The following is a 111,347-nucleotide window of genomic DNA, read 5'->3' as shown; positions in this document are numbered from 1 at the left end:
CACGGTGACCTCGCCGACGATCGCGACCGTCGCCGCGTGCAGCATCTCGGCGACGTCCTGACCGACGAACGTGACACCGACCAGCGTCCGCGTCCGCTCGTCCACGACCATCCGCGCCTTGCCCTGGTAGCCGTCGGCCTGCAACGACGACCCGGCGACGGCGATGTCCAGGTCCACGACCCGGATGTCCCGGCCGGCCGCGCGGGCCTCGGCCGCGGTGTGCCCGACGAACGCCACCTCGGGGTCGGTGAACACGATCTGCGGCACGGCAACGTGGTCCGCCCACGCCTGCCCCGCCGAGCGGTCTTTGGGTTCGAACCCTCGGGAACGCTCCAGGATCGCCGTCCCGACCGCCCGCGCCTGGTACTTGCCCTGGTGCGTCAGCAACGCCCGGCCCGTGACGTCACCCGCCGCGTACAGCCATCGTCCGTCCACACCGGACACCAGGCCGGTGTCGTCGATGGTCAGCGGCTTGGCGTCCTCGGTCGCCGGCACCCGCCCGGTCGCGACGAGGATCTCCGAGCCCTTCAGCACCCGGCCGTCCTGCAACGTCAGCGCGCCCGGCGCGATCGACGTCGCCCGCGCGTTCAGCACGACCTCGACGCCGTCCTCGCGCAGCCCGTCCGCGACCATCGGCCCGACGAAGTCCTCCAGCTTCGGCAACGGCCGGTCGCCCGACACCGCGATCGTCACCTTCGACCCGAGCCGTGCCCACGCCTGCGCGAGCTCGACGCCGACCACACCACCGCCCAGCACGACCAGCGACTCCGGCACCTCCTGCGCCGACGTGGCCTGCCGCGAAGTCCACACAGGAGTGTCCGCGATGCCGTCCAGCGGCGGCATCTTCGGCACGGACCCGGTGCACACCACGACGGCCTGCCGGGCGCGGTGCACGGTCCGCCCGTCCGCCCCGGCAACGGTGACCTCGCGTTCGCCGGTGATCTCGCCGTCACCGCGCAGCACGGTGATGTTCTCCGACTCGGCCCACTGGACCTGGCTCGCGTCGTCCCAGTTGGAGGTGAAGCCGTTGCGCCGCTCCAGCACGGCCTTGGGGTCGAGCGTCGCGCCGACGACCCCCTTGAGCCGGTTGGCCGCGGCGACCGCGTGCCCCGAGCGCAGCAGCGCCTTGGACGGCATGCAGGCCCAGTACGAGCACTCGCCGCCGACCAGTTCCTTCTCGATCAGGGCGGTGGACAGGCCACCGGCGGCCGTCCGCCAGGCCACGTTCTCGCCCACTGCTCCGCCGCCGATGACGATGACATCGAAGTCCATGGCGGCCAGCCTAGGCCCTGCGCCGCAGGTCCGTGCCCGCGAAAGCCGGGGCTGAGGCGGGTCCCTGACGGCACGGGCGGCCGACCCGAATACAACACCGGTATGCAGGTCAGCCGCCCGCACCGCCAGGAACCACCTCAGCCGCGCCTTTCATCGAGCGAGACCTGCGGCGCAGGGCCCAGCCCCGATCATGGAAGCCACACGAGGCAGAAGGGGTGCCCGACGGGGTCCGCGTACACGCGGAACGTGTCGTCGTTGTCGCGTTGCACCAACGTCGCCCCGAGCGCCAGCACCGCGGGCTCCGCCTCCTCGATGTCCTCCACCAGGACGTCGAGGTGGAACTGCTGGGACCCGGCAGGATCGGGAAAGACCGGCGGCTGGTACTCGGGCGCCAGCTGGAACGCGACACGCGTGCCCTGAGCGACGATCACCACCCACGTGTCGTCGCCGCCGTCGAGGCGTTCAGCTCCCAGCAGCTTCTCGTAGAAGGACGCCAACTCGGAGGGGTTCGGGCAGTCGAGCACGACAGAGCGAAGTTGTCCGACCATGCCTGCCATCCTCTACCGGGTGACGGGCAACCGCAGCGCTTGCTTGGCGATCGGGTCCAGCAGCTGGTCGCCGCCCCCGCCGGTCCACACCGCGAACGCCAGCGTCACGTGGCTGCCCTTGGTGGTGTTGGCGAACGCCGCGCTCTCCAGCGGCTTGCCGTCGAGGCCGTTGATGCCGCCGGACCCCGGCAGCGCCACGACCGAGTGCAACGACTTCGCGCTCGGTGCGTCGTACAGGTCCATGTCCGCCACCATCACGGTGGCCTGCTTGCCCTGGAACGTCGTCTCGTAGGTGGCGCGCAGCAGCACACCGCAGTCGTTCGCGATCAGCCACGCCTTTACGTCGCCGAACGCCTGCGTCTGGCAGTCGGCGTCCTTCTTGGTGTCCTTCGGCACGAACGCCGTGCCGTCCACGACCACCGTCGTCGGCTGCGTCGACGTCGGCGCGGGGGTCGCGCCGGCCGGCTCGTCGTCACCGGGCAGCGCCACCACGAGCCACCCCACGAGGATCAGCGCGACCAGGGCGGCGCCCGCGAGGTACGGCCAGGTCAGCTTGCCCGGCAAGCGTTTGCGCGCGATCAGCGGCTTGATCGTCGACTTCGGGATCAGCATCGTGTTCGCGGACGCCAGGTCGGAGACGGCGTCGGGGAACCCCTCCGACAGCAGCGACCGCGCCTCCGGCGGCGTGCCGGTGGTCTGCAGGATCGCGAGCAGCTTCACGGCGTGGTCGGCCGTGCACAGCACCGACGACGTCGCCAGCTCGCGCGCCGCACTGAGCAAAGTGGACGGTTTGGGGTGCAGTACCCGCACCCCTCGGTTGAGGTCGACCGTCGGCTGCACGACCTGGCTCACGAACGGGCCGACGGCCACGACCGTGCTGACCGGAAGCGGTTCCGCGCGCATCGCCTGGATGCGTTGCGCCACCGCCGTCGCCGCCGCCACGGCCTCGGTCGCCGGGTTCGGCGCGCCGTCCTGCGACACGAGCGGCCAGCCGTCGATCTTCCACTGCCCGCCGAGCGGTGCCTCGAGCTTCAGCGCCGGATCCGGCAGGTCCACGCCGACGATCACCAGAACGCCCTTGGGCAGCACGACGATCGCGTCGAGGGGAACAGGGCAGTCGGGGGGTTGGACGCCGATCAGCGCCACGCCACCCAGGACCTCGGTGCCGGCGCCACAGGCCGTGAGGGCGGCACGGACGTCCGCCCCAATGGCCGAAGGTTCAGCGCCCAGACGGATCAGCCGCACGAGTCCCTACCTTTCCGCACGGGGGGACACCGTAGCGGCCCGGGGTCGGCCGAACGCACTCGGTCGAGACATTGCGTGATCGCCGTCACCGTTCTGTGGATAACTCGTTGGATGGATTGCCTGCGAATGTTCACGGAGGGTCCATGTACAAACGCGCTGCACTGCTCGCTGTGCTCCTGGTGGCCGCCGCTTCCCCTGTCGCGACGGCCGCGCCGACCTCCACCGTCTACGTCCACGGAACCGACATCGCCGCGGCGGAGGCGGCCGTCGAAGCCGCCGGACTGCGGAAGCTCACCAGCTTCCGCAAGATCGGCGTCGTCGCCGCGCGGGGTGACTCCGCGCGGATCTCCTCCGCCAGGGCCAAAACGGGCGTGACGCGCGTCGAGGTCCAGAAACCGATCAGGTTCCTCGGCTCGACCTCGCACACCGCCACGCGCGGCCTGGACGCCCGCAACAGCCTCGGGCTGACCGGCGCTGGCGTGTCGGTCGCGGTGATCGACTCCGGTGTCGACCCGACGCACCCGTCGTTCGGCGGCCGGATCGTCCGCAACCTCAAGAGCCTGTGCCTGGACAGTTCCACGCAGACGAACTGCATCGTGCCGGTGCCGAACTTCCTCGACACCGACACCACGTCGCTTGGCGGTCACGGCACGCACGTCACCGGCATCGCGATCGGCGGCGACGTGCAGACGACCGGCGGACCGGTGATCCGCGGCGCGGCACCCGGCGCGAAGGGCGTCGTGATCTCGACCGGCGCGGCGATCCTGATCCTCGGCGCGGACGCCGCGCTGAACTGGGTGCTGGAGAACCACGACGCCCCGTGCGGCGCCGGAGTACCCGCCTCCACGTGCCCGCCGATCAAGGTGATCAACAACTCCTATGGTCCGTCTGGCGGCGGTGCGTTCGACCCTGAGTCGGTCACTGTCAAGCTGCAACGACAGCTCGTCGCCGAAGGCGTCGTCGTGGTCTGGGCGAACGGCAACGACGGCGGTGACGGGTCCGCGAACCTGTCCAACCCGCCGGGCGTCGACCCGACACCGGGCGTGATCTCGGTGGCGTCCTACAACGACCAGGAGACCGGCACCCGCGACGGTGCCGTGTCCGACTTCTCGTCGCGCGGTCTCGCGACGGACTCCGCGACGTGGCCGGACATCTCCGCTCCCGGCGAGAACATCACCTCGTCGTGCCGCCTCTACCTGCCGATCTGCGCGACCGGCCTGAAGCCGCAGAACGGCCCTGGCCTGCTGGACCTCGGCACGTTCAACACGATCAGCGGCACGTCGATGGCGGCCCCGCACATCGCGGGCATCGTCGCGCAGCTGTTCCAGGCCAAGCCTTCCGCGACCCCCGCGGACATCGAGCGGGCGCTGAAGTCGACGGCGTACAAGTACGGCACCGGTTACACGCCGGCGGGCCCGTACACCTCGTCGTTCGACAAGGGCACCGGGCTAGTCGACGTGGTGGCCGCGGTAAACGCTCTGTAGATCACGATCACGCATCACTCGGCCGGGAGATCGGGACTTAAGACCTGTATCTGCCCCGGTCGGGTGATGATCGAGCTGGTTCTTATGGCGGACATGCCTCAAGTCGAGGCAGAATGCAGCGAACGGGTTTCGCGGTGATCACCTCACACTCGGCAAAGGCGTAGGGGAAGACGTCCCTCGTCGAGTAGCGGAGGTCAGCAGTGAGCACCCGTGGCAGCACCAGTGGCGTGGTTTACGTCCACTCGTCGCCGTCTGCGGTCTGTCCGCACGTCGAGTGGGCGATCTCGGGCACCCTCGGTGTCCGGGTAGACCTCAGGTGGGCAGCGCAACCCGCGGCACCAGGCCAGTTGCGCGCTGAATGCGCATGGACCGGAGACGCCGGCACCGGCGCCAAGCTCGTTGCTGCGCTGCGCGCGTGGCCGATGCTTCGCTTCGAGGTCACGGAGGAACCCTCCTCCGGTCAGGACGGCGAACGCTTCTGCTTCGCGCCCGTTCTGGGCCTGTGGCACGCGCGCACGTCGGCCAACGGCGACATCGTCGTGAACGAGGACCAGCTGCGTTCTCTGGCGGTCAGAGCCCGCGGCGGTGAGTCGTTCGCGCACGGCGTCGACGAACTTCTCGGTGCGGCGTGGGACGACGCCCTGGAACCGTTCCGCCGCGCGGGCGACGGAGCACCGGTCACCTGGCTGCACCGGGTCGGCTGAACGCGTCGTCCAGTCCGGAGTGGACCCCCGCTCACCGTTTGGGCAGCGGGGTTTCTTTCCGGTGCGTGGGATCCCACGCCAGCATCAGCTGCCCGTAGAGCGCGGACGTCCTGAGCAGCTGCTCGTGGGTGCCGAGCAACGGCTTGCCGCCGTCCATGACCAGCACGCGGTTCGCCCGCAACGCCGAGCTCAGCCGGTGCGCGATCACCACCAGGATTCCGTTCCGCTGCGCGAAAGCCCGTTCGACGCGTGCCTCCGCGGCGGGGTCCAGGTGTGAGGTCGCCTCGTCCAGGATGACCACTCCCGCGGACGTCACGTAGACGCGGGCGAGCGCCAGAAGTTGCGCCTCACCAGCGGAAAGTCCCTCACCGCCGTGTCCGATCGAGGCGTTCAGGCCGCCTATTTTGTCCAGAAGTGGTTTGGCGCCAACCATTGTGGCCGCGGCTGTCAGGTCCTCGTCGGTCGCCCACGGAGCGAGAAGTGCGAGGTTCTCCCGCACAGTGCCGGTGAACAGGTAGGTCTCCTGCGGGATCAACGCGATCGAGTGGTGGCGGATCGCCGGCGACACCCGGTCCACCGGGACTCCGCCGAAGAGCACGCAGCCGTTGCCCGGCGGCATCAGACCGGTCAGCAGACTGGCCATTGTGGACTTGCCGATGCCCGACGGGCCGACCACGGCCAGGTGGTCGCCGGGGCGCAGGTTCAGCGACAGGCCGCGCAGCACCGGTTCCGACTCGGGGCTCCAGCCGAACGTGACGTCCTGCAGCACGAACGTGCCGTTGGCCGGCGTTTCGGCACCCGGCTCCCGGTCGATGCGCGGGGCGGCCTCCTGAAGTCGTTTGAGGGCGACCATCAACCGCATCACGACCGTGCTGGTGGTGCGGGCCAGGCCGTGCAGCGCGGGGTTCACGCTGTTGGTCAGGTAGACCACCGCCGCCAGCACCGCACCCGTCGTGAGCTGCCCGGACGCGACCAGCGGGGGAGCGAACGCCACCAGCAGCACGACCGGGGCGAAGCCGCCGACCGCGATCACCGTGGCGCGCAACGAGTTCGCCCAGGCGACCGCGGTCGTGGCCCTGGCCTGCCGGTTGATCTGCTTCGCGACGTCCTGGTAGGCCTCCGTGGACGCCTGGCAGGCGGCGACGTCGCGCAGCCCGGTGAGCACCGAACCGGACGCCTCGGCGGTGCTCTCGTCGGCCATCACGACGTCGCGCTGCCGCTTGGCCAGCGAGGGGAGCATCAACCCGAAGAGCAGCAACGCCGCCACGATCGGCAGCACGACGAGCCAGATCAACGCCGCCGCGGTGGTCGCGAGACCGACGAGCGCGGCGATCGTCGTGACCAGCAGCGCACGGGCCTGCACCAGCACACCCGCCGTGGCATCCCGTACGACCTCCACGTGCCGCGTGATCATGGCCACCGCGCTGGCGTCCGGGGTGCGGCGGTGCGACGGGTCGTTCAGCACGCCCTCGACCACGCGGGTGACCAGTGCGTCGCGCATCGGTTCGACGACCTCGCCGAGCCGGGCGAACACCTGCCGCTGCCCCCACGCGCCCACGACCGCGAGCACCGCGAACGACAGCAGCCACAGCACACCGGCCAGCGGTTTTCCCGCTGCGAAACCCCGGTCGACGGCCGAGCCGACGAGTCTGCCGCCGAAGAACGCCGGGATGCCTTCGAGCATCGACCAGCCGAGCAGGACCAGCACGCCCTTGCGGTGTCCTGCCAGCGTGGAGAGGTAGAAGCGCATCACTCGCCCCCGGTGAACACGGCGCGGTAGTCCTCGTTGTGCCACAGCGCGCGGTGCGAGCCCGTGCCCCTGATCCGGCCCTTCTCGAGCCACACCACGAAGTCCGCTCTCGCCGCCGTCGCGGGCCGGTGCGTGACCACGATCCGGGTCCGTCCTGGCAACGCGGTCGTGAGTGCTTTGTCCACTTTGGCCTCGGTCACGGTGTCCAGACTGGCGGTGGCGTCGTCGAGCACGAGCACGTCGGGATCGCGGACGATCGCGCGGGCGAGCCCGATCCGTTGCGCCTCACCGCCGGACAGCGGGGCGTCGGCCATCGGGGTCTCGTAGCCCTGCGGCAGCCGGATGAGCACGTCGTGGACCTGGGCGGCGACGGCGGCGTCGCGCACCTGGACCTCGTCGGAGTCCGTTCCGTAGCCGATGGAACGGCCGACCGTGGTGCCGAGCAGCGCCGGGCGTTCGAAGGCGTACCCGACCGAGTCGGCACCCGAGACCTCGCCGGAGTCCACAGCGGACAGTCCGCCGAGCACGGCCGCGAGCGTCGACTTGCCCGCGCCGGAACTGCCGACGACCGCGACGAACGTGCCGGCAGGGATCATCAGGTTCACGCCGTGCAGGGCGCCTTCGACGCTGACGTTGCGGAGTTCGATGACGCCGTTGGAGCGTTGGGGCCGCGGGCGTTCCGGCGGCTTCGTGTCGAGGACCTCGGCGATCCTGGCGGCGCTGGCGCGGGTGCGTTCGAGCACGGTCAGCTGGGTCATCTGGCCGACGATGCCCAGGCCGAGCGCCGCGTAACCGAGGGCCGCCAGCACGTCACCGGCGCTCAGTCTTCCCTGCATGACGCCGAAACCGGCGGCGGCGAGCACCGCGACCTCGACGGCGGGCAGCAGCAGTCCGGCCCGCCACATCATCTTGGCCTGGGTGCGCCACATGCCGGCGCCCGCCGCGGCGAGCCGGGGGAGCGGCTCCAGCACGCGGCCGGCCTCGCGGTCGGCGATGCCGGCGGACGCGATCGTGCGCAGACCGGACACGGAGTCGAGCAGTCGCGCCGAGACCTCGCCGGAGATCTCCTGGTACGCCAGGACGTCGTCGGCGGTGAGGCGCATGTGCGTGCGGACGAGCAGTGCGGCGAGAGGGGCGCTGACGAGGAACACCGCGGCCAGTCGCCAGTCCAGCAGCGCGAGGGCTATCACCGAGCCGACCGACGACACGACGGTGACGGCGAGGCCGATCACGGTGGTCGAGATGGTGCCGGCGTTGCCGCAGTCGCCTGTGACGCGGCTGACGGCGTCTCCCGCGGCGAACTTCGAGGGGTGACCGAGGGTGAGCAGGTGCTGGGTCAGGCGGCGGCGCAACCACGCGGTGGCGCGGGCGGTGATGCTCGCGGCGAGCACGATGCCGATGGCGTCCGCGAAGATCTCGACACCCGCGAGGACGAGCAGGAACACGATCGTGGCCAGCACGAACGTGCCGCTCAGCGCCATGTCGACGGCGCCGGCGAGCGCGGCGGGGAGAAGAAGTCCGCCGGTCGTGGCCACGGCGGCGTTCAGGAGCAGCAACCACGGGCGGTAGTCGCGCTTGACGGTGGAGAACAACAGCTGGTCACCGGGTTTGGTCATCGGCTGTTCCTCCGGGGGGTCTGCAAGGCCCATCATGAAGCGAGGGCCCGGCAGCTGGCCGGCTGCCGAGCCCTCTACAGGCGGGTGAGCGGCATACTTCGCCTATGCCGCTCACCGGCCGTCACGTGCTGGTGGAGCTAGATCAGCACAGCAGCAGGGACGCGCTGCTGTGGCTGCAGGGGAGCAGCAGGGAGGCGCTGGACGCGGTCGTGGAACCGCCGCCGCCACCGTGGCCGCTGCCGCCGCCGGCCATGACGTTGGCCGGGGCCTCGGGGGTCTCGAGGTCCTGCATGTCAAGGATGAAGCCCATGACACTATCTCCTAATTTCGAGGGATCGATCTCTTTCTTGCTACCGGTCCGCCAAGACCGGCGTTCGTGAGCCCAGGAAGGGCAGTGGCGGTTTCTCGTCCACTGTGGACGCGATGGCGAGCAGGACGCCCGCACCGCCGGTGTTGAGGTCCATGGAGAGCCGGCGCAGCTGCACGCCGGGGAACGCGAGGCCCCCGCCGTACCGTGCCGCGTGCCAGCCCAAAGCCTTGAGGTGCTGCTGGATGGCGCGTTCGAACCGGGCGTTCGGCCGGTGGTTCGTCGCGTGGGCCAGGGTGGCGAGCAGTCCGGCCCTGCCCAGCGTGAACGCGGGCTGGATGACGAACTCGCCGGTGCAACCGCTGAGCAGCTCGGGGAGCTTCTCGACGCACGGCCGTTCGGGAGCGTGCTTCGCGAACTCCGTCAGCACCAGTGCGATGCCGGCGCCGCCGATGCCCACGTACGGAAGGCTTCTGAGCGTGCCGTCCCGCACCTGGAGCGAGCCGTCCAGCGCGATCATCGTCTCGGCCAGGTCGCGTTCGAGTGCCTGCTCCGCGAGCTCGAGCCAGCGGTGTTCGCCCGTGTGCTCGAACATCCGCAGGAAGAACAGCGCCGGTCCGGACCAGCCGTGCAGCAGGCCCGCCCTGGCCTTTTCGTTGCTCGGCGCGTCGGTGAGCTGCTTCGCGAGCCGTTCCGCGAGCTGCTCGGCCTGGGTGGCGTAGCTGTCGTCGTCGCGGTTGACCGCGAAGTGCAGCAGGTTCAGGCCGATGCCGGAGAGTCCCGCGCTGAGCCCGTGGTCCTGTGTGGACGGTACGAGCTCCGCGTAGCTCTCGACGATCTCGGTCGCGGCGTCGTGGTGGCCGAAGTTCTCCAGCACGTGCGCGATGCCGTGGGCGCCGGTGTAGAAACCCGGCTGCTTGGGCGGTTCTCTTCTCACCGAGTCGAGCAGCCACTGCTCGTGCTCGGGGAAGCGGCCCTCGCCGGACTCCGCGAGCGCGTGCAGCACGCCCGCGGCGCCGTGGCCGAAGTTCGCGCCGCCGGTCTCGAACTGCTCGATGTCGCCGGGGAAGAGGCGGTCGTGGCGGTGCGGCGTCGCGCTGTGCAGGATCGCGGTGGCGATCTCCTTGCGCACCAACGCCCAGTCCGGCTTCTGTTCGTCGAACTCGGTGAACGCGGGGTCCGTGGGCGGGTCGGTGCGCGGCGTGAGCACGTCGACGATCGGCGCGCAGTACTCGTCGGTGAGCCCGAAGCGGTCCTGGACGACCTTGACGTGCTGCCGGATCTTCGCCGGCGCCAGTTCCAGCACCGTGTTGAGCGGCAGGAAGATCCAGAGCCGGAGCGCGGCGAGCGGGTGCGCGTCGATGTCGAACCCGTCGCGGTCCCGCGGCGCCTGGAAGCCCGGCGCGCCGAGGGTGGGCTTGCGGACGTCGTCGATCGTGGAGCTGAGCTCGAAGTCGATGAGCGAGATCTCGTCGTCCTCGTCCACGAGGACGTTGAGCGTGTGCAGGTCGCCGAAGACGACGCCGCGCTCGTGGACGTTCGCGATGAGGCTCTCGACCTTGTCGACCATCGCGAGGGCGCGGGCCTTGTACTCGGTGATCGTCTCGTCGCTGACGTCCTTGTGCGTCAACGGGTAGTGCCTGCCGAGCCACTGGCCGAGCGAGCGGCCGGGCATGAACTCCATGGCGACGAAGAGGTGCTCCCACTCGGTGAAGCGGTCGTACACCTCGGGTACACCCTTGACGCCCTGCAGCTTGGTGAGGATCTCGTACTCGCGGTCGAGCCTGGCGACGGCGTCGTCGCCCTCCCGGTCGAGGCCGGCGTGCGGCCGTGCCTCCTTGAGGACGACCTCCTTGCCGTCGCTCTTGCGGGTCGCCAGGTAGACGCCGCCACCGTTGGAGAAGTGCAGCGAGCTCTTGATCTGGTACGGGAACTGCTCGGGGTCGCCGGAGTTGCGCTCGTCGAGGTGCGGCTTGAGGAATGCCGGCAGCTCGATCCACTCGGGCAGGCTGAAGACGGGCTTGCGCCTGTCGGCGATGAGCTCGCCGTCGGGCCCCTCGATCGCGAGCACCTGCTGCCCGTCGACCTCGAGCCACTGCTCGGCGAACCCGCCGTACCGCACGTACAGCGGTCCCTTGCCGAAGCGCAGGTCGCTGAGGATGTACGCGCCGTGCTCGCCGGCGAGCCTGTCGTTGAGCTCGGCGAGGATCTGCTCCAGGTGCGCGGCGTCGAGCGGGTAGATCGTCACCAGCTTGCCGCTGCCCTCGCGGGGTGCGTACTTGGAGTTGCGCGCCAGGACGATCGACATGGTTCGCAGGTACTTGAAGCTGATGCGGCGCTCGACGCAGTAGTCGAAAGTCGCCTTCAATACCCGGCCGGCGTTGTCGAGTCCAGCGGAAACGTGAATCTTCCACCCTTGGTTGGGGAGCTGTACCCCCTTCGGGTGGTGATGCCGCCACACATTGCGCTCGGCCATGGTCCAGTCGGGTGGGAGCGCGGGGAGTTCGGTGGAAAAGTCGTCCTTGGAGGTGCTTTCGGTGCTGCTCTGCAGATCGTAGAACTGCCGATCGGCGAAGCAGTACGCCTCGTATCTGAGGTCCACCGAATTCCCTCCCTTGGTTCGTTTTCGCTTTCTTCGATGCCGCATATTCCCGCACAATCTCTCGCCTATCGGGAATCCGCCGTTAGGGTCATATGGGTCGCCCGTTCGTGTCCGAAGGACCGCCGGTTACCGGCGCGTATGTGACCTGGCGTGAGGAAGTTTGGGTCCGTCTCACTCGATTGAGAGGTTTGCTGGAGGGGACGTGTGCGCCGATCTGCCCGGTTTCCGCTAAACGGTACTCGGACGTTCCTGATCTCGGGTGCCCGTGACCTGCGCAATTCCAAGTGGATCACGACGTATAGTTAGGTGGGCACAAACGTTGTGCACGCGCTGTGTCGGCTGCTCTTTACGGGTGAAGCCGGAATTGGCTCCCATTGCGTGTTTGATACGGCCGAATGGCGGTACAGAGTCGCCCGTTGGAACTCATTCGTAGGATGAGATTGCCCCTCATCAATTTATGTATCAAACATTGTCTTGCCACATGCATCCCGTCATTTCGCGGTGTGATGTAATCGTTCGAGTGAAATCGCCGTTTTGATGTAACGCGACACGTTTTGTGAGCGGCCCTCCGCTGCCCGGCGTGTCGTGCGGCTAGGCTTGCCGCGTGGGGAGCGTGGCGAGCCGCTGGCTGGTGCCGGCCGTGGTCGTGATCACCGGTGCCGCCGTGGCCGCCGGCATGGTGGGCCGCACCGTCTACTCGCGCCCGGCCGAGGCGGCAGGATCCCCCGCGGTGCCGTCCTCCTCGGTGGTGGGGCCGCTGCCGGGCTCGGCAGAGGTGCGACTGAGCCCCGACTCCTTCACCCACCCGGACCGGACGGCCGTGCAACGCGTGCTGCAGGCCTACTTCGACTCGATCAACGCGCGTGACTTCTCGGCCTGGCGGTCGGTGGTGTCGGCTCGGCGGGTCTCCACACAACGCGAGGAGACCTGGACCGCCGCGTACGAGAGCACCAAAGACGGCGGGATGGTGGTGCAGCGCATCGAGTCCGACGTGCTGGGGCGGCGGCTGCGGGTGCTGATCTCGTTCGTGTCGACGCAGGACGTGGAGAAGGCGCCGCCCGCGCTGCCGGAGGAGTGCATCCGTTGGCGGGTCGTGTACGTGATGAGGTGGGAGGGCGGGGCGTTGAAGGTGGACGACGCACCGGAGAGCCGGACCCCGCAGATGGAGAAGTGCTGACGCCCGTCACCTTGGGGTGGTGGTTGCGTTGGGGGCAAAGACTTTGACGGGCGTGGTTGAGTCATCGCCGCTGGCGCATCGATGGAGATTGGCTGAGTTGGGCGGGCACGTCACCGATACCGCTTGGGCCGAGCCAAGAGGGAAGGACGCCTCGCCTTCGGCATCGCCAGGCCCAAAGGCCATCCTTGACCCGTCTTGCCTTACTCCGTCTCGCCCGAGACCCGGCTCGCCCGACGCCGTCTTGCCTTGCCGCTCGCTCGGCCGGACTGTCAGACCTGCTGAGTAGGTTGGGTCGTGGGGGAGCTTGGGGTCAGTGGGTCGTTGCAACGCTCCTGGTTGGAGGGTTGTGTGGGTGTTCCGAAGGTGTCTCGGGATGTGCGGGTCCGGTTCTGGGCCGGTGTCGCGGGTGGTCTGGGTGTGACCGCGGCTGCGCGGGCTGCGGGTGTGTCGTGGCCGACGGGCCAGGAGTGGTTCGTCAAGGCTGGCGGGGTGTGCGGCAACGGAGCGAGACCCGTGTCAGGGCGGTATTTGTCGTTCGCGGAGCGGGAGGAGATCGCGCTGGGCCGGGCTGCGGGCCTGTCGATGCGGGAGATCGGCCGCAGGCTGGGCCGGCCGGTGTCGACGGTCAGCCGGGAGATCGCCCGCAATTCACGGACCGCTCGGCCTCGGCGTTATCTCGCCGGAGCAGCTCAGGCCAAGGCCGACCAGCGGGCCCGGCGCCCGAAACCGGCCCTGCTCGCGGTCAACTCCCGACTGCGCGAGGAGGTCCAGCGGCGGCTGACCCGACGGCACTCACCCCGCCAGATCAGTGCCAGGCTGAGGATCGACTTCCCCGACGATCCGGAGATGTGGGTGTCGCACGAAACGATCTACCAATCGCTGTATGTGCAGGGCCGGGGCGCGTTGCGCCGCGAACTCGCCACATGTCTGCGGACCGGGCGGACGTTGCGTTGCCCGCACCGCGCCGAACGCAAGACCGGCCGAGGCCAGATCCCCGGCATGATCATGCTCAGCGAACGCCCCGCCGAAGCCGACGACCGCGCCGTGCCCGGACATTGGGAAGGCGACCTGATCATCGGTAAGAACAACAAATCCGCGATTGGCACCCTGGTCGAACGCGCCACCCGCTACTGCCTGCTGCTGCACCTGCCCCGCTACGACGCCGTCAGCGTCCGCGACGCGATGATCACCACCATCGGCGCCCTTCCGAAACACCTATGGCGCTCGCTGGCATGGGACCAGGGCTCGGAGATGAACCGCCATGCCGAGATCACCCTGGCCACTGACCTGGACATCTACTTCTGCGACCCGCACTCGCCCTGGCAACGCGGCAGCAACGAAAACACCAACGGCCTACTCCGCCAGTACTTCCCCAAAGGCACAGACCTCACCGCTCACACCCCAGAACACCTCGCCGCCATCGCCGCCGAACTCAACGGCCGACCACGACAAACCCTCGGCTGGCACACCCCAGCCGAAGCACTCCACCAACTACTCTTCCCACCAACATCAACCGTTGCGACGACCGGTTGAACCCACCGACGCCAAACCCGAGGGGACCCCTGCGCGAGCCTGCCCGCGCCCTTGCCGGCAGCACGAAGCCCCGGTCCGCTGGGCGGGCCGGGGCTCCGTGGTCTGGCAGGTGTGACTAGGCCGGGGTGAAGGCCAGCGCCACGTTGTGGCCGCCAAAGCCGAACGAGTCGTTCACGGCGGCGTCCAGCTTGATCTTGCGCGGTTCGCCCGCCACCACGTCCAGCGTGACGGCCGGGTCGAGGTTCTCCAGGTTGAGTGTCTGGGGAACGATGCCGTCGCGGATCGACAGGACGGTGACGATGGCTTCCACCGCGCCTGCCGCGCCCAGCAGGTGGCCGAGTGCGCCCTTCGGGGCGGTCAGGACCGGGTGGTCGCCGATCGCCTTGCGGATCGCCACGGTCTCCGCGACGTCGCCCACCGGGGTGGAGGTCGCGTGGCAGTTCACGTGGCCCACGTCGGACGGGTCGATGCCGCCGGAGCGCAGGGCCGCGGCGATGGCGCGCGACTGGCCCACGCCCTCGGGGTCCGGGGCCGTGATGTGGTAGCCGTCGGCCGAGGTGCCGATGCCTGCGAGGCGGCCGTAGATCTTCGCCCCGCGGGCTTCTGCGAACTCGCGGCGTTCCAGGACCATGACGCCCGCGCCCTCGCCGAGCACGAAGCCGTCGCGGGCCGTGTCGAACGGGCGCGACGCCTTTTCCGGCTCGTCGTTGCGGGTGCTCATGGTGCGGGCCTGCGAGAAGCCCGCGACCGGGATGGCCGTGATGCACGCTTCGGCGCCGCCCGCGACGACCACGTCGGCTTCGCCGGACATGATCATGCGGTAGGCCCAGGCGATGGCCTCGGCGCCGGACGCGCAGGCGGAGACCGGGGCGTGCACGCCCGCCTGTGCCTTCAGTTCCAGGCCCACGTGCGCGGCCGGGCCGTTCGGCATCAGCATCGGGACGGTCAGCGGCGACACCTTGCGCAGGCCGTGCTGTTCCAGGAGGTCGTCCTGGGTGAGCAGGGTGATCGCGCCGCCGATGCCCGTGCCGATGATCACGGCGAGGCGCTGGCGGTCGACGGTGTCGTCGTTGTGGCCCGCGTCGGACCACGCCTGGCGGGACGCCACGATGGCGACCTGCTCGGAGCGGTCCAGGCGACGTGCCTCGACTCGGGGGAGCACCTCGGTCGGGTCCACCACGAGCTGCGACGCGATCTTGACCGGCAGGTCGTACTTCTCGACCCAGTCGTGGGTCATCGGACCCACGCCGCTCTTGCCGGCCAGCAACGCGTCCCAGGTGGACGTGACATCACCACCGAGCGGGGTGGTGGCACCCAGCCCGGTGATGACGACCTCGATGCCCGAAGTCACTTGTTGCTGGTGATGTAGTTCACCGCGTCACCAACGGTCTTGAGGTTGGCCAGCTCGTCGTCCGGGATCTTCACGCCGAACTTGTCCTCAGCCTGGACGGCGATCTCGACCATCGACAGCGAGTCGATGTCGAGGTCGTCCACGAAGGACTTCTCAGCGGTGACGTCGTCGGCGGCAACGCCGGCGACCTCTTCGACGATCTCGGCAAGACCGGACAGGACGTTGTCGCTCACTGAAGTTCCCTTTCGATTGAAACGATGGAAAAACTCACGGGACCCTGACGACCTGTCCCGCGTAGGACAGGCCCGCGCCGAAACCGACCATCAGCACCACGTCTCCAGAGGAGATCTCGCCCGCGGTCCTCATGTGGTCCAGCGCCATGGGGATCGAGGCCGAGGAGGTGTTACCGGATTCGACGATGTCTCTAGCGACCTTCAGGTCCTCGCGCGCACCATTGTTGCGCAAGCGCTTGGCGATGGCTTCGATGATCCTGAGGTTGGCCTGGTGCGGGGCGAACACGTCCACATCGGACAGTTCGACGCCCGCGAGTTCGGCGGCACGGAGCGCTACCGGAGCGATCTGCGTCGTCGCCCACCGGAAGACCGTCTGGCCTTCCTGGTGGATGAACGAGTCGCGGTCGTCGATGCGGATGACCTCGGACATGGAACCGTCCGAGCCCCACGCGACGGGGCCGATCTCGTTCGTGTCGCTGGCACCGACCACGACGGCACCCGCGCCGTCCGCGAAGATGATCGCGGTCGAGCGGTCGTCGGGGTGGGTCCAGTCGGTGAGCTTCTCCGCGCCGATGACGAGGATGTTGCGCACGGTGCCCGCGCGGACGATGTCCGCGGCGGTCGCGACGGCGTAGCAGAAGCCCGCGCACGCGGCGTTCAGGTCGAACGCGGCCGCGGCCTTGATGCCGAGCCGGGTGGCGACCTGCGCGGCGGCGTTCGGGATGGTCGACGGCATCGTGCACGTCGCCACGATCACGCCGCCGATGTCCTCCGGCGAGATGCCCGCGTCCTCGATCGCCTTGGTGGCGGCCAGCACCGACATGTCGACGACGCCCTCGTCCTTGGCCGCGACGCGCCGGTTGACGATGCCGACGCGCTCGCGGATCCACTCGTCCGAGGTGTCCATGCGCGCGGCGAGGTCGTGATTGCTCACCACGGTCTCGGGCTGGTAGCTGCCGAGACCGATGATGCGGCTACCCGCGGCTGCCCGCGGGGCCTGGAAGGTCGTCACTTATCGGCTCCAACGGTCTCGATCAGTTCCGAGACCTTCTCCAACTGGTCGGGGGTCTTGAGGGCGAGGGTCGCCGTGCCCTTCATCGCGCGCTTCGCGAGACCCGTCAGCACGCCGGCGGGCGGCAGTTCGACGGAACCGCTGATGCCCTTCTCGACGAGGGTGGCCTGGCAGAGGTCCCACCGGACGGGGCTCGTGACCTGGGAGACCAGGCGCCGCAGCACCTCGGTGCCCTCGGTGACGACCTGACCGTCCTTGTTGGACACCAGCGGAAGCAACGGGTCGTGCGTGGTCACGGCGGCGGCACGCGCGCGCACCGCTTCTTCGGCGGGCGCCATGTACCGGGTGTGGAACGCGCCCGCGACGGCCAGCTTGCGGATCTTGGCCGGGCCGGGAGGGTTCTCCACGAGCGCGTCGAGCGCCGCGTGCGGACCGGCCGCGACGATCTGGCCGGCGCCGTTGCGGTTCGCGGGCACGAGGCCGAGCTCCTCCAGGCGGGCGAGGACCTCCGGCTCGTCGCCACCGAGCACGGCGGCCATGCCGGTCGGCTCCAGCGCGCACGCCTCGGCCATCGCGGCACCGCGCACGGCGGCCAGCGCGACGGCGTCGTCGGCGCTGATGACACCGGCGACGGCGGCCGCGGCGAGCTCGCCGACGGAGTGGCCGCCGACGATCACGGCGGGCGGCAGCTCGACGCGTTTGCGCAGCTCACCGAACGCGAGCACGGCGAGCGCCACGACGAGCGGCTGGGTGATCGCGGTGTCGACGATCTCGTCGGCCTCCGCGGTGGTGCCGAGGCGCACGAGGTCGAGGCCCGTGATCTCCGACCACGTCCGGACCTGCTTCTCCGCCCCCTCCAGTTCGAGCCAGGGGGTGAGCATGCCGGGCGTCTGGGACCCTTGTCCGGGCGCGAGGAGTGCGATCACGCCGATTACTAAAGCTGGTGAACCCACCGGTACCCCATGCCGCAAAGAACGAAGTACGGCGATCGTATTTGTAGAGACCCTACAAAATCGCCTAGGACGTGCGCGCCCCGCGACGTTGCCGCAGCTCAGTGCGGTGCGGGGTCGTTTGGCCCTCACCCTAACGGATGGGTGCGAAGTCCGTCACAGGCCGTTCGCTACCACAGGCCCCGGGAGCGCGCTAGCCGTCCTACAGACAATGCGACGCGAAGCACAAGCGCGTCTCGAGCGTCATGTGCATTTCTTCCCGTCATTTCCTGAACGCGCCGAAGGCGATATCTGACCGTGTTCGGGTGCACGAACAGTCTTTTCGCGCACGTCTCCAGCACGCCCCCGACCTCCAGGAACGCGTCCACGGTCTCCAGCAACGCGCCGCCGGCGTCCTCCAGCGGCCGCGCGACCCTGTCGACGAGCTGCCACTCCGCCTCCGGGTCGCCCGCCAGCGCCCGTTCCGGCAGCAGGTCCATCGACCGGACCGGCCGAGGCGCCGCGGGCCAGCCCACGACCGCGCGCAGCCCGCTCAACGCGTCACTGGCGCTGCGGTGCGCCTCGGACAGCGACGCCACGGTCGGCCCGGCCACGACGGGCCCCTCGCCGAACCCCTCGCCGATCTTGCCGAGCACGTCCTCCCCGGTCTCCGTCGGGCCGCCGAGCACGACGACCAGGCGGGATCCCTGCACGGACAGCAGCACCGGCCGCCCGGCGCGCGCCGCCTTGCTGCGCACCGAGTAGATGATCGCGGGCGGGTCCTCGCCACCGGGGTTGCCGACCAGGACCGTCGCCTCCAGCGCCGGGTCCCAGCCCAGCGCGGCCGCGCGGGACAGCAGCGACTCCTCGGGGTCGCCACGCACGATGCCGTCGACGACCAGCGCCTCCAGCCGCGCGTCCCACGCACCGCGGGCCTCGGCGGCCGCCGCGTACGAGGTGGCCGCCGAGAAGGCGATCTCCCGGCCGTACCGCAGCACGCCCTCCATCAGCAGCGCGCGTTCGGCCTCGTCTGCCGCCATCTCCGGCATCTGCTCCTCGAACAGCTCCAGGGCGATCCGGACGAGCTCGACGGTCTGGCGCAGGCTCACCCAGCGCGAGATGTCCTTCGGGGCGCTGCGGAACGCGTCCGCGGACAGCCGGATCGCCTGCTGCCGGTCGTGCAGCCACTCGACGAACCCGGCCACCCCGTTCTGGATCAGCAGCAGCACGCTCGCCCGCTGGTCGGCGGGCATCCTGGCGAACCACGGCAGCCGCCGCTCCATCTCGGCCACGCTGGCCGTCGCGAGTGAGCCCGACGCGCGTTCGATCTTGCGCATGGTGCGGGCGGAGAGCGTCGGCGAGTGCTCCTCCTTCGCCTTCGAGGTCCTGCTGCTGGTCATACCCGCAGCTTAAGGCAGTGGACTGACATCACCGGGACGGGTGACAGAACCCTTCGGCCCGTTTGAACGGCCATACCGTCGAGCGGCAGAGATCTTTCGGCACGGCGTGGAGGTCCGTCTTGCGCAGGTTCCCGGCACTCGTCCTAGGGGTCGTCGCTCTGCTCACCACGAGCACGACCGCCGCAGCCGACCCACCCGACCCGCTCGCCGAGTTCGTCTCCCAGACCGCCAAGTGGGCGCCGTGCACCGGAAAGCTCGCCGAACTGGAGTGCGCCACCCTGGTCGCGCCGCTCGACTACACCAGACCGGCCGGCGACAGGATCAACCTGACCATCAGCCGCAAGAAGGCGATGGCGGCCGATCGCCGTCGTGGCGTGCTGTTCACCAATCCGGGTGGTCCCGGCGGTTCCGGGCTCGGGCTGCCGCTGTTCCTGACGAAGTCCGAGCTCGCCCAGGTCTACGACGTGATCGGCATCGACCCGCGCGGCGTCGGCGGGTCCACGGCGCTGAACTGCCGGGCGGCGCCCGCGATCGCCGCGCCCGAGTCGCGGCCCGCCGACAGCGAGTTCGGCAAGTGGGCTGCCGAGGCGCGCGAGGCCGAGGAGTCCTGCCAGAAGTCCGGCGGCGGCATCCGGCAGTTCATCAGCACCGCGAACACCGCGCGGGACATGGACGTCGTGCGCGCCGTCCTGGGCGAGCAGAAGATCAACTACCTGGGTTACTCCTACGGCACCTATCTGGGCGCGGTGTACGGGACGTTGTTCCCGAACCGGCTCGACCGCAGCGTCCTCGACTCCGCCGTGCACCCCGAGTGGATCTGGCACGAGCAGTTCCGCCAGCAGGCCATCGCCTACCGGATGGACGTCGAGGCGTGGGCGGCGTGGGCGGGGGAGCGCAACGAGAAGCTCGGGCTCGGCAAGTCGCGGGACGAGGTGCTGGCCGAGGTCGAGAAGGTCGCGGCGAAGCTGCACGTGACACCGGTCGGCGAGCACAACCGCTCCTCCTTCGACGGCGCGCTGGGCGTGGGCGCCCGCTACCGCCCGCTGTGGTCGGACCTGGCGGCCATCGTGACCAAGCTGCGGTCGGGGGAGAAGCCCGCGAACGCCGAGGGCGCCAAGGCCGCTCAGGTGCTCGCGAGGACCGGCCTGGACGAGCTGCGGTCCGGCGTCTTCGACACCGTCACCTGCGAGTCGGACTGGCCGACCGACGTGAGCGTTTACTACGAGGACATGCGGATGTTCCGCGAGCGCTACCCCTACGGCTACGGCATCGTCCGCGCGGCGCCGATGACCTGCACGTTCCGCTCGTTCACGCCGCCGGAGGACCCGGTGAAGATCGGGCGCAACGGCTACCCGATCGGCATCGTCGTGCAGTCCGAGGGCGACACGCAGACCCAGTACGCGAGCGGTCCGGCGATGGCGCAGCGGCTCGGGCACAACCTGATCACCGTCACCGACGAGGGCAAGCACGGCCTCTACAACGGCGGCAACAAGTGCGTCGACGAGAAGGTCAACCGGTACCTGATCGACGGGGCGCTGCCCGGCAGCAGTTCCGAGTGCACCGGCGACCCGCGCCCGGACGTGCCGAAGGACGGTCAGCCGGGCACCGCTCCGGCGTTGTCCGCGGAGGGCATCCAGGCGTACCTCGACGGCCGGGGTTTCTCGGCTCGTCCCTGATCCGGCCGCCGTGAGTCAGACCGCCGAAATGTGGAAGCGCCCGCCACGGAGCGTGGCGGGCGCTTCCCTCTCCCCGGTCCCCACCGGTAGTTCCACTCTGGACTGTATTGCGACAAAAATCCACGTCAGCCACCCTTTCGTGTAGCAGTGTCGAAGTTGTGGAGCGGTGTGATCCACGAAACGATCAACTGGTCTGATCTTCACTCACCGCAACTTCTGATCTTGGAGGGCCCGTGGGCTCGCAAATCACCGAGGGCCTGGGCCAGGCGTGGGCGATGATCGCCACGTTCGTGCCGAAGCTGCTCGGCTTCCTGCTCGTGCTGGTCATCGGCTGGTTCATCGCGAAGGCGCTCGCCAAGGGCGTCCAGTTCCTGCTGAAGCGCGTCGGCTTCGAGAAGCTCGTCGACCGGTCGGGCCTCAACAGCGCGATGCGCCAGTCGTCGATGGACGCCTCCGGGCTGATCTCGAAGATCGTCTACTACTTCGTGCTGCTGATCGCGCTGCAGCTGGCGTTCGGCGTCTTCGGCGCCTCGAACCCGGTCAGCACGCTGCTGAACGAGGTCATCGCGTACCTGCCGCGCATCGTCGTCGCCCTGGTGCTCGTGATCGTCGCGTCGGCCATCGGCACCGCGCTCAAGGGCCTCGTGATGGGGGCGCTGGGCCAGCGCTCGTACACGAAGATGCTCGGCAACATCACCTACGGCTTCGTGATGGCCCTCGGCGTCATCGCGGCGCTGAACCAGCTGGGCATCGCGATCTCGGTGACCATGCCGGTCCTGATCGCCGTCCTCGCCACCGTCGCGGGCGTCGTCATCATCGGTGTGGGTGGCGGCCTGGTCCGCCCGATGCAGGCGCGCTGGGAGGGCTGGCTGACCCGCGTGCAGGACGAGGCGCAGGCCCAGTCCCCGATGCCGCGCGCGTCGCAGGAGATGCCGCAGGAGATGCCGGCGAACATGGGTGGTCGCATGGACGCGCCGACGCCGCCGTCCGGCACCCAGATGGGCTGAAACGGGAGTTAGAGGGTCTCACTGCCGGGTGTTAGAGGCTCTAACTCACCCGGTTGGAGGGTCTCACCTCCTGGAAAGGGTCTCGCGCAAACATCCTGCGCGGGGCCCTTTCCTCGTGTTCTGGGGGTTCTCCAGCTTCGATCCAGTGCCCGGCCGGAACCTCGTCTCCACCCGAATCGTTCCGTCGCGGTGGAGGACCAATGAAAGCCCTTGTGCTGTCCGCGGGCGTGCGCCCGGCCGGATACTCGTTACCCAGGCAGATCGTCCCCATCGCGAACAAGCCGGTGCTCGAGTACGTCGTGGAGAACCTGCGGGACGTCGGCATCACCGAGATCGGCATCGTGGTCGGCGAAGGCGGTCAGGAGATCTCCGAGCTGTTCGGCGACGGGTCCTACCTGGGTGTCTCGCTCACCTACATCCAGCAGGACGTGCCGCTGGGGGTCGCGCACTGCGTGCGGATCGCCCGGCCGTTCCTCGGTGACGACGACTTCGTGCTGTACCTCGGCGAGAACGTGCTGGCCGAGGGCATCGGCCAGATCGCCGACGAGTTCGAGCGACTGCGGCCGTCCGCGCAGGTGCTGGTGGACAAGGTGGAGGACCCGCGCCTGTACGGCGTGGCGGAGGTGGACGAGAACTCGCGGGTGACGCGGCTGATCGAGCACCCGCAGGAGCCGCGCAGCGACCTCGCGCTGATCGGCGTCTACTTCTTCACGCCCGCGATCCACGCGGCCGTGGACGCGATCGAGCCGTCGTGGCGCGGCGAGTTCGAGATCACCGACGCGCTGCAGTGGCTGGTGACGCACGAACGCGACGTGCGGGCCCGGATCTACTCCGGGTTCTGGAAGGACACCGGCAAGGTCGAGGACGTGCTGGAGTGCAACCGCGAGCTGCTGATGGGCCTGCGCGGCGACATCCAGGGCATCGTCGACGACGAGTCCACGCTGATCGGTGACGTCGTGGTCGAGGAGGGCGCCCGCGTGGTGCGGTCGTGCATCGTCGGGCCCGCGATCATCGGCGCGGGGACGCTGGTCGAGGAGTCGATCATCGGGCCGTACACGTCGATCGGCGCGGACTGCCGGATCACCGAGTCCGGGGTGGCCGACTCGATCGTGCTCAACGAGGCGTCGGTGCACAACGTGTCGGGCATCGAGACGTCGTTGATCGGCCGCAGGGCCCGCGTCGGATCGGCGCGCCAGCACCGGCTGGTCGTCGGCGACGGCGCGCACGTGGACGTCGCGGCCTAGCTCCTGATCCAGTCCTGAAGGCGGTCGCACTCCTCGGCGACCGCCTTCTGCCTGCTCTTGGGCTGTGCGTCGATGTAGTCGACGGTGATGGCGCGTTCCTTGGTGACCGCCCAGGTCGCGACGACGAACCCGTCGACGAGGACCGTGGGCTTGCCGCCGATGACGACGCCGAGCCGGTCGTCCGCGATGACCCGTCGGCGGTCGGCGTGGGCGAGCAGGATGTTGTCGAACTCGGGCAGCAGCCTGACCGGGAGCTCGGTCTCCTGGTCGGGGCGCGGGGCGTCCGGCAGGTCGAACAGCTCCTTGCCGGCCTCGTTCCGGAACGTGACCAGCCGCGGGCGCAGGGCGGTGAACGTCTCGCTGAGCTTCGTGAGACCGGACCACTGCTGGGCGTCCATGACCGTCGCCGGGCCGAACGCCCTGAGGTAGCGCAGGACGATCTCTTCCTTGTCCATCGCCTGCTGGGGCCGGCCGAGCCAGTTCTCGACGGTGGTGCAGACAGCGCGGCCGCTGCGGTGCCACAGGCCGCGCGGCGGCAGCTGGACCAGGGCGAGCTTGTTGCGCAGCGCGTTGCCGAGGACGGTGTGGTCGCGCTCCGGCCAGCGCTCCTTCAGCTGCTTGCCGGCGTCCGCGGTGCCCTGCGGGGTCTCGTCGAGGATCTTGCGGCCGGCCTCGGCGACCTCGCCGAAGTCGAGCCCGCGCAGGCGGGCGGCGAACGGGCCGCTCTGGAGTTCGCGGTCCAGCCTGAGCTGGGTGTGGGGGCGCAGGCCGAGGGCGTCGCGGGCGCTGACCAGGTGGATCGTGCCGCGCATCAGCAGCATGCGGACGGCCTCGCGGTTCGTCAGCAGGTCTTCCAGTTCGGCCGGCCGGAAGTCCCGGAGACGCGTCCAGAGGCCGATGTAGGGCGACTTCGGTTCCTGGGCCTGGATGCCGAAGAGGTGCTCGATGGTGGCGAGCGCGCTCCGGTCGGCGCGCTCGCGCAGCATCTGGCGTTCGATCAGCGCCCTGTTGAGCTGGTGCAGGTTCAGCGTCGTCCCCATCGGGACAGACTAGAACCTGATGAACGCGAATCCCGTGCCGTCAGGGCGTTCGCCGTCGTGCACGACGAGCAGGTTGAGCTTGCCCAGGACGATGTCGGCGCCGTCGGAGTGCTCGACGTCCTTGACGCGGAAGTCCTTGAGCGGCTTCATGTCCGCCTTGCGGTAGGCGACGAACCGCGAGTCGCCCTGGCTGGAGGCGAGCAGCACGTCGTTCGCGATCGTGAGGCCCTCGGCGTCGGCTTCGAGCCACTTGCCGCCGAAACCGGGGTTCGGGCCGTCGGCCTCGCACTCCTCGGTCTCCGGGTTGTACTTCTGCGGCGCGCCCCAGGTGCGGACCTTGTCGACCAGCTGCGGCTTGCCGAAGCCGTTGGAGCGCAACGGGATGCGCCAGATGCCGACGTCCTCCTGGGCGGCGTACAGGGTGTTCGTGCGTTCGTCGATGACCATGCCCTCGACCTGCGGGCCCTCGCCGGGCTCGCCGCACACCGTCCAGCGCTTGCCGTTGGGCAGGGTGAAGGTGCTGGGAAGGTCCAGAGTGGACACCTTCTTGGTGTCGTACGTCTTGCCCTTCACCACTTGCAGCAGCGCGATGCTCGTCTCGCTGCGGCGGCTGGTGACGACGACGTCGCGGCCGTTGACGTTCCCGGCGGCGAGGCCGTAGACGGTGTGCTGGTCGTCGACCTCGGCCTCGGTCTTGGAGAAGACCGGCTTCGTGGCGGGGTTCGTGACGTCCTTCGCGCCCCGTTCGTCCACTGTGAACACCCGGATGCGGTCACGGCCGCGGTCGCTCACGAACGCGAGGTCGCCGAGCACGTCGACGTTGTTGAACCGGCCGGGCTTCGCGTCCGGGGTCGGCGGCAGCGGCGCCGGGTACACGCCGATGGTGCGGCCCTTCAGGTCGAACGCCGCCAGGCCACCTTCCTTGAGCGTGCCGAGGACCACACTGCGTTCGGTGTCGCGCTGGTTCACCCAGATGGCCGGGTCGTCCGCGTCGGCCGGCTCGCTGAAGGTCTGCGTGATGACCGTCGGTGTGATGACGGGCGTCGCGGGCGCGGTGAGGAACAAAGGCACGAGCGCCAGTGCTAAGGAAGATGACATGGTGGGACCGTAGGAAACACCGGTGTACTGCGACTGAACCGCGGAGGAACAAGCCGTGTGGCACGAGGTGGGAGTGACGATCTTCGGCCAGAAGATCGCGTACACGGAGCTGGTCGGGCAGGTGCTGGCGCTCGCCGTGGTGTTCCTCGCGCAACGCCGTTCACTCTTGACCTGGCCCGTTCAGCTGGTCTCCGTCGCCCTGCTGTTCACGGTGTACATGTCCGCGCACCTCGGCGGGCTCGCGACGCGGCAGGTGGTCGTCGGCGCGATCGCGGTCTACGGCTGGTACGCGTGGGTGCGGCGGCGGGACCCGGTGTTCGGCGTGGTGGTGCGCAAGGGTTCCTGGCGCGAACGGATCGCCGTGGCCGGCGCGTTCGTCGTGGGCACCGCCGCGTTCGCGCTGGTGCTGGACGCGCTGGACGCCTCGTGGGCGCCGTGGCCGGACGCCGCGATCTTCGTCGGCACGATCCTCGCGTTCGCGTTGCAGGGCCTCGGCCTGGTGGAGTTCTGGCTGGTGTGGCTCGTGGTCGACGCGGTCGGCGTGCCGTTGCAGATCCAGTCGGGCCTGTACTTCAGCGCGTTCGTCTACATCATCTTCGCGGGTCTGGTGATCCACGGTTTCGTCGACTGGAACCGCGCCGCCCGCCGGTTGACACAGGCGGCAAAGTCTCCCCTATGAGGGGACTGTTGATCGCTCTGCTGACCGCTGTCTCGTCGCTGGTAGCCATCCCTGCTGCTCAGGCTGCTCCGCCCCTGCGCACCGGGTTCGAGCTCACCGGCAAGTGGACCACCGAGGCCGAGGAACAGGCCTACCTGCGCGCCACCGGCCTGCCGTTGACGCAGATCGGGACGACCGCCCAGGGCCGCCCGATCCAGCTCGTGCGCGCGGGCACCCGCAACGCGCGCACGGTGGTTCTCTTCATCTGCTCCCAGCACGGCGACGAACCCGCCGGACGCGAGGCGTGCCTGATCCGCATGCGTTCGCTGCCGCGCACGTCGTCCGTGACCTACCTGTTCGTGCCGAACGCCAACCCGGACGGCCGCGTCGCCGACACCCGCGGCAACTCCGCCGGCATCGACATCAACCGCGACCACCTGCTGCTGCGCTCGGAGGAAGCCCGCGCGATGGCGGCCGTGATCCGGGACTGGCAGCCCGACGTCATCCACGACCTGCACGAGTTCGGGCCGTCCGCGCCCTACTACGTGAAGGACGTCCTCTGGCTGTGGCCGCGCAACCTCAACGTCGCCGACGGCGTGCACGACCTGTCGGAGTCGTTGTCCCGGTCCTACGTCCGGATCTCGGTGGAGGCGGCGGGCCGCACGTCCGGCGTCTACGGCATCTACGTCGACCCGGTGACCGGCGAGCCCGTCCGCCAGGTGGCGGGCGACGGCCAGGAACGCATCCTGCGCAACACGGGCGGCCTGAAGCACGGCATGGGCCTGCTGGTCGAGACCAACGTCGACAACACCCCGGCGTACCGCGTCGAGTCGCACCTGAAGGCGTTGGACGGAACCCAGTCGTTCGTGCGCGACAACCGCGCGGGCATCGAAGCGGCGAACGCGGCCTCGCGTGCCGTCCGGACGGGCCCGATCTACTTCGGCGGCGCCGACAACCAGCCGCCGGACCCGTCGGACGTGGTCGCCGCGCCGTGCGGGTACGTGCTGACCGGCGCGCAGTACGTCGAGGTGCAGGACGAACTGGCGTTGCACGGCATCAGGTCCCAGTACCTGCGCGGCGGCGACCGGATCGTGCCGGTGAAGCAGGAGGCACGGGCCCTGGTCCCGTTGCTGCTCGACGCGCGCGCTGACGGACCGTTGGTCAGTGGGCAGCCCGTCGCGCAGTGCTGACCGTGGTCAGATGGCGGTGTGACCGATCTTCACGACCGGATGGAACGCAACCTCGCCGAGCACGCGTGCCACCTGCACCGCCACCTGCCCGGCGCGACCGTCACCGAGACGGCTGACCTGCTCATCGCGGACAGCGGGCTGCCCGACGACACGTTCAACATCGTCGCGGCGGCCCGCCAGGGCGCCGACGTGGCGGGGGCTGTGCGCACGATCCGCGCCACCGGCCGCCCGTTCTCGTGGTGGGTCGGCCGTGACGACGGCCTGGGGGACAGGCTGCTGGCGGCGGGGCTCGACCGGTCCGAGACGGAGACCGGCATGTGGCTCGACCTCGGCGGCCCGCTCCCGAGCGCCGAAGGGCTGGACATCCGCCCGGTGACCACGGCGGAGGAACTCGATGCCTACGCCGAGGTCCTGGCCGCGAACTGGGACCCGCCCGCCGACACCGTGCGCCGCTTCTACGCGTTGGCCGCCCCACACGCGTTGACCAGCCACGCGCGTTACCTCGTCGGGTACGTCGACGGCCGTGCGGTGTGCACGGCGGAGGTGTTCCTGCACGCGGACGTGGCCGGGATCTACAACATCGCGACCCTCGCCACGGACCGACGGCGCGGCTACGGCGGTGCGATCACTGCGGCGGCGTTGCACACCGCACGCGCTGAGGGGTGCCGTACTGCCGTCCTACAAGCCTCTGAGGACGGTGAGAGCGTCTACCGGCGTCTCGGGTTCACCGCGGCCGGACAGTTCACCGAGTACGCGCTCAGGGCGTGAAAAGGGCCGCCCCGGGATTCCGGAGCGGCCCTTCACCTGGCTGACCGACTACGCGAGACCCGCGTCACCCGTGGACGGGCCTGCGGCCTGCACGTCGTCGATGCGGTACTTGCGCGCCGCCTCGACGACCTTCGACTGCTCGACCTCACCGCGCCTGGCCAGCGCGGCCAGCGTCGCGACGACGACGGACTCCGCGTCCACCAGGAAGTGGCGGCGCGCGGCCGGGCGGGTGTCGGAGAAGCCGAAGCCGTCCGTGCCCAGGGTCGTCATGTCGGTCGGGACGTACGGGCGGATCAGGTCCGGGATCGCCGACGCCCAGTCGGACACGGCGACGACCGGGCCCTGCACGTCCTTGAGCACCTGCGTCACGTACGGCACGCGCGGCTCGGCGTCCGGGTGCAGCAGGTTGTGGCGGTCGGTCTCGACGGCGTCGCGGCGCAGCTCCGAGTACGACGTCGCGGACCACACGTCCGCCGACACGCCCCACTCGTCGGCCAGCATCTGCTGGGCCTTGAGCGCCCACGGCAGGCCCACGCCGCTGCCGAGGATCTGCGCGCGCGGACCAGAGGCCCGCGGGCCGTCCTGGTACTTGTAGAGGCCCCGCAGCAGGCCCTCCACGTCCAGGTCGGCGGGCTCGGCCGGCTGCACGTACGGCTCGTTGTAGACCGTCATGTAGTAGAAGATGTTCTCGGCGTTCTCGCCGTACATCCTGCGCAGACCGTCCCGGACGATGTGCGCCACCTCGAACGACCACGCCGGGTCGTACGCGACGACGGCCGGGTTGGTGTGCGCCAGCAGGATCGAGTGGCCGTCGGCGTGCTGCAGGCCCTCGCCGGTCAGCGTCGTGCGGCCCGCGGTGGCGCCGAGCACGAAGCCGCGCGCCATCTGGTCCGCCGCCGCCCACAGGCCGTCACCCGTGCGCTGGAAGCCGAACATCGAGTAGAAGATGTAGATCGGGATCATCGGCTCGCCCTGCGTCGCGTAGGACGTGCCGACCGCCGTGAACGACGCCGTGGAACCCGCCTCGTTGATGCCCTCGTGCAGGATCTGGCCCTGCTCGGACTCCTTGTAGGCGAGCATCAGGTTGGCGTCCACCGAGGTGTACGCCTGGCCGTTCGGGTTGTAGATCTTCTGCGTCGGGAACATGGAGTCCATGCCGAACGTTCGTGCCTCGTCCGGGATGATCGGGACGATGCGCGGGCCGATCTCCGGGTCCTTCGCGAGGTCGCGGACGAGGCGGACGAACGCCATCGTCGTGGCGACCTCCTGCTTGCCCGAACCGCGGCGGACGCCTTCGTAGACCTTGTCGCCCGGCAGCACCAGCGCCTTGGACTTGGTGCGGCGCTCCGGTACGAACCCGCCCAGCTGGCGACGGCGTTCCTGCATGTACTGGATCTCCGGCGCGTCCTGCCCGGGGTGGTAGTACGGCGGCAGGTACGGGTCGGCCTCGAGCTGCGCGTCCGAGATCGGGATGCGCAGGCTGTCGCGGAAGCCCTTGAGGTCGTCCAGGGTCATCTTCTTCATCTGGTGCGTCGCGTTGCGGGCCGCGAAGTGCGGGCCGAGCGAGTAGCCCTTGATGGTCTTGGCGAGGATGACGGTCGGCTGGCCCACGGTCTCGGTCGCCGCCTTGTAGGCCGCGTAGACCTTGCGGTAGTCGTGGCCGCCGCGCTTGAGGTTCCACACCTCGTCGTCGCTCATGGCGTCGACGAGAGCCTTCGTGCGCGGGTCACGGCCGAAGAAGTGCTCCTTGACGTACGCGCCGTCGTTGGCCTTGTACGTCTGGTAGTCACCATCGGGGGTGTTGTTCATCAGGTTGACGAGCGCGCCGTCGCGGTCCGCGTGCAGCAGCGCATCCCACTCGCGGCCCCAGACGACCTTGATGACGTTCCAGCCGGCGCCGCGGAAGAACGACTCCAGCTCCTGGATGATCTTGCCGTTGCCGCGCACCGGGCCGTCGAGGCGCTGCAGGTTGCAGTTGACCACGAACGTGAGGTTGTCGAGCTGCTCGTTCGCGGCGAGCTGCAGCAGGCCGCGCGACTCCGGCTCGTCCATCTCGCCGTCGCCGAGGAACGCCCACACGTGCTGGTCGGACGTGTCCTTGATGCCGCGGTCGCGCAGGTAGCGGTTGAACCGCGCCTGGTAGATGGCGTTCATGGGGCCGATGCCCATGGAGACCGTGGGGAACTCCCAGAAGTCCGGCATGAGGCGCGGGTGCGGGTACGACGGCAGGCCGCCGCCGAGACCGGCGTGCGAGTACTCCTGGCGGAAGCCGTCGAGCTGGTGCTCGCTCAGGCGGCCTTCCATGAACGCGCGGGCGTACACACCGGGCGAGGCGTGACCCTGGATGAAGACCTGGTCGCCACCACCCGGGTGGTTCTTGCCGCGGAAGAAGTGGTTGAAGCCGACCTCGTAGAGCGACGCGCTGGACGCGTACGTCGAGATGTGGCCACCGACACCCACACCCGGCCGTTGCGCGCGGTGCACCGTCATCGCGGCGTTCCAGCGGATCCACGCACGGTAACGACGCTCCACCTCCTCGTCACCGGGGAACCACGGCTCCCGCTCGGTGGGGATGGTGTTGACGTAGTCGGTGCTGGTCAGCGACGGCATGCCGACGTGGTTCTCACCAGCGCGTTCGAGCAGCCGCAGCATCAGGTAACGCGCCCGCTGCTGCCCGCCGCCCTTGAGCACCTCGTCGAACGACTCGAGCCATTCCGAGGTCTCTTCCGGGTCGATGTCCGGCAGGTGGGCTGCCAGACCGTCGCGAATGACACGCACCCGCTCGGGGCCGGTGTTCTGCGGGCTCAAGGTGTCTCCTCGGCTTCGTTGGCGGTACACGCGCTGGCCCGGAAACCGTGCCACGCGCTCCTATCGTTGTCCTTGCGTGGCGACTTCGTCATCGCTACCGGTCGGTAGTTCTGGATCGTGTCGCTCACGCGCGCGCGATAAGAGGTATGTAGAGCATGCGTCATGCAAGTCTAGGTGTCTGCACAGGGGTGCCTGTTACGGCGTGTCACGTGGTCAACAGTTGCGCCGGAGGTAGCTGACAGTGTTCGCTAGCCGGAGTAACGGACTTGGCGGCAGTCTCTGAGGCTGTCGCTCTTGCGTAGTTGGAGGAGTGAAAACCGTGGTCGCCGCGGAAGACGCCGGCAAGCTCGGCGTCGCCGACAAGCTCGGGATCGAATCTGGCATGGTCGTCCAGGAACTCGGCTGGGACGAGGACGTTGACGACGCCTTGCGTGCCGCAGTCGAGGAGCGAATCGGGGGCGATCTCCTCGACGAGGATGCCGACGAGACGGTGAGCACCGTCTTGCTCTGGTGGCGGGAGGACGACGGCGACCTGGTCGACGCCCTGCTCGAGGCCACCGGAGTGCTCGCCGAGGACGGCGTGATCTGGGTTCTCACCCCGAAGACCGGCCGCCCCGGCCACGTGGAGCCGTCGGACGTCGCCGAGGCCGTGCCCACCGCCGGCCTGTCGCAGACCTCCAACATCAGCGTCGCCGACGACTGGGCGGGCATCCGCCTGGTGTGGCCGAAGTCGGCCAAGGCCAAGCGCTGACCTGACACGCGGATCGACCCACGGGCTTCGCAAGCCCGTGGGTTTCCGACGTCTGGCTGGAGGGGTTCGTCACATGGCGGTCGAGGTAGGTTCGGAAGCCCCGGACTTCACGCTCAACGACTACAACAAGCAGCCCGTGACGTTGTCGTCGTTCCGAGGCACCCGCGCGGTCCTCGTGGTCTTCTACCCGTTCGCCTTCAGCGGCACCTGCCGCGGCGAGCTCTGCCAGCTGCGCGACGAGCTGGCCGTCTACGAGGACGCGGCCGTGCAGGTGCTCGGCATCTCCGTGGACTCCCCGTTCGCCCTGAAGGCCTGGGCCAACCAGGAGGGCTACCGGTTCCCGCTGCTGTCCGACTTCTGGCCGCACGGGGCCGTGGCGCAGTCCTACGGCGTGTTCAACGCGTCGTCGGGCATGGCGCTGCGCGGCACGTTCCTGGTGGATCTCGCTGGCGTGGTGCGCTTCGCCGAGGTGAACGCGCCGGGCGAGGCCCGCGATCAGTCGGCCTGGAAGAAGGCCGTCGCCTCGCTTCGGGCATGATGTAGCTGTACCCCTCGCGTCTTCGCTGGGGGCTGGGGCGTGTAGCTCAGCGGAAGAGCACTCGGTTTACACCCGAGCGGTCGCAGGTTCGATCCCTGTCGCGCCCACCACACGTACGTCTTCGAGCCACCAGAGCGCCTGACGGCCGCCGGTGCGCTGAACGAGTGAAGTCCACAGTGGACGCGCATCTCTTTGGAGTGAAACCAATCCCCTGATTAGAGATCAAAACAGGCAGGTCGAGGTACTGTCCGGCCATGTTCTGGCGGCGGCTTCACGCCGGTCGTGTGCTGCGGGCGTTGACCGCGCGACCCGATCTCGAGCTCGACACGGCGGCACTGGCGGAGGCGGCCGACCTCAGCCCTGCCCGGCTGTACCCCGTGCTGGTGCGGCTGCGCAGGCTGAACCAGGTCGCCACGCGCTGGGACGCGGTCGACGTGTCCGCGCCGGGGCGTGCGTGCCGTCAGTTGCACCGTGCGACGGTCTACGGCCGGTGGGTGTCGGCCGCGCATCGGCCGCGGTTCGTCGTCTCGTGGCCCGGAGACGGGAAGCGCGCGGAGTGATCGTCGTCGTGGCCGGCGGGGTCGCGGTTCTTCTTTACCTGCTGCGGTATCGGGCCGTGGTGCGCTCGTTGCCGGTGCGGCCCAGGGAGACGGCGCGGCTGCTCCTCCTCGCCCCGTTCCTCCCGCTGGAGGAGGCCTGTTCGTGGATCGCGGACTTCGAGGGGCAGCTCGGCGATCTCGAGCCTGGGCAACGGGATGCGGTGCGTTCGCACCTGGCGATGTCGTTCGTCGCTCTGCTGCGCGCGGCGTGGGCTGTCTGGATGGCGCGCAGGCTCGACGTGCTGCGTGAGCTCGTGAGCTGGTTCGCGGCCCGGTGGGCGTCGCCGCGCATCGGCAGGGCGAACGCGTTGCTGCGGTCCAGGATGCCGGTGTGGCCGAAGCACCGGGAGCAGCTGCTGCAGTTGCAACGGCATCTGCGCCGGCTGCGTTGGTGGGGCCGGGTGCTGGAACGGTGCGTCAGCGAGCGCCGGCACCCGGAGATCGTCACGAACGCCGCCTGGCTCGCGAAGAGCTGCGCCGGTCTGCTCGCGGAGCAGGCGCTACCCGGTAGGGCTCGCCCGGAGGACCGGTTGCCCAGTCCGCTGGAGGTCGCGTACCTGCTGGAGATCAACCACACCACGCTGGTGCTCACCGGGCTGGTCGCGGCGCTGGCGTCGGCGCGGCCCGGCCGACGGCGTGAGGCCTAGCTCAGGCCGTTGGCGAACCCCTGGGTGAAGGACTGCGCGAACCCCTTCGTGGCGGCCGTGCGGAGTGCTTCGCGTGCCTGCTCGGCGCCGTCCTCGGTGAGCTTGAAGTAACGGCGGCGCGGCCGTTCTTCCTCGTGCGGATCGACGTCTTCCCAGCGGTCGGTGATCCAGCCCGCCGCGAGCAGGCGCACCAGGATCGGGTGCGTCGTGCCCGGCATGAGGTGGGTGCGGTCGGCGATCTCCAGGCCGTACAGCTCGGCGGTGGGATCAGCCAGAAAAGCGTGCAGGACGGCCTGCGTCTGGACGGTCATCCGCAGCGCTCCCACAACGAGGCACCTTATATCGGCTTCTGGAAACGCCGCAGGGCCGTGTGCCTGGAAACACCCTTCAGTGCACCCGGACGGCGCGATGGGGCCATCAGACGTGGACGCCTGAGCCTCGCTCAACGTTGAGTGGTCACGGGGGCAAGTACACGAAAGGTTGGAGTCGCTCCAACCCCTAGTATGATCTCAAATTAGGGGGTGTAGGTTCGCGGTCACGACGCGGCCGAGGTGTGCCCGCGTCGCCGTCGCTTCTTCTGTGAGGTACGTCGTTCAATGTCCCCGCGACACCGTCCTCGTCTCGCGCCCGTGGCGGCCGTGGTCGGCGGCGGAGGTTCCCTCGCCGGAGTCTTCTTCGCCTCCTGGACGTCCTGGCTCGTGGGCGGGCTCCTGTTCCTCGCCCTGCTCGTGGTGAGCGGGGTGCTCTGGGCGGTCTTCTCCCAGCGGGACGAGCCCTTCGCCCGCGTGACCGAGCTGGCGCGCATGGCCAGGGGCGACGCCGCCGGGAGAACCCCTGATGGAGTGGATTCGCCTGGTAACGGAAGCGTCACGAGATGATCTCGGTGAGGATGTCGGCGTGAGTCGGCGGGTGCCTCGACTCCTGAAACCCGGAGGAGTGCTTGAAGGAGTCGGGTGAGCGCTGCCTGTGGCTGGCGCTTCTCGCGGCGGTTCCGCTCGGAACCGCGGTAGGCCAGGCGCTCGGCCTGTCGATCCTGGTGTCGATGGTCGTGGGCCTGGGGGCCATGGCGATGTGGGCGGGCGCCGCGATGGCGCTCTGGTCGTGGACCTACGTGCGGGATCTTCAGCGGAGGAGCCACAACTGGGTGCTCACCTTCGTCGCGGTCGGGCTGCCCGCGCACTACGTCCCCACGTGGCTGGAGGAGATGCGGGCGCAGCTCCACGAGCTGGAAGGGCAGCGGCGCAAGGCCTTTCTCGTCAACCTGGCCGTGACGGCGCCGCGGAACTGGGCGGAGATCGGCTGGGCGCGGCTGCAGTACCTGCGGGCGAGCCGGTTCCGCGGCAACGAGCTGAAGCTGGCCCAGCACCTGATCATGGTGCTCGCGCCCGACGGGACGCGGAGCACCAGCTTGGACCTCCTGCACGCGGTGGGGATCTCCCGGCTCCAGAACCGCAGGGCGGCGCACAACGTGCCGGCCCTGGTGCTGACGCAGCGGTTGCTCGCGACGGAGGCCCGGCACTTCAGGGCGGCGCGGGAGCTCGCAGGCGAACTGCTCGACGTCCGCGAGCAGTTGCACCTGCTGAACCGCGACGTGAGGCGGATGCACCTGCGGACGTGGCCGCGGCACGGCACGCTGCCGCACTCTCTTCGCTACGACGAGCTCGACCGGCTTCGCTGCGCGGCGCTCGATCTCAGCAGGCGTCTGCGCGCGGCTCTGGTGACGGGGCTGAAGCGGGAGCTCGGCGGCTAGCGCATGAAGATCACGTCGCAGCCGTAGCTGGTGAGTCGCCGACGGGCCTGGCGCGCCTCGGCGTCGTCCTGGGACAGGTGCCAGAGGCTGGGTGTGATCAGGGTGGTGATGTGGAGCTCCCACACGACGTCCAGGAGCACCCGGAACGCGTTGCGCTGGAGCGGGCTGCCGGGGACGGTGTCCACGAAGATCGGGTGGTAGAGCGCGAAGCCGAGTTCCCTGGCGTGGGCCATGATCCGCTGTTGCAGCTGCGGCACGGAGACGCGCTTGCCCTCTCCTCTGCGCAGGTAGCCGCAGGCGATCGGAGGGCCACTGCCGGCTGCCGGGTGCTGGGGACGTGCTGACCGCTCCGCGCGTCCGGTCATCTTCGTCCCGGTGTGCTCTTGCGTCTGCCCAAGGTGGCCACCGTTCGCTGTCGTGTGCCTGCATGTGGTTGTACGGCCTCGGTGGCGGTCGCGGTTCGAAGTCCGCCGATCGGGCCTGGGCGCATCACGCCACCGGACGAGTTGATCACCAAGAATTTATTGCGCGTTCAACGGTGTCACGCCTTCCGGGCGACGCCGTCACTCGATCGGCCGCCTGCCGTTCGGTGCCTCCGGACGCACGGGCGCCAGTTCTCGGGACTTCCTGGAACCGGACGCGCGGGTGCCGTACCTTGTTCGAGTTTTGTCGGGGACGTTCGGGCCAGCCACCTACCGAGGACGACGACCTGTGAGACGTAAGGCCAAGGCCGTGACACCCGTCCCGACGACCGTGACGCAGGAGCAGGTGAAGCTGCTCGCCCTCGTGGAGCAGGGCGGTGTGCACCGCGGCGCCACGAGCTGGTACCTGGAGCACCGGCCCGCCAAGCAGTGGGACGCGGACGACCTGGAGATCCTGCGGCTGCGCGAGTGGATCACCTGGGAGGACCCCGGCGGCCACGGGATGGCGGCGCCCGTCGACATCACGGCGCAGGGCCGGGCGGCGTTGCGGCACCACCTGCCGGAGTGGGTGCTGGGGCGGAAGGCGATCGCCGCCGAGCCTCCCCGGCTGCCCGCCGTGGAGACGATCAGGACGTTGGACGCGCTCCAATAGGGCGGTAGAACGGTCTTAGTCGAACCCAAACGGAGGCGAAGACCTGTATGTCGAACTTGCTGACCGGCGGCGATTTGCGGGCACGTGAGCACCACCGGATCGAGGACGACGCACGAGAAGAAGGGCCGCTGCACGCCGTGACGTTGCCCAACGGCGTGGAGATGCAGGTCGTCACGGTCGGGCTGGAGCTCACCCGGCACCTGCTGACCGACCAACGGCTCTCCAAGGACAGCGCTTCGCTTCAACGGGAGATCAAACGGCAGCTGGCCGCGCTGGGCAGCACACAGGAGAACCTCGCCGGGCTCTTCGGTCCGAGCATGCTCAACAGCGACAACCCGCAACACGCCCGGTTGCGCGCGCTCGCCGTGAAGGCGTTCAACGGCAAGGCGGTGCAGCAACTGGCGCCACGCATCGAGGAGATCACCGCGGAACTCATCGGGCGGCTGCGCGCCGACGAGGAGATCGACCTCGTCAAGGAGCTCGCGGTGCCGATGCCCATGCACGTCATCGGCGAGGTGCTCGGGGTGCCGCCGCAGGACCAGGCGCGCGTCCGCACGTTGATCGAGACCATGATGTCGATGGACCCCGAGGTGTCGCAGCCCGCGAGCGACGAGCTGGGCGGCTACTTCCACGCGCTGCTCACGGGCGACGCCCTGGACGCGGGCTCGTTGTTCGGTGCGCTGGCCACGGCCGCTGACGACGACGGTGACCACCTCAGCCACGACGAACTGATGGCCATGGCGTTCCTGCTCGTCGTGGCGGGCCATGAGACGTCGGCGAGCCTCATCGCGAACGTCGTCCACGACGCGCTGGACAACGGACTGTGGGAGAAGGCCGCGCACGACCCCGCGCTGGTGCCGAAGCTCGTCGAGGAGACGCTGCGCCACAACTCACCGGTCCGCAGCGCCACGCACCGCATCACCACCGAACCGGTCGAGATCGCCGGCACCCTCGTCCCCGCGAACACCCTGCTGCTCATCAACCTCGGCTCCGCCGGACGGTGCCCGCGCGCCCACGCCGACGCCGCCGAGTACCGGCTCGACCGCGAGACGACGGGGCACGCGACGTTCGGCCACGGCCCGCACTTCTGCCTGGGATCGGGGCTCGCGCGGCTGGAGACCGAGACCGTCATCCGGCACCTCACGGCCCGTTTCCCGCGCACGACCTACGCGGGCGGCGAACAACCCGCGGTGACGCACAACGACATCATGGCCAGCCTTAAATCGCTTCCGGTGGTGCTGCGGCGCTGACACCCTGGAGTGCGTGGAGATCAAGCACGGGGGACCTGACGACGTCGACGCGGCCGCGCTGATCTGGGCGCACGCGGTCGCCCGGCGCGACGGCTACGACGAGGTGCCGACGCTCGCCGAGGCGCGGCCCGGCGTTGAGAACGCTCTCATCGGCGAGCGGTCGTTCCTGCTCCTGGCGCTGGAATCCGGCCGTGCGGTCGGGTTCGTCGCCGGCGGTCCACAAGAGACGGACGGCCGCGCGTTCCTCAACTACGTCGGCGTGCACCCGGACGCCTGGGGCCGAGGGGTCGGCGAGGCGTTGCTGCGCGCACTGCCGGACACATTGATCAAGAACGGATACGAGACGGTCGAGCTGCTCGTCTTCGTCGACAACGTCCGGGGCGTGCTCCTGTACGAACGCCTCGGATGGATCAAGGTCGGCGACCCTGTGCCGCATCCGCGCCACGGCCGGCTGGAGCAGCGGTACGCGTTCTCTCCCGCATCGCGGGAACCGGGGGTGTGAGAGCGGTTCGGCCGGGGGATTAGGGGATCAACCCCAATGCGTCTGACCAGGGCTATCCCAAAGTCCATTTGAGACGTAACTTTTGCTCATGTCAGTGCGCACGTTCGCCGTCGTGGTCGGTCTCGCGTTCCTGCTCGGCGGGGCGGCGATCCTGGTCGTGATGCTGGCCATCGAGTCTCCGAGCGGGTCGCTCATCCCGTGCGGCAACAGCCTCGGCTTCGGGTTCGACGAGCCCGCGGTCTCCGCGCTCGGTGCGGCCTATGTGGACGTCTGCGCCGATCTGAAGCAACGCCGGCTGCTCTGGGGACTGCCCGTGCTCGGCCTGGGCGTGCTGCTGCTGATCGGCTCTTTGGTCGGTTCCCGCGGAGCTACTCGCCGGTAAGGTGCGCGGCATGACGTGGATGGTCTACGGCGCCAACGGCTACACAGGACGTCTCATCGCCGAGCTCGCGGTCAAGCGCGGGGAGCGGCCGATCCTCGCCGGGCGCTCGTACGAGAAGGTCGAGCCCATCGCCGCCGCGCTCGGGCTGGAGTGCCGGGCGTTCGACCTGAGCCAGGCACGGGCGCACCTCGAGGACGTCGACGCCGTCGTGCACTGCGCGGGACCGTTCGCGCACACGTCCACCGCCATGGTCGACGCCTGCCTGAAGGCCAGCACGCACTACCTCGACATCACGGGCGAGATCGACGTCTTCGAGTCCGTCGCGCAGAGGGACGTCGACGCCCGCAAAGCGGGCATCGTGCTGCTGCCGGGCGCCGGGTTCGACGTCGTCCCCACCGACTGCGTCGCCGCCATCCTGAAGAACGCCCTGCCGTCCGCTACCCACCTCGACCTGGCGTTCGTCGTCGGCGGAGGGGCGAGCGCGGGCACGACCAAGACGTCCGTCGAGGCCGCCGCCGTGGGCGGGCGGATCCGCGTGAACGGCGACCTGAGGAGCGTCCGCATCGGGCACCGGCGGCGCACCGCGTACTTCCGGTCGGGACCGCGCGAGGTCGGCAGCATCCCGTGGGGTGACGTGAGCACCGCCTACCGCTCCACCGGCATTCCGAACATCACCACGTTCACCACCGTCCCCGGCGTGCTCGGCCAGCTCCAGCAGGTGTTCGCGCCCGTGCTGCAGACGCCGCTCGTCCAGAACGTCGCCAAGTCCGTCGCCGGCAAGGTCAAGGGCCCCGACGAGCGCAAGCGCGCCAACACCAGGGCCGAGGTGTTCGGCGAGGCGTGGGACGCGCGGACCAAGGTCGAGTGCGCGATCACCACCCCGAACGCCTACAGCCTCACCGCCGACTCCGTGCTCCGCGCCATCGCCAGGATCGACGGCGTGGCGCCCGGCGCGCACACCCCGTCGAGCGCGTTCGGCGCCGACTTCGTGCGCGAGCTCGACGGCGTCGTCGCGAGCGAGGTCCGCTTCACGTGAGCGGGAGCCTCTCGCGATCCTGGTGGGGTTTCGCGGGTGTTAGAGGTTCTAACGATCGCGATTGTCACGCGGGTTAGAGGGTCTAACGGTGGCGAGGGTTCGCGAGAGTTAGACGGTCTAGCGTTCGCGAGGCTTGCAGAAATTAGAGGGTCTCGCGGTCGCGACACTCGCGAGAGTTAGACGGTCTAGCGATCGCGGGTGTCGCGCGCGTTAGAGGGTCTAGCGGTCGTGAGACTCACGAAGGTTAGAGGGTCTCGCGGTCGTGACCCTCACGAAAGTTAGAGGGTCTCGCGGTTGTGAGGCTCGCGGAAATTAGGGGGTCTAACGGTCGCGAGCCTTGGATCGCGGCCGTCTGGGGTCTGACTGTCGACGGCGTCGGCGTGACCAACGACCCCGATGCGCAAAGTTAGAGCCTCTAACCCACGGCGGGGTTAGAGGCTCTGACTTCTGTGTTGCCCTGACGGGCGACGGTCACTTCTTGAGGTGCTTCGCGACGCTGTCGACGACGCCGCCGACGGCGTCCTTCACCTTCTCCACGCCGTCCTTGACGGCGGCCTTGGCCTGGTCGGCGCGGCCCTCGTTGGCGAGCTCCTGGTCGCCGGTGGCCTCGCCCGCGGTCTCCTTGACCTTGCCGCCGAGGTCCTCCGCCTTGTTGCCGATCTTGTCCGACAGCGACATCGCGTCCTCCTGAGCTGACTGCTCGGCCGTTGGGGCCGAAGTTCGTCTGACGCTTGTTCGATACCCAGACCCGCACCTTCGTCACGCCACTGTCGGGTGAAAACCGGGTGAGGGTCGTCACGGGCGGGAAATCAGGAAACCGCGTGACGTTCCGCGATCGAACGTGTCCATCGGGCGACGAAGCAAAAAGTGGGGGTGTGCGCATGAGCGTGGCCGAGGCAGCCGCACTCGACGACGCCACGCTGGTGGCGAGGTCCCGTGACGGCGACATGAGGGCGTATGAGCAACTCGTGCGGCGTTATCAGGGGCCGATGTACCGGCTGGCGTTGCGCATCGTGGGCAGCAGCGGGGACGCCGAGGACGCGGTGCAGGACGTGTTCCTGACCGCGTGGCGGCGGCTCGGGCAGCTCAACGACGACGGGGCGTTCCTCGGCTGGCTCTACCGCACCACCACCAACCAGTGCCTGAACGTGCTGCGCAAGCGCAAACCGCACGCCGACACCGAGCTCGACGAGCACGAGTCGCCGGCGCCGCGGACCCGGCCCGACCGCGCGGTGGAGGTGAACGCGCAGCTCGACGCGCTCCAAGCCGCACTGCGCGGGCTCACTCCCGAGCAGCGGGCGTGCTGGGTGCTGCGCGAGGTCCACGGCCGGTCGTACGACGAGATCGCCGAGGCGATCGGCACGACCCAGCAGTCGGTGCGCGGCAGGCTCGCGCGGGCACGGGCACAACTCGCGGAGGTGATGGCGCCGTGGCGGTGACGTCCGACTACGTCCTGCCGTGCGGGCGGGACGTCGAAGAGGTCTGGGAGGCGATCGACCTCTCGGACGAGCACACGCGGTCGTGTCCGCACTGCGCGGCCGTGCGGGAAAGTCTGCTGGTGCTGCGCGCGGCCACCGACGAGATGGCGCGCGAGGAGGTCGAGCCACCGTTCGACCTGGTCAGCCGGGTGATGTCGGCGGTGCGGGCGGACGTGCGCCGGTCGGACGTCGTGCCGTTGCCCGGCGACGGGCTCGCCCGGATCAGCACCCGCGCGGTCGCGGCCGTGCTGCGGTACGCGGCGGACGGTGTCGACGGCGTGCGGGCACGGGGGTGCCGCGTCGTGGAGGCGCCGGAGTCGACGGGGCTCGACCCGGTGATCGAGGTGGAGCTGAGCATCGCGATCACGGCGTCCCTCGTCACGCACGCGGCGTACGAGGAGGTGCGGCGCCGGGTGCTGGCCGCGGCCTCCGCCCGGATCGGTGTGCGGCTCGCCCGCCTGGACCTCGTCGTGGCCGACGTTCTCGAAGGATGAGCGAGTGATCGAAGCAGTCGTGTCCGCTGCGGCGGTGGCGGCGGTCGCGGTGCACGCGGCCGAGAGAGTCGCGGGCGTGCGGGTGCAGCCCGGCGTCGCGGGCCTGGTGAGTTCGGTGGTGCGCGCGGCGCGTCAGCAGATCAAGGGACTGCAGCCCGCGCCCGTGGAAGGCGTGCGCGTGCGGCGGTCCGGTGTCGCCGTGCTGCTGGAGGTGGACGTGGTGATCTCCGGGATGGACCAGGCCGCAGCCGTCGCCCGCGCGGTGCAACGGTCCGTGCGTGCGGTCGTGCCGGAGCTGACCGGTGTCGAGGTGGAGTCCGTGGTGGTCACGGTGGTGGACGTCGCATGGTGATCGTGGCGGAGTTGTTGAAGGCGCTGGAGAAGGTCGACGGGCTGCGGCCGTCGGTGCCCGACCCCGCGCGGTCGTGGATCGCCTGGGACGTCGACGCGCTGGCCGTCGACGTCGAGGACGAACTGGTGTGCGTCCGGGTCGTCGCCACCCGCCTGCCGCTGGCGATCGACGAGGCCGGTGCGGCGCTCCGGGCGGTTCTGCTTGGCACGCAATGGGAAGACGCTCTTCTGCGCATCGTTGTGACCGATGTGGACAAACGTGCGCTTGATCACCTGAACGGGTCGTGACGTTTCCGGCACCACCCGTGTCGATCTGATGTGAACGCCTTGAAGGAAGGGAACGCGATGAGCACGCAGGCTGTCGAGAAGGTCCACACCGCCAACGGGAAGCTGGTGACCGACAAGGGGTCCACCACCATCGCGGACGTCGTGGTGCAGAAGGTCGCGGGCCTCGCCGCCCGCGAGATCCGCGGCGTGCACGCGCTCGGCGGCGGCGCGACGCGGGCGTTGAGCGCGCTGCGCGACCGCATCCCCGGCGCCACCGCGAGCGCGGGCCAGGGCGTGTCGGTCGAGGTCGGCGAGAAGCAGGCCGCCGTCGACCTCGAGCTCGTCGTCGAGTACGGCGTGCCGATCGCGGACCTCGCGAGGTCCGTGCGCACCAACGTGATCACCGCGATCGAGCAGATCACCGGCCTCGAGGTCGTCGAGGTCAACATCAACGTCAACGACGTGCACATCCCGAGCGACAACGAGGGCGAAGAGAAGCCCGAACCCGCACGCGTGCAGTGAGAGGAAACGCCATGAGCACCACCGCACTGGGCCTGCTGACCGGGCTCGCGCTCGGCCTGGCCGCCGCGTTCGGGGGCTTCAGCGCGTTTCTGCTCGTGCTCGTCTTCGGCGCGCTCGGCCTGATCGCGGGCCGGGTCGCCGAGGGCAAGCTCGACCTCGCGCAACTCCTGGGCAGGGACAGGGACTGACGATGACGACCACGCTCACCGCTCCCCAGCAGGGGACGACCCAGCACGGAACGGCCCAGCCGGGCCTGACCACCGTCGCGGACCGCGCGGTGGGCCGCATCGCCGGACGTGCCGCCCTGGAGGTGCCGGACGTGCTCGACTGCGCCGTCACCGCCCGCGTCACCGGGGGAGTGGCCACCCTCGACGCCCGCCTCGACCTGCGCTACCCCGCACCGGTCGCGGCCACCGCGGCACGGGTCCGCGCCCACCTCGTGGCACGGGTGGGCGCCCTCACGGGCCTGCGCGTGTCCGTTGTGGACGTTTCGGTCGTCGTGCTGCGCTCGGACACCCCGCAGGTGAGGAGGGTGCAGTGACGCGCCGCTCCCGCCGGGCCCTCCCGGCCACGCTGACCGCGCTGGTCCTGCTGGCGGCGTCGGTGCTGGTCGCGGTGACCGCAGTGCAACTGGCGCTCGGCGAACCGCCGTGGCTGCCCTACGACTCCTTGATCGACCGGCTGCACGGCACGCCCTGGTCGGCCAGGGAGGTGGCCGTGGCGGGCGGGGTCGCCGCGGCCATCGGACTCGTGCTGCTCCTGGTGGCGATCGTGCCGGGCCGCCCGCGCACCGCCGCACTGGACCAGCACACCGCCGTGTCGGTGCGGGGCCTGCGCAACGCCCTGCGCTCGGCCGCGGTCGTCGACGGCGTCGAATCCGCCGCCGTGAAGGTGCGCCGCCGCCGTGTCCGCACGGTGGTGCGCACCCGCCGCGCCGTGGTCGACGGCCTGGACGACGCCGTCCGCAGCGCGGTGGAAAGCCGTGTCGGAGAGTTCGCCCTCGCCCGGCCACCGCAGGTCGTGGTGCGGGTCAAGGCACTCAGGAGCGCACAGTGAACCGATTCCTGCTCGGCCTGCTGGGCCTCGTCCTGCTGCTCGCGGGCGCAGCCGCCCTCGCCGTCCACTTCGGCCGGGTACCGCAGGTGGACGCCGAGGCCACCCTCGTCCCCGGCACGGCGCTGCCGCCGGCCTGGGTGCTGTGGGTCGTCGCGGCCGGCGCCGTCGTGCTCGCGCTGATCTGCCTGCGCTGGCTCACCGCCCAGGTCCCGCGCCGCAAGGTGACGGCCTGGCGCTGGGCCGACGAGGCGGGCGCCACCCGCCTCTCCACCGCGACGGCCACCGCGCCGTTCGCCGACGAGATCACCGCCTACCCCGGCGTGCGCAAGGTCGAGGCCACCCTGACCGGCCCGCACACCGCCCCGCGCCTGGCCCTCGTCGTCCGCGCCCACGGCGACGCCGATCTGCGGGGGATCCGCCGCCGCATCGACGACGAGGGCCTGCCACGGCTGCGCGAAGCCCTCGACGCACCCGACCTGCAGGCCACCGTCGAGTTCCGGATGTCGACGACGAAGGCCGACGCACGCGTGCACTGACAGTCAGGTCAGCAGGCTCAGCACCAGGGCACCGGTGACCGCGCCGAACACGAACACCAACGGCAGCAACCAGAGCAGCAACCGGCGGAGGGCCTCACGCGTGACGCCCTCCGCCGGCGCATGCGGCTCACCCAGGTCGCCCCTCCTGACTGCGTCTTCGGCCGCGGCTACCTCCTCTGGCAGGGTCCACACAGCGGTCTCAGTCGTGGCGTCGACGAGCAGCCGACGAGCGGCCTCGGCGTCCGCGGCCAGTTCGGGAGAAGCCGTGAACGCGTCCGAGGGGGCCTGCCGCAGGCGTTGCCAAGCGGCCGCCCACCGGTGCTGCGTGGGCTGGTCGCCCCCGCAGACCTCGATGAAGCACCGGACGGAGTCGACACTGGCCGGCAGCTTCGGCTTCGTGCACATGCCGTGCACGGTGCTCGAGGCCAGCGGGTAGTTCGTGTCGCTCGTGGCCTGCGCGAGCATCTTGTAGGAGAGGCCGGTGCCCTTCTTGATGCTCTCCAACGCCTGCGCGAACGCTGTGGCCGACGGCAACAGGTCGGGGTCGGGCCACAGCGCGGAGTCCGCCTTCGAGACCTGGGCCGCCCGTCGCCACGCGGGTTTCGACAACGTCAACCTGGTCTCCTGACGGCTGATCGGCAGCGGCTTCATGATCACCGTCGTCTCCAGCAGCGTTTCCCCGTGCTCGGGAGGTGACTCCGGCCCGGCAACGTTCGGCTGGAGCGACGCCTGGAGGTCTCGGCGGGCGTGCCTGCGCTTGGTGTGGCTCTTGTGCGCCAGCGACCACAGCTTGAGCACACGGGCTCTGGTCCGGGCGTCGTCGTCGGCCAGGTCGAGGTACGCATAGAGGTGCGTGCGTGCGGGGATGGCGGTGCCGTCCTCGATGAACCTCACTTGCAGCGGCGAGATCTCGTATGCGGCGGCGAAGTCCTCAAGGGAGGTTCCGGCGGCCAGCCGGAGTCCGCGCAGGACTCCGGCCAGCTCGCGTTGCTGCTCCGCCCCCGGAAGATCGTTCCGTTCGGCGGTGACCGTCATCCGCCCGCCGTCTCCGGACGGGAGGTGCCGGAGGACGGGGTGCGCGGCGATGCGGCGCCCTGCACCCAGCGGGCGATGGGCTCCGCGGCGGACGCCGTGCACCCCAGCAGGGCGAGGACGGCCAGCGGATCGTGTCCCTCGATCAACGCGATGAGGACGGCGGCGGCCATGGCTGCCCAGATCAGCAGGCGCATGGCGGGCCAGATGAGGGCGCGCAGCGAACGCCTGAGGCGCTCGGTCATGAGCAGATTCCTTCCGAAAGGGATTTCTTGATCATTTGTGCCGTGGAGCGGAACGACCCGGAGACCGGAGTGAGCGGTTGCAGCCGCGTCACGCCGGTGAAGTCCAGGTGGTGTGCTGGGGATTTTGGCATCACCCGAGCGGGTACATGAAATCACGACACGCCGGTTCATGTTGTTCGCTCAAAGGCGATACCGGGGGCGTTGATCTGAAAGGTCCAGTGCCCTTGGTCCTGAACGTTTTCGAACGTCTGGAAATTGGCGGACGACCAGCCTCCAGCGAGATCCCGATGCCGCCGGACGGCAGGGGGCGGACACCTGAAGGTAGGATCACACGGCGCATCCTCGCTGGTCAGAGCGTTCGAACGTTCGTGGACATCCGTGAACGTCAGCAACCGCTTGAGAGTGCTTGCTGTGCATCGCACTCTTGATGTGCAGCAGATGAGGCCGAAGGTGTGTCCGTGGAGCGGATGCGACCCCAGGAGTGGTAGTGCCCGGCATTGCGACCGTTGCAGCGGTCGCCGGGCACTGCTCACTGATCTTGTGGAGAAAATGCTTGCGCCGACCGGTTATCTTGCCGCGCCCAGCGGTCTGGCGTGGTTCAACCCGGCTGATCACCTTCGCTGTACACGGCGGGTGAAGTCGCCGGGAATTCACTGTCGGAAAGAATCATCGCGCGCAACAAAAAGCAGGCCGGCCCTGAGGCCGACCTGCTTCCGGTGGTTCTGGGTGACTAACGCGGGGCGAGCAGGCTCGTGATCTCCTGGGACGCCGAGACCGTCAGCAGGTGCTGCAGGTTCTCCGGCAGGTCCTCGCCGCGCTTCTGCTTCGCCTGCGCGTACAGGCGGCCCGCGCGGTAGGAGGAGCGGACGAGCGGGCCCGCCATCACGCCGAGGAAGCCGATCTCCTCGGCCGTCTCCTTGTGCTGCACGAACTCCTCGGGCTTCACCCAGCGCTCGACCGGGTGGTGCCGCGGCGACGGGCGCAGGTACTGGGTGATGGTGATGATGTCGCAGCCCGCGTCGTGGAGGTCGGCGAGCGCCTCCGTGACCTCCTCCGGGGTCTCGCCCATGCCGAGGATCAGGTTCGACTTGGTGACCAGGCCGAACTCGCGGGCCTTGGTGATCACCTCGAGCGAACGCTCGTAGCGGAACGCCGGGCGGATGCGCTTGAAGATCCGCGGGACGGTCTCCAGGTTGTGCGCGAGCACCTCGGGACGCGACTCGAAGACCTCGGCCAGCTGTTCCGGGACCGCGTTGAAGTCCGGGATCAGCAGCTCGACGCCCGTGCCGGGGTTCATCTCGTGGATCTGGCGGACGGTCTCGGCGTACAGCCACGCGCCGCCGTCGGCGAGGTCGTCACGGGCGACACCCGTGACCGTGGAGTAGCGCAGGCCCATCGCCTGGACGGACTCGGCGACGCGGCGCGGTTCGTCGCGGTCGAGGTTGGCGGGCTTGCCCGTGTCGATCTGGCAGAAGTCGCAGCGCCGGGTGCACTGCTCGCCGCCGATCAGGAACGTCGCCTCGCGGTCTTCCCAGCACTCGTAGATGTTGGGACAGCCCGCTTCTTCGCAGACCGTGTGCAGACCTTCGCGTTTGACGAGGCCCTTGAGCTCCCGGTACTCGGGGCCCATCTTGGCCCGAGTCTTGATCCACGAGGGCTTCTTCTCGATCGGGGTCTGGCTGTTGCGGACTTCGAGCCGCAGCAGCTTTCGACCCTCAGGTACCACAGTCACGTCCCCACCCTACGCTGCGCACTCAAGTGTCCGGGGTCACGCATGCGCAGGTCAGGGTAAGTGTCCAGAACCGGCTTCCGCTCGAGCGCGGGCAAGCCTACGGAAGGTCTGGAGCGATTCCGGTGAGCTTGGTCGTGAGCTCCCAGAGGCGGTTCGCGGCCAGGTCGTCACGGGCCGCGGCGGTCATGCCGGCCGTGGACGGGTAGCCGCGCAGGCCGTTGAAGCCGCCGGGGCCGTAGTACGCGCCGCCGTGCGCGTCGGGCGACGTCGCGGCGTAGAGCTGCGGCAGCGCGCCCATCTCGACGGACTGCGAGAACAGGCCGAACAGCTTGCCACCTGCCCGGATCACGGCGGACCTGTGCGCGTCGGCCATGTTGTTGGCGAGGTCGGTGGCCGTCATGCCGGGGTGGGCCGCCATGGACTCGACGTCCGGCGCACGGCGTTGCAGCTCGCGCATGAACAAGAGGTTGGCCAGCTTGGACTGGCTGTACGCACCACGCGCGCTGTACGAGCGACGTTCCCAGTTCGGGTCGTCGAGATTCATGCGGCCGTACTGGTGCATCAACGACGACACGGTGACAACGCGCGCGTTGGCGCTCCTGCGCAGAACGGGGAGCAGCAGGAACGTCAGCGCGGCCGGGCCCAGGTGGTTGGTGCCGAACTGGCGCTCGAAGCCGTCGGCGGTGCGGCCGTTCGGGACGGCCATGATGCCCGCGTTGTTGACGAGGACGTCGAGCTTCTCCACCTTCGCGGCCGCCGCGCGCACGGAGGAGAGGTCGGCGAGGTCGAGCTCCAGCACCTCGGCCGAGCCGGGGACGGACAGGCGCGCGGTCTCCCCGCGCTGGACCGAGCGGCATCCCATGAGCACGTGGGCTCCCTTGCCCGCGAGCACCTGGGCGGTGCGCAGGCCGAGACCGGAGTTGGCGCCCGTCACGAGGACGGTGCGGCCTGTCTGGTCGGGGATGTCGGCTTCGGTCCAAGGACTCATGGGGTCATTCCTACCGCCCGGTAACTGCCGAGCGAAAGGTGTGCGTCCAGTACCGCTCGCAACACCGGCTCCTCCGCGGCGAGTTCGGCGGTGACGCGGCCCTCGTCGACGTGGCCCGCCAGCGACGCGTTCTCCATGCGTGCGGTCAGCTTGTTCTGCCAGCGGTGGTCGAGCGCCAGCAGGAGCTCGTGCAGTGAGCCGAAGACGTCCGGATCCACGATCAGCGGCGCGGACGGGTCGCGGCGGGCGTCGCTCAGAACGGCGTCGAGCGCGTCGCGACGGCGGTAGTGGTCTGCCCAGCCCATGTCTCGTACCCCCGGTTTCTCGCATACCCTCGGTATGACATGACCATACCACCGGTACGTACCGTCGGTATGTGAGATACGTTTCGGTCGTGCGAACACGACGCGCCGAGTACTCGGAGTCGACCAGGCAGGCGTTGGTCGACAGCGCCGTCGACCTCTTCACCAAGCGCGGCTACGCGGGCACCTCGCTCGACGAGGTCGTCAAACGCGCCCGCGTGACGAAAGGCGCGCTCTACCACCACTTCTCCGGCAAGCAGGCGTTGTTCGAGGCGGCCTTCGCCCAGGTCGAGACCAAGTCGATCGAGTCGCTGACCGCGCTGATCACCGCCGACGGCGACGCGTGGGAGACCGCGGTCGCGGGCCTGCGCGCGTACGTGCGCAAGTGCTTGGAACCCGAATACCAGCGGATCATCGTCCACGAGGCGCCGGTGGTGATGGGCTGGGAACGCTGGCGCGAGGCCGAGGAGCAGTTCAGCTTCGGTCTTCTCCGCACGGCCGTGCAGCTGCTCGTCGACGCCGGCGAGATCGAGGAGGCGCCGGTGGAGATCATGGCCCGGCTGCTGTTCGGCGCACTGTCCGCGGGCGCGAGCACCATCGCGAGCTCGTCCGACCCGAAGCGCACCGGGCGTGAGGTCGAACGCGCGATCCTGCGTGTTTTGGAGGGTTTGCGCAAGAAGTAGTCGAGTTCGGCCCTAGTGGCCGCGCGGAACGTCGATCACCACGCGGACATTGAGGTGGTCGTCATCATGATCGAACCTGTCAACACGCGCCTGGGACTCGACGGCAAGATCGCAGTGGTCACGTCGGGTACGCACGGGCTCGGTCTCGCCATCGCGAGCAAGCTCTGCGACAACGGCGCCCACGTCGTCCTCACGACTTCAGACGGTGACAACGTCGACCTGGAGCGCGCGAAGACCGTGCTCGCCGGCAAGCCCGGCTCGGTCACCGTCACCCAGCTCGACATCCACGACGAGCACTCGGTGCGGCAGCTGCTCGACCAGGTCAAGCAGGAACGCGGCCAGCTCGACGTGTTCGTGCACCACGCGGTGTCGCCGGACCTCACGCCGTTGCTGAACCTCGTGGAGCCGCTCGCGAAGGCCCTGGTGGACGGCGGGCGTGTGGTCGTCGCCGGCTACACGGTCACACCGGTGCACGGCGTGATCCGCACACTCGCGTTGGAAATGGCCTGGTACCGGGTCGCCGTGAACGCCGTCGTCACCACGGTTGTGGACAACGGCCCCATGAACATCGACCCGGACCTGGTGGACCGGCTCGCGATCAAGAGCCCTTCCGGCCGCGTCACCGTGCCGCAGGACATCGCGAACGCGGTGTCGTTGCTGTGCACCGACGAGGCGGCGTGGATCCAGGGGCAGGTGATCACCGTGGACGGCGGTCTGGAACTGCTGGAGCGGTGGGGCGAGACGCGCTGACTCGGCGCTCGTAGATCGACTTTGTGGGTCGTTCGCACCCTGCCGCACGGGTCGAATCGCTTGTACCGTTTTGTGCTCGTGTGGTCCTGGAGCCGTCCGGTCAGCGATTCGGTCCGTCAGCAATCTGTGAGCGGGCGGTGACCCCAAGTCATCCGCCGATAACCTCTATTAATTGCTCATAGCGCATCTGGAGTAACGGTCGTCGCGCCCGGACTCAATGCTTGTCCTGCATGGTCACCGAGTGTAAGACTCGAAATGGTGACCTGGGGGCAAGCAAGGGGGTCGGATGATCAGAGTGCTACTAGCCGAGGACGTGCAAATGGTCCGCGGTGCTTTGGTCGCCTTGTTGAATCTCGAACCGGATATTGAGGTCGTCGCGTCGGTAGCAACAGGTGACGAAATCATCGCCGCGGTCGAGAAGAACAAACCGGACGTAGCGGTGCTCGACATCGACCTGCCGGGTATGGACGGCCTTTCCGCCGCCACCGTGATCCACGACACCGCGCCCGAGACGCGCACACTCATTCTCACGAGCCTCGGCCGTCCGGGCACTCTGCGGCGCGCGCTGAACGCACGGGTGAACGGCTTCATCCTCAAGGATGCTCCGGTCGGAGAACTCGCTGACGCCATTCGCGGCGTCTCGATCGGCCGGCGCGTGATCGACTCGCAGCTCGCGCTTTCCGCGTGGGACACCGACGAGTGCCCGCTGACCCCGCGTGAGCTCGAGGTGCTGCGGCTCGCGTCGGACGGGGCGGACGCGATGGAGATCGCGACGACGCTGTTCCTGTCGGTCGGGACGGTGCGCAACTACCTGACGGCGGCGACGGCCAAGCTCGACGCCCGCAACCGGGTCGACGCCGTTCGCATCGCCCGCAAGTCCGGCTGGTTCTGAGCCGACCACCTGGTCGGTTGCCTGTCGGCGGCCGGCCAGGCGGCTCGGCGGGTCCGATCAGGGCGCCGGGACCGCCGGGATCGCCGCGTGGACGTGGAACGAGCCGTCACCGATGTGGCGGGCGCTGAACGTGCCGCCCGCCGCTTTGACGCGTTCGGCCTGGTTGCGGACGCCGTTGCAGTCCATGGAGAGCGCGCGCTCGGCGGCGCCGTCGTTGATGACGTCGAGCAGGATGGTCGCGCCGGTCTGGTGCACGCCGATGGTGCAGATGCTGGCGTCGCTGTGGCGCAGGATGTTGGTGACGGCCTCGCACAGGACCGCGGCGAGGACGGTCTCGACCGGCTCCGGGAGCGGGTCGTGGGCCAGTTCGACGCGGACGTCGATGTTCGACGCGGCCAGCATCGCCTTGGCCGAGTCGGACGTGTCCGCCAGCGACAGCGGGCGGTACGAGCGGGCCAGTGAACGCACGTCGGCCAGTGCGTGGTGGGTGATATCCAATATATCGGTGATGTGCTCCTGCATGAACTCCCAGCCGTGGTCCGGCCGGTCGGCGACGATCCGGTGCGCCAACTCGCTCTTCAGCTTGATGGCGCTCAGGCTGTAGCCGAGCAGGTCGTGCAGGTCGCGGGCCACGCGGACGCGTTCGGCGGTCACCGCCGCGGTGGTGGTGACCACCGGGTCGGGAGGCGAGGCGGGAGCGGGCTCCAGGGCGGCCGGCCAGTCGCGGTGGGTGGCGAAGCCGGTGGCGAGGCCCGCGAGGAGCAGGGCCGTGGCCGCGGTGGCGATCATCGCCTCGCCGTGCACGGCCTGGGCGAGGCCGGTCGCGACAACAGTGGCGACGAAGATCGACCAGCCGAGAACAGGGCGCAGGACCAGCAGGGCATTGCCTGCTACAAGACCTGCTACACCCGCCCAGGAATGGCCGAAGAGGACGTACGGCAAGACCAGCAGTGCCGCTTGGGCTGCCAGCACGAGGTGGCGGCGGAGTGCGGTCAGATGCCAGAAATACGACACTTGCAGCAGGACAAGTACCGCTAAATCAATGACCGACACCGCCAATTCGGTGGTCTCACCGGCGAGTAGTAACGCGCGGGTCAGGTCGGTCAGGCACACCGCTGCGAAGACCGCCACGATGATCGCGCGGTATCTCGGTATCGCAGGCGAAGCATTCACGTGCCCCCCAAGAGCATCCGCTCCAGAGCAAAGTATGACCGTCAACGCCGGTCAAAGACCTCGCACGGCGCGCGCCCAGGCCGAATACTAGACATGCGAGGGCAGTCCAGGACGGCAACTGTATCGGTTCAGAATGCGAATTCGCATTGACCTCCCGGCAACTGTCACGCCAATGGACGAGTATTTATGGGTAACAGTCACAGCACGTGTCCGGCTGATTACGGCACGGGACGGTTTGGGTTCGTTTGAGCATATGAATTTCTCACGCCGGGCGCAGTAGTTCGCCATCCGAGAGTCATGGCGGCATACGTGGCGTTCGATAGCCCCGCTCAGGTGAACTTGATGGCACGACCAAGTCGACCGCCGCTGAGCAGGGGAGGCTCCAATGGAGATCAAGGTTCTGGGACCGCTGGAGGCACGGGAGAACGGCGTCTCGATCGCACCGAGCGCGGTGAAGCCCAGGCAGGTGCTCTCGCTGCTCGGCCTTCAGGCGGGCCACGTCGTCACGGTCCCGACGTTGATCGAAGAGCTCTGGGGGATGACACCGCCCAGGAGCGCTCTCACGACCCTGCAGACGTACGTGCTGCAGGTGCGCCGGCGCATCGAGGCGGCCATGCCGGGGGAGGGTCCCGGTGTCGCGAAGAACGTCCTGGTGACCCGCTACGGCGGCTACATGCTGGACGTGCCGCCGGAGAGCGTCGACGTCCGCAGCTACGAGCGGCTCGCGAGCGCCGGTCAGCGCGCGTTCGAGGTCGGCGACCTGGAGTCCGCGAGCCGGCTGCTGCGCAGCGCCGCCGAGGTGTGGCGCGGGCCCGTGCTCGTCGACGTCCAGATCGGCGTCCGGCTCGGCATGGAGGTCACCCGTCTGCAGGAGAGCCGTCTCGGCGTGCTGGAGACGCGCATCGAGGCCGACCTCCAGCTGGGCAAGCACCAGTCGCTGCTGAGCGAGCTCTCCGTGCTCACCGCGCAGCACCCCATGCACGAGAACCTCTGCGCGCAGTACATGCTCGCGCTCTACCGGGCGGGCCGGCAGTGGAAGTCGCTGGAGGCCTACCAGTCCCTGCGCGACACGCTGATCGAGGAGCTCGGGCTTGAGCCGTCCGAAAGGCTCCGTCAGTTGCAGCGCGCGATCCTGAGCTCTGAGCCGTCGCTCGACAAGCCGTTGTCGCCGCGCCAGCTGGAGCGCCAGCTCGCGGGCTGATCGAAGTTCGGGGAGCAATCGTGGACACGACCGGTGCGGGTGCGTTGATCAAGGCGCTTGAGGACGTCGGCTGCGAGGTGATCTTCGGAATGCCCGGCGGGGCCATCCTGCCCGCCTACGACCCGCTGTTCGACTCGAAGATCCGGCACGTCCTGGTGCGTCACGAGCAGGGCGCCGGGCACGCGGCCCAGGGGTACGCGCAGGCGACCGGACGGGTGGGCGTCTGCATGGCGACCTCGGGGCCGGGGGCGACGAACCTGGTCACGCCCCTCGCGGACGCCTACATGGACTCCGTGCCGATCGTGGCGATCACCGGCCAGGTGGCGAGGTCGGTGATCGGGACGGACGCCTTCCAGGAGGCGGACATCCGCAGCATCACGCTGCCGATCACCAAGCACAGCTTCCAGGTGCACGACCCGGCCGACATCCCCCGCGTGATCGCCGAGGCGTTCCGGATCGCGGCGAGCGGACGGCCGGGCCCGGTGCTGGTGGACCTGCCCAAAGACGTGCTGGCCACCGCCACCACCTACACCCCGCCGAAGATCAGCGTCCAGGCGCGGCCGGTGCTCTCGCCGGTGCAGATCCGCAACGCCGCGCAGCTCATCGGGTCGTCGAAGCGGCCGGTGTTCTACGTCGGCGGCGGCGTGATCCGCGCCGGCGGGTCGCAGGAGCTCCTGAAGCTCGCGGAGAAGACCGGCATCCCGGTCGTCACCACGCTCATGGCCCGCGGCGCGTTCCCGGACTCGCACCCGCTGCACCTCGGCATGCCCGGCATGCACGGCACCGTGCCCGCGGTCGCCGGACTGCAACGGGCCGACCTGCTGATCGCGCTCGGCACGAGGTTCGACGACCGCGTCACCGGCCTGCTGCCCGAGTTCGCCCCGCACGCCGCGGTGATCCACGCCGACATCGACCCCGCCGAGATCTCCAAGAACCGCAAGGCGGACGTCGGCATCGTCGGCGACTGCAAGGACGTCATGGCAGCGCTCTCAGCCGTCATCACGCGGAAACCGGACCTCGCGGACTGGTGGAACTACCTCGGCGGCCTGCTCACCACCTACCCGCTGGGCTACGACTGGCCGGGCGACGGCATGGTGGCACCGCAGTACGTGATCGAACGGATCAGCAAGCTCACCGGTCCCGAGGCCATCTACGTCGCCGGCGTGGGCCAGCACCAGATGTGGGCCGCCCAGTACGTGCGCTACGAACGCCCCGGCTCGTTCCTCAACTCCGGCGGCGCCGGCACGATGGGCTTCGCGGTGCCGGCGGCGATGGGCGCGCAGACCGGCGCCCCCGACCGCACGGTCTGGGCCATCGACGGCGACGGCTGCTTCCAGATGACCAACCAGGAGCTCGCGACCTGCGCCGCCGAAGGCATCCCCATCAAGGTCGCGATCATCAACAACGGCAACCTCGGCATGGTCCGCCAGTGGCAGACCCTGTTCTACGAGGGCCGCTACTCCAACACCAGGCTCGGCACCCACCAGCGCCACCCCGACTTCGTCAAGCTCGCCGACGCGCTCGGCTGCGTCGGGCTGCGCTGCGAGTCGAAGTCCGAAGTGGACGGCACGATCCTGGAGGCGATGGCGGTCCGCGACCGGCCCGTGGTCGTCGACTTCGTGGTGGGACAGGACGCCCAGGTGTGGCCGATGGTCGCCGCGGGCACCGGGAACGACGAGATCATGGCCGCGCGGGGCATCCGGCCCCTGTTCGACGAGGAAGAGTGATGACCAGACATTCGCTTTCCCTGTTGCTGCGCAACGAGCCCGGGGCGCTGGCACGGATCGTGGTGCTGTTCTCCAGCCGGGGCGTCGACGTCGAGTCGCTGAGCCTCGCCCCCGCCGAGCGGGGCGACCTCTCCCGCCTCGACGTCGTGGTCGAGCTCCAGGACGGGCGCACGGTCGGCCAGCTGATCAAGCAGCTCGGCCGGATCGTCGACGTCAAGAACGTCGTCGACCGCACCCACGACGAGGCGCTCGAGCTCGGCGCCTAGAACGCACGAGAAAGCGGCCGCCCCGGAGGCTTGGGGCGGCCGCTTTCGTTTTGCCTGACCGGGATTCCGGGCCTGGTCAGGCAGCCTTCGGGACGTGCTTCTCGATGACGCGCGCGTACGTCTCCAGCGTCTCGCCCGGCGATGGACCGTCGAGCGCCTTGTGGATGCCCTCGGCGATGTCGCCGTGGCGGTGCAGGTCCGCGTGCGTGAGCGTGACCTTCGTCGTCGTCGGGCCGACGACCTCGAAGTCCACCTTGATGAACGAGGCCTTCTCGTCGTCGAAGATCGGCTGCCAGTACGGGCCGACCCGCCACGTCATCACGAGGCGCTTCGGCGGGTCCCACTCGGTGATGGTGCCCCAGGCGATCTCCTCGCCGTCCGCGCCGCGCTCGAAGTAGCGCCCGCCGACGAACGGTTCGATCGTGATGGCCTGCCGGTCCTTCACGAACACGTGCGACTCCGGCCACCACTCGATCGGCTTGGTCGCGAAGATCGCGAACGCCTGCTCGATCGTCGCCTCGACCGTCACCGACTTGGCGACATCGGGAGTTGAGGCCATGTGGCCCTCCTCGCGCAATAGAAAGGGAGATGTCTCCCAGACCGTGCCCGGTTTGTCTCAACGCCACCTCAAACGGCGGTCGAACCAGGACGGCTCGACCGGCTGTCCAGCGCCCGCACCCATAGTCGCGGTAGCGAAACCGGCAGACCGAGGAGTTGTCGTGTCCCCTGTCAATGTTGCGGTCCACATCGAGGTCCAGACGTTCTACGCCCAGCAGATGCGGCTGCTCGACGCGTTGGACGTGGAGGGCTACGCCCAGACGTTCACCGAGGACGGGGTCACCGACCACGCCCACCGGAGCGAGAAGGTCGAGGGCCGGGCGGCCCTGATCGCCGGCGCCAGCGCCGCGCTGCCCCGTTACAAGGGCGTTGCCGTGCGGCACTGGAACGACCACTACCTGATCGAAGAGGTCGACGAGAACACGCTGAACGTCAGCTACGCCTCGCTCGTCACCCGCACGACCGCCGAGGGCGTCGTCAGCTTCGAGCCGACGTTCTCCATCGAGGACGTGCTCGTGCGCATCGACGGCAAGCTCTACACGAAGTCCCGCACGATCCACCGCGACCTGCCCGTCCAGGCCGCGTGACGTTCCGGAGGTGACGAGGTGACTGCTCAGAACACCGGCCTGGCCGCGGCCGCGGAGAAGGTCAGGCTGATCGCCGCGGAGCACGCGGCCGAGGCCGACGCCACCCGCAAGCTCGCCCCCGAGGTCGTCGAGGCCTTGCGCGACGCCGGGTTCGCGCGGCACTTCGTCGCAGCCGAACGCGGCGGCGCGGACGGGACCTTCGCGGAACTGACCGAGGCCGTCTTCACCGTGGGGCAGGGCTGCGCGTCCACGTCGTGGTGCGCGTCGCTGTCCGCTTTGTCGTCGCGGTTCGCCGGCCTGCTGCCGAAGGAGGGCCACGACGAGATCTGGGCGAACGGCCCGGACGCGTTCGTCGTCACCGGCCAGCCGCCCATGGGCAAGGGCACCGTCGTCGACGGTGGCCACCGGCTGAGCGGCCGCTGGCTCTACGTCAGCGGCGTGGACTTCGCCGACTGGGCGTTGCTGTGCGGCATGGTCGGCGAGGAGGGCCGCTTCTTCGCGGTGCCGCGCAAGGACTTCACCGTCCTCGAGACGTGGGACAGCGTCGGCATGAAGGCCACCAGCAGCCACTCGGTGGTCGTGGACGACGTCTTCGTGCCGGCGCACCTCTCGTTCGACCGGGCGGATCTGCTCAAGGGCACCAGCTGGTCGCCGGTGCCGAGCCACAACGTCCCGTTCCAGGCGGTCGGCGGCCTCACGTTCGTCGCTCCGGCCGTCGGCGCGGCGATGGGGGCACTGGAAGCGTGCATCGCGGTGCTGTCGGGGAAGAAGCAGTCCGTGATGAACGCCGTCGACCTGGTTCGCGCGTCGGGTCAGGTGGAATCGGCGAGGCTGCTCGTGGAGCAGAACGCCGCGGTGCTCGACGACCGCGAGTTCACCCCGGCCGCGATGGCGCGCAACGAGCGCAACGTCGCCTACGTGGCCGAGGTCCTGGTCGACGCGGTGGGTGGCCTGGTGCGGGCCGCCGGCACCAGCGGACTCGCGGAAGGTGGTGCGCTGCAACGGTTCTGGCGTGACGTGGTGAGCTGCTCCAGCCACGTGGCGCTGCGGTACGAGACCGCGTCCGTGCGCACCTACCCGGCGTCGGTCCTGCACTGACCCCGGGCGCGAACGGCCCTGGTGCCCCCGGCACCAGGGCCTTCGGCGTGCCCGCGAAACGCTCCGCCGCGACCTGACCGGGACTCAAGCGGAGGGGATCACCCTGAAGGTCATCGACCGGCAGTCGTTCTTCAGGCAGGAGGTGCGTCCTCGTTCCACTCGAAAGGCCCAGAGCCGCCCCGAGTAGTCCAGAGCCATCGCCTGTCGTGCGTAGCGAAATAAGTCATCTGAGGAGAAATCGTGACCTCCACCAACACCAACCACGACCTGGAGTCGCCGTCGGCGACTGCCGGCGCGCAGGCGGCTCCGGTCGTTGACGCGCCGGCGGCCGACCCGCGTCGCTGGATCGCGTTCATCATCATGACCGTCGCGACGTTCATGGACATGCTGGACGGCAGCATCGTCAACGTCGCGCTCCCCGCGATCCAGCACGGCATGGGCGCGAGCTTCGTGCAGCTGCAGTGGATCACCGCCGGCTACGTGTTCGCGTTCGCGCTCACGCTGATCACCGGTGGCCGTCTCGGCGACATCTACGGCCGTCGCCGCATGTTCCAGCTCGGCGTGCTCGGCTTCGTCGTCACGTCGTTCCTGTGCGGTATCTCGGTCAACCCCGAGATGCTCGTCGCGTCCCGTCTCGCGCAGGGTCTCGCGGCCGGCCTGATGGTCCCGCAGGTCATGTCGATCATCCACGTCACCTTCCCCGACAAGGAGAAGGGCGCGGTCTTCGCCATCCAGGGCACCATCGGTGGTCTCGCGGCCACGATCGCCCCGCTCGTCGGTGGCCTCCTGGTCGCCTGGAACGTCTTCGGGTGGGACTGGCGGACGATCTTCCTGGTCAACGTGCCGATCGGCATCATCGGCTACGCCCTGGGCTGGAAGTACATCAACGAGTCCAAGGCCCCGAGCCGCATCCGCCTCGACATCATCGGTGTCGTCCTGGCGACCGTCAGCCTCACCGCCCTGCTGTTCCCGCTGACCTTCGGCCGTGAGCTGCACTGGCCGGCGTGGGGCTTCGTGCTGATGGCCGCGTCCGTCGTGGGCTTCATCGGTTTCATCGCCTACGAGAAGGCCAAGCAGCGCAAGGACGGCATGCCCCTCGTGCCGCTCAACCTGTTCAAGTCCCGCAGCTTCTCCGCGGCCCTCGCGCTGATGCTGGGCATGTTCAGCTTCACCGGCATGTTCATGCTGGCCCTCTACCTGTACCTGCAGGAGGGTCTCGGCTTCTCGCCGCTGCGCACCGGTGTCACGCTGCTGGCGTTCTGCATCGGCGCCTTCATCACCGCGTCGGCCTCGGTCGTCGCCCTGGTGCCGAAGTTCGGCCGCACGGTCCTGCAGGTCGGTGCCGTCGTGATCGCCGTCGGTGTCGCCGTGCTGCTGTTCTCGGTCAGCCCGGACGTCACCAGCTGGGGCCTCGTTCCCGGACTGCTGCTGATCGGTCTCGGCTTCGGCATGACCGCCACCCCGATCGCGCTGTTCGCCCTGCAGGAGGTGCCGCACCAGGACGCGGGCGCCGCCTCCGGCCTCATCAACACCAAGCAGCAGCTCGGTTTCGCGGTCGGCATCTCGGTCGTCACCCTCGCGTTCTTCTCGCCGCTCGCTTCGCACGGCGCGACGAACACCGAGGCGCTGGCGCCGCAGTTCCGCCAGGAGATCGTGGCGGCCGGTGTCGCGGACGCCCGCGCCACCGAGCTCACCGCGGCCTTCCAGACCTGCGCCACCTCCACGTTCTCCGGTACGCCGGACGCGGCGGCGTGTGGTGCGGTCCAGGCGGACCCGCAGGCCAAGGCGATCGCGGACAAGTTCTCGCACCAGGCGGCCGGTCAGTCCTTCACGGACGCGTTCGAGACCACGCTGTACGTCGGCTTCGGCTTCGCCGCACTGGCGTTGCTGCTCGCCTCCTTCCTGCCTCGCTGGCTGAAGCAGGAGGAGTGGGGCGCCGGTGCCGAAGAGGGCGCGGAGGGCTCTGAGGAGCCCGCCAAGGCGTAGTTCTCCCTCCGCTGGAATCCTGAGGCCCCAGGCGATTCGCCTGGGGCCTCAGGCCGTCTCAGGGCGCGTTGCGGCGCACGACGAAGGCCCTCTCCCGTGCGGAAGAGGGCCTTTCGCGAGCCGGGGCTCAGATGCGGAACGCGGCGCCCTCGATGTCGACGGGGCCCTGCCACGGGGTGCCGTCGTTCATGTTGATGTAGGTGTGCGCCTTGGTGTTGAACTTCTTCTTGTTGTTGCTCAGCTTGCCCAGGTGGCTCGCGTTGATCGAGCCGACGGGGTTGCCGTTCTCGTCGCGGTGGGCGTGGTGGGTGATCCAGAAGCTGAACTGGCCGTCCTTGCCCATCGTCCAGATGCCGCGGCCCTCGAGCTGGTCCGGGTAGCCGGGCTTGGTCTCGCAGTGCAGCTGGTAGTCGGGGGTGAAGTCGCAGAACAGCGGTGTGAGCAGCGGGGGTTCCTCGATGTGGATGGTCACGGTGAGGTCCCAGCGGCCGACGAGCGCCTGGTCGTAGTTGGGCTTCGCGGTGGCGCCGGCGGCGGCGACGACGGGGGTGGCCAGCACGCAGGCGGCCACGGCGGCGAGTGCCTTCTTGCGGAACTTCATGGGGGATGCGCCTCCGGTGAGGTGGGCAGCGGACGCGCTGAGTGTTGTTCGCGCAGGTCGAACACCCCTGTAGCGCCAGTTGTGACCCGAGGCTCGCCCGAGGCGCGTTGCGGAGGATGGGGGAAAGTGAGAGGAGCTGGGGCATGTCCACAACCGTGACCGACGCCTTCCGCTGCCGGGCGGCCAGAACACCGGACGCAGTAGCGCTTTCCGCCGACTCCGGCAGGCTCACGTACGCCGAGCTCGACCGCTGGTCGGACGCGCTGGCGGGCGAGCTCGTCGAGGCCGGTGTGCGCGTCGGCGACCGGGTGGCGGTGTGCCTGGAACGGTCGCCGCAGCTCGTCGTGGCACTGCTGGGGGTGCTCAAGGCCGGGGCGGCGTACGTGCCGATCGACCAGGAGGACCCCGAGTCGCGGGTGTCCATGATGCTCAGCGACGCCGAGGTGTCGCTGGTGGTGGGGCGGTTCTTCGCCGGGTTCACCACGGTCAAGGTGCCGCCGGTCGGCGCGCGGTCCGCTGTGGAGCTTCCCGCGGTGAGCCCTGACGACCTCGCGTACCTCATGTACACCTCGGGGTCCACGGGCAGGCCGAAGTCGGTGATGATCGAGCACCGCAACATCACCAACCTCGTCACGGCGCCGAACTACGTCACCGTCACGCCGGCCGACCGGATCCTGCAGCTCGCGCCCGTCGCGTTCGACGCGGCCACGTTCGAGATCTGGGGCGCGCTGCTGAACGGCGCGCGCGTCGTGCTCGCCCCGCCCGGTGTCGTGCAGGCCGAGGAGCTCGGCGATCTGCTGCGCGGCAACGAGATCAGCATCCTCTGGCTCACCGCGGCGTTGTTCCACCGGCAGATCGACGTGGACGTGGCCGCGTTCAAGGGCCTGCACACCGTCATGACCGGCGGCGACGTCGTGTCCGTGGCGCACGTGCGGCAGCTGCGCGAGTCCGTGCCGGAGCTGCAGATCATCAACGGCTACGGGCCGACCGAGACCACGACGTTCGCCACGTGCCACCGCATCGGCGCGCACGAGGACCTCGGCGGCGCCATCCCGATCGGCACGCCGTTGCAGAACGTCGACGTCGTGGCCGTCGACGCGGAGGGAAAGCCGACGGACGAGGCGGGGGAGCTGTGGATCGGCGGCGCCCAGGTGGCCCGCGGCTACTGGAAGCGCCAGGACCTCACCGACGAGAAGTTCGTGCGGGCGAGCTGGAACGGCGAGCGCTACTACCGCACCGGTGACCAGGGCCGGAAGCGCGCGGACGGCGTGGTCGAGTTCCTCGGCCGCATCGACGACCAGTTCAAGCTGCGCGGGTTCCGGGTCGAACCGGGCGAGGTCGAGAACGCGCTGACCGAGCACCCGCAGGTCCGCACCGCCGCCGTCCACCTGCGCACGCACCCGAGCGGGGACCGCAGGCTGATCGCGTGGGTCGTGCCGGCCGGGGAGTCCGTGGACAAGCGGGCGCTCAAGGCCCACATGCGTGCCGCCATGCCCGAGCACATGGTGCCGGCCGGGTTCGTCGTCCTCGACGAGCTGCCGATCACGAGCAACGGCAAGACCGACCGCAAGGCGCTGCCGGAACCCGACTGGAACTCGAAGTCCCTCTACATCTGAGTGAACGAGAAAGGGCCGGGCTCGCAAGGAGCCCGGCCCTTTCCCAAGCCTTTACACCCAGGAAGGAACTTCCAGGATCTCGAGGACGGCCGCGGTCCACACGTAACCGGCGCCCGAGGACTGCAGGACGACCAGGTCACCGGGCTTCGGGTCGCGGTCGGCCAGCACGTGGTCGAGTCCCAGCGCGATGTCCGCGGTGCCGACCATGCTGTACTGCTTCGCCCAGTCGTAGGTGGTGGAAGCCCTGTCGACGCCCAGCAAACCGCAGATGCCGTGCGTGACGATGGTCTCCGCGAGCTGCTGGTGCAGGAAGAAACGAGCGTCGGAGAGCTCGATCTCCGCCTCGTACAACGCCATCTTGAGCGAGTGCCGCACCCCGCCGCCGATGCGCGCGATCATGTCGTCGAGGTCGACGTCCGCGTTCTGCAGGAAGTCCTCGACGCCGCTGTTGAGCTGCAGGGTCTTGCCGTCCGCGTACGGACCCGTGGTCCACGGCTGGAAGCCGCGCGACATCTGCTCCAGAGTGGAGTCCGCGTGCGAGTGGATGGAGCGGATCCTCGCGAAGCCCGAACGGTTCGACAGCACCAGCGCCCCCGCGCCGTCGCCGTTGACGTTCTGCTCCTCGGAGGCCCACCGGTCGAAGTAGGGCAGGTGGAACGCGTCGCCCGCGGTCACGAGCGCCGCCGGCAGGTCGCGGTGCGAAGAGAGGTACGAGGCCGCCAGGTCCACCGCGGCCATGAAGCCGTTGCAGCCCTGCTTGACCTCGAACGCGGGCCCGGTGCCGCCGACCGTGTTGGCCTGCACGTAGCTCGCCGGCGTCCACAGGTCGAGTCCCTGGTGGGACAGGGAGGCGTGCACGGTCAGCCCGAAGTCGAGCGGGCTGAGGCCCGACCGCTCCACGGCCTGCAGACCGGCCTTCGCCGCCATGACGGGGCCGGTCTCGCCGGGTGCCGCGACGCGCAGCTCCCGGTAGCCGTTCATGGCCTTCTTCTCTTCTGTGTACCGGCCGGCCGCGATGGCGTCGTCCACCGTCTCGACCTGCTCGGGCAGATATGTGCCCACACCGGCGATGTACAGGTCATTCCATCGCATCTCGAACTCCTAGGCTGCCTGGTCCAGGTGCTTGGCGACGGCACGCGCCGTCGGGTCCTCGTAGAAGCTGCGCAACGGGACGCGGACGCCGTACCGCTCGTGGACCTGCTTGACCAGCTTCGACGCCAGCAGCGAATGGCCTCCCAGATCGAAGAAGTGGTCGTCCGGTTCGATCCCCGGTACCCCGAGCACCTCCCCGAACAGCGCGCAGAGGTCTGTCTCCCGTTCGGTCACGGCGTCCTCCCTGTCAGCTCATGAGTAACGAAAATTTTGCGATACCCGAGTTGAGGTGAGCTTGTGCCGCAACGGAAAAACGGGCGCTCCAGCCGTTCTGAGGTTTACGTCGAGACCTGTGGCCCACCGTTGCGCGCGTCCCGCCGCACGCACCCTGGATCAGGAGTCACAGATGCAGACGTTCACTCCGAAACGTTCGGCCTACACGCGCATAGGAGCGATCCTGGCGGTCGTACTGCTTTCCTTGGCCGGTACGGCGACCGCCGCGAACGCGACCTGCACGCCGGTCGGCACCTGGACCGGGTACGTGACCCGGACCGACGGCGACCACCCGACCAAGCTGCAGTTCAAGGCCAACGGCAAGGTGTTCGTCACCAACGAGCAGAACACCACCACGCAGGGCACCTGGTGGGTCACCGGCGTGAACAAGTTCCACTACAAGTTCCGCGGCGAGAAGGTCTACGACGAGAACGGCGCCTACTTCGCGTACGTCGACTTCGACCAGGACGCCGTCCAAAGTGGACCGAACAACTTCACCAGCTCCGGCCCGTCGACGTTCTTCCTCGCGGACGGCACGAACCTGGGCACCTCGAACATCACGTTCACGATGACACGCGTCTAGCAACGAGCCTGCCGGAGCCGGGACGGGTCCGCCGCCCTCATCCCGGCTCCGGCACCCGCGTCACACAAGGAACGACGCGTGCTCTTCCACCCACTGGCGGAAGGTGCGGGCCGGCTTGCCGGTGATCCGCTCGGCCGTGGCGCTGGTGTCGGCGACGACGCCGACCGCGGCCTCCCACTGGTTCAGCAGCGAGGTGAGCACGGGCGGCGGCACGAAGTTGCTCATCTGCGCCTCACCCTCCTCGCGGGTCAGGCCGTTGATCACGAGCTTGCGGCCGAGCACCTCGCCGACGATCTCCAGCTCCTGCCGGAACGTCAGCGACTCGGGGCCGGTCAGGTCGACGATCTCGTCCTGGAGCTTCTTCTCCGTCAACGCGACCACGGCCACGTCAGCGATGTCGTCCTCGTGCACGGGCGCCACCTGCGCCTCGGGGAAGACCTGGTCGATCGTGTCGCCCTGCTGCAGCGAGTAGCTCCAGCCGAACGCGTTGCTCATGAAAGCACCGGGCCGCAGGATCGTGTACGTCAGGCCGGAGCCGATCACGGCCTCCTCGACCACGACGTGGTGGTGCGCCAGCGGGTCCTCTTCCGCGCCGGGCAGGCCGACGGTGTTGGACGACAGCAGCACGATCTGCTCGACGCCCGCCTTCTCGGCCTCGTCGAGGAACTTCACGATGCCGTCCGGCTCCGCGTAGAGCAGGACCTTGGAGACACCGGCGAGGGCCGCGACGAACGTCTCCGGGTCGTTCAGGTCGAGAGCGACGGTCTCCACACCTTCTGGGACGTCGAGTTCCGCGGGATTTCGGCCGGACGCGCGGAGGCTGTGACCCGCCGCGTAGAGCCGCTGAAGCACGCGACGGCCGACGTTGCCGCGCGCCCCGGTGACGAGGATGGTCATGTGGATCTCCCGAATTGGGGGTTTTCGCCTGGATGGCCGATCACGCTCAGCGTTCACCCGGTCACTCGAACGGCACTAGATCGGGCTTCAGGCCACCCCTCCTAACGTGCGGAAACAATCCCAATCGTCTTGAGGAGCGCACGGTGGTTTCCTTTCCCGTTCCCGGTTCCAGCTACCGGGGTCCGGCGCCGGAGTTCGCCGGGTTCCGCGCGTCGAGTCCCGTCGTGCGCCTGCCCGCGAACGGCGGCGGGCACTGCTGGATCGCGACGACCCAGGACTCGGTCCGCGTCGTCCTCGACGACGTGCGGTTCTCCCGCGCGGCGTCGTACGAACCGTCGGCACCGACCTTCCCCGGGCTGTTCCAGGCGCCGCCCGGCATGATCATCTCGCTCGACCCGCCCGCCCACACCCGGCTGCGCGACCTCGTGTCGCAGGCGTTCTCGGTGGACCGCATCGAGTCCATGCGACCGAGAATCCAGCGGCTCGTGACAGAGTTGCTGGACCAGGCGGACGAGAAGGCGCTCGAAGGTCCCGTCGACCTGCTCGGCGAGTTCACGTTCCCCCTGGCGATCATCGCGATCAGCGACCTGTTGGGGGTGCCCGCCGGCGACCGCGACACGTTCGCCCGGCTGATCCGCGAGTTCGCCGCCGTCGACCAGCCCGAACTTGCGGCCGCGGCGGGGGAGCGGCTCGGCGAGTTCATGGCGGGGCTGGTGTTCGCGAAGACCGCCCAGCCCGGTGACGACGTGCTGTCGGCGTTGACCGAGGCGCGGATCGGCGACGACAGGCTGGAGGTCGGCGAGCTCATCGGCCTCGGCTACACGCTGCTCGGCGCTGGCGGTGACTCCACGGCGTGCCACCTGGCCAGTTCGGTGCTGACGTTGCTCGGGCACCACCGCGACGTCTGGGTGCGGCTCGGCGAACGGCCAGAGGAGGTGCCGGCGGCGGTCGAGGAGCTGCTGCGGTGGATCACGTTGTCCACTAACGACACCACGGGCCTGCCGCGGATCGCGACCGAGGACGTGACGTTGTTCGGCGTCACGATCCCCAAGGGCGACGCGGTGTTCGTGTCGACGAACTCGGCGAACCGCGACGAGATGTTGTTCACCGACCCGGACGTGCTCGACTTCGCGCGCGCCGACAACGCGCACCTCGCGTTCGGCTACGGCATCCACCGCTGCCTCGGCGCCCCGCTCGCCCGCATCGAGCTGACCACCGCGTTCGAGGAACTGACCCGGCGCTTCCCGGCCGCCCGGCTCGCCGTCGCCGAGGAGGACCTCGAATGGCAGCAGGCCGACATGAACCACCGGCTCGTCGCACTGCCGGTCGACCTGCACGGCAAGGGTTTCTAGAACACGGAGAACGGCCCCTCGGAGAGTTCCGAGGGGCCGTTCTCCTTTGGTGGGCCTACTTCTTGCGGGGAACGGCGAGGGCCGCGATCGCACCGCAGAAGGTGAAGGCGGCCGCACCGAACAACGCCAGCCCGAAGCCCGAGCCGAGCGAGTGCCGCAACGGTTCCCCTTGTGCGATCAGGGAGTCCGCGCGGGCCGACGACATCGTCGCGAGCACGACCAGGCCGATCGCGCTGCCCATCTGGCGGATCGTGTTCAGCAGACCGGATGCGAGACCGGCCTGCTCGCGCGGCACCCCGGAGGTGGCGGCGTTCGTCGTCGCGTTCAGCACCGCGCCCATGCCGAGGCCCAGCAACGTGGTCGGCACCAGGATCGTGCCGAGGAACGTCGACGTCTCGTCCGCTGTGGACACCCACAGCAGCCCGGCGGTCGCGGTGAGCAGGCCGGCGATCAGCACCGGCCGCGGCCCGATCCTCGGCACGATCCGCGACACGCCGAACCCGCCGAGCGCGATGCCGATCGACAACGGCAGGTAGCCGAGGCCGGTGGCGAGCGCACTCAGACCCATCACCTGCTGCAGCACCAGCGTGAGGAAGTAGAAAGTGCTGAACAGGGCGGCGATCGCGAAGAACGCCACGATGTTCGTCGCGGTCACCTGGCGGTTGCGGAAGATCCCCAGCGGCATCAGCGGGTGGTCCGAGACCGTCTGCTGGCGCAGGAAGAGCGCGAACAACACCAGCGACAGCACCAGCGATCCCGCGACCTGCCAGGAACCCCAGCCCAGCTCGTGCGACTGCGCGATGCCGTAGACCAGGGCCATCAGGCCGATCGTCACGGTGATCGCGCCCGGCACGTCGAGGCTCTTGCGGCCGCCGCCACTCGCGGTCTCCGGCACGGCCCCCCGGATCATGGACACCAGCGCGATGCCGAGCGGCACGTTGATCAGCAGCACCCAGCGCCAGCCGAGCGACTCGGTGACGATGCCGCCGAGCAGCACGCCGACCGCGCCACCGGTGCCGGACACCGCGCTCCACCAGCCGAAAGCCTTCGCGCGGGCGGTCGGATCCGTGAACGTCGTGCCGAGCACGGTCAGCGACGCCGGCGCCATCACGGCCGCGCCCAGTCCCTGGAACCCGCGTGCCGCGATCAGCGTGCCGGGCGAGGTCGCCATGCCGCCGACCGCGCTCGCGACCGTGAACAGCGCGGCGCCGAACAGGAACACCCTGCGCTGTCCGAAGAGGTCCGCGAGCCGGCCGCCCAGCAGCAGGAAGCCGCACACCGCGATCGTGTACGCGCTGTTGACCCACTGCAGGTCGTGCCGTTCGAAGTGGAGGTCCTCGAAGATCGACGGCAGGGCGACGTTCATGACCGACGCGTCCAGCACGTTCATGAACTGCGCCAGGCAGCACACCGCCAGAACAAGCCCGAGCTTCGCGCTCGGCTTGTTCAGCGTCGCGGTCATGCGCGCACCAGCCGGAAGAACGTGCGCAGCTCCTCGACGAGCACGACCGGGTTCTCCAACGCCGGGAAGTGGCCGCCCGAAGGCATTTCCCTCCAGTACCGGAGATCGGTGAACCGGTGCTCGGCCCACGCCTTGGGCATCCGCGCGTCGGCCGGGAACACCGAGAAGCCCGTCGGCACGCCGACCTGGGTCAGCGGCGACTTGTTGTAGCTCTCCCAGTACAGGCGGCCCGACGACGCGGCGGTGGCGGTGAACCAGCACACCGAGACCATGTCGAGGATGCGGTCCCGGGAGATGATCTTCTCGGCGTCGCCGTCGTGGTCGCTCCACGACCAGTACTTCTCGCCCGCCCAGCCGAGCTGGCCGATCGGGGAGTCGGTGAGGCCGTAGGCGAGCGACTGCGGCTTGGTGTTCATCACCGCCGCGTACGCGGACTCCTTGGCGGCGAACTCCTTCAGCGCACCGAGACCTTCGTAGTCCCGTTGCGTCAGCTGGACTTCCGCCTCGGGCGCGGACGCGAACGGCATGACGAGGTGGATCGCCTCGACGTGGTCCGGCGCGATGTGGCCGAGGATGCCCGTGATGAACGAGCCCCAGTCGTTGCCGTGCGCGTAGAACTTGTCGTAGCCGGCCCGGCCCATGAGCGTGACGAACGCCTGAGCGATCCGTTCCAGCGTCCAGCCGGTTCCGGTCGGCTTGTCGCTGAAACCGTAGCCGGGCAACGAGGGCGCGACGACGTGGAACGCGTCGGCCGGGTCCGGCGGGTTGGTCAGCGGCTCGATCACGTCGAGGAACTCGGCGACCGAACCGGGCCAGCCGTGCGTGAGCAGCAACGGCTTCGCGTTCGCGTGGGGAGAGCGGGCGTGCAGGAAGTGGATGCCGACGCCGTCGATCTCGGTCTTGAACTGGGGGATGGCGTTCAGCCGGGCCTCGGTGGCGCGCCAGTCGTAGACGTTCCCCCAGTACTCGGCCAGTTCCTTGGCGTAGGCCAGCGGCATGCCCTGCGACCAGTCGTCCACGGTCTCCGCGTCCGGCCACCTGGTCGCTGCCAGCCGCCGGGTGAGGTCCGCCAGTTCGGAGTCGGGAACCTCGACCCGGAACGGCACGAGTGCAGTGTCCATGGCGCGAAGGTAGGTACGGGGGCTCGACTCCCGGTCGACATTCAGGTTTCGAGCGGCCTTCGAGGTGCGCGTAGCAAGGTTCGGCGCGAGGCCAGGCCGTAATTCCACTGGAGGTGTCCCGTGCTGCCCCTTGAACTGGACGAGGAGTTCCCGTTCAGCGGATCCTCCTACCGCGGCCCCGACCCCAAGTACGACACCCTGCGCGCCGAGTGCCCCGTTGCCAAGGTGCGCACCAATTCAGGCACGCCGACCTGGGTGATCACCCGGTACGAGGACGTCCGCGCCGGGCTCGCCGACTCCAGGCTGAGCCGCGCGTTGACGTGCGCCGAGGGCGCTCCCCAGGTCGGCGGTGCCATGACCACCACACCCGAGATGATCATCTCGCTGGACGGGTCCGAGCACTCGCGGCTGCGCAAGCTCGTGATGGGCGCGTTCACCGTCCGCAAGGTCGAGGCGATGCGTTCGGGCGTGCAGCAGGTGTGCGACGAGCTGCTCGACACGATGATGGTGACGGGCGGGCCGGTCAACCTCGTTGAGGCGCTTTGTGTTCCGCTGCCGCTGACGATCATCGGCGACCTGCTGGGCGTGCCGACGTCCGACCTGAAGATCTTCGAGACGGACGCGCGGGCGTTCGCCACGTTCGACGAGAACGACCCCGAGGCGCCGATGCGGGCGTTCGGGCGGCTCGCCGGGTACGTGATGGGCCTGATCGCGCAGAAGCGCGAGAACCCCGGTCAGGACATGCTGTCGGACCTGATCTCCGCGCGGGACAACGACGACAAGCTGAGCGAGCAGGAGCTGGTGACGTTCGCGTTCACCCTCATCGGCGCCGGCTTCGACACCGCGGCGAACCAGATCTCCAACTCCGTGCTGGCGTTGCTGCACGACCACCCCGACACGTGGAAGCGCCTGGTCGCCGACCCGTTGCTGATCCCGGCGGCCGTCGAGGAGCTGCTGCGGCACGTGAACCTCTTCGCCACCGACACCACCGGGTTCCACCGCATCGCGTCCGAGGACCTGGAGCTCGGCGGGCAGAAGATCGCCAAGGGTGACTCGGTGTTCTTCGTGCTGTCGTCGGCGAACCGGGACGAGGACGTCTTCGAGAACGCGACCGAACTCGACATCGACCGCGCGTCGAACCCGCACATCGCGTTCGGGCACGGCGTGCACTACTGCCTCGGCAAGCAGCTGGGGCGCATGGAGATGGCGATCGCCATCGAAGGGTTGACCCGCCGCTTCCCCGACCTGCGGCTCGCCGTGCCGTACGAGGACCTGAAGTGGCATCAGGGCGAAATCAACCACTCACTTGTCACCTTCCCCGTCACCTGGGGATAGAGATAGAAGGAGAGCCATGAGCATCCCCGAGAAGCAGTGGGAGGTCAGGCTCGCCAAGCACGTCGAGGACGACCTGACCCTCGAGCACTTCGACGTCGTCGAGGTGGCCGTCCCCGAGATCGGTGACGGTGAGGTGTTGGTGCGCGTCGACTACGTGTCGGTGGCCGCCGCCTTCAAGGAGTTCATGAGGTCCGACTGCCAGATCCCCGGCGTGCCGCCGTGGAAGGTCGGCGAGCCCGCCGGTGCCGGTGGTGTGGGCACCGTGGTCAAGTCGAACAGCCCTGACCTCGCGGTCGGGGACCTGGTGCAGTCGTTCGGGCCGTGGCAGGAGTACTGGTCCGGTCCGGCGCAGCAGTTCATCAAGCAGAACCCGCACTACGTGCCGTCGCCGGTCTACTTCCTGTCGCAGGGACCGACCGCGTACTACGGCATGGCGACGATCGCGCAGGCCGGCGAGGGTGACGTCGTGTTCGTCACCGGTGCCGCCGGTGGTGTCGGTTCGCTCGCCGGGCAGATCGCGAAGGCCCGCGGTGCGCGCGTGATCGGGTCGGCCGGCAGCCAGGCCAAGGTCGACTGGCTGGTGAACGAGCTCGGCTTCGACGCCGCGTTCAACTACAAAGACGGCCCGGTGGCCGACCGGCTGCGCGAGCTCGCTCCGGACGGCATCAGCGTGTTCTTCGACAACGTCGGTGGCGAGCAGTTCGAGGCCGCGATCCAGGCCGCGCGTCCGCACGCCCGGTTCGCTTTGTGCGGTGCGCTCGCCAACCAGAACGACGGCGACGAGCACCCGCGGATCGACCTGATGACGGCGATCACCAAGCACCTGGAGATCCGCCCGTTCGCCTGCTACCACCTGCCGGAGCAGATCCAGGACTGGGTCGTCCACTTCGGACAGTGGTTGCAGGAGGGCAGGTTCGTCTTCCCGCACACGATCGTGGAGGGCGGGGTCAAGTTCGCGCCGCAGGCGTTGCTGTCGCTGTTGGCGGGTCAGTACACCGGCAACGTGACTGTCAAGTTCTCCTGACGCGCGTGCTGTAGAAGGGGGCGCCTTCGCTGGCGCCCCCTTCGAGGTCTCACCCGAGCCGCTGGGCGACGATCCTGATCGGCGCTTCCCGTGCTGTGGTGCCGTTCTCCAGGCGCACCACGGCTTTGCCGTTGCTGATGAACTCGTCGCCGCGCAGCACCGCGTCCTGCGCGATCTCGATCGTGCCCGGCGCCTCGGCCAGCTCCTCGTCGATCCGGTAGCTGAACGTGTCGGGCCCCGTCTGGGTCCACGTCCCGGATCCCCTTCCGCCCACGACCAGCAGCGCCGTGCCGTCGCGGGCGAACTCGAACTCGCTCACCGCGACGCCACCGGGTCTGCCGACCCGTGCGCGCCACCTGCCCACCGCGAGAATTCCCATGCCTTCAGGGTTTCCGTCCGACCTAGACCTGGACTCAAGGTTCAACCAGCAGGGTGGACGGTGACTGCACTGCCGAGTGGAAAGAAGCTGGAGGCGTCATGTCGGACGCACCATTTGCCGGACAGCAGGTCGTCGTGACGGGTGGGGGAACCGGCATCGGCCGCGCGGCGGCGCTGGCGTTCGCCGACCTCGGCGCCGCGAACGTGATCATCACCGGCCGCCGGGAAAGCCGCCTCACCGAGGTCGTCGCCCTGCACCCCGCGATCACCGCGGTCGTCGCGGACGTGACGACGGCCGAGGGCGCGCAGAAGGTCGCCGACGCCGTGAAGCTGGGCGGCGGCAAGGTGGACGTGCTCGTGCACAACGCAGGGATCTTCCGCTTCACGCCGGTCGCCGGTTTCGACCTCGCGACCGCCCGTGACGTGCTGGAGACCAACCTGGTCGGCCCGCTGGTGCTGACCGCGACCCTGTTGCCGCAGCTGACTTCGCCCGGCGGCAGCATCGTTTTCGTCTCCAGCAACGCCGGGCACATCGCCGTGCCCGGTGGTGGCGTGTACGGCGCCAGCAAGGCCGCCGTGGACAGCCTGGTCCGCAGCTGGGCCCTCGAACTCGCACCGCAGGGCATCCGCGTGAACGCGGTCGCGCCCGCGGCGGTGCGCACGGAGGTCTACTCGGCCAACGGTTTGAGCCCCGAGGAGGTCGAGGGCTACTTCGGCTTCCAGGCCTCGCAGACGCCTCTCGGGCGCACCGGTGAGGTCGACGACGTCGTTCCGTGGATCACCCGCTTCGCCGAGCCGGCGAGCTCGTGGGTGACCGGGCAGGTCATCACGCTCGACGGCGGCGCTGACCTGGCGTGAGCCAACCTTTCGACTAGGAGGAAGACCCAGATGACCAGCACCGCCGAGCCGGGTGTGGACACGTTCCCGTACAAGCGCCAGTGCCCGTTCACCCCGCCTGCGCAGTACACGCAGATGGCCGAGGAGGACGTCGTCGAGGTGACGCTGACCGGATCCGGTCTGCGGATCTGGACGATCAGCGGCTACCACACGATCAAGCAGCTGCTGACCGACCCGCGGATCAGCGCGTCGCGCAAGCACGACAACTTCCCGTTCTACTTCATCGCGCCGCCGGAGTTCCGCACCGAGACGTCGTTCATCGGCTACGACAACCCGGAGCACACCAAGACCCGGCGCAAGGCGGCGGTGACGTTCACCAACCGCCAGGTGAAGCGGCTGCGCGGGCGCATCCAGGAGATCGTCGACGAGTACATCGACAAGATCCTGACGATGACGCCGCCGATCGACTTCCACCGCGAGTTCTCGCTGGCCGTCCCGATGACCGTCATCTGCGAGCTGCTCGGCATCCCGCAGGACGAGCACGACTTCTTCATCGAGCACGGCACCTGTCTGCTGGGCGGGCACTCGACGCCGGAGCAGCGCCAGGCCGCCATCGTCGAGGTGAACGCCTACGTCGACAAGCTGATCACGTTGAAGGAGAAGGAGCCGGGCGAGGACCTGCTCTCGCGCGCGATGGCCGAGTACGCGGCCTCGGGCGAGGAGTACACCCGCCGCGACCTGTTCAACATGATCCGGCTGCTGATGAACGGTGGTCACGAGACCACGGCGTCGATGCTCTCCCTCGGCACCGCCGCGTTGCTGGAGCACCCGGACCAGCTGAAGCTGCTGCTGGACGACCCCGAGGGCATGATCGAGCCGGCCGTCGAGGAGCTCGTGCGCCTCGCGACCATCGGTGACACGGCCATCCCGCGCGTCGCGCTGGAGGACATCGAGATCGCCGGCAAGACGATCAAGGCGGGCGACGGCATCCTGTGCCTGGGCCTGAACGGCAACCGCGACCCCGAGATCTTCCCGGAGCCGGAGAAGCTGATCCTGGAGCGCGGCACCCGCAAGCACCTCGGGTTCGGGCACGGCCTGCACCACTGCATCGGTGCCGACCTGGCGCGCCTGGAGATGCAGCTGGTGTGGTCGACGCTGTTCCAGCGCATCCCGTCGCTGCGGCTCGCCAAGCCGTTCCTGGAGATCCCGCGCAAGGAAGGCGCCGTGATCTACGGCCTGTGGGAGCTGCCGGTCACGTGGGACATCCCCGCGGAGGACTGAGAACGCTGAAAGGGGCCCCGCACCTTCCCGGTGCGGGGCCCCTTCGCGTTGGTGCGTCTAGTCCTTCGGGATGTCCGGGCGCTGGACGTGGCCGGGGACCCTGGTGTGCTTGGCGGCCGGCAGCACGCCGTCGACCAGGTAGTCGTCGACCAGGGCGTCGAGAACCTCGTTGCCCGCCAGTCCGTACACCTCGTGGTCACCGGAGTCCTCGATCAGGACCAGCGGGTGGTCCAGCAGCGCGGCCAGTTCGATGCCGCCCTCGACGCGGTCCATCGGGTCGCCGTCCGCCTGCACGACCAGGCCCTTGGGGTAGCCGGGCTGGGCGAGCTTCGTCGGCGGCTCCAGGCTCTCGAACGTCCGGAACGCGCCGACCCACGGCTGGGCCCGCAGCACGCCGTACCCGTACGGGTGCTCTGCGCGGTGCTTGCGGACGTCGGCGTAGTAGACCTCCAGGTCCTGCGGCCAGTAGGTCTCCAGCGTGATGGCCTCCAGCACGCCGACCCGCAGGTCGCCCTCGGAGTCCTGCGGCCGCCAGGTGGCCTGCCCGACGATCAGCGAGCGCGCCTTGTCGTAGTTGGCGTCCTGCAACGTGGTCCGCAGGTCGCCGATGAGGTAGCCCAGCGAGTCCCACTGCGCCCTGTCCGTCGACCGCGTGCCGACCGCGCCGTCGAACAGGGTGCGCAGCTGGACCTGGTCGCCCTCCTCGAGCTTCGCGACCACGGCCTCGATCTCGTCGATCACGGCTTGGCGCGTGGTGCCGAGGTGGAAGTGCCCGTCGCGCTCGGCCGTCCAGTCCGCCCACAGCGCGACGTTGCGGTAGACCGCCTCCGCCTGCGTGACGAACTGCTCGCGCCACGTCCACTGTGGATTGATGCACGAGTCGAGCACCGTGCGGTCGAGGCGCTCCGGGAACATCGTGCCGTAGACCGCGCCGACGTACGTGCCGTACGCGTACCCGACGAACGAGATCTTCTGCTCGTTCAGCACGACCCGGATCAGGTCCATGTCGCGCGCGGTGTTGCGGGTCGTGATGTGCTTGCGCAGCTCGCCGCCGGCCTTCTCGCAGCCCAGCTCGCGCAGCCGCATGTCCTCGGCCAGCTGCTCGAACAGCGAGTCCGGCGGCCGGGAGTCGAAGGGAGCCTTGGGAATCGTCACCTCGCTGTAGAGCTTGGTCGACTCGCCGTACCCGCGCGGGTCGAACCCGATCAGGTCGTAGGCGGTCCTGACCCGCTTGCCGAGGCGCTTGATCAGCCCGAGCCCGTCGCCGCCGTCGCCACCAGGGCCGCCGTTGACGGCCAGCAGCACCCCGCGGCGCCGGGCCGGGTCGGTCGCCTTCAGCCGGGCGATCGCGATGGTGAGCTTGGGACCGTCCGGGTCGGAGTAGTCGCGTGGCACGACGACCGTCGCGCGTTCAAGGCCGTCCTCGAACGGCGGTGACCAGTTCACCTGCTGGTCGTAGAACTCCTTGAGGGGCACGGTGGAACCTCCGCGTGTGGGTGTGCGCCGACACCGCAGAGTCGCAAGGCGGGCTCGAATGCCAGCGGAGCAGCGGGGCAGGTGGTGGGAGATGGGGTGCTCGCAGGACGCGGGCCGTCCGCGCACCCGTGCCTCAGCGGCCGGTCGAGCCGTCGATCAGCTCCCGGACGATGTCCGCGTGCCCGGCGTGCCGGCCGGTCTCCTCGATCATGTGCGCGAGCCGCCACCGCACGTCCTCCGCGGCACTGCCGTCGAGCACCTCGTTCGAGCGCTCGACCGCCTCCCGGTAGCCCGCCACGACGTCCGCCACGCTGTCTCCGTCGGGCACCTGGAACGTGGCTTTCCAGCTGCGCGGCTTCACGCCGAGGAACGTCGCCCGCTCCACGAACGTCAGGTGCCGCACCAGACCCAGCAGGTTCGTCCCGGACGGCACCACCGCTTCTCGCACCCGGGGTTCGGGCGCGCCGTCCACCTTGGCGATCACGGCGGCACGCAGGTAGTCGAGGAACCCGCGCAGGACCTCGGTCTCGGTCCCGCCGGTCCTGGGCGGCGGCTGGTCTCGTTTCCTGGCCATGACTCGATCCTCGGTCGCACGGGGCCGGAAAGCACGCGAACTTGCCGGAACGGCAAGGCCGTGAACGCTCAAGGTGGTCTCCACCACGTGCAAAGCGCGGCGGGTCAAGGTGATCCTCGTCCGGCGAGCCGCAGATCCGTGGGAGAACTGCCATGCCAAAGATCACTTACGTAGCGCACGACGGTGTCGAGACCGTCGTCGACGTTGCCCAGGACGACACCGTGATGCGCGGCGCGGTTCTCAACGGCATCAAGGGGATCGTCGCCCAGTGCGGCGGTGGCGCCTCTTGCGGCACGTGCCACGTGTACATCGATCCCGAGAACACCAAGCCGCTGTCCCAGATGCACCAGGTCGAGGACGAGCTCCTCTACTTCACGGCCTGCGAGCGCAAGGAGAACAGCCGCCTGAGCTGCCAGATCCCCGTGACCGAGGAGCAGGACGGGCTCGTCGTGCACATGCCTGAGAAGCAACTCTGAGGGAGAGAAGAAGCATGAGCCAGCGACGGGTCGCCCTGGTCACGGGCGCTACCAGCGGTATCGGGCTTGAGGTGGCGCGCAGTCTCGGCAAGGAGGGGCACGCGGTCTTCGTCGTCGCCCGCAACGCCGAGAACGTGACGACCACGGTGAAGCAGCTCCGCGAAGAAGGCATCGAGGCGGACGGCGCGGCGAGCGACGTCACGTCCACAGAGGACATCCGCAACGCCGTGCAGAAGGCCGTCGAGGCGTTCGGCCCCATCGAGATCCTCGTCAACAACGCCGGGCGCGGCGGCGGTGGCATCACCGCCGAGCTCGACGAGGACCTGTGGCTGGACGTCATCGACACCAACCTCAACGGTGTCTTCCGGTTCACCAAAGAGGTGCTGTCCACCGGCAAGATGGTGGAGCAGAGCTGGGGCCGGATCATCAACATCGCCTCCACCGGCGGCAAGCAGGGCGTCGTGTTCGCCGCGCCCTACTCGGCGTCGAAGCACGGCGTCGTCGGCTTCACCAAGGCCGTCGGCATCGAGCTCGCGAAGACCGGCATCACCGTCAACGCGGTGTGCCCGGGCTACGTCGAGACCCCCATGGCCGGCCGGGTGCGGCAGGGCTACGCGAACCACTGGGGTGTCACCGAGGAAGAGGTCCTCGAGAAGTTCAACGCCAAGATCCCGCTGGGTCGGTACAGCACGCCGGAAGAGGTCGCCGGTCTCGTGACGTACCTGACGACGGACACCGCGTCCTCGATCACCGCGCAGGCGCTGAACGTCTGCGGCGGGCTGGGCAACTACTGACATGCGCGGCGAGTCGGTAGTCGTCGTCGGGGCCGGGCAGGCGGGCTGCCAGGTCGCGGTGTCCCTGCGTGAGCAGGGACACCGCGGCCCCATCACGCTCATCGGTGACGAGAGCGCGCCGCCGTACCAGCGGCCGCCGCTCACGAAGGCCTACCTGGCGGGGGAGACCGACCTCGCCGGGCTGGTGCTGAGGCAGGACTCGTACTACGACGACCACGGCATCAAGCTCATCCGCAACGAGCGCGTCATCGGGGTCGACCGGCAGGCACGGGTCGCGGTGCTGGGCTGTGCCCGCACCGTCAGCTACGACCACCTGGTGTTCGCGACGGGCGCGCGGCCGCGGCCGTTGCCGATCCCCGGCGCCGAGCACGTGCTCAACCTCCGCTCGGTGGCCGACGCGGACGCCATCAAGGAACGCCTCGAAGGTCAGATCGGACTGGACGTCGTCGTCATCGGCGGCGGGTTCATCGGCCTGGAGTTCGCCGCCGTGGTGCGGAAGCTCCGGCACGAGGTGACCGTCGTCGAGGCGCAACCGCAGGTGATGCAACGGGCCGTGTCCGCGGCGACCGCGGAGCAGCTCGTCAACCGCCACCGCAGCGAAGGCGTCCAGATCCTCACCGGCACGGGCGTCGCCGCCGTCAAGGAGGGCATCGTCGAGCTCACGGACGGCACGGTGCTCGTCGCCGACCTCGTCGTCGCGGGCATCGGCGTCATCCCCAACACGGAGATCGCCCAGCGCGCCGGCCTCGCCGTCGACAACGGCATCGTCGTCGACGCCCACCTGCGCACCGTCGCCCCGCGCATCCACGCGCTCGGCGACTGCGCGAGCTTCGCCAGCACGCACGCCGGTGGGCTCATCCGGTTGGAATCAGTGCAGAACGCCACCGACCAGGGCACCACGGTCGCGGCGGCCATCCTCGGCAGCGCGGAGCCCTACACCGCCCTGCCGTGGTTCTGGAGCGACCAGTACGACGTGAAGCTCCAGACGGCGGGTCTCACCAACGGCCACGACCGCACGGTCACCGTCGGCGACCCGGCCGAGGGCAAGTTCTCGGTGTTCTGCTTCAAGCAGGGCAGGCTCATCGGGATCGAGGCGTACAACCGCCCCATCGACTTCCTGATGGGCAGGAGGATCCTGGAGAACGGCAACGCGCTCACCCCCGAGATCGTCGCCCAGCCGGGCTTCGACCTGCGGGCGAGCCAGCAGAAGGCCGCGTGACCGATGCCGTCCGCCTCACAACCAGCCGGCCTCCTCGGCGATGCGGATGGCGTCCACCCGGTTGCGGCCGTTCAGCTTGGTCATGATCGTGGTCATGTAGTTGCGCACGGTGCCGACCGACAACGACAGCGCGACAGCGATGTCAGGCGCGTCGGCGCCGTTCGCCGCGAGCCGCAGGACCTCCAGCTCGCGGTCGGTCAGCGGGCACTCGCCGCGGTCCCACGCGGCCAGGGCCAGCTGGCTGTCGACGACGCGTTCCCCGGCGGCGACGCGGCGGATGGCGTCCGCGAGCTCCGTCGGCGGCGCGTCCTTCAGCAGGAAGCCGTCCACGCGGGCCGCCAACGCCCTGCGCAGCGTCCCCGGACGGCCGAGCGACGTCAGCATCAACGTCCTGACCTGCGGCATCGTCTCGCGGATCGTCGACGCGGCACTCAGCCCGTCGAGGATCGGCAGGTCGATGTCGATGACGCAGACGTCCGGACCGTGCTGACGTGCGGCCGGCACGATCTTGTCGCCCGAGCTCACCTCGGCCACGACCTCGATGTCCGGTTCGAGGTTGAGCAGCGCGATGAGAGCACCGCGCACCATGTGCATGTCCTCCGCGAGCAGAACCCTGATCATCGCGCCCCTCCGCGCGACACCATATCTCCCAACGTTCAGGTCGCGCTCCACGCCACATCAAGGCGCCCCGGCAAGGGTGAACCGAGCAACCTCGCGAAGGGATGCGTCATGGAACGCGGCGTCAACCTGACGGTCGTCTACTACTCCTCGACGGGAACGATTCACCGGCTCGCCTCGGAGATCGCCGAGACGGCCGAGAAGAACGGCGCCGAGGTGCGGCTGGTGCGGGCCGCGGAGCTCGCTCCCGAGGCCGTCTGGCGGTCGCGGCCCTCCTGGGCGGAGCACCTCGAGGAGACGAAGGACGTCCCCATCGCCGCGGTCGACGACGTGCTGTGGGCCGACGCCGTCGTCTTCGGCACGCCGACCCGGTTCGGCAACGTGTCCTCGCAGCTCAAGCAGTTCATCGACACGCTGGGGCCCGCGTGGTTCAGCGGCCTGCTGGCGGACAAGGTCTACAGCGCCTTCACCTCCGGCGGCAGCCTGCACGGAGGCATGGAGACGACGCTGGTGTCGATCTACAACATGGTCTGCCACTTCGGCGGGATCATCGTGCCGCCGGGCGGGAACCTGAACCCCTACGGCACCTCTCACGTTCTGGGCGCGGACAACCTGCCGGTCGACGAGATCGCGTTGCAGGCGGCCCAGATCCAGGCGGAACGCGTGGTGCGCGTGGCACGCGCGCTGAAGGAGGTCTGACCGCGGTGCGAGTCAAGGATGTCTTCGTCAACGGCAGCGGGGTGCGCCTGCCCTCGACGCTGAACGTCGCGGACGCGATCGCGTCGGGGGACTGCGAGCCGAAGCTCGTCGCGCGCACGGACGTCGAGTCCGTCTCCGTGTCCCCGCACGAGTCCGCGGCCGAGATGGCGGTCGAGGCGGCACGGGTCGCGTTGGCGCGCGCGGGTTCCGCGCCCGACGACGTCGACCTGATCCTGCACGCCACCACCTACCACCAGGGCCAGGACCTGTGGCCGGTCGGCTCCTACATCCAGCGCGAGACGGTCAGGAACTCCTGCCTCGCGCTGGAGATCCGGCAGATGTCCAACGGCGGACTGGCCGCGATGGACCTCGCGGTGTCCTACCTGATCGCCCGTCCCGGCAGGGATGCCCTCCTCACGTCCTCAGATCGCTTCTGCCTGCCCGGCATCGACCGCTGGAGGACAGACCCCGGAACGCCCTACGGCGACGGTGCGTCGGCTCTGGTGCTGTCCACCAGGGGCGGTTACGCGAAGCTGCTTTCGTTGGCCATCAACGCGGACAGCGACCTGGAGCCGCTGCACCGCGGCGACGTGCCGTTCGGGCTCGCGCCCTTCTCCCACCGCATCCCGGTGGACTTCGAGGAGGCCAAGCACACGTTCAGCCGCGAGTTCGGGCTCTCCTACGGCATCAACAAGGCCAACGCGGGCCAGGCGCTCGCCGTCGAGCAGGCGCTGTCCGACGCCGACATGAAGATCGGTGACGCGGACTGGGTGATCCTGCCGCACTTCGGGCGCCGCCGGCTGGACGTGAACTACCTGCGGCCGTACGACCTCGACCCGGACCGCACGACGTGGGCGTGGAGCCGCACGGTCGGGCACCTCGGCGCCGGCGACCAGTTCGCGAGCTTCGACCACCTGGTGCAGTCCGGCAAGGCGCAGCCGGGGCAGCGGATCGTGATGTTCGGCGTCGGTGCCGGCTACAGCTGGGGCTGCGCGGTCATCGAGATGCTCTGACGCGGCAACGGAATTTCGGCGCGCAGCCGGAAGGTGTGCTCGGGCGTGAGGCCGGCGTGCAGGTCGCCGCCGAGCGCCCGCACCCGCGTCGTCAGGTTGCCGATCCCGCTGCCGTCACCGGACTTCGGCGCCGCGGCGGGCACCCCGTCGTTGACGATCTCCAGCGCCGCCAGTCGACCTGACGTGGAAAGCTCGATCTCGCAGTGCTCGGCCTTGCTGTGCCGCAACAGGTTCGTGACGCCTTCGCGCAGCACGGTCGCGAGCGTCACCTTCACGTCGACGGGCAGCTCGCCCGCGTCGATCCGGGTGCCGACCTCGACATCGGCCGCGGCCAGCAGGTTCCGCGCCGACCGCAGCTCCTCGTCGAACGACAGCTCGCGGTAGCTCAGCGCCACCGAGCGCACGTCCGCGAGCGCCTGCCGGGCGATGCCGCGCACCTCGGCGAGCTCCCGCCGGGCCTGCTCCGGCGCGAGCCGGTGCGCCAGCTCGGTCTTCAGCGTGATCGCGGACAGGCTGTAGCCGAGCAGGTCGTGCAGGTCGCGCGCGAACCGCAGCCGTTCCCGCGTGACGGCCGCCGCCGCCAGCTCCTCGCGCGCCCGCTGCAGCTCGGTCACCATCGACCACAGCTTGGTCAGCGCGTACAGCACGAGCCCGTGGTTGGTCGCCGCGATCATGCCCCACACGACGTCCGTGAGCGGGTTGCCGGCGACCGCGTGCACGACCCCCTGCGACGCGACGACGGCGCCGAACGCGACCCAGCCGAGCCGCCGGGGCAGCACCAGCAGCGCGGCGCCGGCGGCGAAGCCGGGGACACCGCCCGTGAACGGGTTCCCGGTCACGAGCTGCGGGCCGAACACGCACAGGGCGATCCCGGCGAGCGCGAGGTACCGGGGACCTGACCGGACGACGATCCCGAGCACCAGGGCCGCGATCACCGCGCCGCTCACCGCGCAGACCGCCATCACGCGGAGGTCGAACGACGCGAGCAACGCCGCCATCACGCAGTACCCGATCACCACCGCCGTGAGCAGCACCCGCGGGAACAGGGCCGGGATGGGCGCCGGCGGGGACGGCGGGTCGCGGTAGCTCGACGCGACCGACCGCACGTCCGCCAGCGCCGCACGGGCGATGCCGAGGATCCGCGCGATCGCGGCCTCGCCGCCGGCCCTGGTGGTCTGGATGATCGTGGTCAGCCCCTGCCCGAGCAGGTCCTCCAGGTCGCGGGCGAACCCGAGCCGTTCGCGCGCCACCGCGAGGTCCGCCAGCTCGGACCTGGCGGTCTCCAGCCGGTCCACCAGCGTCGGCAACCGCGACAGGCCGTAGACGGCGAGGCCCGCGGTCGCCGTGGACACGAGCCAGTAGGCCTGCACCCCGAGCGGGGCGCCCACCCAGGTCTTCGTCACCGGGTTGGCCACCGCGACCAGCGCGAACACCACCCACCGCACCCGGCCGCGCAGCACCAGCAGCGAGCTGCCCGCGAGGAACCCCGGCATGCCGGCCCACGCCGTCGAGAAGAACACGACCGGCGCGAACACCAGCACCGCGAGGACCCCCAGCGCCAGGAACGCCCTCGGGGACGTCAGGTCCGTGCCCGGCCGCGAGAACACCCCGAGCTGGAGGTACCCGATCGTCGCCAGGCAGGCGAGCGACCCCGCGACCCGCGCCGGCGTCGCGCCCGCGTCCAGGACGTAGAGGAACGCGTTGAGCAGGTAGTTGGCGAACACCACGCTGACCACGGCGAACGCGAGGCGCCGGGACACCGTCGAGTGCCCCGGTCCGGGTAAGTGGTCCGTCATGGCCAGGGATGATCGCACCCGGAGGGGCTGATCAGGGCCTCAGTTGAGCGGCAGCGGGATCTCGGCGCGCAGCCGGTAGGTGTGCTCGGGCGTGAGACCGGCCTGCAGGTCGCCGCCGAGCGCCCGCACCCGCGTCGTCAGGTTGCCGATCCCGCTGCCGTCGGGCGACCGGCGCTCCGTGGTGGGGATGCCGTCGTTGACGATGTCCATCGTGACCAGGTGCTGCGAGCTGGAGAGCACGATCTCGCAGTGCTCGGCCTTGCTGTGCCGCAGCAGGTTCGTGACGCCCTCGCGCAGCACCGTCGCGAGCGTCACCTTCACCTCGGTCGGCAGCTGGTCGCACGCGTCGATCTGCACGGTGACCTCGATGTCGGCCGCCGACAGCAGCGCCTGCGCCGACTGCGTCTCCTCGTCGAACGACAGCTCGCGGTAGCTCAGCGCCACCGACCGCACGTCCGCGAGGGCCTGCCGGGAGATCTCCAGCACCTCGGTCAGCTCCTGGCGGGCCCTGCCGGGGTCGATCGTGGCCAGCCGGTGCGTGAGCTCGCTCTTCAGCGTGATCGCGGACAGGCTGTAGCCGAGCAGGTCGTGCAGGTCGCGCGCGAACCGGAAGCGCTCCTGCGTGACCGCGGCCGTCGCCAGCTCCTCGCGGGCCTCGTGCAGCTCGGTCACCATCGACCGCAGCCGCGACAGCGCGTAGATCACCAGGCCGTGGTTCGTCGCGGCCATGACGCCGTACGCCATCTCCACCGCGCTGTGCCCGTTCACGCCGAAGATCACGCCCTGCGAGACGACGACCGCGATGAACGCGGGCCAGCCGGAGCGGGCGGGCAGCATCAGCGCGGCCGACCCGGCGAGGAACCCGGTCAGGCCGAGGTACGGGTCGCCGTAGGTCAGCTGCGGGACGTAGACGAACGCCGCCATCCCCGCGAGCACCGCGCAGCGCGTGGCCAGGGACATCCGCAGCCGCGGGCGGCTGACCACGCCGAGCACCAGCGCGACCGTGCCGACGAGGCCGATCGCGGTCAGCACGATCCCGGTCCCGCCGACCCTGGCGAACTCGTTCAGCACCAGCGTGGTGGTGGTGAGGAGGTATCCGACCACGACCGACGTGAGCAGGACCTGCGCGAACGTCGTCGCGATCGCCGGGCGCGCCGTCCGGGCGCCCTCCTCCTGCCGCTGTTCCGGTGCCGAGTCGGCCGGCACCTCGGCGTGCAGCCGGTAGGTGCCGGCCGCGCCCGCCTGGGCGAGCAGCGAGCCACCGATGGCGGTCGCGCGGTTCGCGAGGTTGGTGAGGCCGCTGCCCCGGTCGGTGCTCACCCTGGCGGGCGCGCCGTCGTTCACGATGTCGATCGACACCTGGCCGCCGGTGCCCGCGATGGTGATGTCGCACCGGGTCGCCTCGCTGTGCCGCAGCAGGTTCGTGACGCCCTCGCGCAGCACGGTGGCGAGCACGGTCTTCGACCGCGGCGACAGCTCGGCGTGCTCCGTCTCGATCGTCGCCCGCACGCCCGCCGCCGTCAGCACGGACCGGGCGGACTCGATCTCGTCGGTCAGCGACAGCTCGCGGTAGCTCGACGCCACCGCACGAACGTCCGTCAGGGCCTCGCGGGCGATGCCGAGGATCTCGGCGAGCTCCCGCATCGCCCGGTCGGTGTGCTCACCGATCAGCTTGCGGGCGAGCTCGACCTTGAGCGTGATCGCCGAGAGGCTGAACCCGAGCAGGTCGTGCAGGTCGCGGGCGAACCGCAGCCGTTCCTGCGACACCGCGAGGTCGGCCAGCTCCGAGCGGACCGCCTCGAGCTGGCGCACCAGCGACGGCAGCCGCGACAGGCCGTAGACGACGAGGCCCGCGACGGTGGCGGAGACGACGTAGTACACCTGCCCGACCAGCGGCAGCGTCGGCACGAAGAAGGACTGGATGACGCCGTTGCTCAGCACGACCAGGCCGAACGCGAGCCAGCGCACCCGGCTGGGCAGCACCAGCAACGCGCTGCCCGCGAGGAACCCCGGCATGCCCGGCCACGCGGAGGGGAAGAACGGCATCGGCCCGTAGACCAGCGCCACCATCGCGCCCAGCGCCAGGTACGCCCGCCCCGACCGCAGGTCCGCCCCCGGCCGCGAGAACACCCGCAGCTGGAGGAACCCGATCGAGAGCAGGCAGGCGAGCGAGGCGGCGATGCGGGGGAGCGTCGCCGACACCTGCAGGACGTAGAAGAACGCGTTGCCGAGGTAGTTGGCGAACACCACACTGATCACGACGTACGCCAAACGACGGGACACGGACGAGCGTTCCTGTCGTAGCGTCACAGCAGCTCCCACGCGAGGGTCGGGACGCGGCCATGATACGGGCGCTTCCTGGGAAATCTCGCGTTTTGCGGTCCGCGATCGGAGCAACATGGCGATGGCTCAACACCTCTGGACGACAACGAGTCCGGCTCCCGCCAGATAAGCGACCACGTCCGCCACCAGCGTCTTCTCCACCTGCAAGGATTCCGCGACCTGCGCGATGGTGGACTCGGTGTGCAGCAACGACTTCGCGATCTCGGTCGCCGGCGCGCTGTGCAGGATCACCTGGTAGGAGAGACCGGGGCAGGCGAGCGCCTGGTCACCGTTCAGCCGTTCGATCTCGGTGCGCGGCCGCATGGTGACGACCTCGTCGTCGCCGATGTGCGGCAGCGCGAACACCGCGTCACGGGTGACCGCCACGACCGACAGGATGGGGCCGGCGCCGTCGTTCAGGCCGAGCGACGGCACCAGGCACCCACCCAGCTGGTCGAGCGTGTTCTTGAGCTTGCGCCAGATCAGGCACGGCCCGGAGCCCGTCTTCCACCGCACGAAGTTCTCGTGCAGCGCGGAGATGTTCTCCAGCGCCACCGGCCCGAGCGTCATCCGGTGCAACGCCTCGCGCACGAGCGGGCTCGTGTCGGCGATCTCGATCGCACCCCATCTGCCGTGCACGGTCAGGTGCTCGACGCCCTCGTCGACGAAGGCGTCCTCGAGCAACGACCACAGCGGCCGGCCGGCCGGGACGTGCGACTGCGTGGGCACCACGGCGCCTCCGCTCTGGCAGGTGTGCATCACATGAACAACGGGATCGGGTTGAGCTCTTCGAACCTGCGGGGACGGGTCAGTCGCCCCAGTTCTACCGGCACGTCGTAGAGGCGCCCTTGAGCGAACCTCGACCAGAAGTGCCGCAGTCCCGGTACGACCACCCTGACCACGGGCAACCCGATGTCGGGCCTGGTCTGGTCGAGCACGAGCACCTCCAGGCCGCGGGCCTCCAGCACCTGCTGGATCGCGCGGACGTCGTCGGTCAGGTCGGCGCGGAACGTGTAGCCGTGCCACGCCACGTCCCGCGGTGGCGTCGCCGGGTCCGGCGAGAGCCACGGGTGGTCCGCCAGCCTGGTCGACTCGAACCAGCGCCGCATGTCGACGTCGAACGTGGCGAGGTCCACCTCGCCGCACACCATCGGCATGCACTGGTTGAGCTCGGCGAGCGCCCTGCGCACGGCGAGCCGCGGGTCGAGGTGCGCGCCGCAGCCGAGCATGATGTCCTCGCGCTCGCCGCCCACCTTGCGTGAGAGCGCGACCATCGTTGGTACGCCGAGGTCCGCGGTCACGTCGAGGACCCACACCTCACGCCCGAGGCCCGCGTGCACCTCGCGCAGTTCGCGGACCCAGGGATCCTGCATCGAGTCGAGGTCGATCCCGGGCACGGGCGTGCGGTTGTACCACCAGATGGCGACCGCGTCCCGTTCGACGAGTTCCAGCAGCCCTTGCAGGACGGCGTCCTCGACGCTGCTGCCGGCCGCGCAGCCGTTGGAGTTCGACACGATGCTCGGCGGGCAGGGGGCGCCGAAGTAGACCATGCCGGTGGGCAGCAGCTTGTGGCGTTGCTCGGTGAGCGACCAGAGCGGGGTCCAGTCCATCGTCTCGTGCTCGTCGAACGGCGTGGTGACGTACTGGAAGTCGGCGTGCTCGCCGTTCCAGGTGTCGCGGTCCGCGAACTGGCGCGGGTGGAACTGCTGCACGGTGTCGGGGTGGATCGCGCGCTCGCCCAGCGAGGCGTAGCTGCCGCTGACCCTGGCCTCGTCGCCGAAGAACGCGCCGCTGCGGCGTTCCACGGCCTCGCACAGCGCGCCGACCTCGGCGTCGAGCGCGGTCACGCCCTTGCCGCCGGTGTCGGCGCGCAACGCCGAGCGCAGTCCCTCGAGGCCTTCGCCACCCGCCGCGATGTTCGCGCCGGAGCGGAAGGAGTTGAAGAACGCCGGGCCTTCGGCGCGGCGGATCTCCCGGACGATCCCGGTGACGGGACCGACCAGGTGGCGGTAGTTGTCGAGCATCTCCTGCGGCGGCGACGAGCGGTGCCCGCCGCCGTCGCAGGAGCGCTTCACGCGACTCGCGAGTTCGACCGGCTCGAACGCTCTGCGCGCGACAACTTCCTGGTCACCGCAGCCCGCGCACTGCGGGCGGTGCCGCACCTCGTGCTGGGTGACCTTCATGCTCAGGCTGTCGTAGCTCCAGATGGAGCGCTGGGTCTCGTGCCGGATGCCGGCGAGCCACTTGGCCGCCTCGACCGACGCGATCTCCATGGCCATCGCGTGCAGCGACGGCAGTCCGATGAGGGGGCGGGGGGCCGGGCCCTTCTGCCCGCAGCGCGCCCGCACGTGCGCCTCCGCCGTCCGGTTCGCGGACAGCCGGGTGGCGAGGCAACGCCAGCAGGGGCCGTCGCCGGGGGTGAAGAACGGGCCGACGCTGACCTGCGCGCCGACCGGCTTGACCAGCAGCCAGGGCGTGCCTGCCGCGCGGTGCGCCTCGTCGATGGCGCGCAGTTCCGGCTCCAGGTAGTCCGCACACGCGACGACGGTCAGGTCACCACTCCCCGAGGTGACCGTGAGTCCGTTGCGGTGCAGGGTCTCCGCGAGCGTGTCGCGGTCGACGTCGCCGATCGCGACCACGGAGACGAGCGACGTCGTTGTCGCCGCCACCGCGTCGGTGGGATCGAGCCCCGCCGCGTCCCAGTACGCGAGTGAGGCCTCGACAGCGGCCGAACAGTCCTCCGCGCCGCGCCTGCCGATGAGTCCCGCCGCGGCGAGCCGGGTGAGCATGCGCTCGACCCTGTCCGCGGTCAGGCCGGCGGGCACGTCCCGCAGCAGGGCCGTGAGGTCCCTGGTGCCGTCCAGCAGCGGTGCCAGCGCCTCGACGTGGCTGCCCTGGATCGCGGTGACCCCGGACTCCCCGATGAGGTAGACGGCCTCGCCGTGGACGATCTGGGGACGGAGGTGGCGTTTGAACCCGATTCTCTGCTCGCCGGGTTCGGCCAGTTCGGGTCTCATGCGGCGAGGACCTCGTCGTAGGCGACGCAGCCCTTGCCCGACCCGGTGGTGGTGCACCAGCCCCAGGGGAACAGGAAGTCCATCGAGGCCTCACGGTCGAACTGGTAGATCTTCATGTCGTCGGAGTCGTCGCTGGCGGTGGTGACGGAAGACAAGTGCTCCACGGTGACGGTGGGGTACATGTGCATCTCCGATGTTTGCGAGTCAATTGATGTGGGTAATGATGCGGACCAGCGGTAATGGATCGGTAGTTACCGGCTAATGCGCCCCCGTATGAAGTTTTCATACCCGGCACGGGCAGAACTCACCTGACATCGATGGCCTGTGCACTAACGCCCGCCCGTTGGGCCGAGCAGACTAATCCCGTGCTCGGAACCGAAGGAGGGGTCGCGATGCAGATCAAGGTCCTGGGGCCCGTCGAGGCCAAGGTGAACGGTCGCTCGGTGACGCCCACCGCGGCCAAGCCACGGCAGATCCTCGCGCTGCTCGCGCTGCACTCCGGACAGGTCGTGTCCGTCCCCACGCTGATCGAGGAGCTGTGGGGCGACCGCCCGCCGCGCAGCGCCCGCACCACCCTGCAGACCTACATCCTCCAGCTGCGCAAGCTCATCGGCGACGCCCTGGCGACGTCCGGCGAGGGCGCGGCCAAGGAGGTGCTGGTCACGCGCTACGGCGGCTACCTGCTCGACGTGCCGGAGGACGCCGTCGACGTGCACGAGTTCGAACGCCTCTCGCGCGCCGGCCAGCAGGCCTACGACGTCGAGGACTTCGCGTCGGCCTCCCGGCTGCTGCGCCAGGCGCTCGAGATGTGGCGCGGCGCCGCCGTCGTGGACGTGCGGCCCGGCATGCCGCTCGGCATCGAGATCGTGCGCCTGGAGGAGGCCCGGCTGGGCGTGCTCGAAGCGCGCATCGACGCCGAGCTGCGGATGGGCAAGCACAAGGCGTTGCTGAGCGAGCTCTCGGTGCTGACCGTGCAGAACCCGATGAACGAGAACCTGTGCGCGCAGTACATGATCTCGCTGTTCCGGGCGGGCCGGCAGTGGCAGGCCCTGGACGCGTTCAAGGGGTTGCGCAACACCCTGATCGAGGAGCTCGGCGTCGAACCGTCGTCGCGGCTGCAGACGTTGCAGCACGCCATCCTGACGTCCGACCCGAGGCTCGATAGCGCGGAAACCCGGCAGTTGCAACGGCTTCTGGCCTGAAGCCTGGCTCCAGCGGCCCTCGCCACACTGTGGCGGGGGCCGTTTTTGCTTGTCAGACAACAGTTTCTTCGAGAATCTCTCCACCGAGCTACAGGTGTGCGCTGGCAACCTCAGACGTGGGCGCGCGGGAATCCGCCCGCTGGAGGAAAGGAAGCTTGCCGTGAGCGCACTGACCATCGAGGGTCTCAAGGAGATCCTCAACGAGGCCGCGGGCGACGACGACTCGTTCAAGCCCGGCCAGGACATTCTCGACCTCCCGTTCCTCGAGCTGGGCTTCGACTCCCTCGCCCTGCTGGAGACGGTCGCGCTGATCAAGCGCAAGCACGGGGTCTCCATCGCCGACGACGAGATGGCGTACCTCGAGACGCCGCGTCAGTTGCTGGACAAGGTCAACGGACAGATCGCGGCCTGACGCCGGCGACTCGGGATACGGAGACGGACATGACGCACACCACCACGCACACGGTCATGATCGGGGCTCCCGCCAAGGTGGTGTACGACCTGGTCGCGGACGTGACGACCTGGCCGTACATCTTCGGACCCACGGTCCAGGCCGAGGTGTTCGAACGGGACGGCTCGACGGAGCGGTTGCGGTTGCACGCGTTCGCCAACGGTGACGTGCGCACGTGGACGTCCCGGCGCGAGCTCGACCCGGCGAACCTGCACATCAAGTTCGAGCAGGAACGTTCGGCGGCACCGGTGAAGACGATGGGTGGGGAGTGGCGGATCGTCCCGATCGCCGACTCAGCGACTCGGGTCGATCTGCTCCACCACTTCACCGCGGCGCAGCCGGAGGCGGTCGACCTCATCCTGAACGCGGTCAACAACAACAGCGACGCCGAGCTCGCCGCCCTGAAGCGGGCGGCCGAGTACGGCGACGACTACGACAAGCTGGTGCTGTCGTTCTCCGACAGCATCACGATCCACGCGAGCCGCAAGGACGTCTACGAGTTCCTCTACCGGTCCGACCTGTGGCCGGAGCGCCTGCCGCACGTGGCACGGCTGGACCTCACGGAGGCCGTCACCGGGGTGCAGTCCATGGAGATGGACACGCGCAGCCCGGACGGGTCGATCCACACCACGCACTCGGTGAGGGTCTGCACCCCGTACGACGGCATCGTCTACAAGCAGACGCACACCCCGCCGATCATGGCGGCGCACGTCGGCAGGTGGACGTTCAAGGACATCGGCGACGGCATCGAGGCCGGCATCGAGGCGACGTCGCACCACACCGTCGTCATCCGGCCCGAGGTCATCCCCGAGGTGCTGGGTGCCGACGGGACGATCGAGCGCGCTCGCGAGCTCATCCGTCACGCCCTGGGCACCAACAGCCTCACGACGCTCCGGCACGCGAAGGAATTCGCCGAGAACGGATGAGGATGAGGTGACGCGATGGGGTTGGGTGGCGCGGACTTGCTCACTGCCGCTGCACGCGCTGCGAGCCGCAACGGACTTTACGTGGTCTCCATGTACCTGGAGAAGGCCGCGGTCGAGCACCAGCGCAAGGGTTGCCCTTCGGAAGTCGGGCACTGCGCTTACGAGATCGAGGCCTCCCGGGTGCTGCTGTCGGGCTTCTGACCTGTGAAGCGCGAGGGGTTCTGGATGAAGCTCTACGACATCTCGCTGCGCCGCACCGGCCTGTCCGTTTCGGACAGACTGGTCGCGGCGCGGCGCCTCGACGCGCTCGGGGTCGCGTTCGTCGACGGAGGTCGGCCCGTCCGGTCGTTCTACCACCGGGCGGCCATCGAGCTCCGGTTGCGGGTGGCCACCCTCATCGCCTCAGGTGGTGCGGAGGAACTCACCGCCTTGCTCGCCGCGGAAACGCCCGCGGTGGCGGTTGTTGTGCAAGGGCACGGCCTTTCGATGGTTCGGGAAGCCGTGCGTCAACTCGTGCGCGCCGAACGGCGAGTGATCGTCGAGGCGCGGGACTTCTTCGACGGCTGGCTGATCGACCCCGAACACGCGTTGGAGGTCGTGCTGACAGCCGCCGAGGCTGGGGCGGAAACCGTGTCACTGCACGACACAGCGGGCAAGCTGTGGCCGGACCAGATCGGTGAGATCGTCGCGTCGGTCGCGGAAACCGGTGTGCCCCTTGGTTTTGGTTGTCACGACGAGGGCGGAGCGGCCGCGAAGCAGCTGTTCGCGGCCGATGCGGGGGCAAGCCTCGTGCAGGGGTCCTACGCCGTCGTTCGAGGTGGCCTCGATCGGGCCGTTTCACCATCGGTTCATTCGGCAGAGACAGGTATCGCTCCCGTGCCCTGTCCGAGATTGGAGCAGACCGTGTCCGCACAGAAGGCGATTGGAGGTGTCCGATGAGTCGTCGCGCCGTCATCACCGGGGTGGGCGTGGTCGCACCTGGTGGCATCGGAACGAAGGCGTATTGGAAACTGCTGTCCGAAGGGCGTACGGCGACTCGCAACATCACGCACTTCGACGCGTCTCCGTACCGCTCCCGCATGGCGGGGGAAGCAGATTTCGATCCAGTGCGCGAAGGCCTGACACCGCAGGAGATCCGCCGGCTCGACCGCGCCGCGCAGTTCGCCGTGGTCGCGGGTCGTGAGGCGATGTCCGACTCCGGCATCGAGTTCGACCAGCTCGACCCCGGCCGCATCGGTGTCTCGCTCGGCACCGCGGTCGGCTGCACGACCTCGCTGGAGCGCGAGTTCATCGTCGGCTCCGACCGGGGCAAGTACTGGGAGGTCGACCAGTCCTACGCCGTCCCGCACCTCTACGACTACTTCACGCCGTCCTCGATGGCGACGGAGCTGGCGTGGACCGTGGGCGCGGAAGGACCGGTCTCCGTGGTCTCCACGGGCTGCACGTCCGGTCTCGACTCGGTCGGCTACGCGGCCGAGCTGATCATGGAGGGCTCCGCGGACGTCGTCGTCACCGGCGGCACCGAGGCCCCGCTCTCCCCGATCACCGTGGTGTGCTTCGACGTGATCCGCGCGTCGAGCACCCGCAACGACGACCCGACAACGGCGTGCCGGCCGTTCGACAAGACCCGCGACGGCCTGGTGCTGGGCGAGGGTTGCGCGATCATCGTGCTGGAGGAGCTGGAGCACGCCCGTGCCCGCGGCGCCCACATCTACGGTGAGATCGGCGGCTTCGCCTCGCGGTGCAACGCCTACCACATGACGGGCCTGCACCCCGAGGGCATCGAGATGTCCGACGCCATCAACATCGCGCTGAAGCAGGCGCGGGCGGACGCGACGGACGTCGGTTACATCAACGCGCACGGGTCGGGCACGAAGCAGAACGACCTGCACGAGACGGCCGCCTTCAAGCGTTCTCTCGGCGCGCACGCCTACAAGACCCCGGTCTCCGGCTTCAAGTCGATGATCGGGCACTCGCTGGGCGCGATCGGGTCCCTGGAGATCGTCGGCTCGCTGCTGGCGTTCGAGCAGGACCTCATCCCGCCGACGGCGAACCTGCACGAGCCGGACCCCGAGTGCGACCTCGACTACACGCCGCTGGTCGCGCGCGAGAAGAAGGTCAACACGGTCCTGACCGTGGGCAGTGGTTTCGGTGGATTCCAGAGCGCCATGGTGCTCAAGAAGGTGGAAGGGGCAGGCCGGTGACTCGGGCGGTGGTGACGGGAATCGGCATCGCGTCGCCGAACGGATTGGGGCCGACCGCGTACTGGCGGGCGACCCTGCACGGTGAGGCGGCGATCAGGCCGATCACCCGGTTCGACAGCGCGAACTACTGGGCGAAGATCGCCGGTGAGGTGCCTGGCTTCGAGGCAGGGCGGCACCTGCAGGGCCGCCTGCTGCCGCAGACGGACCACATGACGCGGCTGACACTCGTCGGCACGGACTGGGCGTTGCGTGGTGCGGGCGTGCAGCCCAACGACATCCCGGACACCGACATCGCGGTGATCACCGCGGCGACGGCGGGCGGGTACGAGTTCGGCCAGCGCGAACTGCAGAAGCTGTGGCACCAGGGCCCGGAGTACGTCTCGGCGTACCAGTCGTTCGCGTGGTTCTACGCGGTCAACACGGGCCAGATCTCCATCAGGCACGGCACGCGCGGTCCCGGCGCGGTCGTGGTGTCCGAGCAGGCCGGTGGCATCGACTCCATCGGCCACGCCCGCCGGCAGCTGCGCAAGGGCGTGCAGCTCGCGCTGACGGGTGGCATGGACTCCTCGCTGTGCCCGTGGGCGTGGGTCGCCCACCAGGCGTCGGGTTGCCTGTCCCGCAACAACAACCCGAAGCGCGCCTACCTGCCGTTCGACCGCGACGCCTCCGGGTACGTCGCCGGTGAGGGCGGCGCGATCATGGTCGTCGAGACGCCGGAGTCGGCGGCGGGACGGCCGGGGACGCGCATCTACGGCGAGATCGTCGGGTACGCCTCGACGTTCGACTCGCGGATGCCGTCGCGGGAGCCGGGCCTGAAGCGCGCGGCCGAGCTGGCCCTGCGCGACGCCGGCATGGACGCCTCGGAGATCGACGTGGTGTTCGCCGACGCGGCGGGCATCCCGGAGCTCGACAAGGCCGAGGCCGAGGCGATCAAGGGCATCTTCGGGCCGTACGGCGTGCCGGTGACGGCCCCGAAGACCATGACCGGCCGTCTCTTCGCCGGTGGTGGCTCGCTGGACGTGGCGTCGGCGATCCTCTCCATCTACTGGAGCGCGATCCCGCCGACCGTCAACGTCGAGAACGTGGTGCCGGAGTACGAGCTCGACCTCGTCATGAACGAGGCGCGGCACGGCAAGATCAAGGCCGCTCTGGTGCTCGGCCGCGGCAAGGGCGGCTTCAACTCCGCCATGGTGGTTCGCGAGTACAGGTGATGTCATGCCTCAAGGGCCGCGAGGGTTTCTTCCTCTCTCGCGGCCCTTGAGCCGTTTCTGGAGGCGTGTTGTGGACGTAGCACTTATGTTTCCGGGCCAGGGATCGCAGTACCCGCGGATGGCGGCGTCCCTGTACGGCACGGACGCGGTGTTCACCTCGGTGATCGACGAGGTGTTCGAGCTGTTCGGCGACGTCGGTTCGGTGGCCTGCGAGGACTGGCTGGCCGGCGCCGACATCGATCACGTGTCGCGCGCGCAGCCGTTGCTGTTCGCGGTGGACTACGCGCTGGGGCGCACCGTGCTGTCGTGGGGCGTCGAGCCCGTGGCGTTGATCGGGCACTCCGCCGGTGAGGTCGTCGCGGCGACGCTGGCGGGCGTGTTCTCTCTGGAAGAGGCCGTGTCGTTGGTGCGGGACCGGGTGGTGTCGGCCGTGCCGATCCCGTCCGGCGGGATGCTGGCCGTCGCGGCGTCCGAGGCGGATCTGTTGCCGTACCTGGAAGGTGACGTCGCGATCGCGGCCGTGAACTCGGCTCGGCAGACGATGCTGGCCGGGTCCGACGAGCCGCTGGCGCGGGTGCGGGCTCGTCTGGAGGCCGACGAGTACATCGTGGTGACGGTGCCGGCCTCGACGCCGTTCCACAGCCCGGCGATGCAGCCCGCCGTGGACGAGGCGCTGGCGTCGTGGAGTGCTTCTCCCGTCGCGCCTTCACTGCCGGTGTACTCGGGGTACACGGGCAAGCTGATGACGTCCGAGGACGCGCTGTCGGCCCGGTTCTGGACGCGGCAGCTGACCGACGCCGTCTACTTCGGACCGGCGCTGAACGAGCTCGTGGCGATGTACGACGTGCTGCTGGTGGAAGCGGGTCCCGGGCAGACGTTGACGTCGTTCGCGCGCCGCACGAAGGCCGTGCGGTCCGGTGCGTCGCAGGTGCTGCCGTTGCTGGACGCCCACGACTCCGTGGAGACCGCTCGCGCGCGTTTGGTCTGACGCAGTATAAAAGGGCCGCCCTCTCCTGGAGGGCGGCCCTTTAGTGTCTGCTAGTCGATGCCTCGGATGATGTGGTCTTCGTTCTCTGGTGGCCATGAATCGCTGTTTTCCATACCTACGAGGGTAGGTACGGTGATTCAGCTCTCACTTGAAGAACGGTTGTCCGGTTTCAGTCGTCCAGCAGGGCGACCGCGCGCGTCCAGCCCGCGCCGGCACCCTTGATCTTGACCGGGAACGCGACGACGGTGAACCCGAAGTCCGGCAACGCGTCCAGGTTGCTGAGCCGTTCGATCTGGCAGTACTCGCGGTCGCGGCCGGCGAAGTGCGCGGGCCACAGCACGCTCTCGTCCTTGGTCTGCAGGTAGCGCTTGACGATGTCGGGGAACGGCGCGTCGAGGCTGAACGCGTCCGTCGCGATCACCTTGACCCCCAGGTCCAGCAGGAAGTTCGTGGCGGGGCCGTCGAGCCCGGTGTAGTCGGTGAAGTAGGTCTGGGTGCCCGCGTGCTCGGCGGCGCCGGTGTCGAGGATGACGATGTCCATCGGCTTCGGCGTGTAGCCGATGCGGGCGAACTCCTTCTCCAGCACCTCCACGCCGATGACGCCGGTGCCGTGGCCGCGCACGTCGAGCTTCACGCCGGGGTTGTGGAACCACTCCAGCGGCATCTCGTCGATGTGGCGCGGGATCCCGTTGCCGTACGTGGTCTTCGACCCGTAGTGGCTCGGCGCGTCGACGTGGGTGCCGGTGTGGGAGGTCAGGCTGATCCGGTCCAGCGTGAGGAACTCGGAGTCCCGCAGCACGGAGACGTCGAACTCGATGCCGAGCCGCGCCTTGAGCTGCTCTGCCATGTGTTCCGCGCCTTGGGCGGCCGTGAGCACCTCGTGCGTCACCGGGTCCGCTTCGTACGCGGCTGCGTCAATGTGGGAAGACAGATCGATGATGCGCATGGTGCAGAGCTTGGCGGGCGTTCCTTGAGCACGTCTCAAGACGCGGTGTGCAGAGTTTTCCGTGGTCTGACACCGTTTTAGAGGGAGCTCTCTCATGATCACCTTCCTGAACCGCTTCACGCTCACCGGTGACCCCGAGGAGTTCGAGAAGGCCTTCGACGAGACGGCGGCGTTCCTGCGCGAGCAGCCGGGCCTGATCCAGTACACGCTCTCGCGCCAGCTCGACGACCCGGCCTCCTACATCAACATCGCGCTGTGGGAGAGCGCCGACGCCCTGCGCGCGGCACTGGCCCACCCGGACTTCGGCAACCACGCCAAGGCGATGCGCGGCCTGGCCGAGTCGTCCGGCGCGATCTTCAACCCGCGCCTGTCGTTCGAGGCCTCTGCCTGATGTCCCCTCTGGACGGACTGAAGGTCGTCGAGTTCGGCGGCATCGGTCCCGGCCCGCACGGCGCGATGCTGCTGGCGGACCTCGGCGCGGAGGTCACCCGCGTCGAACGTCCGTCCGGCGGCCTGTCCGTGGTGCCGGACGCCTCCCGCGACTTCCTGTTGCGCGGCAGGCGTTCGGTGTCGGCGGACCTGAAGTCGCCGGAGGGCCGTGCCTCGGTGCTGGCTCTGATCGCCTCGGCCGACGTCGTGATCGAGGGCTTCCGCCCCGGCGTGCTGGAACGCCTCGGGCTCGGCCCGTCCGACTGCCTCGCGGTCAACCCCGGCCTGGTCTACGCGCGCATGACCGGGTGGGGCCAGTCCGGGCCGCTGGCCCAGCGGGCGGGCCACGACATCAACTACCTGTCGGTCACCGGTCTGCTGCACGCGATCGGCAAGCCGCCGCTGAACCTCGTCGGCGACTTCGGCGGCGGATCGCTGTACCTGGTGCTCGGCGTGCTGGCGGCGTTGTGGGAACGCCAGCGCACCGGCCGCGGCCAGGTCGTCGACGCGGCCATCGTGGACGGTGTGGCGTCGCTCGCGCAGATGATCTGGTCGATGAAGGCCCAGGAGGTCTGGGAGGACGCGCCCGACTCGAACCTCCTCGACGGTGGATGCCCGTTCTACTCGATCTACGAGTGCGCGGACGGGCGTTCCGTCGCGGTGGGGTCGCTGGAGCCGCAGTTCTACGCGCTGCTGCTGGCCGGTCTCGGGTTGTCCGACGCCGATCTTCCTCAGCAATTGGACCGCGACTCGTGGCCGTTGCTGCGCAAGACGTTCGCCGAGGCGTTCCTGACCAGGACCCGGGACGAGTGGGCCGCGGTGTTCGGTTCCTCGGACGCCTGCGTGACCCCGGTGCTGACGCTGGAGGAGGCTTCCTCGTACCCGCACCTGGTCGCGCGCGGGGTGTTCACCGCGGAGGGCGCCGCCGTCCCCGCCCCGCGTTTCTCGACGGAAACTTACCGCGGCTAAAACTTGCCTTGGCTAAGTTTGTGCTCGTGGAACTGCGCATCTTCACCGAGCCCCAGCAGGGGGCGAGCTACGACGACCTGCTCCGCGTGGCGCGGACGGCCGAGGACGCCGGTTACGGCGCCTTCTTCCGCTCCGACCACTACCTGAAGATGGGCTCGGCCGACGGCCTGCCCGGCCCGACCGACCCGTGGATCACCTTCGCGGGGCTGGCTCGCGACACGTCGACGATCCGCCTGGGCACGCTGATGACCGCGGCGACCTTCCGCCACCCCGGACCGCTCGCCATCAGCGTCGCCCAGGTCGACCAGATGTCCGGCGGCCGCGTGGAGTTCGGCATCGGCGCCGGCTGGTACGAGGCCGAGCACGCCGCGTACGGCATCCCGTTCCCGGCGCTGGGGGAGCGGTTCGAACGCTACGAGGAACAGGTCGCGATCATCACCGGCCTGTGGCAGACCCCGGCCGGCGGCACCTTCTCGTTCGACGGCAAGCACTACGCGCTGACCGACTCGCCCGCCCTGCCCAAGCCCGCGCAGGACCGCATCCCGCTGCTGATCGGCGGCATGGGCGCCAAGCGCACCCCGGCGCTGGCCGCCTCCTACGCCACCGAGTTCAACCTGCCGTTCGTCGGCATCGACGCCGCCGTCGAGCAGTTCGCCCGCGTCGACGCCGCCTGCGAGGCCATCGGCCGCGCCCCCTCGGAGATCACCCGCTCGGTCGCGCTCGTCGCGTGCATCGGCCGCACCGACGCCGACGTGGCCCGCCGCGCCGCCGCCATCGGCCGCGAGGTCGACGAGCTCAAGCAGAACGGTCTCGCCGGCACCCCGGCCGAGGTCGTCGACCGCGTCGGCGCGTGGCGGGAGGCGACGGGCATCCAGCGCGTCTACCTCCAGACCCTGGACCTGGCCGACCTCGACCACATCACCGACATCGCCTCGGACGTGGCCCCGCAGCTTGCCTGATATCCGATATATCGGGTATTGGATACCGGCGGCGGCCCGTGATATCCAATACCCGATATCCAATACCCGATATGCGATATACGGGTTGGCTGATCAGCTGATATCCGGTATCCGATATATCGGCTGGGTGGTCGCTGATGTCCAGCATGCGATATATCGCATGCTGGACATCAGATATCAGGCGAGCGCCCGCCGCACCGCCGCCGGCATCGGCAGGACGAGGTCCGCGAACTTCCGCCGATATCCGATGTAGCGCAGCTGCAGGCCGGGGTCGTCGAGGTAGCGCTGCTCCAGGCCGTCCCGGCCGAGCACCAGCTTCAGCCCGCGCCCGAGCATCGACGGCGAGTCCAGCGCGAACCGGGCGCGCAGCACGTCGGCCGCCGCGTGGTCGCCGAACTCCAGCGCGGCCCGGCGCACCGATTCCACCTGCACCATCAGGTACTGCTCATCCGCGCGCACGCCGTCGCGATGTGCGATGTCCAGTGCGCTGAGCGCTTTTTGGTGCGCGCCGCCGTCGAGCCCGAGGTAGTACTGCTCCCACTCGGCGACCTGGATCTCGCCGGACCACGTGCGCACCGGCTTGTCTTCCGGTTCGGCGAGGGCCACGGCCAAACCGCTCGACGTGATTCCACCCGCTAATGCCGTGACACCGGCAGCCGCGAACAACTGGCGTCGGGACAACCTCACGACGCACCCTCCTCCGAAGGCCCTGAGGAGAACTCCGCCGCTCCCCGCCGCAGGGCTACGGAATGCTAGCGAAGGTGATCCCGGGCGCGACGGGGCCAGTGCGGGCCAAAGTGCGGTCCGTCAGGGGGAGCGTTCCGTCGAGCGCCGCGAGCACAGAGTCACGGGCGAGCGGCAGGACCTCGGCGACGGTGACGTCGCGGCCGAGCTCGTGCGAGAGCGAAGCGACGCCCGCGTCCTTGATGCCGCACGGGATGATGTCGCCGAACGCATCGAGGCTCGCGTTGCAGTTGATCTCGAAGCCGTGCATGGTCACGCCGCGCTGCACGCGGATGCCGATGGCGGCGACCTTGCGTTCGGGGCCCCGGTCGTCGGCGGGCAGCCACACGCCGCTGCGGCCCTCGACGCGGCCGGTGTGCACGCCGAGCTGGTCGCACACGTCGATCAGGCCCTGCTCGACGCGGCGGACGTAGTCGACGACGTCGATCGGGTCGGCGAGCTTGACGATGGGGTAACCGACCAGTTGGCCGGGGCCGTGCCAGGTGATCTTGCCGCCGCGGTCGACGTCGATGACCGGGGTGCTCCCGCCGCGCGGGCGTTCCTCGTCGAGGGTCCGCCGGCCGCAGGTGTAGACGGGCGGGTGCTCGAGCAGCAGGAGGGTGTCGGGGCCGGCGCTGACGTCGCCACCGGGGGCGCGTGCTTCCGCGATCTCCTTCTGGAGGTCCCACGCCGCCATGTAGTCGATGAGCCCCAGCTCACGGATGACGACGGGGTCTGCCGAGGTGCGACACGAGTTCACGACCCGACGTTACCAACCCCAAAGCCATGGCCGCCAAAAGCCCGACGCCCGTCACACCCAGCACGGCGCCGACGACGTCGGTGACCCAGTGCATCTCCAGCACGACCCTCGCGAACCCGCCGACGAGCACCGCGAGCGCCGCCCACAGCACGCCCCGCCGCAGCAGCACGACCAGTGTGAACCCGGTCGACGCGACCGCCACGGTGTGCCCGCTCGGGTAGCTCGGCAGGTGGTACTCGATGGGCCGGACGCGGTCGAACAGGAACCGCGTGAGCAACGTCGCGCAGCAGATCGCGTGCAACGCCAGCGCCTTCCACAGCCGCACGTCGCGCCGCTTCCACGCCAGCACGAACAACACCGCCGCGAACGCCCAGCCGACCGTTGGCCCGAGCACCAGGCCGATCGCGAACGCCGTCGCCTGCAGCCACTCGGGTCGCGGCAACACGTCGTGCACCCACACGTCGAGCGAGGTCGTCTCGGGCAGTCCCAGCAGGACCCACGAGATCACCAGCACCGCCGCGAGCGCACGAGTCATGCGACCGCCGCGGTCAGTGCGGACGGCAGCGCCGGGTGCAGGAAGTGGAAGCCCTTGCTCTCCAGCACCTTGGGCGTCAGGCCGGGACCGCTGAGCAGCAGCTCCTGCGCCATCTCGGCGCCGAGCAACGTCTTCAGCGCGAACGCGGGCACCGTCCACGGCGTCGGCCGGCCGAGCGCCGCGCCGACCGCCTTCGTGAACTCGGCGTTCGTCGCCGGCGTCGGGCCCACGACGTTCACCGGCCCGCGGACGTCGTCGTGCTCGACGACGAACCGGTAGGCGGAGACGACGTCGTCGAGCGACACCCACGGGAAGAACTGCTCGCCCGTCCCGAGCTTGCCGCCCAGGAAGAACTGGAACACCGGCTTCAACCGGCCGAACACCCCGCCCGACGGGGAGATGACGACAGCGGTGCGCATCAGCACGACCCGCACGCCGCCTTCCTGCGCCGCCGACGTCGCCGCCTCCCAGTCCTGGGTCAGGCGCGACATGTAGCTGTGGCCGCCGGGCGCGTCCTCGTCCGCGAGGCGCGAGCCGGTGTCGCCGTAGAAGTGGGCGCCGGACGAGTTCACGAGCGTCGGCACGCCGTGGTCGACGCACGCCGCCGACAACACCTCGGCCGGCACGACGCGGCTGTCGTGCAGGACCTGCTTGCGCGCGTCGTCCCACCGCTTGTCGCCGATGCCGGCGCCGCACAGGTTGACGACGGCGTCGACGCCGTCGAAGGTGCCCTCGTCGATGCGCCCGGCGTACGGGTCCCAGCCGCGTTCGTCGGGCGCGGCGGCCTTGCGGCGCACCAGCCGCAGCACCTCGTGCCCGGCGGCGCGCATGGACGCCACCAGGCTCGTCCCGATCAAGCCAGAAGATCCCGCGATGACTACCCGCATGACCTAGATCGTTCCCCACTCACGCACCGCGTGCACAGCCACAAAAGACATAACGGACCCAGGATGTGCCGAAGGCCACCCCGGCAAACCGGGGTGGCCTTCGCAGAACACGTCGATCAGAACTTCTGGTAGAACTCCTGGACCGAGGAAGCCTGATATCCGATATATCGCATATCAGGCCTGCTCAGAGGGTCCAGGAAGGCGGTCAGAGGCCGAGGTCGGCCTCGAACGCGCCCTCCTCGAGACGGTTCTTGACCGTCGTGAGGAAGCGGCCCGCGTCGGCACCGTCGACCAGGCGGTGGTCGTAGGTGAGCGCGAGGTACATCATCGAGCGGATGGCGATGGTGTCGTTGCCGTCCTCGTCGGTCATGACGACCGCGCGCTTCTTGACGACGCCGACGCCCAGGATGCCGACCTGCGGCTGCTGGATGATCGGGGTGTCGAAGAGGGCGCCGTTGCTGCCGAGGTTGGTCAGCGAGAACGTGCCACCGGCGAGCTCGTCCGGCGTGAGCTTGTTCGAACGGGCACGCGCCGCCAGGTCACCGATCTTGTGGGCGATGCCCGACAGGTTCAGGTCACCGGCGTTGTGGATCACGGCGTTGAGCAGGCCGCGCTCCGTGTCGATCGCCAGGCCGAGGTGCTCGGCACCGTGGTAGGTGACCTCCTTGCGCTCCTCGTCGATCGACGCGTTGAGCACCGGGTGGGCCTTGAGGGCCTCGATGGCGGCCTTCGCGAAGAACGGCAGGAACGTGAGCTTGGCGCCCTCACGAGCCTCGAACGCCTTCTTGGCCTGGTTGCGCAGCCGGGCGATCTTGGTCACGTCGACCTCGAACACCTGGGTGAGCTGGGCCGACTGCTGCAGCGACTCGCGGGTGCGCTGCGCCACGATCTGACGCAGGCGCGGGAGCTTCTGCACGGTGCCGCGCTTGCCCGAGTTGTCGACCGCGGCCGGGGCGGCGGTGCGAGCGGCGGGGGCGGCCGGAGCAGCGGCGGCGGGCGCCGGAGCCGGGGCCTTCTTGGCCTCGACGGCGGCGAGCACGTCCTGCTTGCGGATGCGGCCACCGACGCCGGTGCCCTTGAGCGAGCCCAGGTCGATGCCGTTCTCCGACGCGAGCTTGCGCACGAGCGGAGTGACGTACGGCGTGCCGTTGGCGTCGTCCGAGGAGGACTGCGCGGCGGGCGCGGCCTGCGGGGCCGGAGCGGCGGGGGCCGGAGCCGGTGCCGGGGCGGCCTGCGGGGCGGGAGCCGGAGCGGCCTGCTGCGGCGCGGGCGCCGGAGCGGACTCCTGCTTCGGCTCGGGCTTGCTCTCCTGGGCGGGAGCGGCGGCCGGGCTGCCCGAACCGATGACGGCGAGCTTGCCGCCGACCTCGACGGTCTCGTCCTCGCCCGCGGTGATCTCCAGCAGCGTGCCGGCGACCGGGGACGGGATCTCGGTGTCGACCTTGTCGGTCGAGACCTCGAGCAGCGGCTCGTCGACCTCGACGCTGTCGCCGACCTGCTTCAGCCAGCGGGTGACGGTGCCCTCGGTGACGGACTCGCCGAGCGCGGGCATCGTGACGTCGGTGCCCTCGGCCGAACCACCGGACTGGGCCGGGGCGGGAGCCTCCTGGGCTTCCTCGGACGGCTGCTGCGGCGCGGGCTGCGTCTGCTGCGGCTCGGGCTGCGCCTCCTGCTGGGGCGCGGACTCCTGGGCGGGGGCCGGCGCGGGCGCGGCGGAACCGCCGTCGCCGTCACCGATCACCGCGAGCTCGCCGCCGACCTCGACGGTGTCGTCCTCCTGCGCGACGATCTTCTGCAGGACGCCGGCCGCCGGAGACGGGATCTCGGTGTCGACCTTGTCGGTGGACACCTCGAGCAACGGCTCGTCCACCTCCACCCGGTCGCCTTCCTGCTTCAACCACCGGGTGACCGTGCCCTCGGTGACGCTCTCACCGAGTGCGGGCATCTGGACGGAGAAGGCCATTGTTCGCTGACTCCTCGTGCTCTCGTCGTGTGGCTGACTTTGTGTGGGGAACGGTCAGCCGTGCACGTGCAGCGGCTTGCCGGCCAGGGCGAGGAACGCCTCGCCGAGGGCTTCGGTCTGGGTCGGGTGGGCGTGGATCAGCGGAGCCACGTCCTCGGGGAAAGCTTCCCAGCTGTAGATCAGCTGCGCCTCACCGATGAGTTCGCCGACGCGCTCGCCGACCATGGTGATGCCGACGACGGGGCCGTCGGGAGCCTTCACGAGCTTCACGCCGCCCGCGGTCTTCAGGATCTGGCTCTTGCCGTTGCCCGCGAGGTCGTAGACGAACGTCTCGGCGGAACCGTACTTCTCCTTGGCGGCGGCCTCGGTCAGACCGACGGACGCGACCTCGGGCTTGCAGTAGGTGACCCGCGGGATGCCCGCCTCGTCGATCACCTTCGGGTTCTGGCCCGCGATCTCCTCGGCCACGAAGATGCCCTGCTGGAAGCCGCGGTGCGCGAGCTGCAGGCCGGGCACGATGTCGCCGACGGCGAAGACGTTCGGGAGGTTGGTGCGCAGGCGCTCGTCGGTGATGACGAAGCCGCGGTCGATCTGGACGCCGGCCTCCTCGTAGCCGTGACCCGCGCTGTTGGGGCCGCGGCCGACCGCGACGAGCAGCAGGTCGGCGTCGAGGACGTCGCCGTTCTCCAGCGTGACCGAGACGCCGGAGTCGGTCTGGGTGGCGCCGGTGAACTTCACGCCGGTCTTGAACTTGATGCCGCGCTTGCGGAACGCGCGCTCCAGCTGCTTGGACGCGTACTCGTCCTCGGCGGGGACCAGGCGGGGCAGGGCCTCGACGATGGTCACGTCGGCGCCGAACGAACGCCACACGCTCGCGAACTCCACACCGATCACGCCGCCGCCGAGGACGACGACCTTCTCGGGGATGAAGTCCAGGTTCAGGGCCTGGTCGCTGGTGATGACCCGGCCGCCGATCTCCAGACCGGGCAGGCTGCGCGCGTACGAGCCGGTGGCGAGCACGACGTTCTTGCCGACGTAGCGCCGGCCGTTCACCTCGACGGTGTTCGGGCCGACGAACGTGCCGGCGCCCTCGACGAGGGTGACCTTGTTGGCCTTCGCGAGTCCCTGCAGGCCCTTGTAGAGCCGCGAGATCACGCCGTCCTTGTACGAGTTCACACCGGCGATGTCGATGCCCTCGAGGGAGGACTTCACGCCGAACTGGTCGCCTTCGCGGGCGTTGTCCGCGACCTCGGCCGCGTGCAGCAGCGCCTTGGTCGGGATGCAACCGCGATGCAGGCAGGTGCCACCCAGCTTGTCCTTCTCGACCAGGACGACGGACAGGCCGAGCTCGGCCGCGCGGAACGCGCAGGCGTAGCCACCTGAACCACCGCCGAGGATGACGAGATCGGCGTTGGTGGCCGACTCCAGTTCCGGCGAAGTCACTTCGGATCTCCTCGGGATTACTTACTACGCGCGGGTGCGCGCGAGGTACGCGGCCATCTTGTCACTACTTGCCAGAGCGTGGTGATCCGGCATAGGAGACCACGCCCGGTCCTGATCATTCACCTACTCATAACACCCTTTCCTGGCATCATGGTGGAGGGAGACGCAGGAGGTGCTCGATGGGGCTGTTCGACCGTTTCCGCAGGAAGCCGCGCCCAGGGGTGCTGCGGACCGCCTCCAACCAGGACACCAGCCACCTCGAGCAGTGGACGAAGAGCCGCCACGGCGTAGAGGCCTATGTGGAGCCGAAGACCACGGTGACCGAGACCACTGTGGTGCTGGTCGCTCACGACGGCGAGTGGACCCGCCGCAGGGTCGCCTCGCCGGACGCGGCGAGGTCGTTCGCACGCAAACTCGGCATGCCGATCTACGACGCCGGCATCGTCGGTTACCCGAAGCGCATGCGCGACTACACGGCGCGCCAGCGCAAGCTCGGCAACGGCTAGATCGCGCTCATCGCGGCGGCGACCCACGGCTCGCTCACGCCCGCGTCCGCGGGACCGGGCGTGCCGCTGATCGTCGCCATGAGCGCGAAGTACCGGTCGAGCACGGCGCCGAACCGCGCGACGGCCTGCCGCGCGGCCTCGTCGACGAGCCGGTCCGGTTCGCTCATGTCCCGCTTCAGCTCGTCCGGCTCGGCGGGCGTTCCCGTGACGGCGGCCGTCAGCCCGGCCAGCGAGTCGAGCATCCGGCGGGCGATCTCCCGGCCGCGCGGCGAGTCCGGCGCCACCCCGGCCCGTTCCGCGTCCGCCGCCTCGACCTCGATCAGCCGATGAGCCTCGACGCGCTCCATCACCTCCGGCGACGTCACAGCGAGCGCCTTGGGAGACGCGAAGCTCGTGTGGAAGAACTCCCGCACCTCACGCCGGAAACCCGTGTCCCGCACCATGTCCGCGAGCTCGATCCACGCCTGGAGCTGCTCGGTCTCGGGCTCCTCGGGCAGCACCGGCCGCAACCGGTGCAGGTGCTGCACGAACGCCGGGTGCACCGTGAGCCCGTCCGTCACCTCGTCCCAGAAGTCGTCGAGCAACCGCTCGCGGTCCTCGTCGGACATCGACACGAGCGCGTGCATCAACGCAGCCTGCCGCGCGCCACCACCCTGCCCGACGATCGTCCGCAGCACGGCCCGCCGCGCCGTCAGATGCCGCAGCTGCCGTTCCACGATCACGAGATGCGTGGACGCGAGGTCGTGCAACGAGGTCTCGTCGGCGAGCAACCGCCGCACGTCCTCCACGCTCGCGCCGAGATCGCGCAACGTCCGCACGAGCTCCAGCCGCGCGACGGCCTCCACGTCGTACAGCCGATATCCACCGTCCGTGTGGCTGGTCGGCGGCACAACACCCTCGTCCGCGTAGAACCTGATGGCGCTCACACTCAGTCCGGTGCGGCGCGCGACGTCCCCGATCGGGTACAGCTTGGTCATGCCGACCACCCTGGTGTCTCAAGCGGCTTGAGACTCAAGCGGTTCGCACGACCGGTTCGTGCCGCACGGGGAAGTTCACGCTGGCGGCGATGAAGCACATCGCGTGCGCCTTCTCGTGCAACGCCTGCGCCTTCTCCCGCGTGGCCGGGTCGGCGACCGTCACGACGGGGTTGAGCACCACGTCGGTGAACCGCCCGGACCCGTCCGGGTGCTCGGCCATCGTGCCGGTGGCGTGGTCGCGGTAGTCCGTCACGACGACGCCGTTGGCCGACGCCAGGTGCAGGTACCAGAGCATGTGGCACTGCGACAGCGAGGCGAGCAGCAGCTCCTCGGGGTTGTAGCGGCTCCGGTCGCCCCGGAACGACGGGTCGGACGAGCCGAGGATCGTCGCCTTGCCCTCGACCCGGATCTCGTGCGCGCGCTCGTAGGTCTTGTAGCCGGAAGTCCCGCTCCCGGTGTTGCCGGTCCACACGACGTCGGTCTCGTACTGATGCGTCCCCATGTGGAAATTCTCCTCCTGCGGGGCGCGGGAGCCCAGTTCTTTGTTCCGGGCGGACCGCGAGACCTGTCGCGACAGTCCGCTGTGGACCCGAAGGGTCCTTCGAGGACGGAGCGCTCTGCTTTCGGGCAAAGGAAAACGGGCGGGTCCTCCGCAGAGGTGCCCGCCCGTTCCGCGAAGAAGAACTCAGCCGTTGGCGGCGATGTCCGCCAGCACGGCCGCGATGGTCCGCACCGGGACACCGGTGCCGCCCTTCGCCGTGTACCCGTACGCCCCACCCGTGTGGTACGCCGGACCGGCGATGTCGATGTGCGCCCACTGCACGCCCTCGGCCACGAACTCGCGCAGGAACAGGCCCGCCGCGAGCATGCCGCCCCAGCGGTGCCCGGTCACGTTCGCGAGGTCCGCGAGCCGCGAGTCGAGGTCCGCGCGCAGCTCCTCGGGCAGCGGCATCGGCCACGCCGACTCGCCCACGGCCGTGCCGATGGTGGCCACGCGGTCGCGGAACTCGTCCGAGCCCATGACGCCCGCGGTGCGCTTGCCCAGCGCCACGACCTGCGCGCCGGTCAGCGTCGCGGTCTCGATCAGGTAGTCCGGGCCGTCCTCGCACGCGCGCACGATGGCGTCGGACAGGATCAGCCGGCCCTCGGCGTCGGTGTTGAGCACCTCGACGGTCTTGCCGCCGTACATGGTCAGCACGTCGCCGGGGCGGTACGCGTCACCGGACGGCATGTTCTCCGCCATCGGGATCGACGCGATGATCTCCAGCGGGTACTTGAGCTTCGCGGCGAGCACCATCGTGGCGACGATCGCGGCGGCGCCCGACATGTCCGAGGTCATCTCGTCCATGCCCGCGGCCGGCTTGATCGAGATGCCGCCGGTGTCGAACGTGATGCCCTTGCCGACCAGCGCGACCTTCTTCACGGCCTTCGCGCCCTTGTACGAGATGCGCACGAGCCGCGGCTGGCGGGCCGAACCGCCGCCGACGCCCAGGATGCCGCCGAAGCCCTGCTTCTTCAGCGCCTTCTCGTCGAGCACCTCGACGTCGAGACCGGCGGCGGTGGCGAGCTTCGCGGCGCGGTCCGCGAACGAGCCGGGGTAGAGGTCGTTCGGCGGCGTGTTGATGAAGTCACGCGCGATGGCGACGGACTCGGCGATCGCGACGGCGGCCTTCAGCGCGGCCTTGTTCTCCTTGGAACCGGCGGCGTGCAGGTCGACCTTCGCGACCGGGCCCTCGCCCTTGTCGGACTTGTACTCGGTGAACGAGTAGGCGCCGAGCAGCGTGCCCTCGGCGGCGGCACCGACGTGCAGCGCGGCGAGCGTGTTGATCGCGCGCTTCTTGCCGGCCAGCGCGCGGGCGGCGACACCGGACGCGCGGCGCACCTGCTCCTCGCCGGTGCTCTTGCCCAGGCCCACGGCCAGCACGAGCGGGGCGGCGATCTTGCCGAAGGTCGGCACCTTCACGAGCTCGTCGGCCTTGCCGGACGCGCGCAGCGTGCCGAGCACGTCGAGCAGCGCGCCGTCGAACGCGGCGGCGACCGCCTCGGCACCGGGCGCGAGCTCCAGGCCGTCCGCACCCTGCAGGGTGCCCACGACGACTGCGTCCGCGGCGGTGGTGCTCAGGTCACCCTCGGTGAGGGCCAGCTTCGGGGCTGTCACGTGCTGCTCCAGGGTTGTTGCGGGCATGGCTCGGAATCGTGACTCATGCTAAAGGTCGGACTGTCCCACTAATGCCCAGCCCCGCCACGTTCGCCGCAATCCGTGACGTTGACAGTTGCTCAGGGTGGCGATTCGCCCGTTTCACGCATCAGTCGACCGGGTGGTTACGACCGGATGCCGCATCTGAGAACGTGTACCGGTGACCCACACGCCTCGCGAGATCGTCGGCACGGTCGCGCTCGGTCTTCCCGCGGTGCTCGGAGCAGGGGTTTTCGCCGGATTCGCCCCTGCGGCAGGCCTTGCGGGCTGGTGGGTGCTCCCGGCGCTGGCCCTGTCCGCGTTCGCCGCCCTGTGCTCCGCGTTCTCCACGGCCGACCAGTCGCGCGCCTATCCGGACGTCGGCGGCGGTTACGGATATGTGCGCGCGCAGCTCGGCGTGTGGCCCGCACGGATGACAGCGAGCGCCCACCTGGTGGGCCGGTTCGCGATGGCCGCCGCGGTGGCGTTGATGTTCGGCGCGTACGTCGTGCCGGACCGCCCGGTGGTCGGCGGGCTCGCGCTCGTCGTCACGACGGCGTTGCTCGGTGCCGCCGGGTTCCGCTTCACGACCGGCGTGAGCGCGCTGGTGTCGGTGGTCGTGCTCGGCGTGCTGGCGCTGGTCGTCGCGTCGAGCTTCGCGATCGAGCCGGTGCCGTCGGCGGGGGAGGCCGGCACCGTCAACGAGCTGGTCGGCGTCGCCGGGCTGATGTTCATGGCGTTCGCCGGGTTCGAACGCGTCACCGCGCCCCTTCGCGGTGAGCGGCCGCACCCGCCGGCCGTGCTGAAGATCGCGATTCCGGTCCTCATCGGACTCTCGTTCGCCGTCTATCTGGCCGTGGGCGCCGGGGTGCTGCGTCAAGTCGGCAGCGCGCGCCTCGCGTTGTCACCCGCGCCGTTGCGGGACGCGCTCGTCGCCGCCGACTCGGCCGCGCTGGTCCCGCTCGTGCAGATCGCCGCGGCGGTCGCCGGGGTGGCCGCGCTGCACTTCGTCCTCGCGTCCGCGCACCGCACGCTCACCGGCCTGACCGAGGACGGCGACCTGCCGACGCGGCTCAAGTCCGGCGCGCTGATGTTCCTCGTGGTCGCCGCCGCCGCGCTCGCCGTGTTCCTCATGCCACTCGCGACGGCGTTCGGCGTGGCGGCATGCGGGACGTTGTTCTACTACGCCTTCACCAACGCGTCGGCGCGCGTGCTGCTGCAGAACGACCGCACGTGGCCGATGCGCACCGCGTGCCTCGGCCTGGGCCTGTCGGTGCTGCTGGCCATGAGCCTGCCGGTGCCCGCCATGCTGATCTCGATCGCGGGGCTGGGCATCGGCACCGGGCTCATCGGACTCACGTCAGCGCTGAGAGGAAAACGAGCAGCGTCACGCCTACACACACCGCAAGCCAGATGATCCGGCCGGTGGTGATCTCGGTCTTCTCCCTGGTGATCGCCCAGTAGACGAACAGGAAGGTCGCGGAGGCGAACACGGCGGCCACGATGCCGCCCCCGCCCCACATCGCCCAGCCGGCGAAGAACGTCAGGCCGGTGCCCAGCACGAGCAGCGTGGCCTGTAAGACGGTGCGGACGTCGGAACCCGTGGAAGATCTTTCCGGCTCGGTCATGGCCGGGGACTCTATCGAGTCTGACTTAGTAGGACGTCCGAGTTTTGGGAAGTGGATTTTCCGTATCCCGACCTGCGGGTTACCGTGCTCACATGACGAGCGCGTTGCCTTTCACCCGGACTCCCCACCCGCACCCGGCGACCCCGGAGCGCGTAGCGGAGGTACTTGCCAAGCCGGGCTTCGGGCAGCACTTCACCGACCACATGGTGACGATCCGCTGGAACCGCGAGCAGGGCTGGCACGACGCTGAGGTCGGCCCGTACTCCACCCTCGCACTGGACCCCGCGGCAATGGTGCTGCACTACGGCCAGGCGATCTTCGAAGGGCTCAAGGCCTACCGGCAGCCCGACGGTTCGATCGCGTCCTTCCGCCCCGAGGCGAACGCCGAGCGCTTCCGCGCGTCGGCCCGCCGGATGGCGATGCCCGAACTTCCCGACGAGCTCTTCCTGGAGTCCGTGCGGCAGATCCTCGCGGCCGACGACCGCTGGGTGCCCTCGGCCGAGGAGGAGTCCCTCTACCTGCGGCCGTTCATGATCTCCACGGAGAAGGGACTCGGCGTGCGACCCTCGTCCGAGTACCTCTACGTGCTGATCGCCTCTCCCGCCGGTTCCTACTTCGCGAGCGGCGTCCGGCCGGTGAGCGTGTGGCTCTCCACCGAGTACGTCCGCGCGGCTCCCGGTGGTACCGGCGCGGCCAAGTTCGCCGGCAACTACGCCGCGTCCCTCGTGGCGCAGGCGCAGGCCGCCGAGAAGGGCTGCGACCAGGTCGTCTGGCTCGATGCGGTGGAACGCCGCTGGGTCGAGGAGATGGGCGGCATGAACCTGTTCTTCGTCTTCGGGGACAAGGTCGTCACGCCCGAGCTCACCGGCACGCTGCTGCCCGGCATCACCCGGAGCTCGCTGCTGGAGCTGGCCTCCGACCTCGGCCTGACCGTGGAGGAGCGCCGCATCTCGACCGACGAGTGGGAGAAGGCCAACGCCTCCGGTGAGCTCACCGAGGTCTTCGCCTGTGGCACGGCGGCGGTCATCACGCCCGTCGGCCACGTCAAGCACGCCGGTGGCGAGTACGACATCGCCGACGGCGGCACCGGCTCCGTGACGGCCAAGCTGCGCGAGCGCCTGACCGGCCTCCAGCACGGCCACGTCACCGACGCCCACGGCTGGATGACGGTGCTCCACTCCTAGGCCTCGAGTCCTAGGCGATCACGAGCACGGCCAAGAGCGCGATTTCGGCGGCAGCACCGAGCACATCACCGGTGATGCCGCCGAAACGCTTTCCGGTGTGCTTCACCAGGCCCCACACGAGCCCGAACGCGACGACGACGGCGACGACCGCACGCCACCCGAGCGGAACCGCCGCACCCGCGAGCACCACCCACGTGCCGATGACGACCCCTGCGTGCTGTGTGCCCGCAACGAGCGCACCAAGGCCCTCAGGCCGTGCGGCGGGCACACCGCGCAGGCAGCAGATCCCGAACGCTGCCCGGCTCGTCGCGAACGCGAGCAGCACCACGCCCCAGTGAGCGTGGGGGAGTGCCGCGGCCTGCGCGCCGATCACGACGATCAGCGACACAACCCCGAACGGCCCCGCGCCGCCGTCCTTCATGACCTTGAGCGCGCGTTCCGGCGGCCCGTAGCAACCGAGCCCGTCGGCGACGTCGGCGAGCCCGTCGAGGTGCATACCGCGCGTGAACAGCGCGACGACGCCGACGACCAGGAACCCGGCGACCAACGCCGATATATTGGATATCGCCTGCAGCTGGAGCACGCCGACGACGAGCGCGCCGATGACGATGCCGACGACGGGTGTCCACGCGATGGCCCGCCCTGCCGCTTTGCGGTCGACGTCGTCGACGCGCAAAGGCAGGACCGTCAGCCAGGAGAACGCGAGCTTCACTCAGCCGAGTTCTCTGGGGCCGACTTTTCCGGGGCCGAGTTCTCTGGGGCCGGATTCGTTGAGGCCGAGTTCTCCGGAACCGAGTTCTCCCGGGTCGAGTTTGCCAGGGTGCGATTGTCCGGAGCCGCGTCTTCCTGGGCCGAGGCCTCCGCGGTGACGTTCTCGCGGTTCGTGACGCCGGCGCTCTCGAACGTCGCCATCTCCGCGAGCACCTTCACCGCCGAGATCAGCAACGGCAGCGCCGCCACGGCGCCGGAGCCCTCACCGAGCCGCATGCCGAACTCCAGCAGCGGCTTCAGGTTGAGGTGCCCGAGGGCGATCGCGTGCGCGGGCTCCGCCGACTCGTGCCCGGCGACCCACCACTCGCGCGCACCCGGCGCCATCTCCTCGGCGACGACCGCGGCCGCTCCGGCGACGACGCCGTCGAGCACGACCGGCGTCTTGCGCACGGCGGCCTGCGCGAGGAACCCGGCCATGGCCGCGATGTCCGCGCCACCGGCCGTGGCGAGCAACGCCACCGGGTCGCTGATCACGAGGCGGGCCCGGCGCAGCGCGTCCCGGATCGCCGCGGTCTTGCGCATCCACGCCTGGTCGTCGATGCCGGTGC

Annotated in this window: 115 protein-coding genes, 1 tRNA gene and 2 pseudogenes (2 of these 118 only partly in view); 65 read left to right on the top strand and 53 right to left on the bottom strand. The window is 69.4% G+C overall.

Features of this window, described 5'->3' with window-relative positions:
• From ACQEU1_RS17040 to ACQEU1_RS17030, 3 genes are all read right to left on the bottom strand, one after another.
• Positions 1–1,272, bottom strand: the 5' portion of a protein-coding gene (locus ACQEU1_RS17040; RefSeq protein ID WP_433202107.1) for a dihydrolipoyl dehydrogenase family protein. 81 nt of this gene lie to the left of the window's left edge; the window shows 1,272 of its 1,353 coding nt (coding positions 1–1,272); it begins with the start codon at positions 1,270–1,272; the stop codon falls past the left edge of the window.
• Positions 1,273–1,460: 188 nt separating this feature from the next.
• The gene (locus ACQEU1_RS17035; RefSeq protein ID WP_433202104.1) at positions 1,461–1,820 is read right to left on the bottom strand and encodes a VOC family protein; all 360 of its coding nucleotides are present in this window, start codon (positions 1,818–1,820) and stop codon (positions 1,461–1,463) included.
• A 12-nt stretch (positions 1,821–1,832) separates the two neighbouring features.
• Positions 1,833–3,065, bottom strand: a complete 1,233-nt coding sequence (locus ACQEU1_RS17030) for a hypothetical protein (protein ID WP_433202101.1) — start codon at positions 3,063–3,065, stop codon at positions 1,833–1,835.
• A 143-nt stretch (positions 3,066–3,208) separates the two neighbouring features.
• Between ACQEU1_RS17030 and ACQEU1_RS17025 the strand changes: the two genes are divergently transcribed.
• The gene (locus ACQEU1_RS17025; RefSeq protein ID WP_433202098.1) at positions 3,209–4,549 is read left to right on the top strand and encodes a S8 family serine peptidase; all 1,341 of its coding nucleotides are present in this window, start codon (positions 3,209–3,211) and stop codon (positions 4,547–4,549) included.
• Positions 4,550–4,749: 200 nt separating this feature from the next.
• Positions 4,750–5,253: a DUF3145 domain-containing protein gene (locus tag ACQEU1_RS17020; protein WP_030474501.1), complete on the top strand. Its 504-nt coding sequence runs from the start codon at positions 4,750–4,752 to the stop codon at positions 5,251–5,253.
• Between the two features lie 31 nt (positions 5,254–5,284).
• Here ACQEU1_RS17020 and ACQEU1_RS17015 read toward each other — a convergent pair whose 3' ends face one another.
• The 4 genes from ACQEU1_RS17015 to lanKC all read right to left on the bottom strand — a co-directional run bounded on the left by ACQEU1_RS17015 (position 5,285) and on the right by lanKC (position 11,528).
• A complete protein-coding gene (locus ACQEU1_RS17015) occupies positions 5,285–7,003 on the bottom strand; it encodes an ABC transporter ATP-binding protein (RefSeq protein ID WP_433202095.1) in 1,719 nt (572 codons plus the stop codon).
• The gene (locus ACQEU1_RS17010) at positions 7,003–8,619 is read right to left on the bottom strand and encodes an ABC transporter ATP-binding protein (RefSeq protein ID WP_433202092.1); all 1,617 of its coding nucleotides are present in this window, start codon (positions 8,617–8,619) and stop codon (positions 7,003–7,005) included. The genes ACQEU1_RS17015 and ACQEU1_RS17010 overlap by 1 nt, the downstream gene beginning before the upstream one ends.
• Before the next feature lie 142 nt (positions 8,620–8,761).
• Positions 8,762–8,929, bottom strand: coding sequence for a SapB/AmfS family lanthipeptide (locus ACQEU1_RS17005; protein ID WP_382439618.1), 168 nt, complete (start codon positions 8,927–8,929; stop codon positions 8,762–8,764).
• Positions 8,930–8,969: 40 nt separating this feature from the next.
• Complete coding sequence (gene lanKC, locus ACQEU1_RS17000) at positions 8,970–11,528, bottom strand: class III lanthionine synthetase LanKC (RefSeq protein WP_433202088.1); 2,559 nt, start codon at positions 11,526–11,528, stop codon at positions 8,970–8,972.
• Between the two features lie 604 nt (positions 11,529–12,132).
• On the opposite strand from lanKC, the gene ACQEU1_RS16995 reads away from it, so the two are divergent.
• On the top strand, positions 12,133–12,705 hold the full coding sequence (locus tag ACQEU1_RS16995; protein ID WP_433202085.1) for a hypothetical protein: 573 nt from the start codon (positions 12,133–12,135) through the stop codon (positions 12,703–12,705).
• Between the two features lie 411 nt (positions 12,706–13,116).
• Positions 13,117–14,238 (top strand): IS30 family transposase, encoded by a 1,122-nt coding sequence (locus ACQEU1_RS16990; RefSeq protein WP_433211537.1) that lies wholly within the window; start codon positions 13,117–13,119, stop codon positions 14,236–14,238.
• A gap of 115 nt (positions 14,239–14,353) precedes the next feature.
• Here ACQEU1_RS16990 and fabF read toward each other — a convergent pair whose 3' ends face one another.
• From fabF to ACQEU1_RS16965, 5 genes are all read right to left on the bottom strand, one after another.
• Positions 14,354–15,589: a beta-ketoacyl-ACP synthase II gene (fabF, locus tag ACQEU1_RS16985; RefSeq protein WP_433202082.1), complete on the bottom strand. Its 1,236-nt coding sequence runs from the start codon at positions 15,587–15,589 to the stop codon at positions 14,354–14,356.
• Positions 15,586–15,822 (bottom strand): acyl carrier protein, encoded by a 237-nt coding sequence (locus ACQEU1_RS16980; RefSeq protein ID WP_030465146.1) that lies wholly within the window; start codon positions 15,820–15,822, stop codon positions 15,586–15,588. The genes fabF and ACQEU1_RS16980 overlap by 4 nt, the downstream gene beginning before the upstream one ends.
• 34 nt (positions 15,823–15,856) lie before the next feature.
• Positions 15,857–16,834, bottom strand: coding sequence for a beta-ketoacyl-ACP synthase III (locus ACQEU1_RS16975; protein ID WP_433202078.1), 978 nt, complete (start codon positions 16,832–16,834; stop codon positions 15,857–15,859).
• Positions 16,831–17,760, bottom strand: a complete 930-nt coding sequence (locus ACQEU1_RS16970; RefSeq protein ID WP_433202075.1) for an ACP S-malonyltransferase — start codon at positions 17,758–17,760, stop codon at positions 16,831–16,833. The genes ACQEU1_RS16975 and ACQEU1_RS16970 overlap by 4 nt, the downstream gene beginning before the upstream one ends.
• A gap of 194 nt (positions 17,761–17,954) precedes the next feature.
• Complete coding sequence (locus ACQEU1_RS16965) at positions 17,955–19,163, bottom strand: PucR family transcriptional regulator (protein WP_433202072.1); 1,209 nt, start codon at positions 19,161–19,163, stop codon at positions 17,955–17,957.
• A 119-nt stretch (positions 19,164–19,282) separates the two neighbouring features.
• Here ACQEU1_RS16965 and ACQEU1_RS16960 point away from each other — a divergent pair, with 119 nt between their 5' ends.
• The 3 genes from ACQEU1_RS16960 (at position 19,283) to ACQEU1_RS16950 (ending at position 23,090) form a co-directional block, all read left to right on the top strand.
• Entirely contained in the window at positions 19,283–20,839 is a 1,557-nt protein-coding gene (locus tag ACQEU1_RS16960) for an alpha/beta fold hydrolase (protein WP_433202069.1), read from the top strand.
• A gap of 233 nt (positions 20,840–21,072) precedes the next feature.
• Positions 21,073–21,846: a mechanosensitive ion channel family protein gene (locus tag ACQEU1_RS16955; protein WP_433202066.1), complete on the top strand. Its 774-nt coding sequence runs from the start codon at positions 21,073–21,075 to the stop codon at positions 21,844–21,846.
• 200 nt (positions 21,847–22,046) lie between these two features.
• Positions 22,047–23,090: a glucose-1-phosphate thymidylyltransferase gene (locus tag ACQEU1_RS16950; RefSeq protein WP_433202063.1), complete on the top strand. Its 1,044-nt coding sequence runs from the start codon at positions 22,047–22,049 to the stop codon at positions 23,088–23,090.
• Here the strand turns inward: ACQEU1_RS16950 and ACQEU1_RS16945 are convergent.
• Both ACQEU1_RS16945 and ACQEU1_RS16940 read right to left on the bottom strand, forming a co-directional pair.
• Entirely contained in the window at positions 23,087–24,130 is a 1,044-nt protein-coding gene (locus tag ACQEU1_RS16945; RefSeq protein ID WP_433202060.1) for a winged helix DNA-binding domain-containing protein, read from the bottom strand. The two genes, ACQEU1_RS16950 and ACQEU1_RS16945, sit on opposite strands and share 4 nt — an antisense overlap.
• 9 nt (positions 24,131–24,139) lie before the next feature.
• The gene (locus ACQEU1_RS16940; protein WP_433202057.1) at positions 24,140–25,228 is read right to left on the bottom strand and encodes a phytase; all 1,089 of its coding nucleotides are present in this window, start codon (positions 25,226–25,228) and stop codon (positions 24,140–24,142) included.
• Positions 25,229–25,283: 55 nt separating this feature from the next.
• Here ACQEU1_RS16940 and pnuC point away from each other — a divergent pair, with 55 nt between their 5' ends.
• From pnuC to ACQEU1_RS16925, 3 genes are read left to right on the top strand one after another with little or no spacing between them, the layout of a single operon-like run.
• Positions 25,284–25,907, top strand: a complete 624-nt coding sequence (pnuC, locus tag ACQEU1_RS16935; RefSeq protein WP_433202054.1) for a nicotinamide riboside transporter PnuC — start codon at positions 25,284–25,286, stop codon at positions 25,905–25,907.
• Positions 25,904–27,076 (top strand): M14 family zinc carboxypeptidase, encoded by a 1,173-nt coding sequence (locus ACQEU1_RS16930; protein WP_433202051.1) that lies wholly within the window; start codon positions 25,904–25,906, stop codon positions 27,074–27,076. Before pnuC ends, ACQEU1_RS16930 begins: the two co-directional genes overlap by 4 nt.
• A gap of 18 nt (positions 27,077–27,094) precedes the next feature.
• A complete protein-coding gene (locus ACQEU1_RS16925) occupies positions 27,095–27,844 on the top strand; it encodes a GNAT family N-acetyltransferase (RefSeq protein WP_433202048.1) in 750 nt (249 codons plus the stop codon).
• A 48-nt stretch (positions 27,845–27,892) separates the two neighbouring features.
• Here ACQEU1_RS16925 and aceE read toward each other — a convergent pair whose 3' ends face one another.
• Positions 27,893–30,652, bottom strand: coding sequence for a pyruvate dehydrogenase (acetyl-transferring), homodimeric type (gene aceE / locus ACQEU1_RS16920; RefSeq protein ID WP_433202045.1), 2,760 nt, complete (start codon positions 30,650–30,652; stop codon positions 27,893–27,895).
• Between the two features lie 319 nt (positions 30,653–30,971).
• Between aceE and ACQEU1_RS16915 the strand changes: the two genes are divergently transcribed.
• From ACQEU1_RS16915 to ACQEU1_RS16895, 5 genes are all read left to right on the top strand, one after another.
• A complete protein-coding gene (locus tag ACQEU1_RS16915; protein WP_382439635.1) occupies positions 30,972–31,403 on the top strand; it encodes a DUF3052 domain-containing protein in 432 nt (143 codons plus the stop codon).
• A 73-nt stretch (positions 31,404–31,476) separates the two neighbouring features.
• Positions 31,477–31,941, top strand: coding sequence for a peroxiredoxin (locus tag ACQEU1_RS16910; protein WP_433202041.1), 465 nt, complete (start codon positions 31,477–31,479; stop codon positions 31,939–31,941).
• A gap of 35 nt (positions 31,942–31,976) precedes the next feature.
• Positions 31,977–32,051: transfer RNA gene (locus tag ACQEU1_RS16905), tRNA-Val, on the top strand.
• Positions 32,052–32,195: 144 nt separating this feature from the next.
• The gene (locus tag ACQEU1_RS16900; protein ID WP_433202038.1) at positions 32,196–32,501 is read left to right on the top strand and encodes a hypothetical protein; all 306 of its coding nucleotides are present in this window, start codon (positions 32,196–32,198) and stop codon (positions 32,499–32,501) included.
• A complete protein-coding gene (locus ACQEU1_RS16895) occupies positions 32,498–33,187 on the top strand; it encodes a hypothetical protein (protein ID WP_433202035.1) in 690 nt (229 codons plus the stop codon). The genes ACQEU1_RS16900 and ACQEU1_RS16895 overlap by 4 nt, the downstream gene beginning before the upstream one ends.
• On the opposite strand, the gene ACQEU1_RS16890 is transcribed toward ACQEU1_RS16895, so the two are convergent.
• The gene (locus ACQEU1_RS16890; protein WP_433202032.1) at positions 33,184–33,498 is read right to left on the bottom strand and encodes a PadR family transcriptional regulator; all 315 of its coding nucleotides are present in this window, start codon (positions 33,496–33,498) and stop codon (positions 33,184–33,186) included. The genes ACQEU1_RS16895 and ACQEU1_RS16890 overlap by 4 nt on opposite strands.
• A gap of 318 nt (positions 33,499–33,816) precedes the next feature.
• Here ACQEU1_RS16890 and ACQEU1_RS16885 point away from each other — a divergent pair, with 318 nt between their 5' ends.
• On the top strand, positions 33,817–34,065 hold the full coding sequence (locus ACQEU1_RS16885) for a hypothetical protein (RefSeq protein ID WP_433202029.1): 249 nt from the start codon (positions 33,817–33,819) through the stop codon (positions 34,063–34,065).
• A 62-nt stretch (positions 34,066–34,127) separates the two neighbouring features.
• Positions 34,128–34,937, top strand: coding sequence for a hypothetical protein (locus tag ACQEU1_RS16880; RefSeq protein ID WP_433202026.1), 810 nt, complete (start codon positions 34,128–34,130; stop codon positions 34,935–34,937).
• Here ACQEU1_RS16880 and ACQEU1_RS16875 read toward each other — a convergent pair.
• Positions 34,934–35,302: a recombinase family protein gene (locus tag ACQEU1_RS16875; RefSeq protein ID WP_433202023.1), complete on the bottom strand. Its 369-nt coding sequence runs from the start codon at positions 35,300–35,302 to the stop codon at positions 34,934–34,936. The genes ACQEU1_RS16880 and ACQEU1_RS16875 overlap by 4 nt on opposite strands.
• A gap of 346 nt (positions 35,303–35,648) precedes the next feature.
• Between ACQEU1_RS16875 and ACQEU1_RS16870 the strand changes: the two genes are divergently transcribed.
• From ACQEU1_RS16870 to ACQEU1_RS16850, 5 genes are all read left to right on the top strand, one after another.
• On the top strand, positions 35,649–36,011 hold the full coding sequence (locus tag ACQEU1_RS16870) for a hypothetical protein (protein WP_433202020.1): 363 nt from the start codon (positions 35,649–35,651) through the stop codon (positions 36,009–36,011).
• 47 nt (positions 36,012–36,058) lie between these two features.
• Complete coding sequence (locus ACQEU1_RS16865; protein ID WP_433202017.1) at positions 36,059–37,261, top strand: cytochrome P450; 1,203 nt, start codon at positions 36,059–36,061, stop codon at positions 37,259–37,261.
• A gap of 13 nt (positions 37,262–37,274) precedes the next feature.
• Positions 37,275–37,763 (top strand): N-acetyltransferase family protein, encoded by a 489-nt coding sequence (locus ACQEU1_RS16860; protein ID WP_433202014.1) that lies wholly within the window; start codon positions 37,275–37,277, stop codon positions 37,761–37,763.
• Between the two features lie 88 nt (positions 37,764–37,851).
• A complete protein-coding gene (locus ACQEU1_RS16855; protein WP_433202011.1) occupies positions 37,852–38,145 on the top strand; it encodes a hypothetical protein in 294 nt (97 codons plus the stop codon).
• 10 nt (positions 38,146–38,155) lie between these two features.
• Entirely contained in the window at positions 38,156–39,181 is a 1,026-nt protein-coding gene (locus ACQEU1_RS16850) for a saccharopine dehydrogenase family protein (RefSeq protein ID WP_433202008.1), read from the top strand.
• A 471-nt stretch (positions 39,182–39,652) separates the two neighbouring features.
• Here the strand turns inward: ACQEU1_RS16850 and ACQEU1_RS16845 are convergent, their stop codons facing one another.
• Positions 39,653–39,859, bottom strand: a complete 207-nt coding sequence (locus ACQEU1_RS16845; RefSeq protein WP_191305353.1) for a CsbD family protein — start codon at positions 39,857–39,859, stop codon at positions 39,653–39,655.
• Positions 39,860–40,062: 203 nt separating this feature from the next.
• Between ACQEU1_RS16845 and ACQEU1_RS16840 the strand changes: the two genes are divergently transcribed.
• The 9 genes from ACQEU1_RS16840 to ACQEU1_RS16800 are packed head-to-tail and all read left to right on the top strand — an operon-like array spanning position 40,063 to position 43,885.
• Positions 40,063–40,620: an RNA polymerase sigma factor gene (locus tag ACQEU1_RS16840; RefSeq protein ID WP_285645137.1), complete on the top strand. Its 558-nt coding sequence runs from the start codon at positions 40,063–40,065 to the stop codon at positions 40,618–40,620.
• The gene (locus tag ACQEU1_RS16835; RefSeq protein WP_382439643.1) at positions 40,611–41,153 is read left to right on the top strand and encodes an Asp23/Gls24 family envelope stress response protein; all 543 of its coding nucleotides are present in this window, start codon (positions 40,611–40,613) and stop codon (positions 41,151–41,153) included. Before ACQEU1_RS16840 ends, ACQEU1_RS16835 begins: the two co-directional genes overlap by 10 nt.
• Before the next feature lie 4 nt (positions 41,154–41,157).
• Positions 41,158–41,505, top strand: a complete 348-nt coding sequence (locus ACQEU1_RS16830; RefSeq protein WP_433202003.1) for an Asp23/Gls24 family envelope stress response protein — start codon at positions 41,158–41,160, stop codon at positions 41,503–41,505.
• The gene (locus tag ACQEU1_RS16825) at positions 41,499–41,792 is read left to right on the top strand and encodes a hypothetical protein (protein ID WP_433202000.1); all 294 of its coding nucleotides are present in this window, start codon (positions 41,499–41,501) and stop codon (positions 41,790–41,792) included. Before ACQEU1_RS16830 ends, ACQEU1_RS16825 begins: the two co-directional genes overlap by 7 nt.
• 57 nt (positions 41,793–41,849) lie before the next feature.
• On the top strand, positions 41,850–42,293 hold the full coding sequence (locus ACQEU1_RS16820; protein ID WP_433201997.1) for an Asp23/Gls24 family envelope stress response protein: 444 nt from the start codon (positions 41,850–41,852) through the stop codon (positions 42,291–42,293).
• Between the two features lie 11 nt (positions 42,294–42,304).
• A complete protein-coding gene (locus ACQEU1_RS16815) occupies positions 42,305–42,481 on the top strand; it encodes a hypothetical protein (RefSeq protein WP_089922533.1) in 177 nt (58 codons plus the stop codon).
• A 2-nt stretch (positions 42,482–42,483) separates the two neighbouring features.
• Entirely contained in the window at positions 42,484–42,834 is a 351-nt protein-coding gene (locus ACQEU1_RS16810; RefSeq protein ID WP_433201994.1) for an Asp23/Gls24 family envelope stress response protein, read from the top strand.
• Entirely contained in the window at positions 42,831–43,349 is a 519-nt protein-coding gene (locus ACQEU1_RS16805; RefSeq protein WP_433201991.1) for a DUF6286 domain-containing protein, read from the top strand. The genes ACQEU1_RS16810 and ACQEU1_RS16805 overlap by 4 nt, the downstream gene beginning before the upstream one ends.
• Positions 43,346–43,885 carry an alkaline shock response membrane anchor protein AmaP gene (locus tag ACQEU1_RS16800; protein ID WP_433201988.1) on the top strand — a complete coding sequence of 180 codons (540 nt, stop codon included), beginning with the start codon at positions 43,346–43,348 and terminating at the stop codon, positions 43,883–43,885. The genes ACQEU1_RS16805 and ACQEU1_RS16800 overlap by 4 nt, the downstream gene beginning before the upstream one ends.
• Before the next feature lie 3 nt (positions 43,886–43,888).
• Here the strand turns inward: ACQEU1_RS16800 and ACQEU1_RS16795 are convergent, their stop codons facing one another.
• The 5 genes from ACQEU1_RS16795 to ACQEU1_RS16775 all read right to left on the bottom strand — a co-directional run bounded on the left by ACQEU1_RS16795 (position 43,889) and on the right by ACQEU1_RS16775 (position 48,187).
• Positions 43,889–44,920 (bottom strand): hypothetical protein, encoded by a 1,032-nt coding sequence (locus ACQEU1_RS16795; protein WP_433201985.1) that lies wholly within the window; start codon positions 44,918–44,920, stop codon positions 43,889–43,891.
• Positions 44,917–45,162, bottom strand: coding sequence for a hypothetical protein (locus ACQEU1_RS16790; protein ID WP_433201982.1), 246 nt, complete (start codon positions 45,160–45,162; stop codon positions 44,917–44,919). Before ACQEU1_RS16790 ends, ACQEU1_RS16795 begins: the two co-directional genes overlap by 4 nt.
• A gap of 730 nt (positions 45,163–45,892) precedes the next feature.
• Positions 45,893–46,894, bottom strand: coding sequence for a lipoyl synthase (gene lipA, locus ACQEU1_RS16785; RefSeq protein WP_433201979.1), 1,002 nt, complete (start codon positions 46,892–46,894; stop codon positions 45,893–45,895).
• A 97-nt stretch (positions 46,895–46,991) separates the two neighbouring features.
• On the bottom strand, positions 46,992–47,882 hold the full coding sequence (locus ACQEU1_RS16780; RefSeq protein WP_433201976.1) for an oxidoreductase: 891 nt from the start codon (positions 47,880–47,882) through the stop codon (positions 46,992–46,994).
• On the bottom strand, positions 47,879–48,187 hold the full coding sequence (locus ACQEU1_RS16775; protein ID WP_433201973.1) for a hypothetical protein: 309 nt from the start codon (positions 48,185–48,187) through the stop codon (positions 47,879–47,881). Before ACQEU1_RS16775 ends, ACQEU1_RS16780 begins: the two co-directional genes overlap by 4 nt.
• A gap of 89 nt (positions 48,188–48,276) precedes the next feature.
• Between ACQEU1_RS16775 and ACQEU1_RS16770 the strand changes: the two genes are divergently transcribed.
• From ACQEU1_RS16770 to ACQEU1_RS16760, 3 genes are all read left to right on the top strand, one after another.
• Positions 48,277–48,867: a TetR/AcrR family transcriptional regulator gene (locus ACQEU1_RS16770; RefSeq protein ID WP_382439655.1), complete on the top strand. Its 591-nt coding sequence runs from the start codon at positions 48,277–48,279 to the stop codon at positions 48,865–48,867.
• A gap of 66 nt (positions 48,868–48,933) precedes the next feature.
• The gene (locus ACQEU1_RS16765) at positions 48,934–49,617 is read left to right on the top strand and encodes an SDR family NAD(P)-dependent oxidoreductase (protein WP_433201970.1); all 684 of its coding nucleotides are present in this window, start codon (positions 48,934–48,936) and stop codon (positions 49,615–49,617) included.
• Between the two features lie 286 nt (positions 49,618–49,903).
• Positions 49,904–50,509, top strand: coding sequence for a response regulator transcription factor (locus ACQEU1_RS16760; RefSeq protein WP_093600134.1), 606 nt, complete (start codon positions 49,904–49,906; stop codon positions 50,507–50,509).
• Positions 50,510–50,566: 57 nt separating this feature from the next.
• Here the strand turns inward: ACQEU1_RS16760 and ACQEU1_RS16755 are convergent, their stop codons facing one another.
• Positions 50,567–51,640 carry a sensor histidine kinase gene (locus ACQEU1_RS16755; RefSeq protein ID WP_433201966.1) on the bottom strand — a complete coding sequence of 358 codons (1,074 nt, stop codon included), beginning with the start codon at positions 51,638–51,640 and terminating at the stop codon, positions 50,567–50,569.
• 427 nt (positions 51,641–52,067) lie between these two features.
• On the opposite strand from ACQEU1_RS16755, the gene ACQEU1_RS16750 reads away from it, so the two are divergent.
• The 3 genes and pseudogenes from ACQEU1_RS16750 to ilvN all read left to right on the top strand — a co-directional run bounded on the left by ACQEU1_RS16750 (position 52,068) and on the right by ilvN (position 54,876).
• The gene (locus tag ACQEU1_RS16750; RefSeq protein WP_189159246.1) at positions 52,068–52,883 is read left to right on the top strand and encodes an AfsR/SARP family transcriptional regulator; all 816 of its coding nucleotides are present in this window, start codon (positions 52,068–52,070) and stop codon (positions 52,881–52,883) included.
• Positions 52,884–52,891: 8 nt separating this feature from the next.
• Positions 52,892–54,610: pseudogene (locus ACQEU1_RS16745) on the top strand (acetolactate synthase large subunit); the annotation flags it as partial.
• Positions 54,610–54,876 (top strand): acetolactate synthase small subunit, encoded by a 267-nt coding sequence (gene ilvN / locus ACQEU1_RS16740; protein ID WP_433201961.1) that lies wholly within the window; start codon positions 54,610–54,612, stop codon positions 54,874–54,876. The pseudogene ACQEU1_RS16745 and the gene ilvN, both read left to right, overlap by 1 nt.
• Before the next feature lie 76 nt (positions 54,877–54,952).
• On the opposite strand, the gene ACQEU1_RS16735 is transcribed toward ilvN, so the two are convergent.
• The gene (locus ACQEU1_RS16735; RefSeq protein WP_285645111.1) at positions 54,953–55,435 is read right to left on the bottom strand and encodes an SRPBCC domain-containing protein; all 483 of its coding nucleotides are present in this window, start codon (positions 55,433–55,435) and stop codon (positions 54,953–54,955) included.
• Positions 55,436–55,595: 160 nt separating this feature from the next.
• On the opposite strand from ACQEU1_RS16735, the gene ACQEU1_RS16730 reads away from it, so the two are divergent.
• The 3 genes from ACQEU1_RS16730 (at position 55,596) to ACQEU1_RS16720 (ending at position 59,105) form a co-directional block, all read left to right on the top strand.
• The gene (locus tag ACQEU1_RS16730) at positions 55,596–56,021 is read left to right on the top strand and encodes a nuclear transport factor 2 family protein (RefSeq protein ID WP_036013177.1); all 426 of its coding nucleotides are present in this window, start codon (positions 55,596–55,598) and stop codon (positions 56,019–56,021) included.
• 18 nt (positions 56,022–56,039) lie between these two features.
• The gene (locus tag ACQEU1_RS16725) at positions 56,040–57,119 is read left to right on the top strand and encodes an acyl-CoA dehydrogenase family protein (RefSeq protein ID WP_433201956.1); all 1,080 of its coding nucleotides are present in this window, start codon (positions 56,040–56,042) and stop codon (positions 57,117–57,119) included.
• Positions 57,120–57,359: 240 nt separating this feature from the next.
• Entirely contained in the window at positions 57,360–59,105 is a 1,746-nt protein-coding gene (locus ACQEU1_RS16720; protein WP_433201953.1) for an MFS transporter, read from the top strand.
• A gap of 127 nt (positions 59,106–59,232) precedes the next feature.
• Here the strand turns inward: ACQEU1_RS16720 and ACQEU1_RS16715 are convergent, their stop codons facing one another.
• A complete protein-coding gene (locus ACQEU1_RS16715; RefSeq protein ID WP_433201950.1) occupies positions 59,233–59,706 on the bottom strand; it encodes a hypothetical protein in 474 nt (157 codons plus the stop codon).
• A 143-nt stretch (positions 59,707–59,849) separates the two neighbouring features.
• Here ACQEU1_RS16715 and ACQEU1_RS16710 point away from each other — a divergent pair, with 143 nt between their 5' ends.
• The gene (locus ACQEU1_RS16710) at positions 59,850–61,322 is read left to right on the top strand and encodes an amino acid adenylation domain-containing protein (protein WP_433201947.1); all 1,473 of its coding nucleotides are present in this window, start codon (positions 59,850–59,852) and stop codon (positions 61,320–61,322) included.
• Positions 61,323–61,373: 51 nt separating this feature from the next.
• Here the strand turns inward: ACQEU1_RS16710 and ACQEU1_RS16705 are convergent, their stop codons facing one another.
• Together ACQEU1_RS16705 and ACQEU1_RS16700 are read right to left on the bottom strand one after the other, a co-directional pair.
• Positions 61,374–62,414, bottom strand: coding sequence for a ketoacyl-ACP synthase III family protein (locus ACQEU1_RS16705; RefSeq protein WP_433201944.1), 1,041 nt, complete (start codon positions 62,412–62,414; stop codon positions 61,374–61,376).
• Positions 62,415–62,423: 9 nt separating this feature from the next.
• Entirely contained in the window at positions 62,424–62,648 is a 225-nt protein-coding gene (locus tag ACQEU1_RS16700; protein ID WP_433201941.1) for an acyl carrier protein, read from the bottom strand.
• Between the two features lie 172 nt (positions 62,649–62,820).
• On the opposite strand from ACQEU1_RS16700, the gene ACQEU1_RS16695 reads away from it, so the two are divergent.
• Positions 62,821–63,270: a hypothetical protein gene (locus ACQEU1_RS16695; RefSeq protein ID WP_433201938.1), complete on the top strand. Its 450-nt coding sequence runs from the start codon at positions 62,821–62,823 to the stop codon at positions 63,268–63,270.
• A 60-nt stretch (positions 63,271–63,330) separates the two neighbouring features.
• On the opposite strand, the gene ACQEU1_RS16690 is transcribed toward ACQEU1_RS16695, so the two are convergent.
• A complete protein-coding gene (locus ACQEU1_RS16690) occupies positions 63,331–64,167 on the bottom strand; it encodes an NAD(P)H-binding protein (protein ID WP_433201935.1) in 837 nt (278 codons plus the stop codon).
• A 143-nt stretch (positions 64,168–64,310) separates the two neighbouring features.
• Between ACQEU1_RS16690 and ACQEU1_RS16685 the strand changes: the two genes are divergently transcribed.
• Positions 64,311–65,519 carry a cytochrome P450 gene (locus ACQEU1_RS16685; RefSeq protein ID WP_433201932.1) on the top strand — a complete coding sequence of 403 codons (1,209 nt, stop codon included), beginning with the start codon at positions 64,311–64,313 and terminating at the stop codon, positions 65,517–65,519.
• 55 nt (positions 65,520–65,574) lie between these two features.
• Here ACQEU1_RS16685 and ACQEU1_RS16680 read toward each other — a convergent pair whose 3' ends face one another.
• Together ACQEU1_RS16680 and ACQEU1_RS16675 are read right to left on the bottom strand one after the other, a co-directional pair.
• Positions 65,575–66,981, bottom strand: coding sequence for an MFS transporter (locus tag ACQEU1_RS16680; RefSeq protein WP_433201929.1), 1,407 nt, complete (start codon positions 66,979–66,981; stop codon positions 65,575–65,577).
• Entirely contained in the window at positions 66,978–68,102 is a 1,125-nt protein-coding gene (locus ACQEU1_RS16675) for an epoxide hydrolase family protein (RefSeq protein ID WP_433201926.1), read from the bottom strand. The genes ACQEU1_RS16680 and ACQEU1_RS16675 overlap by 4 nt, the downstream gene beginning before the upstream one ends.
• Positions 68,103–68,222: 120 nt before the next feature.
• Here ACQEU1_RS16675 and ACQEU1_RS16670 point away from each other — a divergent pair, with 120 nt between their 5' ends.
• Positions 68,223–69,437 (top strand): cytochrome P450, encoded by a 1,215-nt coding sequence (locus ACQEU1_RS16670; RefSeq protein ID WP_433201923.1) that lies wholly within the window; start codon positions 68,223–68,225, stop codon positions 69,435–69,437.
• A 16-nt stretch (positions 69,438–69,453) separates the two neighbouring features.
• Positions 69,454–70,461: a zinc-binding dehydrogenase gene (locus ACQEU1_RS16665; RefSeq protein ID WP_433201920.1), complete on the top strand. Its 1,008-nt coding sequence runs from the start codon at positions 69,454–69,456 to the stop codon at positions 70,459–70,461.
• Positions 70,462–70,510: 49 nt separating this feature from the next.
• Here the strand turns inward: ACQEU1_RS16665 and ACQEU1_RS16660 are convergent, their stop codons facing one another.
• On the bottom strand, positions 70,511–70,840 hold the full coding sequence (locus tag ACQEU1_RS16660; protein ID WP_433201917.1) for a hypothetical protein: 330 nt from the start codon (positions 70,838–70,840) through the stop codon (positions 70,511–70,513).
• A 98-nt stretch (positions 70,841–70,938) separates the two neighbouring features.
• Here ACQEU1_RS16660 and ACQEU1_RS16655 point away from each other — a divergent pair, with 98 nt between their 5' ends.
• Positions 70,939–71,697: an SDR family NAD(P)-dependent oxidoreductase gene (locus ACQEU1_RS16655; RefSeq protein ID WP_433201914.1), complete on the top strand. Its 759-nt coding sequence runs from the start codon at positions 70,939–70,941 to the stop codon at positions 71,695–71,697.
• 30 nt (positions 71,698–71,727) lie between these two features.
• Entirely contained in the window at positions 71,728–72,957 is a 1,230-nt protein-coding gene (locus ACQEU1_RS16650) for a cytochrome P450 (RefSeq protein ID WP_433201911.1), read from the top strand.
• A 57-nt stretch (positions 72,958–73,014) separates the two neighbouring features.
• Here the strand turns inward: ACQEU1_RS16650 and ACQEU1_RS16645 are convergent, their stop codons facing one another.
• Both ACQEU1_RS16645 and ACQEU1_RS16640 read right to left on the bottom strand, forming a co-directional pair.
• On the bottom strand, positions 73,015–74,433 hold the full coding sequence (locus ACQEU1_RS16645) for an alpha/beta fold hydrolase (RefSeq protein WP_433201908.1): 1,419 nt from the start codon (positions 74,431–74,433) through the stop codon (positions 73,015–73,017).
• A 133-nt stretch (positions 74,434–74,566) separates the two neighbouring features.
• Positions 74,567–75,007 carry a DinB family protein gene (locus tag ACQEU1_RS16640; protein WP_433201905.1) on the bottom strand — a complete coding sequence of 147 codons (441 nt, stop codon included), beginning with the start codon at positions 75,005–75,007 and terminating at the stop codon, positions 74,567–74,569.
• A 152-nt stretch (positions 75,008–75,159) separates the two neighbouring features.
• Between ACQEU1_RS16640 and ACQEU1_RS16635 the strand changes: the two genes are divergently transcribed.
• From ACQEU1_RS16635 to ACQEU1_RS16625, 3 genes are read left to right on the top strand one after another with little or no spacing between them, the layout of a single operon-like run.
• A complete protein-coding gene (locus ACQEU1_RS16635) occupies positions 75,160–75,483 on the top strand; it encodes a 2Fe-2S iron-sulfur cluster-binding protein (protein WP_266043475.1) in 324 nt (107 codons plus the stop codon).
• 14 nt (positions 75,484–75,497) lie between these two features.
• A complete protein-coding gene (locus ACQEU1_RS16630; protein ID WP_433201901.1) occupies positions 75,498–76,277 on the top strand; it encodes an SDR family NAD(P)-dependent oxidoreductase in 780 nt (259 codons plus the stop codon).
• 1 nt (position 76,278) lies between these two features.
• On the top strand, positions 76,279–77,496 hold the full coding sequence (locus tag ACQEU1_RS16625) for an NAD(P)/FAD-dependent oxidoreductase (protein WP_433201898.1): 1,218 nt from the start codon (positions 76,279–76,281) through the stop codon (positions 77,494–77,496).
• 15 nt (positions 77,497–77,511) lie between these two features.
• On the opposite strand, the gene ACQEU1_RS16620 is transcribed toward ACQEU1_RS16625, so the two are convergent.
• The gene (locus ACQEU1_RS16620; RefSeq protein WP_090070935.1) at positions 77,512–78,117 is read right to left on the bottom strand and encodes a response regulator transcription factor; all 606 of its coding nucleotides are present in this window, start codon (positions 78,115–78,117) and stop codon (positions 77,512–77,514) included.
• A gap of 108 nt (positions 78,118–78,225) precedes the next feature.
• On the opposite strand from ACQEU1_RS16620, the gene ACQEU1_RS16615 reads away from it, so the two are divergent.
• Entirely contained in the window at positions 78,226–78,813 is a 588-nt protein-coding gene (locus tag ACQEU1_RS16615) for a flavodoxin family protein (protein WP_433201893.1), read from the top strand.
• Positions 78,814–78,818: 5 nt separating this feature from the next.
• On the top strand, positions 78,819–79,826 hold the full coding sequence (locus ACQEU1_RS16610) for a ketoacyl-ACP synthase III family protein (RefSeq protein ID WP_433201890.1): 1,008 nt from the start codon (positions 78,819–78,821) through the stop codon (positions 79,824–79,826).
• Here ACQEU1_RS16610 and ACQEU1_RS16605 read toward each other — a convergent pair.
• The 5 genes from ACQEU1_RS16605 to ACQEU1_RS16585 all read right to left on the bottom strand — a co-directional run bounded on the left by ACQEU1_RS16605 (position 79,790) and on the right by ACQEU1_RS16585 (position 87,143).
• Positions 79,790–81,622, bottom strand: coding sequence for a histidine kinase (locus ACQEU1_RS16605; RefSeq protein WP_433201887.1), 1,833 nt, complete (start codon positions 81,620–81,622; stop codon positions 79,790–79,792). The genes ACQEU1_RS16610 and ACQEU1_RS16605 overlap by 37 nt on opposite strands.
• A gap of 39 nt (positions 81,623–81,661) precedes the next feature.
• Positions 81,662–83,932 carry a sensor histidine kinase gene (locus ACQEU1_RS16600; protein ID WP_433201884.1) on the bottom strand — a complete coding sequence of 757 codons (2,271 nt, stop codon included), beginning with the start codon at positions 83,930–83,932 and terminating at the stop codon, positions 81,662–81,664.
• A gap of 99 nt (positions 83,933–84,031) precedes the next feature.
• On the bottom strand, positions 84,032–84,676 hold the full coding sequence (locus tag ACQEU1_RS16595) for a hypothetical protein (protein WP_433201881.1): 645 nt from the start codon (positions 84,674–84,676) through the stop codon (positions 84,032–84,034).
• A 26-nt stretch (positions 84,677–84,702) separates the two neighbouring features.
• The gene (locus tag ACQEU1_RS16590) at positions 84,703–86,961 is read right to left on the bottom strand and encodes a TOMM precursor leader peptide-binding protein (RefSeq protein WP_433201878.1); all 2,259 of its coding nucleotides are present in this window, start codon (positions 86,959–86,961) and stop codon (positions 84,703–84,705) included.
• Positions 86,958–87,143, bottom strand: coding sequence for a hypothetical protein (locus tag ACQEU1_RS16585; RefSeq protein WP_433201875.1), 186 nt, complete (start codon positions 87,141–87,143; stop codon positions 86,958–86,960). The genes ACQEU1_RS16590 and ACQEU1_RS16585 overlap by 4 nt, the downstream gene beginning before the upstream one ends.
• A 210-nt stretch (positions 87,144–87,353) precedes the next feature.
• Between ACQEU1_RS16585 and ACQEU1_RS16580 the strand changes: the two genes are divergently transcribed.
• The 7 genes from ACQEU1_RS16580 (at position 87,354) to ACQEU1_RS16550 (ending at position 93,943) form a co-directional block, all read left to right on the top strand.
• Positions 87,354–88,163 carry an AfsR/SARP family transcriptional regulator gene (locus ACQEU1_RS16580; protein WP_433201872.1) on the top strand — a complete coding sequence of 270 codons (810 nt, stop codon included), beginning with the start codon at positions 87,354–87,356 and terminating at the stop codon, positions 88,161–88,163.
• Between the two features lie 160 nt (positions 88,164–88,323).
• A complete protein-coding gene (locus ACQEU1_RS16575; RefSeq protein ID WP_285647185.1) occupies positions 88,324–88,575 on the top strand; it encodes an acyl carrier protein in 252 nt (83 codons plus the stop codon).
• A gap of 29 nt (positions 88,576–88,604) precedes the next feature.
• Positions 88,605–89,540 (top strand): aromatase/cyclase, encoded by a 936-nt coding sequence (locus ACQEU1_RS16570; protein ID WP_382439690.1) that lies wholly within the window; start codon positions 88,605–88,607, stop codon positions 89,538–89,540.
• A gap of 225 nt (positions 89,541–89,765) precedes the next feature.
• Positions 89,766–90,479: a hypothetical protein gene (locus ACQEU1_RS16565; RefSeq protein ID WP_433201868.1), complete on the top strand. Its 714-nt coding sequence runs from the start codon at positions 89,766–89,768 to the stop codon at positions 90,477–90,479.
• Positions 90,476–91,744, top strand: coding sequence for a beta-ketoacyl-[acyl-carrier-protein] synthase family protein (locus ACQEU1_RS16560; RefSeq protein ID WP_090059926.1), 1,269 nt, complete (start codon positions 90,476–90,478; stop codon positions 91,742–91,744). The genes ACQEU1_RS16565 and ACQEU1_RS16560 overlap by 4 nt, the downstream gene beginning before the upstream one ends.
• A complete protein-coding gene (locus ACQEU1_RS16555) occupies positions 91,741–92,955 on the top strand; it encodes a ketosynthase chain-length factor (protein ID WP_382439692.1) in 1,215 nt (404 codons plus the stop codon). The genes ACQEU1_RS16560 and ACQEU1_RS16555 overlap by 4 nt, the downstream gene beginning before the upstream one ends.
• 70 nt (positions 92,956–93,025) lie before the next feature.
• The gene (locus tag ACQEU1_RS16550) at positions 93,026–93,943 is read left to right on the top strand and encodes an acyltransferase domain-containing protein (protein ID WP_433201863.1); all 918 of its coding nucleotides are present in this window, start codon (positions 93,026–93,028) and stop codon (positions 93,941–93,943) included.
• 169 nt (positions 93,944–94,112) lie between these two features.
• Here the strand turns inward: ACQEU1_RS16550 and ACQEU1_RS16545 are convergent, their stop codons facing one another.
• The gene (locus tag ACQEU1_RS16545) at positions 94,113–94,889 is read right to left on the bottom strand and encodes a cyclase family protein (protein WP_433201860.1); all 777 of its coding nucleotides are present in this window, start codon (positions 94,887–94,889) and stop codon (positions 94,113–94,115) included.
• Positions 94,890–94,983: 94 nt separating this feature from the next.
• Here ACQEU1_RS16545 and ACQEU1_RS16540 point away from each other — a divergent pair, with 94 nt between their 5' ends.
• Genes ACQEU1_RS16540 through ACQEU1_RS16530 form a run of 3 tightly spaced genes read left to right on the top strand, consistent with a single transcriptional unit; the run spans position 94,984 to position 97,246 of the window.
• The gene (locus ACQEU1_RS16540; RefSeq protein ID WP_382439694.1) at positions 94,984–95,280 is read left to right on the top strand and encodes an antibiotic biosynthesis monooxygenase family protein; all 297 of its coding nucleotides are present in this window, start codon (positions 94,984–94,986) and stop codon (positions 95,278–95,280) included.
• On the top strand, positions 95,280–96,287 hold the full coding sequence (locus ACQEU1_RS16535) for a CaiB/BaiF CoA transferase family protein (RefSeq protein ID WP_433201856.1): 1,008 nt from the start codon (positions 95,280–95,282) through the stop codon (positions 96,285–96,287). The genes ACQEU1_RS16540 and ACQEU1_RS16535 overlap by 1 nt, the downstream gene beginning before the upstream one ends.
• 26 nt (positions 96,288–96,313) lie before the next feature.
• On the top strand, positions 96,314–97,246 hold the full coding sequence (locus ACQEU1_RS16530) for an LLM class F420-dependent oxidoreductase (RefSeq protein WP_433201853.1): 933 nt from the start codon (positions 96,314–96,316) through the stop codon (positions 97,244–97,246).
• A gap of 177 nt (positions 97,247–97,423) precedes the next feature.
• Here ACQEU1_RS16530 and ACQEU1_RS16525 read toward each other — a convergent pair whose 3' ends face one another.
• From ACQEU1_RS16525 to lpdA, 6 genes are all read right to left on the bottom strand, one after another.
• Positions 97,424–97,933: a hypothetical protein gene (locus ACQEU1_RS16525; RefSeq protein ID WP_433201850.1), complete on the bottom strand. Its 510-nt coding sequence runs from the start codon at positions 97,931–97,933 to the stop codon at positions 97,424–97,426.
• Positions 97,934–97,988: 55 nt separating this feature from the next.
• Entirely contained in the window at positions 97,989–98,729 is a 741-nt protein-coding gene (lipB, locus tag ACQEU1_RS16520; protein WP_433201847.1) for a lipoyl(octanoyl) transferase LipB, read from the bottom strand.
• On the bottom strand, positions 98,686–99,264 hold the full coding sequence (locus ACQEU1_RS16515; protein WP_433201844.1) for a phosphatase PAP2 family protein: 579 nt from the start codon (positions 99,262–99,264) through the stop codon (positions 98,686–98,688). Before ACQEU1_RS16515 ends, lipB begins: the two co-directional genes overlap by 44 nt.
• On the bottom strand, positions 99,261–100,151 hold the full coding sequence (locus tag ACQEU1_RS16510) for a TIGR01777 family oxidoreductase (protein WP_433201841.1): 891 nt from the start codon (positions 100,149–100,151) through the stop codon (positions 99,261–99,263). The genes ACQEU1_RS16515 and ACQEU1_RS16510 overlap by 4 nt, the downstream gene beginning before the upstream one ends.
• A gap of 205 nt (positions 100,152–100,356) precedes the next feature.
• Entirely contained in the window at positions 100,357–102,114 is a 1,758-nt protein-coding gene (gene sucB, locus ACQEU1_RS16505) for a 2-oxoglutarate dehydrogenase, E2 component, dihydrolipoamide succinyltransferase (protein WP_433201838.1), read from the bottom strand.
• Positions 102,115–102,168: 54 nt separating this feature from the next.
• Positions 102,169–103,557, bottom strand: coding sequence for a dihydrolipoyl dehydrogenase (gene lpdA, locus ACQEU1_RS16500; protein ID WP_433201835.1), 1,389 nt, complete (start codon positions 103,555–103,557; stop codon positions 102,169–102,171).
• Positions 103,558–103,736: 179 nt separating this feature from the next.
• Here lpdA and ACQEU1_RS16495 point away from each other — a divergent pair, with 179 nt between their 5' ends.
• Positions 103,737–104,063: an oxidoreductase gene (locus ACQEU1_RS16495; RefSeq protein ID WP_382439702.1), complete on the top strand. Its 327-nt coding sequence runs from the start codon at positions 103,737–103,739 to the stop codon at positions 104,061–104,063.
• On the opposite strand, the gene ACQEU1_RS16490 is transcribed toward ACQEU1_RS16495, so the two are convergent.
• From ACQEU1_RS16490 to ACQEU1_RS16480, 3 genes are all read right to left on the bottom strand, one after another.
• Entirely contained in the window at positions 104,060–105,040 is a 981-nt protein-coding gene (locus tag ACQEU1_RS16490; RefSeq protein ID WP_433201831.1) for a MerR family transcriptional regulator, read from the bottom strand. The genes ACQEU1_RS16495 and ACQEU1_RS16490 overlap by 4 nt on opposite strands.
• A gap of 34 nt (positions 105,041–105,074) precedes the next feature.
• Positions 105,075–105,542, bottom strand: a complete 468-nt coding sequence (locus tag ACQEU1_RS16485; protein WP_433201828.1) for an OsmC family protein — start codon at positions 105,540–105,542, stop codon at positions 105,075–105,077.
• 183 nt (positions 105,543–105,725) lie between these two features.
• The gene (locus tag ACQEU1_RS16480) at positions 105,726–107,198 is read right to left on the bottom strand and encodes a leucyl aminopeptidase (RefSeq protein WP_433211534.1); all 1,473 of its coding nucleotides are present in this window, start codon (positions 107,196–107,198) and stop codon (positions 105,726–105,728) included.
• A gap of 199 nt (positions 107,199–107,397) precedes the next feature.
• Between ACQEU1_RS16480 and ACQEU1_RS16475 the strand changes: the two genes are divergently transcribed.
• The gene (locus tag ACQEU1_RS16475; protein ID WP_433201825.1) at positions 107,398–108,633 is read left to right on the top strand and encodes an amino acid permease; all 1,236 of its coding nucleotides are present in this window, start codon (positions 107,398–107,400) and stop codon (positions 108,631–108,633) included.
• Here the strand turns inward: ACQEU1_RS16475 and ACQEU1_RS16470 are convergent.
• A complete protein-coding gene (locus tag ACQEU1_RS16470) occupies positions 108,572–108,844 on the bottom strand; it encodes a hypothetical protein (protein WP_433201822.1) in 273 nt (90 codons plus the stop codon). The two genes, ACQEU1_RS16475 and ACQEU1_RS16470, sit on opposite strands and share 62 nt — an antisense overlap.
• A gap of 92 nt (positions 108,845–108,936) precedes the next feature.
• Between ACQEU1_RS16470 and ACQEU1_RS16465 the strand changes: the two genes are divergently transcribed.
• Complete coding sequence (locus ACQEU1_RS16465) at positions 108,937–110,028, top strand: branched-chain amino acid aminotransferase (protein WP_433201819.1); 1,092 nt, start codon at positions 108,937–108,939, stop codon at positions 110,026–110,028.
• 10 nt (positions 110,029–110,038) lie between these two features.
• Here the strand turns inward: ACQEU1_RS16465 and cobS are convergent, their stop codons facing one another.
• Together cobS and cobT are read right to left on the bottom strand one after the other, a co-directional pair.
• Positions 110,039–110,740 carry an adenosylcobinamide-GDP ribazoletransferase gene (cobS, locus tag ACQEU1_RS16460; RefSeq protein ID WP_433201816.1) on the bottom strand — a complete coding sequence of 234 codons (702 nt, stop codon included), beginning with the start codon at positions 110,738–110,740 and terminating at the stop codon, positions 110,039–110,041.
• 170 nt (positions 110,741–110,910) lie between these two features.
• Positions 110,911–111,347, bottom strand: a pseudogene (cobT, locus tag ACQEU1_RS16455) (nicotinate-nucleotide--dimethylbenzimidazole phosphoribosyltransferase); its annotated part runs 595 nt beyond the window's last position; the annotation flags it as partial.

The organism is Lentzea sp. CA-135723 (genome assembly GCF_050936595.1).
Taxonomy (GTDB): Bacteria; Actinomycetota; Actinomycetes; order Mycobacteriales; family Pseudonocardiaceae; genus Lentzea.
This window is presented reverse-complemented; position numbering and strand designations above follow the sequence as displayed.

Coding starts and splice junctions, on each gene's coding strand:
- ACQEU1_RS17035 (WP_433202104.1), bottom strand. CDS start 1,820: ATGGTCGGACAACTTCGCTCTGTCGTGCTCGACTGCCCGAACCCCTCC.
- ACQEU1_RS17025 (WP_433202098.1), top strand. CDS start 3,209: ATGTACAAACGCGCTGCACTGCTCGCTGTGCTCCTGGTGGCCGCCGCT.
- ACQEU1_RS17015 (WP_433202095.1), bottom strand. CDS start 7,003: ATGCGCTTCTACCTCTCCACGCTGGCAGGACACCGCAAGGGCGTGCTG.
- ACQEU1_RS17010 (WP_433202092.1), bottom strand. CDS start 8,619: ATGACCAAACCCGGTGACCAGCTGTTGTTCTCCACCGTCAAGCGCGAC.
- ACQEU1_RS17005 (WP_382439618.1), bottom strand. CDS start 8,929: ATGGGCTTCATCCTTGACATGCAGGACCTCGAGACCCCCGAGGCCCCG.
- ACQEU1_RS16965 (WP_433202072.1), bottom strand. CDS start 19,163: ATGACCAGCAGCAGGACCTCGAAGGCGAAGGAGGAGCACTCGCCGACG.
- ACQEU1_RS16950 (WP_433202063.1), top strand. CDS start 22,047: ATGAAAGCCCTTGTGCTGTCCGCGGGCGTGCGCCCGGCCGGATACTCG.
- ACQEU1_RS16945 (WP_433202060.1), bottom strand. CDS start 24,130: ATGGGGACGACGCTGAACCTGCACCAGCTCAACAGGGCGCTGATCGAA.
- ACQEU1_RS16940 (WP_433202057.1), bottom strand. CDS start 25,228: ATGTCATCTTCCTTAGCACTGGCGCTCGTGCCTTTGTTCCTCACCGCG.
- ACQEU1_RS16930 (WP_433202051.1), top strand. CDS start 25,904: ATGAGGGGACTGTTGATCGCTCTGCTGACCGCTGTCTCGTCGCTGGTA.
- ACQEU1_RS16910 (WP_433202041.1), top strand. CDS start 31,477: ATGGCGGTCGAGGTAGGTTCGGAAGCCCCGGACTTCACGCTCAACGAC.
- ACQEU1_RS16900 (WP_433202038.1), top strand. CDS start 32,196: ATGTTCTGGCGGCGGCTTCACGCCGGTCGTGTGCTGCGGGCGTTGACC.
- ACQEU1_RS16890 (WP_433202032.1), bottom strand. CDS start 33,498: ATGACCGTCCAGACGCAGGCCGTCCTGCACGCTTTTCTGGCTGATCCC.
- ACQEU1_RS16875 (WP_433202023.1), bottom strand. CDS start 35,302: ATGACCGGACGCGCGGAGCGGTCAGCACGTCCCCAGCACCCGGCAGCC.
- ACQEU1_RS16865 (WP_433202017.1), top strand. CDS start 36,059: ATGTCGAACTTGCTGACCGGCGGCGATTTGCGGGCACGTGAGCACCAC.
- ACQEU1_RS16855 (WP_433202011.1), top strand. CDS start 37,852: ATGTCAGTGCGCACGTTCGCCGTCGTGGTCGGTCTCGCGTTCCTGCTC.
- ACQEU1_RS16850 (WP_433202008.1), top strand. CDS start 38,156: ATGACGTGGATGGTCTACGGCGCCAACGGCTACACAGGACGTCTCATC.
- ACQEU1_RS16845 (WP_191305353.1), bottom strand. CDS start 39,859: ATGTCGCTGTCGGACAAGATCGGCAACAAGGCGGAGGACCTCGGCGGC.
- ACQEU1_RS16840 (WP_285645137.1), top strand. CDS start 40,063: ATGAGCGTGGCCGAGGCAGCCGCACTCGACGACGCCACGCTGGTGGCG.
- ACQEU1_RS16825 (WP_433202000.1), top strand. CDS start 41,499: ATGGTGATCGTGGCGGAGTTGTTGAAGGCGCTGGAGAAGGTCGACGGG.
- ACQEU1_RS16820 (WP_433201997.1), top strand. CDS start 41,850: ATGAGCACGCAGGCTGTCGAGAAGGTCCACACCGCCAACGGGAAGCTG.
- ACQEU1_RS16815 (WP_089922533.1), top strand. CDS start 42,305: ATGAGCACCACCGCACTGGGCCTGCTGACCGGGCTCGCGCTCGGCCTG.
- ACQEU1_RS16810 (WP_433201994.1), top strand. CDS start 42,484: ATGACGACCACGCTCACCGCTCCCCAGCAGGGGACGACCCAGCACGGA.
- ACQEU1_RS16795 (WP_433201985.1), bottom strand. CDS start 44,920: ATGACGGTCACCGCCGAACGGAACGATCTTCCGGGGGCGGAGCAGCAA.
- ACQEU1_RS16790 (WP_433201982.1), bottom strand. CDS start 45,162: ATGACCGAGCGCCTCAGGCGTTCGCTGCGCGCCCTCATCTGGCCCGCC.
- ACQEU1_RS16780 (WP_433201976.1), bottom strand. CDS start 47,882: ATGAGTCCTTGGACCGAAGCCGACATCCCCGACCAGACAGGCCGCACC.
- ACQEU1_RS16775 (WP_433201973.1), bottom strand. CDS start 48,187: ATGGGCTGGGCAGACCACTACCGCCGTCGCGACGCGCTCGACGCCGTT.
- ACQEU1_RS16765 (WP_433201970.1), top strand. CDS start 48,934: ATGATCGAACCTGTCAACACGCGCCTGGGACTCGACGGCAAGATCGCA.
- ACQEU1_RS16760 (WP_093600134.1), top strand. CDS start 49,904: ATGATCAGAGTGCTACTAGCCGAGGACGTGCAAATGGTCCGCGGTGCT.
- ACQEU1_RS16750 (WP_189159246.1), top strand. CDS start 52,068: ATGGAGATCAAGGTTCTGGGACCGCTGGAGGCACGGGAGAACGGCGTC.
- ilvN (WP_433201961.1), top strand. CDS start 54,610: ATGACCAGACATTCGCTTTCCCTGTTGCTGCGCAACGAGCCCGGGGCG.
- ACQEU1_RS16735 (WP_285645111.1), bottom strand. CDS start 55,435: ATGGCCTCAACTCCCGATGTCGCCAAGTCGGTGACGGTCGAGGCGACG.
- ACQEU1_RS16715 (WP_433201950.1), bottom strand. CDS start 59,706: ATGAAGTTCCGCAAGAAGGCACTCGCCGCCGTGGCCGCCTGCGTGCTG.
- ACQEU1_RS16710 (WP_433201947.1), top strand. CDS start 59,850: ATGTCCACAACCGTGACCGACGCCTTCCGCTGCCGGGCGGCCAGAACA.
- ACQEU1_RS16705 (WP_433201944.1), bottom strand. CDS start 62,414: ATGCGATGGAATGACCTGTACATCGCCGGTGTGGGCACATATCTGCCC.
- ACQEU1_RS16695 (WP_433201938.1), top strand. CDS start 62,821: ATGCAGACGTTCACTCCGAAACGTTCGGCCTACACGCGCATAGGAGCG.
- ACQEU1_RS16690 (WP_433201935.1), bottom strand. CDS start 64,167: ATGACCATCCTCGTCACCGGGGCGCGCGGCAACGTCGGCCGTCGCGTG.
- ACQEU1_RS16680 (WP_433201929.1), bottom strand. CDS start 66,981: ATGACCGCGACGCTGAACAAGCCGAGCGCGAAGCTCGGGCTTGTTCTG.
- ACQEU1_RS16675 (WP_433201926.1), bottom strand. CDS start 68,102: ATGGACACTGCACTCGTGCCGTTCCGGGTCGAGGTTCCCGACTCCGAA.
- ACQEU1_RS16665 (WP_433201920.1), top strand. CDS start 69,454: ATGAGCATCCCCGAGAAGCAGTGGGAGGTCAGGCTCGCCAAGCACGTC.
- ACQEU1_RS16660 (WP_433201917.1), bottom strand. CDS start 70,840: ATGGGAATTCTCGCGGTGGGCAGGTGGCGCGCACGGGTCGGCAGACCC.
- ACQEU1_RS16655 (WP_433201914.1), top strand. CDS start 70,939: ATGTCGGACGCACCATTTGCCGGACAGCAGGTCGTCGTGACGGGTGGG.
- ACQEU1_RS16650 (WP_433201911.1), top strand. CDS start 71,728: ATGACCAGCACCGCCGAGCCGGGTGTGGACACGTTCCCGTACAAGCGC.
- ACQEU1_RS16640 (WP_433201905.1), bottom strand. CDS start 75,007: ATGGCCAGGAAACGAGACCAGCCGCCGCCCAGGACCGGCGGGACCGAG.
- ACQEU1_RS16635 (WP_266043475.1), top strand. CDS start 75,160: ATGCCAAAGATCACTTACGTAGCGCACGACGGTGTCGAGACCGTCGTC.
- ACQEU1_RS16630 (WP_433201901.1), top strand. CDS start 75,498: ATGAGCCAGCGACGGGTCGCCCTGGTCACGGGCGCTACCAGCGGTATC.
- ACQEU1_RS16625 (WP_433201898.1), top strand. CDS start 76,279: ATGCGCGGCGAGTCGGTAGTCGTCGTCGGGGCCGGGCAGGCGGGCTGC.
- ACQEU1_RS16620 (WP_090070935.1), bottom strand. CDS start 78,117: ATGATCAGGGTTCTGCTCGCGGAGGACATGCACATGGTGCGCGGTGCT.
- ACQEU1_RS16615 (WP_433201893.1), top strand. CDS start 78,226: ATGGAACGCGGCGTCAACCTGACGGTCGTCTACTACTCCTCGACGGGA.
- ACQEU1_RS16605 (WP_433201887.1), bottom strand. CDS start 81,622: ATGACGGACCACTTACCCGGACCGGGGCACTCGACGGTGTCCCGGCGC.
- ACQEU1_RS16590 (WP_433201878.1), bottom strand. CDS start 86,961: ATGAGACCCGAACTGGCCGAACCCGGCGAGCAGAGAATCGGGTTCAAA.
- ACQEU1_RS16585 (WP_433201875.1), bottom strand. CDS start 87,143: ATGTACCCCACCGTCACCGTGGAGCACTTGTCTTCCGTCACCACCGCC.
- ACQEU1_RS16580 (WP_433201872.1), top strand. CDS start 87,354: ATGCAGATCAAGGTCCTGGGGCCCGTCGAGGCCAAGGTGAACGGTCGC.
- ACQEU1_RS16570 (WP_382439690.1), top strand. CDS start 88,605: ATGACGCACACCACCACGCACACGGTCATGATCGGGGCTCCCGCCAAG.
- ACQEU1_RS16565 (WP_433201868.1), top strand. CDS start 89,766: ATGAAGCTCTACGACATCTCGCTGCGCCGCACCGGCCTGTCCGTTTCG.
- ACQEU1_RS16560 (WP_090059926.1), top strand. CDS start 90,476: ATGAGTCGTCGCGCCGTCATCACCGGGGTGGGCGTGGTCGCACCTGGT.
- ACQEU1_RS16545 (WP_433201860.1), bottom strand. CDS start 94,889: ATGCGCATCATCGATCTGTCTTCCCACATTGACGCAGCCGCGTACGAA.
- ACQEU1_RS16540 (WP_382439694.1), top strand. CDS start 94,984: ATGATCACCTTCCTGAACCGCTTCACGCTCACCGGTGACCCCGAGGAG.
- ACQEU1_RS16535 (WP_433201856.1), top strand. CDS start 95,280: ATGTCCCCTCTGGACGGACTGAAGGTCGTCGAGTTCGGCGGCATCGGT.
- ACQEU1_RS16515 (WP_433201844.1), bottom strand. CDS start 99,264: ATGACTCGTGCGCTCGCGGCGGTGCTGGTGATCTCGTGGGTCCTGCTG.
- ACQEU1_RS16510 (WP_433201841.1), bottom strand. CDS start 100,151: ATGCGGGTAGTCATCGCGGGATCTTCTGGCTTGATCGGGACGAGCCTG.
- sucB (WP_433201838.1), bottom strand. CDS start 102,114: ATGGCCTTCTCCGTCCAGATGCCCGCACTCGGTGAGAGCGTCACCGAG.
- ACQEU1_RS16495 (WP_382439702.1), top strand. CDS start 103,737: ATGGGGCTGTTCGACCGTTTCCGCAGGAAGCCGCGCCCAGGGGTGCTG.
- ACQEU1_RS16490 (WP_433201831.1), bottom strand. CDS start 105,040: ATGACCAAGCTGTACCCGATCGGGGACGTCGCGCGCCGCACCGGACTG.
- ACQEU1_RS16485 (WP_433201828.1), bottom strand. CDS start 105,542: ATGGGGACGCATCAGTACGAGACCGACGTCGTGTGGACCGGCAACACC.
- ACQEU1_RS16470 (WP_433201822.1), bottom strand. CDS start 108,844: ATGACCGAGCCGGAAAGATCTTCCACGGGTTCCGACGTCCGCACCGTC.
- ACQEU1_RS16465 (WP_433201819.1), top strand. CDS start 108,937: ATGACGAGCGCGTTGCCTTTCACCCGGACTCCCCACCCGCACCCGGCG.